At 67.0% G+C, this 108,822-nt stretch carries 114 protein-coding genes, 1 tRNA gene and 1 riboswitch (1 of these 116 cut by a window edge); of the genes, 57 read left to right on the top strand and 58 right to left on the bottom strand.

The features are described from left to right. Positions 1-483: 483 nt before the first annotated feature. The 5 genes from mtgA to KUV62_RS03765 all read right to left on the bottom strand — a co-directional run bounded on the left by mtgA (position 484) and on the right by KUV62_RS03765 (position 8,599). The gene (gene mtgA, locus KUV62_RS03785) at positions 484-1,242 is read right to left on the bottom strand and encodes a monofunctional biosynthetic peptidoglycan transglycosylase (protein WP_222602328.1); all 759 of its coding nucleotides are present in this window, start codon (positions 1,240-1,242) and stop codon (positions 484-486) included. A gap of 296 nt (positions 1,243-1,538) precedes the next feature. Further along, a complete protein-coding gene (gltB, locus tag KUV62_RS03780) occupies positions 1,539-6,080 on the bottom strand; it encodes a glutamate synthase large subunit (protein WP_222602327.1) in 4,542 nt (1,513 codons plus the stop codon). Between the two features lie 16 nt (positions 6,081-6,096). Further along, on the bottom strand, positions 6,097-6,648 hold the full coding sequence (locus KUV62_RS03775) for a Spy/CpxP family protein refolding chaperone (protein ID WP_222602326.1): 552 nt from the start codon (positions 6,646-6,648) through the stop codon (positions 6,097-6,099). Next, positions 6,645-7,082: a GFA family protein gene (locus KUV62_RS03770; protein WP_315901558.1), complete on the bottom strand. Its 438-nt coding sequence runs from the start codon at positions 7,080-7,082 to the stop codon at positions 6,645-6,647. The genes KUV62_RS03775 and KUV62_RS03770 overlap by 4 nt, the downstream gene beginning before the upstream one ends. An 80-nt stretch (positions 7,083-7,162) precedes the next feature. After that, positions 7,163-8,599, bottom strand: a complete 1,437-nt coding sequence (locus KUV62_RS03765; RefSeq protein WP_222602325.1) for an NAD(P)-dependent oxidoreductase — start codon at positions 8,597-8,599, stop codon at positions 7,163-7,165. A 226-nt stretch (positions 8,600-8,825) separates the two neighbouring features. On the opposite strand from KUV62_RS03765, the gene KUV62_RS03760 reads away from it, so the two are divergent. Then, on the top strand, positions 8,826-9,629 hold the full coding sequence (locus KUV62_RS03760; protein ID WP_222602324.1) for an undecaprenyl-diphosphate phosphatase: 804 nt from the start codon (positions 8,826-8,828) through the stop codon (positions 9,627-9,629). Between the two features lie 266 nt (positions 9,630-9,895). Here KUV62_RS03760 and rlmH read toward each other — a convergent pair whose 3' ends face one another. The 4 genes from rlmH to KUV62_RS03740 form a co-directional block, all read right to left on the bottom strand. Beyond that, positions 9,896-10,366, bottom strand: a complete 471-nt coding sequence (gene rlmH / locus KUV62_RS03755) for a 23S rRNA (pseudouridine(1915)-N(3))-methyltransferase RlmH (RefSeq protein ID WP_222602323.1) — start codon at positions 10,364-10,366, stop codon at positions 9,896-9,898. A 10-nt stretch (positions 10,367-10,376) separates the two neighbouring features. Next, a complete protein-coding gene (rsfS, locus tag KUV62_RS03750) occupies positions 10,377-10,748 on the bottom strand; it encodes a ribosome silencing factor (protein WP_222602322.1) in 372 nt (123 codons plus the stop codon). Between the two features lie 211 nt (positions 10,749-10,959). Continuing rightward, the gene (locus tag KUV62_RS03745) at positions 10,960-13,293 is read right to left on the bottom strand and encodes an aldehyde dehydrogenase family protein (RefSeq protein ID WP_222602321.1); all 2,334 of its coding nucleotides are present in this window, start codon (positions 13,291-13,293) and stop codon (positions 10,960-10,962) included. Positions 13,294-13,411: 118 nt separating this feature from the next. Continuing rightward, positions 13,412-15,586, bottom strand: a complete 2,175-nt coding sequence (locus KUV62_RS03740) for a transglycosylase domain-containing protein (RefSeq protein ID WP_222602320.1) — start codon at positions 15,584-15,586, stop codon at positions 13,412-13,414. Positions 15,587-15,842: 256 nt separating this feature from the next. On the opposite strand from KUV62_RS03740, the gene KUV62_RS03735 reads away from it, so the two are divergent. After that, the gene (locus KUV62_RS03735) at positions 15,843-16,181 is read left to right on the top strand and encodes a P-II family nitrogen regulator (RefSeq protein WP_007794645.1); all 339 of its coding nucleotides are present in this window, start codon (positions 15,843-15,845) and stop codon (positions 16,179-16,181) included. Between the two features lie 39 nt (positions 16,182-16,220). Next, entirely contained in the window at positions 16,221-17,558 is a 1,338-nt protein-coding gene (locus tag KUV62_RS03730) for an ammonium transporter (protein WP_222602319.1), read from the top strand. Between the two features lie 319 nt (positions 17,559-17,877). Here the strand turns inward: KUV62_RS03730 and KUV62_RS03725 are convergent, their stop codons facing one another. The 5 genes from KUV62_RS03725 to recO form a co-directional block, all read right to left on the bottom strand. Beyond that, positions 17,878-18,648: an FCD domain-containing protein gene (locus tag KUV62_RS03725; RefSeq protein WP_222602318.1), complete on the bottom strand. Its 771-nt coding sequence runs from the start codon at positions 18,646-18,648 to the stop codon at positions 17,878-17,880. A gap of 104 nt (positions 18,649-18,752) precedes the next feature. Continuing rightward, positions 18,753-19,223 (bottom strand): molybdenum cofactor biosynthesis protein MoaE, encoded by a 471-nt coding sequence (locus KUV62_RS03720; RefSeq protein WP_222602317.1) that lies wholly within the window; start codon positions 19,221-19,223, stop codon positions 18,753-18,755. A 14-nt stretch (positions 19,224-19,237) separates the two neighbouring features. Further along, positions 19,238-19,486 (bottom strand): molybdopterin converting factor subunit 1, encoded by a 249-nt coding sequence (moaD, locus tag KUV62_RS03715; protein ID WP_207077052.1) that lies wholly within the window; start codon positions 19,484-19,486, stop codon positions 19,238-19,240. After that, positions 19,483-20,148, bottom strand: coding sequence for a CDP-diacylglycerol--glycerol-3-phosphate 3-phosphatidyltransferase (gene pgsA / locus KUV62_RS03710; protein ID WP_222602316.1), 666 nt, complete (start codon positions 20,146-20,148; stop codon positions 19,483-19,485). Before pgsA ends, moaD begins: the two co-directional genes overlap by 4 nt. 54 nt (positions 20,149-20,202) lie before the next feature. Next, on the bottom strand, positions 20,203-20,931 hold the full coding sequence (gene recO, locus KUV62_RS03705; RefSeq protein WP_222602315.1) for a DNA repair protein RecO: 729 nt from the start codon (positions 20,929-20,931) through the stop codon (positions 20,203-20,205). A gap of 56 nt (positions 20,932-20,987) precedes the next feature. Here recO and KUV62_RS03700 point away from each other — a divergent pair, with 56 nt between their 5' ends. Further along, entirely contained in the window at positions 20,988-21,584 is a 597-nt protein-coding gene (locus KUV62_RS03700) for a Pr6Pr family membrane protein (protein WP_222602314.1), read from the top strand. Here KUV62_RS03700 and KUV62_RS03695 read toward each other — a convergent pair. The 3 genes from KUV62_RS03695 to era all read right to left on the bottom strand — a co-directional run bounded on the left by KUV62_RS03695 (position 21,581) and on the right by era (position 23,359). Next, entirely contained in the window at positions 21,581-21,958 is a 378-nt protein-coding gene (locus KUV62_RS03695) for a GFA family protein (RefSeq protein ID WP_222602313.1), read from the bottom strand. The two genes, KUV62_RS03700 and KUV62_RS03695, sit on opposite strands and share 4 nt — an antisense overlap. A gap of 158 nt (positions 21,959-22,116) precedes the next feature. Then, the gene (locus tag KUV62_RS03690) at positions 22,117-22,449 is read right to left on the bottom strand and encodes a DUF1491 family protein (protein ID WP_222602312.1); all 333 of its coding nucleotides are present in this window, start codon (positions 22,447-22,449) and stop codon (positions 22,117-22,119) included. Positions 22,450-22,453: 4 nt separating this feature from the next. Further along, positions 22,454-23,359 (bottom strand): GTPase Era, encoded by a 906-nt coding sequence (gene era, locus KUV62_RS03685; RefSeq protein ID WP_222602311.1) that lies wholly within the window; start codon positions 23,357-23,359, stop codon positions 22,454-22,456. A gap of 139 nt (positions 23,360-23,498) precedes the next feature. Here era and KUV62_RS03680 point away from each other — a divergent pair, with 139 nt between their 5' ends. After that, positions 23,499-23,783 (top strand): hypothetical protein, encoded by a 285-nt coding sequence (locus KUV62_RS03680; RefSeq protein ID WP_222602310.1) that lies wholly within the window; start codon positions 23,499-23,501, stop codon positions 23,781-23,783. Here the strand turns inward: KUV62_RS03680 and KUV62_RS03675 are convergent, their stop codons facing one another. The 4 genes from KUV62_RS03675 to KUV62_RS03660 form a co-directional block, all read right to left on the bottom strand. After that, a complete protein-coding gene (locus tag KUV62_RS03675) occupies positions 23,784-24,671 on the bottom strand; it encodes a DMT family transporter (RefSeq protein WP_410000830.1) in 888 nt (295 codons plus the stop codon). Further along, on the bottom strand, positions 24,664-25,347 hold the full coding sequence (gene rnc, locus KUV62_RS03670) for a ribonuclease III (RefSeq protein ID WP_222602309.1): 684 nt from the start codon (positions 25,345-25,347) through the stop codon (positions 24,664-24,666). The genes KUV62_RS03675 and rnc overlap by 8 nt, the downstream gene beginning before the upstream one ends. Next, positions 25,344-26,177: a signal peptidase I gene (lepB, locus tag KUV62_RS03665; protein WP_222602308.1), complete on the bottom strand. Its 834-nt coding sequence runs from the start codon at positions 26,175-26,177 to the stop codon at positions 25,344-25,346. The genes rnc and lepB overlap by 4 nt, the downstream gene beginning before the upstream one ends. A gap of 116 nt (positions 26,178-26,293) precedes the next feature. Continuing rightward, the gene (locus KUV62_RS03660; protein ID WP_222602307.1) at positions 26,294-27,061 is read right to left on the bottom strand and encodes a DeoR/GlpR family DNA-binding transcription regulator; all 768 of its coding nucleotides are present in this window, start codon (positions 27,059-27,061) and stop codon (positions 26,294-26,296) included. Between the two features lie 275 nt (positions 27,062-27,336). Here KUV62_RS03660 and glpD point away from each other — a divergent pair, with 275 nt between their 5' ends. The 7 genes from glpD (at position 27,337) to KUV62_RS03625 (ending at position 34,209) form a co-directional block, all read left to right on the top strand. Continuing rightward, positions 27,337-28,929 carry a glycerol-3-phosphate dehydrogenase gene (gene glpD, locus KUV62_RS03655; protein ID WP_222602306.1) on the top strand — a complete coding sequence of 531 codons (1,593 nt, stop codon included), beginning with the start codon at positions 27,337-27,339 and terminating at the stop codon, positions 28,927-28,929. Positions 28,930-29,038: 109 nt separating this feature from the next. Then, complete coding sequence (gene glpK / locus KUV62_RS03650; RefSeq protein ID WP_222602305.1) at positions 29,039-30,523, top strand: glycerol kinase GlpK; 1,485 nt, start codon at positions 29,039-29,041, stop codon at positions 30,521-30,523. A gap of 102 nt (positions 30,524-30,625) precedes the next feature. Then, entirely contained in the window at positions 30,626-31,186 is a 561-nt protein-coding gene (locus KUV62_RS03645) for a type 1 glutamine amidotransferase domain-containing protein (protein WP_222602304.1), read from the top strand. Between the two features lie 201 nt (positions 31,187-31,387). Then, positions 31,388-32,293: a LysR family transcriptional regulator gene (locus KUV62_RS03640; protein WP_222602303.1), complete on the top strand. Its 906-nt coding sequence runs from the start codon at positions 31,388-31,390 to the stop codon at positions 32,291-32,293. 216 nt (positions 32,294-32,509) lie between these two features. Further along, positions 32,510-33,277, top strand: coding sequence for an ion transporter (locus tag KUV62_RS03635; RefSeq protein WP_222602302.1), 768 nt, complete (start codon positions 32,510-32,512; stop codon positions 33,275-33,277). 52 nt (positions 33,278-33,329) lie between these two features. Further along, the gene (locus tag KUV62_RS03630) at positions 33,330-33,806 is read left to right on the top strand and encodes a cupin domain-containing protein (protein ID WP_222602301.1); all 477 of its coding nucleotides are present in this window, start codon (positions 33,330-33,332) and stop codon (positions 33,804-33,806) included. Between the two features lie 49 nt (positions 33,807-33,855). Beyond that, complete coding sequence (locus tag KUV62_RS03625) at positions 33,856-34,209, top strand: YigZ family protein (protein ID WP_222602300.1); 354 nt, start codon at positions 33,856-33,858, stop codon at positions 34,207-34,209. Here the strand turns inward: KUV62_RS03625 and KUV62_RS03620 are convergent. Further along, positions 34,206-34,856: a TetR/AcrR family transcriptional regulator gene (locus tag KUV62_RS03620; protein ID WP_222602299.1), complete on the bottom strand. Its 651-nt coding sequence runs from the start codon at positions 34,854-34,856 to the stop codon at positions 34,206-34,208. The two genes, KUV62_RS03625 and KUV62_RS03620, sit on opposite strands and share 4 nt — an antisense overlap. A 157-nt stretch (positions 34,857-35,013) precedes the next feature. On the opposite strand from KUV62_RS03620, the gene KUV62_RS03615 reads away from it, so the two are divergent. Further along, the gene (locus KUV62_RS03615; protein ID WP_222602298.1) at positions 35,014-35,913 is read left to right on the top strand and encodes a LysR family transcriptional regulator; all 900 of its coding nucleotides are present in this window, start codon (positions 35,014-35,016) and stop codon (positions 35,911-35,913) included. Between the two features lie 94 nt (positions 35,914-36,007). Here the strand turns inward: KUV62_RS03615 and KUV62_RS03610 are convergent, their stop codons facing one another. Genes KUV62_RS03610 through KUV62_RS03595 form a run of 4 tightly spaced genes read right to left on the bottom strand, consistent with a single transcriptional unit; the run spans position 36,008 to position 38,935 of the window. After that, positions 36,008-36,943 carry an OmpA family protein gene (locus tag KUV62_RS03610; protein ID WP_222602297.1) on the bottom strand — a complete coding sequence of 312 codons (936 nt, stop codon included), beginning with the start codon at positions 36,941-36,943 and terminating at the stop codon, positions 36,008-36,010. Continuing rightward, positions 36,915-37,484 carry a peroxidase-related enzyme gene (locus KUV62_RS03605; protein ID WP_222602296.1) on the bottom strand — a complete coding sequence of 190 codons (570 nt, stop codon included), beginning with the start codon at positions 37,482-37,484 and terminating at the stop codon, positions 36,915-36,917. Before KUV62_RS03605 ends, KUV62_RS03610 begins: the two co-directional genes overlap by 29 nt. 3 nt (positions 37,485-37,487) lie before the next feature. Next, positions 37,488-38,216, bottom strand: a complete 729-nt coding sequence (locus KUV62_RS03600) for a GNAT family N-acetyltransferase (protein WP_222602295.1) — start codon at positions 38,214-38,216, stop codon at positions 37,488-37,490. Further along, complete coding sequence (locus KUV62_RS03595) at positions 38,213-38,935, bottom strand: competence/damage-inducible protein A (RefSeq protein WP_222602294.1); 723 nt, start codon at positions 38,933-38,935, stop codon at positions 38,213-38,215. Before KUV62_RS03595 ends, KUV62_RS03600 begins: the two co-directional genes overlap by 4 nt. 48 nt (positions 38,936-38,983) lie before the next feature. On the opposite strand from KUV62_RS03595, the gene sfsA reads away from it, so the two are divergent. After that, positions 38,984-39,691 (top strand): DNA/RNA nuclease SfsA, encoded by a 708-nt coding sequence (gene sfsA / locus KUV62_RS03590; RefSeq protein ID WP_222602293.1) that lies wholly within the window; start codon positions 38,984-38,986, stop codon positions 39,689-39,691. A gap of 282 nt (positions 39,692-39,973) precedes the next feature. On the opposite strand, the gene map is transcribed toward sfsA, so the two are convergent. Then, positions 39,974-40,828, bottom strand: coding sequence for a type I methionyl aminopeptidase (gene map / locus KUV62_RS03585; RefSeq protein ID WP_222602292.1), 855 nt, complete (start codon positions 40,826-40,828; stop codon positions 39,974-39,976). 152 nt (positions 40,829-40,980) lie between these two features. Here map and KUV62_RS03580 point away from each other — a divergent pair, with 152 nt between their 5' ends. Beyond that, entirely contained in the window at positions 40,981-41,859 is an 879-nt protein-coding gene (locus KUV62_RS03580) for a mechanosensitive ion channel family protein (protein WP_222602291.1), read from the top strand. Between the two features lie 145 nt (positions 41,860-42,004). Here the strand turns inward: KUV62_RS03580 and KUV62_RS03575 are convergent, their stop codons facing one another. Further along, complete coding sequence (locus KUV62_RS03575; protein ID WP_222602290.1) at positions 42,005-42,967, bottom strand: endonuclease/exonuclease/phosphatase family protein; 963 nt, start codon at positions 42,965-42,967, stop codon at positions 42,005-42,007. A gap of 135 nt (positions 42,968-43,102) precedes the next feature. Next, positions 43,103-43,209: riboswitch (TPP riboswitch) on the top strand. Here KUV62_RS03575 and KUV62_RS03570 point away from each other — a divergent pair. The 4 genes from KUV62_RS03570 to KUV62_RS03555 all read left to right on the top strand — a co-directional run bounded on the left by KUV62_RS03570 (position 43,202) and on the right by KUV62_RS03555 (position 46,331). Next, positions 43,202-43,813, top strand: a complete 612-nt coding sequence (locus tag KUV62_RS03570) for a Ykof family thiamine-binding protein (protein WP_222602289.1) — start codon at positions 43,202-43,204, stop codon at positions 43,811-43,813. Its footprint overlaps the riboswitch before it by 8 nt. A 49-nt stretch (positions 43,814-43,862) precedes the next feature. Next, entirely contained in the window at positions 43,863-44,624 is a 762-nt protein-coding gene (locus tag KUV62_RS03565) for an ABC transporter permease (RefSeq protein WP_222602288.1), read from the top strand. Next, positions 44,617-45,357 (top strand): ABC transporter ATP-binding protein, encoded by a 741-nt coding sequence (locus KUV62_RS03560; protein WP_222602287.1) that lies wholly within the window; start codon positions 44,617-44,619, stop codon positions 45,355-45,357. Before KUV62_RS03565 ends, KUV62_RS03560 begins: the two co-directional genes overlap by 8 nt. Next, entirely contained in the window at positions 45,354-46,331 is a 978-nt protein-coding gene (locus KUV62_RS03555) for an ABC transporter substrate-binding protein (RefSeq protein ID WP_222602286.1), read from the top strand. The genes KUV62_RS03560 and KUV62_RS03555 overlap by 4 nt, the downstream gene beginning before the upstream one ends. Positions 46,332-46,540: 209 nt before the next feature. Here KUV62_RS03555 and KUV62_RS03550 read toward each other — a convergent pair whose 3' ends face one another. The 3 genes from KUV62_RS03550 to KUV62_RS03540 all read right to left on the bottom strand — a co-directional run bounded on the left by KUV62_RS03550 (position 46,541) and on the right by KUV62_RS03540 (position 49,363). Then, positions 46,541-47,509: an MBL fold metallo-hydrolase gene (locus KUV62_RS03550; protein ID WP_222602285.1), complete on the bottom strand. Its 969-nt coding sequence runs from the start codon at positions 47,507-47,509 to the stop codon at positions 46,541-46,543. A gap of 91 nt (positions 47,510-47,600) precedes the next feature. Further along, complete coding sequence (rsmD, locus tag KUV62_RS03545) at positions 47,601-48,158, bottom strand: 16S rRNA (guanine(966)-N(2))-methyltransferase RsmD (RefSeq protein WP_222602284.1); 558 nt, start codon at positions 48,156-48,158, stop codon at positions 47,601-47,603. After that, complete coding sequence (locus KUV62_RS03540; RefSeq protein WP_222602283.1) at positions 48,155-49,363, bottom strand: NAD(P)/FAD-dependent oxidoreductase; 1,209 nt, start codon at positions 49,361-49,363, stop codon at positions 48,155-48,157. The genes rsmD and KUV62_RS03540 overlap by 4 nt, the downstream gene beginning before the upstream one ends. A gap of 87 nt (positions 49,364-49,450) precedes the next feature. Here KUV62_RS03540 and KUV62_RS03535 point away from each other — a divergent pair, with 87 nt between their 5' ends. Then, on the top strand, positions 49,451-49,939 hold the full coding sequence (locus KUV62_RS03535; protein ID WP_222602282.1) for a peroxiredoxin: 489 nt from the start codon (positions 49,451-49,453) through the stop codon (positions 49,937-49,939). A 19-nt stretch (positions 49,940-49,958) separates the two neighbouring features. Here the strand turns inward: KUV62_RS03535 and KUV62_RS03530 are convergent, their stop codons facing one another. Then, positions 49,959-50,561: a phospholipid-binding protein MlaC gene (locus KUV62_RS03530; protein WP_222602281.1), complete on the bottom strand. Its 603-nt coding sequence runs from the start codon at positions 50,559-50,561 to the stop codon at positions 49,959-49,961. Then, the gene (locus KUV62_RS03525) at positions 50,561-51,313 is read right to left on the bottom strand and encodes a VacJ family lipoprotein (protein WP_222602280.1); all 753 of its coding nucleotides are present in this window, start codon (positions 51,311-51,313) and stop codon (positions 50,561-50,563) included. Before KUV62_RS03525 ends, KUV62_RS03530 begins: the two co-directional genes overlap by 1 nt. 202 nt (positions 51,314-51,515) lie before the next feature. Here KUV62_RS03525 and KUV62_RS03520 point away from each other — a divergent pair, with 202 nt between their 5' ends. The 6 genes from KUV62_RS03520 (at position 51,516) to KUV62_RS03495 (ending at position 57,374) form a co-directional block, all read left to right on the top strand. Continuing rightward, positions 51,516-53,246, top strand: coding sequence for a type I secretion system permease/ATPase (locus tag KUV62_RS03520; protein WP_222602279.1), 1,731 nt, complete (start codon positions 51,516-51,518; stop codon positions 53,244-53,246). After that, entirely contained in the window at positions 53,243-54,550 is a 1,308-nt protein-coding gene (locus KUV62_RS03515) for an HlyD family type I secretion periplasmic adaptor subunit (RefSeq protein WP_222602278.1), read from the top strand. Before KUV62_RS03520 ends, KUV62_RS03515 begins: the two co-directional genes overlap by 4 nt. Positions 54,551-54,624: 74 nt before the next feature. Further along, positions 54,625-55,086, top strand: coding sequence for a RidA family protein (locus KUV62_RS03510; RefSeq protein ID WP_222602277.1), 462 nt, complete (start codon positions 54,625-54,627; stop codon positions 55,084-55,086). A 5-nt stretch (positions 55,087-55,091) separates the two neighbouring features. Then, the gene (locus tag KUV62_RS03505) at positions 55,092-55,841 is read left to right on the top strand and encodes a glycerophosphodiester phosphodiesterase family protein (protein ID WP_410000829.1); all 750 of its coding nucleotides are present in this window, start codon (positions 55,092-55,094) and stop codon (positions 55,839-55,841) included. A 46-nt stretch (positions 55,842-55,887) separates the two neighbouring features. Beyond that, a complete protein-coding gene (locus KUV62_RS03500; RefSeq protein WP_222602276.1) occupies positions 55,888-57,087 on the top strand; it encodes a GNAT family N-acetyltransferase in 1,200 nt (399 codons plus the stop codon). Further along, a complete protein-coding gene (locus tag KUV62_RS03495) occupies positions 57,084-57,374 on the top strand; it encodes a 4a-hydroxytetrahydrobiopterin dehydratase (protein ID WP_222602275.1) in 291 nt (96 codons plus the stop codon). The genes KUV62_RS03500 and KUV62_RS03495 overlap by 4 nt, the downstream gene beginning before the upstream one ends. A 51-nt stretch (positions 57,375-57,425) precedes the next feature. On the opposite strand, the gene KUV62_RS03490 is transcribed toward KUV62_RS03495, so the two are convergent. Continuing rightward, complete coding sequence (locus tag KUV62_RS03490; protein ID WP_222602274.1) at positions 57,426-59,960, bottom strand: cation:proton antiporter; 2,535 nt, start codon at positions 59,958-59,960, stop codon at positions 57,426-57,428. A gap of 213 nt (positions 59,961-60,173) precedes the next feature. Here KUV62_RS03490 and KUV62_RS03485 point away from each other — a divergent pair, with 213 nt between their 5' ends. Together KUV62_RS03485 and KUV62_RS03480 are read left to right on the top strand one after the other, a co-directional pair. After that, positions 60,174-61,898, top strand: coding sequence for a tetratricopeptide repeat protein (locus KUV62_RS03485; protein WP_222602273.1), 1,725 nt, complete (start codon positions 60,174-60,176; stop codon positions 61,896-61,898). Next, positions 61,888-62,769: a 4-(cytidine 5'-diphospho)-2-C-methyl-D-erythritol kinase gene (locus KUV62_RS03480; protein ID WP_222602272.1), complete on the top strand. Its 882-nt coding sequence runs from the start codon at positions 61,888-61,890 to the stop codon at positions 62,767-62,769. Before KUV62_RS03485 ends, KUV62_RS03480 begins: the two co-directional genes overlap by 11 nt. Here KUV62_RS03480 and KUV62_RS03475 read toward each other — a convergent pair. Next, positions 62,763-63,764, bottom strand: coding sequence for a polyprenyl synthetase family protein (locus tag KUV62_RS03475; RefSeq protein ID WP_222602271.1), 1,002 nt, complete (start codon positions 63,762-63,764; stop codon positions 62,763-62,765). The two genes, KUV62_RS03480 and KUV62_RS03475, sit on opposite strands and share 7 nt — an antisense overlap. A 55-nt stretch (positions 63,765-63,819) precedes the next feature. Here KUV62_RS03475 and KUV62_RS03470 point away from each other — a divergent pair, with 55 nt between their 5' ends. The 3 genes from KUV62_RS03470 to KUV62_RS03460 all read left to right on the top strand — a co-directional run bounded on the left by KUV62_RS03470 (position 63,820) and on the right by KUV62_RS03460 (position 65,085). Next, the gene (locus tag KUV62_RS03470) at positions 63,820-64,035 is read left to right on the top strand and encodes a DUF2007 domain-containing protein (protein WP_007794050.1); all 216 of its coding nucleotides are present in this window, start codon (positions 63,820-63,822) and stop codon (positions 64,033-64,035) included. Further along, positions 64,025-64,798, top strand: a complete 774-nt coding sequence (locus KUV62_RS03465; RefSeq protein WP_222602270.1) for a tRNA1(Val) (adenine(37)-N6)-methyltransferase — start codon at positions 64,025-64,027, stop codon at positions 64,796-64,798. Before KUV62_RS03470 ends, KUV62_RS03465 begins: the two co-directional genes overlap by 11 nt. 113 nt (positions 64,799-64,911) lie before the next feature. Next, positions 64,912-65,085, top strand: a complete 174-nt coding sequence (locus KUV62_RS03460) for a YdcH family protein (RefSeq protein WP_222602269.1) — start codon at positions 64,912-64,914, stop codon at positions 65,083-65,085. 176 nt (positions 65,086-65,261) lie between these two features. On the opposite strand, the gene KUV62_RS03455 is transcribed toward KUV62_RS03460, so the two are convergent. The 5 genes from KUV62_RS03455 to KUV62_RS03435 all read right to left on the bottom strand — a co-directional run bounded on the left by KUV62_RS03455 (position 65,262) and on the right by KUV62_RS03435 (position 70,257). Next, on the bottom strand, positions 65,262-66,182 hold the full coding sequence (locus KUV62_RS03455) for a VOC family protein (protein ID WP_222602268.1): 921 nt from the start codon (positions 66,180-66,182) through the stop codon (positions 65,262-65,264). Between the two features lie 195 nt (positions 66,183-66,377). Continuing rightward, the gene (gene phbB / locus KUV62_RS03450) at positions 66,378-67,100 is read right to left on the bottom strand and encodes an acetoacetyl-CoA reductase (protein ID WP_222602267.1); all 723 of its coding nucleotides are present in this window, start codon (positions 67,098-67,100) and stop codon (positions 66,378-66,380) included. An 84-nt stretch (positions 67,101-67,184) separates the two neighbouring features. Next, the gene (locus tag KUV62_RS03445) at positions 67,185-68,015 is read right to left on the bottom strand and encodes a patatin-like phospholipase family protein (protein ID WP_222602266.1); all 831 of its coding nucleotides are present in this window, start codon (positions 68,013-68,015) and stop codon (positions 67,185-67,187) included. A 43-nt stretch (positions 68,016-68,058) separates the two neighbouring features. Then, positions 68,059-69,234: an acetyl-CoA C-acetyltransferase gene (locus KUV62_RS03440; RefSeq protein ID WP_222602265.1), complete on the bottom strand. Its 1,176-nt coding sequence runs from the start codon at positions 69,232-69,234 to the stop codon at positions 68,059-68,061. 201 nt (positions 69,235-69,435) lie between these two features. Next, positions 69,436-70,257 (bottom strand): EAL domain-containing protein, encoded by an 822-nt coding sequence (locus KUV62_RS03435; protein ID WP_222602264.1) that lies wholly within the window; start codon positions 70,255-70,257, stop codon positions 69,436-69,438. 245 nt (positions 70,258-70,502) lie between these two features. Here KUV62_RS03435 and rpsD point away from each other — a divergent pair, with 245 nt between their 5' ends. Then, complete coding sequence (gene rpsD, locus KUV62_RS03430; protein ID WP_222602263.1) at positions 70,503-71,123, top strand: 30S ribosomal protein S4; 621 nt, start codon at positions 70,503-70,505, stop codon at positions 71,121-71,123. A gap of 172 nt (positions 71,124-71,295) precedes the next feature. Here rpsD and KUV62_RS03425 read toward each other — a convergent pair whose 3' ends face one another. Both KUV62_RS03425 and KUV62_RS03420 read right to left on the bottom strand, forming a co-directional pair. Beyond that, positions 71,296-71,556, bottom strand: coding sequence for a hypothetical protein (locus tag KUV62_RS03425; RefSeq protein WP_222602262.1), 261 nt, complete (start codon positions 71,554-71,556; stop codon positions 71,296-71,298). 23 nt (positions 71,557-71,579) lie between these two features. Then, a complete protein-coding gene (locus KUV62_RS03420) occupies positions 71,580-72,212 on the bottom strand; it encodes a TetR family transcriptional regulator C-terminal domain-containing protein (protein WP_222602261.1) in 633 nt (210 codons plus the stop codon). A 187-nt stretch (positions 72,213-72,399) separates the two neighbouring features. On the opposite strand from KUV62_RS03420, the gene KUV62_RS03415 reads away from it, so the two are divergent. The 8 genes from KUV62_RS03415 (at position 72,400) to KUV62_RS03380 (ending at position 80,804) form a co-directional block, all read left to right on the top strand. After that, on the top strand, positions 72,400-73,650 hold the full coding sequence (locus tag KUV62_RS03415) for a Zn-dependent hydrolase (RefSeq protein WP_222602260.1): 1,251 nt from the start codon (positions 72,400-72,402) through the stop codon (positions 73,648-73,650). A gap of 106 nt (positions 73,651-73,756) precedes the next feature. Next, a complete protein-coding gene (gene hydA, locus KUV62_RS03410) occupies positions 73,757-75,211 on the top strand; it encodes a dihydropyrimidinase (RefSeq protein WP_222602259.1) in 1,455 nt (484 codons plus the stop codon). Positions 75,212-75,415: 204 nt separating this feature from the next. After that, positions 75,416-76,207 carry an ABC transporter ATP-binding protein gene (locus tag KUV62_RS03405; protein WP_222602374.1) on the top strand — a complete coding sequence of 264 codons (792 nt, stop codon included), beginning with the start codon at positions 75,416-75,418 and terminating at the stop codon, positions 76,205-76,207. Continuing rightward, positions 76,200-76,637 (top strand): GNAT family N-acetyltransferase, encoded by a 438-nt coding sequence (locus KUV62_RS03400; protein WP_222602258.1) that lies wholly within the window; start codon positions 76,200-76,202, stop codon positions 76,635-76,637. The genes KUV62_RS03405 and KUV62_RS03400 overlap by 8 nt, the downstream gene beginning before the upstream one ends. After that, positions 76,634-77,494, top strand: a complete 861-nt coding sequence (locus KUV62_RS03395; protein ID WP_222602257.1) for an ABC transporter permease — start codon at positions 76,634-76,636, stop codon at positions 77,492-77,494. Before KUV62_RS03400 ends, KUV62_RS03395 begins: the two co-directional genes overlap by 4 nt. Beyond that, positions 77,494-78,330, top strand: coding sequence for an ABC transporter permease (locus tag KUV62_RS03390; RefSeq protein ID WP_261395246.1), 837 nt, complete (start codon positions 77,494-77,496; stop codon positions 78,328-78,330). Before KUV62_RS03395 ends, KUV62_RS03390 begins: the two co-directional genes overlap by 1 nt. 52 nt (positions 78,331-78,382) lie before the next feature. After that, a complete protein-coding gene (locus tag KUV62_RS03385) occupies positions 78,383-79,375 on the top strand; it encodes an ABC transporter substrate-binding protein (RefSeq protein WP_222602255.1) in 993 nt (330 codons plus the stop codon). 325 nt (positions 79,376-79,700) lie between these two features. After that, positions 79,701-80,804 carry a tRNA-dihydrouridine synthase gene (locus KUV62_RS03380; RefSeq protein ID WP_222602254.1) on the top strand — a complete coding sequence of 368 codons (1,104 nt, stop codon included), beginning with the start codon at positions 79,701-79,703 and terminating at the stop codon, positions 80,802-80,804. 263 nt (positions 80,805-81,067) lie between these two features. Here the strand turns inward: KUV62_RS03380 and KUV62_RS03375 are convergent, their stop codons facing one another. After that, positions 81,068-81,430 (bottom strand): hypothetical protein, encoded by a 363-nt coding sequence (locus KUV62_RS03375; RefSeq protein WP_222602253.1) that lies wholly within the window; start codon positions 81,428-81,430, stop codon positions 81,068-81,070. A 92-nt stretch (positions 81,431-81,522) separates the two neighbouring features. Here KUV62_RS03375 and KUV62_RS03370 point away from each other — a divergent pair, with 92 nt between their 5' ends. Beyond that, on the top strand, positions 81,523-82,257 hold the full coding sequence (locus KUV62_RS03370; protein WP_222602252.1) for a Crp/Fnr family transcriptional regulator: 735 nt from the start codon (positions 81,523-81,525) through the stop codon (positions 82,255-82,257). Between the two features lie 15 nt (positions 82,258-82,272). On the opposite strand, the gene KUV62_RS03365 is transcribed toward KUV62_RS03370, so the two are convergent. Then, positions 82,273-83,295 carry a LacI family DNA-binding transcriptional regulator gene (locus tag KUV62_RS03365; protein WP_222602251.1) on the bottom strand — a complete coding sequence of 341 codons (1,023 nt, stop codon included), beginning with the start codon at positions 83,293-83,295 and terminating at the stop codon, positions 82,273-82,275. Positions 83,296-83,432: 137 nt separating this feature from the next. On the opposite strand from KUV62_RS03365, the gene KUV62_RS03360 reads away from it, so the two are divergent. The 4 genes from KUV62_RS03360 (at position 83,433) to KUV62_RS03345 (ending at position 86,639) form a co-directional block, all read left to right on the top strand. Then, positions 83,433-83,509: transfer RNA gene (locus tag KUV62_RS03360), tRNA-Arg, on the top strand. 124 nt (positions 83,510-83,633) lie between these two features. Further along, complete coding sequence (locus KUV62_RS03355) at positions 83,634-84,335, top strand: YoaK family protein (RefSeq protein ID WP_222602250.1); 702 nt, start codon at positions 83,634-83,636, stop codon at positions 84,333-84,335. Between the two features lie 135 nt (positions 84,336-84,470). Next, entirely contained in the window at positions 84,471-85,256 is a 786-nt protein-coding gene (locus KUV62_RS03350; protein ID WP_222602249.1) for a sulfotransferase family 2 domain-containing protein, read from the top strand. Between the two features lie 135 nt (positions 85,257-85,391). Next, on the top strand, positions 85,392-86,639 hold the full coding sequence (locus KUV62_RS03345) for a lytic murein transglycosylase (RefSeq protein WP_222602248.1): 1,248 nt from the start codon (positions 85,392-85,394) through the stop codon (positions 86,637-86,639). Between the two features lie 6 nt (positions 86,640-86,645). On the opposite strand, the gene KUV62_RS03340 is transcribed toward KUV62_RS03345, so the two are convergent. The 4 genes from KUV62_RS03340 to def (KUV62_RS03325) all read right to left on the bottom strand — a co-directional run bounded on the left by KUV62_RS03340 (position 86,646) and on the right by def (KUV62_RS03325) (position 90,450). After that, on the bottom strand, positions 86,646-88,721 hold the full coding sequence (locus KUV62_RS03340; RefSeq protein WP_222602247.1) for a calcium-binding protein: 2,076 nt from the start codon (positions 88,719-88,721) through the stop codon (positions 86,646-86,648). A 143-nt stretch (positions 88,722-88,864) separates the two neighbouring features. After that, a complete protein-coding gene (def, locus tag KUV62_RS03335; RefSeq protein ID WP_222602246.1) occupies positions 88,865-89,359 on the bottom strand; it encodes a peptide deformylase in 495 nt (164 codons plus the stop codon). After that, positions 89,356-89,853 carry a peptide deformylase gene (def, locus tag KUV62_RS03330; protein ID WP_222602245.1) on the bottom strand — a complete coding sequence of 166 codons (498 nt, stop codon included), beginning with the start codon at positions 89,851-89,853 and terminating at the stop codon, positions 89,356-89,358. Before def (KUV62_RS03330) ends, def (KUV62_RS03335) begins: the two co-directional genes overlap by 4 nt. A gap of 75 nt (positions 89,854-89,928) precedes the next feature. Further along, a complete protein-coding gene (def, locus tag KUV62_RS03325) occupies positions 89,929-90,450 on the bottom strand; it encodes a peptide deformylase (protein ID WP_222602244.1) in 522 nt (173 codons plus the stop codon). Positions 90,451-90,577: 127 nt separating this feature from the next. Here def (KUV62_RS03325) and KUV62_RS03320 point away from each other — a divergent pair, with 127 nt between their 5' ends. After that, complete coding sequence (locus tag KUV62_RS03320) at positions 90,578-91,756, top strand: MalY/PatB family protein (RefSeq protein ID WP_222602243.1); 1,179 nt, start codon at positions 90,578-90,580, stop codon at positions 91,754-91,756. A 142-nt stretch (positions 91,757-91,898) separates the two neighbouring features. Here the strand turns inward: KUV62_RS03320 and KUV62_RS03315 are convergent, their stop codons facing one another. The 6 genes from KUV62_RS03315 to ispH form a co-directional block, all read right to left on the bottom strand. Continuing rightward, entirely contained in the window at positions 91,899-92,519 is a 621-nt protein-coding gene (locus tag KUV62_RS03315; protein WP_222602242.1) for a trimeric intracellular cation channel family protein, read from the bottom strand. Between the two features lie 12 nt (positions 92,520-92,531). Further along, the gene (gene rnhA / locus KUV62_RS03310; protein ID WP_222602241.1) at positions 92,532-92,996 is read right to left on the bottom strand and encodes a ribonuclease HI; all 465 of its coding nucleotides are present in this window, start codon (positions 92,994-92,996) and stop codon (positions 92,532-92,534) included. Then, positions 92,989-93,576: a class I SAM-dependent DNA methyltransferase gene (locus tag KUV62_RS03305; RefSeq protein WP_222602240.1), complete on the bottom strand. Its 588-nt coding sequence runs from the start codon at positions 93,574-93,576 to the stop codon at positions 92,989-92,991. The genes rnhA and KUV62_RS03305 overlap by 8 nt, the downstream gene beginning before the upstream one ends. Further along, the gene (locus tag KUV62_RS03300) at positions 93,573-94,028 is read right to left on the bottom strand and encodes a DUF3429 domain-containing protein (RefSeq protein ID WP_222602239.1); all 456 of its coding nucleotides are present in this window, start codon (positions 94,026-94,028) and stop codon (positions 93,573-93,575) included. The genes KUV62_RS03305 and KUV62_RS03300 overlap by 4 nt, the downstream gene beginning before the upstream one ends. Further along, complete coding sequence (locus KUV62_RS03295; protein ID WP_222602238.1) at positions 94,025-94,639, bottom strand: LysE family translocator; 615 nt, start codon at positions 94,637-94,639, stop codon at positions 94,025-94,027. Before KUV62_RS03295 ends, KUV62_RS03300 begins: the two co-directional genes overlap by 4 nt. Before the next feature lie 83 nt (positions 94,640-94,722). After that, on the bottom strand, positions 94,723-95,670 hold the full coding sequence (gene ispH / locus KUV62_RS03290; protein WP_222602237.1) for a 4-hydroxy-3-methylbut-2-enyl diphosphate reductase: 948 nt from the start codon (positions 95,668-95,670) through the stop codon (positions 94,723-94,725). A gap of 134 nt (positions 95,671-95,804) precedes the next feature. On the opposite strand from ispH, the gene KUV62_RS03285 reads away from it, so the two are divergent. Further along, a complete protein-coding gene (locus KUV62_RS03285; RefSeq protein ID WP_222602236.1) occupies positions 95,805-96,272 on the top strand; it encodes a c-type cytochrome in 468 nt (155 codons plus the stop codon). Positions 96,273-96,306: 34 nt separating this feature from the next. Here KUV62_RS03285 and KUV62_RS03280 read toward each other — a convergent pair whose 3' ends face one another. Both KUV62_RS03280 and KUV62_RS03275 read right to left on the bottom strand, forming a co-directional pair. Next, positions 96,307-96,756 carry a YqaA family protein gene (locus tag KUV62_RS03280; protein ID WP_222602235.1) on the bottom strand — a complete coding sequence of 150 codons (450 nt, stop codon included), beginning with the start codon at positions 96,754-96,756 and terminating at the stop codon, positions 96,307-96,309. A gap of 39 nt (positions 96,757-96,795) precedes the next feature. Further along, entirely contained in the window at positions 96,796-97,371 is a 576-nt protein-coding gene (locus tag KUV62_RS03275) for an NYN domain-containing protein (protein ID WP_008886053.1), read from the bottom strand. Positions 97,372-97,507: 136 nt separating this feature from the next. Here KUV62_RS03275 and folK point away from each other — a divergent pair, with 136 nt between their 5' ends. The 5 genes from folK (at position 97,508) to KUV62_RS03250 (ending at position 102,308) form a co-directional block, all read left to right on the top strand. Next, on the top strand, positions 97,508-98,074 hold the full coding sequence (gene folK / locus KUV62_RS03270; RefSeq protein ID WP_222602234.1) for a 2-amino-4-hydroxy-6-hydroxymethyldihydropteridine diphosphokinase: 567 nt from the start codon (positions 97,508-97,510) through the stop codon (positions 98,072-98,074). Between the two features lie 79 nt (positions 98,075-98,153). Continuing rightward, positions 98,154-98,507 (top strand): DNA-directed RNA polymerase subunit omega, encoded by a 354-nt coding sequence (gene rpoZ / locus KUV62_RS03265; protein ID WP_222602233.1) that lies wholly within the window; start codon positions 98,154-98,156, stop codon positions 98,505-98,507. Positions 98,508-98,544: 37 nt separating this feature from the next. Continuing rightward, entirely contained in the window at positions 98,545-100,683 is a 2,139-nt protein-coding gene (locus tag KUV62_RS03260) for a RelA/SpoT family protein (RefSeq protein WP_222602232.1), read from the top strand. Positions 100,684-100,762: 79 nt separating this feature from the next. Then, positions 100,763-101,416 carry a DUF2062 domain-containing protein gene (locus KUV62_RS03255; RefSeq protein WP_222602231.1) on the top strand — a complete coding sequence of 218 codons (654 nt, stop codon included), beginning with the start codon at positions 100,763-100,765 and terminating at the stop codon, positions 101,414-101,416. A gap of 40 nt (positions 101,417-101,456) precedes the next feature. Continuing rightward, on the top strand, positions 101,457-102,308 hold the full coding sequence (locus KUV62_RS03250; RefSeq protein ID WP_222602230.1) for a DMT family transporter: 852 nt from the start codon (positions 101,457-101,459) through the stop codon (positions 102,306-102,308). A gap of 181 nt (positions 102,309-102,489) precedes the next feature. Here KUV62_RS03250 and KUV62_RS03245 read toward each other — a convergent pair whose 3' ends face one another. Then, positions 102,490-103,974, bottom strand: a complete 1,485-nt coding sequence (locus KUV62_RS03245; RefSeq protein ID WP_222602229.1) for an ABC transporter substrate-binding protein — start codon at positions 103,972-103,974, stop codon at positions 102,490-102,492. Positions 103,975-104,107: 133 nt separating this feature from the next. On the opposite strand from KUV62_RS03245, the gene panB reads away from it, so the two are divergent. Both panB and panC read left to right on the top strand, forming a co-directional pair. Further along, on the top strand, positions 104,108-104,941 hold the full coding sequence (panB, locus tag KUV62_RS03240; protein ID WP_222602228.1) for a 3-methyl-2-oxobutanoate hydroxymethyltransferase: 834 nt from the start codon (positions 104,108-104,110) through the stop codon (positions 104,939-104,941). Next, positions 104,938-105,780, top strand: a complete 843-nt coding sequence (gene panC / locus KUV62_RS03235) for a pantoate--beta-alanine ligase (protein ID WP_222602227.1) — start codon at positions 104,938-104,940, stop codon at positions 105,778-105,780. The genes panB and panC overlap by 4 nt, the downstream gene beginning before the upstream one ends. A gap of 11 nt (positions 105,781-105,791) precedes the next feature. On the opposite strand, the gene KUV62_RS03230 is transcribed toward panC, so the two are convergent. Continuing rightward, on the bottom strand, positions 105,792-106,931 hold the full coding sequence (locus tag KUV62_RS03230) for an alpha-D-ribose 1-methylphosphonate 5-triphosphate diphosphatase (RefSeq protein ID WP_222602226.1): 1,140 nt from the start codon (positions 106,929-106,931) through the stop codon (positions 105,792-105,794). Between the two features lie 104 nt (positions 106,932-107,035). On the opposite strand from KUV62_RS03230, the gene KUV62_RS03225 reads away from it, so the two are divergent. The 3 genes in view from KUV62_RS03225 to KUV62_RS03215 are tightly spaced (at most 39 nt apart) and all read left to right on the top strand, a layout consistent with a single transcriptional unit that may run on beyond the window. Then, a complete protein-coding gene (locus KUV62_RS03225) occupies positions 107,036-107,479 on the top strand; it encodes an NUDIX domain-containing protein (protein WP_222602225.1) in 444 nt (147 codons plus the stop codon). 39 nt (positions 107,480-107,518) lie between these two features. Further along, complete coding sequence (locus KUV62_RS03220) at positions 107,519-108,463, top strand: ABC transporter permease (RefSeq protein ID WP_222602224.1); 945 nt, start codon at positions 107,519-107,521, stop codon at positions 108,461-108,463. Next, on the top strand, positions 108,460-108,822 hold the 5' end (the start) of the coding sequence (locus tag KUV62_RS03215; RefSeq protein ID WP_222602223.1) for an ABC transporter permease. Its footprint extends 453 nt past the window's final position; 363 of the gene's 816 nt are visible here — the first part of the coding sequence; its start codon is at positions 108,460-108,462; its stop codon lies beyond the right edge, outside the window. The genes KUV62_RS03220 and KUV62_RS03215 overlap by 4 nt, the downstream gene beginning before the upstream one ends.

Below are 108,822 nucleotides of genomic sequence, written 5' to 3'. Positions count from 1 at the left end.
TGCCAGTTTTTTGCCGGCCGGCCGGTGGCTTACCCGCCCCCGAGTTTTTCCACAAAGGGGCGCTTCGGGCAATGGCGCAGGTGGGCGCGGTGCATAGGCAAAACTACGCAGGCAATCACGCCAATTTCAACTTCTTGGCGGGTATGAAAGATTAGATCCCGTCGAGAGAGGGGGGTAACGAGTTCCCGTCGTAGCGTTCCCTGGATCGGCAATATTTGTAAAAAGTTCTTTTAATGGCGTTAGTGAGTGGCGCTTATAGTATTTTGTTTCAGCAAGGGCCGGCGTCAGATATCCCCATCTGGCGCCGGTTCCCTTTTGAAGGAGGGGTGTTCCGGGCTGTGGCTTTGAGAGGAGTACTCTCCAAATGAAACTCAGGTTTCTTTTTACGCCTTTGGGGTGTGTCTTGAAAAATTCATATCACATATTGGATTGATTCTGGAATTAAAATGTTTCCGCCTGTGGGTCAAATTCCGGGCGGACTTTCTATTCGAAGCAATCGTCGCGCCCGTCCCGCAGGATGGTGGCGGCGCCGTCACGGATCTGGGCCGCACGGCGTTGGACGAAGCTCGAGGGGTTCGAGGCCGAGCGGCCCTTGGGATCGGGCAGAATCGCCGCCAGCCGCGCCGCCTGCGTGGCGCTGAGCGCCTCTGGTCCGACTCCGAAATAGGTCTGTGCCGCGGCCTCGACGCCGAACACGCCCTCGTCGAACTCGGCCACGTTGAGATAGATCTCGAGGATGCGGCGCTTGGGCCAGAGCGCCTCGGCCACCGGCGTGATCATCGCCTCGAGCGCCTTGCGCGGCCAGCTTCGCCCCTGCCAGAGATAGACGTTCTTGACGGTCTGCTGCGAGATCGTCGAGGCGCCGCGGTTGCCACCTTCCTCGATGGCATCGCGGATCGCGCGCATGTCAAAACCCCAGTGGGTGCAGAAATTGGCGTCTTCCGCCGCCACGACCGAGCGCAGCATCACCGGCGCGATCTGTTCCGCATCGACCCATTCGCGGTCGACCGGCTGGCCCAGCCGCCGGCCCTCGGACCACATGGTGTAGGTGATCGGCGGATCGACGATGCGGTAGAGCGCCACAAGGCCGATGACCAGAAGAATCAGGAGGATCAGTGCCCGCACCGCGTTGCGCATCAGCCAGCGCACCGGGGCCAGCAGCGTGTCGACCACCCCCGCCGTCTTTCGCGGGGCTGACTCGCCGGTCTTCTTTGATTTGCTTGTCTTTGCTGCTCGCGCCATGCCCTTGGTCTACACGCGAGATTCCTTTCGGGGAAGTATCGTTCGCAAAAAGGGCCCGGCACGCCCGAACGTACCGGACCCAGACCGCCTCTGTGCGGCAAAGTCGGTCCTGTCACTCGTACCCGTACACCACGCTGTGCTCCGGAAGACCCGGAACAGGATCTGTTATCCCACGGCATTGCGACACGACTGGGGGGAGAATGAGGCCGCTGCGGGGCAGCGATTTTGTTAACACCTTGAAAACACGAAAGCGCCCGGGAAACCCCGGGCGCTTTTTGTTTCCGTGGCGGATCGGCTTACTCGGCCGGCACCGCGACGCTGTCCTCGATTCCCAGCGGGTGGGCGATCTTGTTGAGCATCTCCTTGGGGCAGACCTGCAGGAAGTTGCCCTTCTCGAGCTCCCAGTGCTGCAGGATGTCCTGCGCCTTGCGGCTCTTGGTCTCGGCGACGTGGCGCTCGATCAGATCCTTGAGCTCGGCTTCCCAGTGTTCCTGGGTGACCGGGCAGGTGACGAGGCTTTCCATGTTCATCATGTCCTGCGCCTTGCCCTCGGGATCGTAGAGATAGGCCATGCCGCCGGTCATGCCGGCACCGAAGTTGGCGCCGATCGGGCCGAGAATGACCGCGACACCGCCGGTCATGTATTCGCAGCCGTTGGAGCCGCAGCCCTCGACCACCACCTTGGCGCCCGAGTTGCGCACCGCGAAGCGCTCGCCGGCGCGGCCGGCGGCGAAGAGGTGGCCGTCGGTGGCACCGTAGAGCACGGTGTTGCCGATGATGGTGTTCTCTTCCGCCTTGAGCGGCGACATCATCGGCGGACGCACCACGATCAGACCGCCCGACAGGCCCTTGCCGACATAGTCGTTGGCATCGCCCGAGACCTCGATCTTGAGGCCCGGTGCCGCGAAGGCGCCCAGCGACTGGCCGGCGGAGCCGGTCAGCTTGACGTGCAGGTGATCGGGCTGCAGCGCGTTGCGCATGCCGAACTTCGACACGATGTGCGACGAGGTCCGGGTGCCCACCGTGCGGTGGGTGTTCTGCACCGCGTAGGAGAGCTGCATCTTCTCGCCATCCTCGAGGAAGCGGTGACCGTCGCGGACGATCTCGGCATCGAGCGTATCCGGCACGGCGTTGCGGTCCTTATAGCGGTCGTAGACGATGTCGTCGGCGCCATCGACGCGGATCAGCAGCGGGTTGAGGTCGAGATCGTCGAGATGCTCGGCGCCGCGCGAGACCTGGCGCAGCAGGTCGGCCCGGCCGATCACGTCGTTCAGGCTGCGTGCGCCGATGGAGGCGAGGATCTCGCGCACCTCGGTGGCGTAGAAGGTGATCAGGTTGACCACCTTGTCGGCATTGCCGGTGAACTTGCCACGCAGCTCCTCGTCCTGGGTGCAGACGCCCACCGGGCACGTGTTCGACTGGCACTGGCGGACCATGATGCAGCCCATGGCGATCAGCGCGGCGGTGCCGATGCCGAACTCCTCGGCGCCCATCATCGCGGCCATGACGATGTCACGGCCGGTGCGAAGGCCGCCATCGGTGCGCAGCGTGACGCGGTCACGCAGCTTGTTCATCGCCAGGACCTGGTGCGCCTCGGTGAGGCCCATCTCCCACGGCAGACCGGCATACTTGATCGAGGTCGCCGGCGACGCGCCGGTGCCGCCATTGTGGCCCGAGATCAGGATCACGTCGGCCTTGGCCTTCGCAACACCGGCGGCAATGGTGCCGACGCCCGAGGAAGCCACCAGCTTCACCGTCACCTTGCAGCGCGGGTTGATCTGCTTGAGGTCGTAGATCAGCTGCGCGAGGTCTTCGATCGAGTAGATGTCGTGGTGCGGCGGCGGCGAGATCAGCGTCACGCCCTTGGTCGAGTGACGCAGACGCGCGATCAGGTCGGTGACCTTCATGCCCGGAAGCTGGCCGCCCTCGCCGGGCTTGGCGCCCTGAGCGACCTTGATCTCGAGCTCTTCGCAATGGTTCAGGTACTCGGCGGTGACGCCGAAGCGGCCCGAGGCCACCTGCTTGATCTTGGCCGACGGGTTGTCGCCGTTGGGCTCGGGCACGAAGTGTGCCGGATCCTCGCCGCCTTCACCGGAATCCGACTTGGCGCCGATGCGGTTCATCGCGACGTTGAGGGTCTTGTGCGCCTCGGGCGACAGCGCGCCCAGCGACATGCCCGGGGTAACGAAGCGCTTGCGGATCGAGGTGATGCTCTCGACTTCCTCGATCGGGATCGCCTTGCCGAGCGGCTTCACGTCGAGCAGGTCGCGCAGGTGGATCGGCGGGTTGGCCCGCATCGCCTTGGAATAGGTCTTCCACAGCTCGTAGGAGGCCTTGTTGCAGGCGGCCTGCATGAGGTGCATGGTCTGCGCCCCCCAGGCATGGGTCTCGCCCGACTTGCGCGCCTTGTAGAAGCCGCCGATGGGCAGCACGTCGCGGCCGCCGCGGAAGGCGAGCTCGTGGATTTCCTCGGCCTTGGTCTGGATGCCATGCACGCCGATGCCCGAGATCCGGCTCAGCATGCCGGGGAAATACTCGGCGCACATGGCGCGCGACAGGCCCACGGCCTCGAAGTTGAGACCGCCGCGATAGGACGAGATCACCGAGATGCCCATCTTGGCCATGATCTTGAGCAGACCCTGGTCGATGGCCTCGCGGAAGCGCGCGACGTTCTCGGTCAGCGAGCCGTCGAGCAGGCCGCGGTCAATGCGGTCGGCCAGGCTGTCCTCGGCGAGGTAGGGGTTCACGATGGTCGCGCCGCAGCCCACGAGGACGGCGAAGTAATGCGGGTCGATGCACTCGGCCGAGCGGACGCCCAGCGAGCAGAAGGTGCGCAGGCCCTTCTTGGTCAGCCACGAATGCACCGCAGAGGTGGCGAGGATCATCGGCATCGCAACCTTGTCCTCGGACTGGTGCTGGTCGGTGAGCACGAGGTGCCCGCCGCCCGAACGCACCGCGTCCTCGGCTTCGTTGCGGATCCGAGCCAGCGCCTCGCGCAGCGCGCCCTCGCCGCCATCGGCGGGGAAGGTACAGTCGATCTCGATCATGCCGGCGTTGAAGTGCTCTTTCAGCGCCTCGAACTGGGCATTGCCGACAAACGGGCTCTCGAGCACGAGGATCTCGGTCTGGGCCGAGGATTCATCGAGCACGTTCTTGAGGTTGCCGAACCGCGTCTTGAGGCTCATGACGCGGAATTCGCGCAAGGAGTCGATCGGCGGGTTGGTGACCTGGCTGAAGTTCTGGCGGAAGAAATGGCTCAGCGGGCGGTACTTCTTGGAAAGCACGGCAGAGGGCGTGTCGTCGCCCATCGAGGCCAGCGCTTCCTTGCCGTCCTCGGCCATCGGCGACAGGATCTGCTCGAGCTCCTCGATCGAGTAGCCCGCGGCGATCTGGCGCTTGCGAAGCTCGGCGCCGGTGAAGACCGGCTTCTCGGTGACCTTGGAGAGCGGCTCGTCGAGATCAGTGATCTTGCCGACCCATTCGCCGAAGGGCTGCGAAGCCGCCAGGCGGTCCTTGATCTGGGTGTCGTGGTAGAGCTTGCCCTCTTCCATGTCGACGGCGATGAGCTGGCCCGGGCCAAGCGCGCCCTTCTCGCGGACGGTGCCCTCGTCGACGGGAACCATGCCCGCCTCGGAGCCCGCGATCAGCAGGTCATCGCCGGTCACCACGTAGCGCATCGGGCGCAGGCCGTTGCGGTCGAGACCGCCGCAGACCCAGCGGCCATCGGTCATCGCCAGGGCGGCGGGGCCGTCCCACGGCTCCATCACCGAGTTGACGTAGGAATACATGTCGCGCCACGCCTGCGGCAGCTCGACCGCCTGCTTGGACCACGATTCCGGGATCAGCATGGTCTTGGCCATCGGGGCGTTGCGCCCGGCGCGGACCAGCACCTCGAACACCGCGTCGAGGGCGGCGGAGTCCGATGCACCGCTGGCGATGATCGGCTTGATGTCCTCGGCCATGTCACCAAAGGTCGACGAGGCCATGCGGATCTCGTGGCTCTTCATCCAGTTGGTGTTGCCCTTCAGTGTGTTGATCTCGCCGTTATGGGCGAGCATGCGGAAGGGCTGGGCCAGCCACCACTGCGGGAAGGTGTTGGTGGAATAGCGCTGGTGGTAGATCGCGAAGGCGGACTCGAAGCGCTCGTCCTGCAGGTCGGGATAGAAATCCGCCACCTGCTCGGCAAGCATCATGCCCTTGTAGATGATCGAGCGGCAGGACAGCGAGGCAATGTAGAGCTCGTTGATGCCGGCCGCGGCGGCGGCCTTCTCGATACGGCGGCGGATGACATAGAGCTCGCGCTCGAAGGTCTCCTCGTCGACGCCCTTGGCGTTCGAGATCAGGATCTGCTCGATCTCGGGGCGCGTCGCGTTGGCCTTCTCGCCGAGGCAGTCCACGTTCACCGGAACGTGGCGCCAGCCGTAGATGTAGTGGCCCATGCGCAGGACCTCGGTCTCGACGATGGTCCGGCAGGTTTCCTGCGACCCGAAATTGGTGCGCGGCAGGAAGACCTGGCCCACGGCCATCAGCTCGCCCTTGCGCGGCGCGTGGCCGGTGCGGTCGATCTGGTCGTAGAAGAACGCGACGGGGATCTGCACGTGGATGCCGGCGCCATCGCCGGTCTTGCCGTCGGCGTCGACGGCGCCGCGGTGCCAGATCGCCTTCAGCGCGGTGATGCCTGCCTCAACAACCTTGCGCGACGGCTTGCCGTCGATGGACACCACGAGGCCCACGCCGCAGGACGAATGCTCATGCTCCTCGCGGAACATGGCGTTCTCTTCCATCCATTTGCGCTTGGCTTCCTCGGCGGCGGCCCAGTTCTGGTCGTAAGTGGTCATGGTCAAGCCTCCTTGATCAATGCTGCGGGTGATCGTGGCCGGCACCTTCGTGCCCCCCGGTCCCGCCGCCATATCCGCGCAGACGCGCGTAAGTCTCTTTCTGGTCGTCGCTCAGCAGCGGCGTCACCGCGAGATGCGCCGCAAGGTGCACCTCTCGCAGCCGCGATAGCGCCCCGGCCGAGCTTTGCAGCAGGGCGGCGAGCATATCGGGCTCGGTGTGGCCGGCGCGGAACATCTTTGTCAGATGCTCTTCGCTGGCGACGTATTCGGCGCCGGCGCTCATCGCCGCACGCTTCATGTCTTCAAAGATCGCCTGCACCGAGGCGGTCTGTTCGTCTGTCAGCTCCAGCTCCGCGGCCAGCTCCAGCACGTGGACCGGGCCGGGGTAGCCGTTGAGCTCGGCGGGCTTTGCCAATCCCCAGCCTTCGCCCGCGAGGATCGCGGCGATGTCGTCCTCGCTCAGCGATGCGATGTCGCGCGAGTCCTGCCCGGCATAGGGCTGGATCTCGGCCGCGGCGGGCGCGGCCAGCAGCGCGACGAGCGCGAGAGGGGGCAGGGCGCGGATCATGCGCCGTCCACCTGCACGCCGTACTTGGTCAGCGTCTCGGCGCGGGTCATGCGCGCGTGGTCGCCCTGCAGCGCCCAGCAATCGGGCTTCTGGTCGGAGAAGATCTCGCGCTCGAGCACCAGCCCGTCGGCATCGTCGAGCAGGCCGATGGTGATCTCGTAATCGCCGGCACCGTCGACGCCCTTGTCGTGGCGATACCAGAGCACCGAGCCGCAGGTGCCGCAGAATTCACGGCTGGCCCAGTCGGAGGAGCGGAAGGCGCGGATGCCGGACGCATCCTCGATCGCCATGTCGGCGACCGGCACGGTGACGGCGAACAGCGCCGAGCCGGCCCAGCGGCGGCACTGCTCGCAATGGCACACGCCGAAGCCGCCTAGCGACTTCGCCGTGAAGCGCACCGCGCCACACATGCATCCGCCTGTCCGTCCGGTCATCACCTTGTCCTCTGGCATGGCATGTCGGTCCATCCGACGCGCCGGCTTGCGGGGCGCGCCACGACGGCGCGCGCCCGGGATCACTCTGCCGCGACGGCGGCGGTCTTGTTGAAGTCCTGCAGCACGTGCTCGGCGCAATCGCGGCCGTCGCGGATCGCCCAGACCACGAGGCTGGCGCCGCGCACGATGTCGCCCACGGCATAGACGCCGGGCAGGGCGGTGCGGCCCGAGGTAAACTCGGCCTTGACGGTGCCCCAGCGGGTCACTTCCAGCTCGGGCGCGCCCCACAGCGTCGGCAACTCTTCAGGCTCGAAGCCGAGTGCCTTGATCACCAGATCGGCGGGCTCTTCATAGTCGGAGCCCTCGATCAGCTCGGGCGACTGGCGGCCGGACGCGTCGGGCAGGCCGAGGCGCATCTTCTGCACCAGAACGCCGCTCACCGGATCTCCCATGAAGCCTTTGGGCGCGGTCAGCCACTCGAACTGCACGCCCTCTTCCTCGGCGTTCTGGGTCTCGCGCTGCGAGCCGGGCATGTTGGCGCGGTCGCGGCGGTAGAGACACTTCACGCTTTCGGCGCCCTGGCGGATCGCGGTGCGGACGCAGTCCATCGCGGTGTCGCCGCCGCCGATCACAACGACCTTCTTGCCCTTGGCGTTGAGCTCGCCGCTCTCGTATTCCGGCACGCTGTCGCCGAAATTGGCGGTGCGGTTCGAGGCGGTGAGATAATCGATCGCCTTGACGATGCCCTTGGCGCCGGCGCCGGGGCCGCGCAGGTCGCGCGACTTGTAGACGCCGGTGGCGATGATCACCGCGTCATGCTGCTCGCGGATGTCCTCGAAGGACATGTCCTCGCCCACGGTGCAGTTCATCACGAAGCGGACGCCGCCATCCTCGAGCTGCTTCATGCGGCGCATGACGATTTCCTTCTCGAGCTTGAAGCCCGGGATGCCGTAGGTCAGCAGGCCGCCGCCACGGTCGTAGCGGTCGTAGACCGTCACCTGAACGCCGGCGCGGCGCAGCATGTCGGCGGCGGCGAGGCCGCCGGGGCCGGCACCGATGATGCCGACGCTCTCCTTGCGCTCCTGCGCCGGGGCGGCGGGCTTGACCCAGCCGTTCTCCCACGCGGTGTCGGTGATGTATTTCTCGACCGAGCCAATGGTCACGGTGCCGTGGCCCGACTGCTCGATGACGCAGTTGCCTTCGCAGAGACGGTCCTGCGGGCAGATGCGGCCGCAGATCTCGGGGAAGGTGTTGGTCGCCTGGCTGACCTCGTAGGCCTCCTCGAGGCGGCCGGTCGCGGTTAGGCGCAGCCAGTCGGGGATGTTGTTGTGCAGTGGGCAGTGCGACTGGCAATAGGGCACGCCGCATTGCGAGCAACGGCTCGCCTGCTCGGTCGCCTTGGCGTCGGCGAACTCGGCATAGATTTCATCGAAGTCCTTGTTCCGGACATCTGCCTCGCGTTTCTCGGGCATGTCCCGCTCGATCTTCACGAATTTGAGCATCGGCTGCTTCGCCATGTTCCTGGGTCTCCGAACAAGTCCTTGGGTCGGGCTTCAATACTGAAAGCTGGAATGAAAGAAAAGTCAGAAAGACTGACATATATTCGCTTTATTTTGCGTGCACGACTCGATCCACAGCATTCTATGATGAAAACTGGGTAACAAGCCGGACCTATTTGCCGCTTTTCCCCTTGAAACAAGGGCGTTATAGAAACGATGTGAGGCTAGCCGGAGGTTCCTGCCCATGCCAATGCTGCAGCTCATCCTGCTGGCCCTGATCCAGGGCATTACCGAGTTTCTGCCCATTTCCTCCTCAGGTCACCTGATTCTTCTGCCGAATCTGACCGGCATGGCTGACCAGGGGCAGGCGATCGACGTCGCCGTGCATGTCGGCACGCTGGCCGCCGTGGTGCTGTATTTCTGGCGCGACGTGCGTGTCGCGGCGCTGGGCACGGTCGACCTGCTCCGCGGACGGCGCGAGACGCCGGGGGCGCGGCTGGCCTTCGGGCTGATCATCGCCACGATCCCGGTGATCATCGCGGGGCTGTTGATGAAGATCACCGGGCTCGACGAGGCGCTGCGCTCGGTCGCCGTCATCGGCTGGACGATGCTCGGCTTCGGCATCGTGCTCTACTGGGCCGACCAGCGCGGGCCGGTGCACAAGGAGGAGCAGGATTGGGGGCCGATGGATGCGCTGAAGATGGGGCTCTGGCAGGCGGTGGCGCTGATCCCGGGCACCTCGCGCTCGGGCATCTGCATCACCGGCGGCCGCTTCCTCGGTTACAACCGGCACGATGCCGCCAAGATCGCGATGCTGATGTCGATCCCGACCATCCTCGCCTCTGGCGCGCTGTTGGGTCTCGAGGTCGCCTCGGAGGCCGATGCCAGCGTCGCCATCGACGGGCTCATCGGCGCGGTCTTCGCCTTCGGCGCGGCGCTGGCGGCGCTGACGCTGATGATGCGCCTGCTGCACTCGGTGAGCTTCACGCCCTACGTGATATATCGTGTCATCCTCGGCGCCGGTCTGCTGATCTACGCCTATAGCTGAGCAGTCTCTTTCCGGGAAAGAAGGTGGCCCCGGAGTTTGGGGAACTCCGGGGCCTTGAGATGCGCCGACTCGCGGACGGGAATTGACCGCTGGGGACAGGGGTGCCGACGCATGCGCGCGTTTTCAGGCAGCGAGCACACGCTTCGGAATCCTGCTAATTCAAGCGGCTCGGCCTTGGCAATGGTGCTGAAATACCGCTAGCGGAATCCCGCCGTTGGGGAATGCTGCACACGCGAATTCCCGCCTAGGTGAATCGGCCTGGGCGGTTACACGCGATGATAGGGGCTTCCGGCAAGGATCGAGGCGGCGCGGTAGAGCTGCTCCGCGATCATCACCCGCACGAGCATGTGCGGCCAGACCATCTGCCCGAAGGACAGCGCCATGTCGGCCTCGGCGCGCAGCGATGGGTCGATGCCGTCGGCGCCGCCGATGACGAAGGCGAGGTCTTGGGTGCCGGTGTCGCGCCAGCGGCCCAGCGTGTCGGCGAAATCGGGCGAGCTCATCAGCTTGCCGCGTTCGTCGAGGATGCAGAGCCGCGCGCCGGAGGGCAGGGCGCGGCGCAGCAGATCCGCCTCGGCGGCCATGCCGCCGCCCTTGCGGTCGTCGACCTCCACCACGCGCACCGGGCCAAGCCCGAGCGCGCGACCGGTGCGGTCGAATCTCTTCAGGTAATCGTCAACAAGATCGCGCTCGGGTCCGGCCCGAAGGCGCCCGACGACGCAAAGATGCACCCGCATGAGACCGTGTTCAGGTCACGGTCTGCGCGGTCTTGCCGAGCGGCATCCACATCTTTTCAAGCTGGTAGAACTCGCGGACCTCGGGGCGGAAGACGTGGACGATGACATCGCCCGTGTCGACCAGAACCCAGTCGCCGGTGTCCTGACCTTCGATTTTCGGCAGCACGCCAAGATCATGCTTGAGATCCTCGACGAGCTTCTCGGCGATCGAGACAACCTGGCGCGAGGACCGGCCCGAGCAGATCACCATGTGATCGCACACGGAGGTCTTGCCGCGCAGGTCGATCTGCACGACGTCTTCCGCCTTGTTGTCATCGAGGCTTTCGAGGATGCGGGCGAGAATCTGATCGCTCGTGACCTCGGATTGGGGCAGGCCGTTCATCGGTGCCCCCGGCTCTGCGGCACCGGCCGCATTCGCAGAAAGTGACAGGACATTGTCCTCCTTGGTTGCAAGCGCCGAAAGCCACCCCGGCGCCGGGCGTGCCTATAAGATAACATCGGAGTCGCAAAATCTCAATGATCGCAGGGCAGCGCACCGCTTAACGCCGGCGCCGCGGCGCTTCAACCCCGCATCATAGGCGCGTCGCGCGCCGTTATGCGCCCCATGGGATCCACACGGTCTTGACCTCGGTGGCGGCCTCGAGGAAGGCGTGGCCCTCGCCGTCGGCGCCCATCCAGTCGCGGTCCTGGGCGTAATTCACCCAAGAGCGCTTGAGGTTGCCGGCCGCGCCGCGCTCGATCTCGGTCGAGAGATCGCTGCCCGAGAAGCTCCAGACCGCCTCGATATCCATGTGGCTTGCCATGGTCGGCGCCAGCTCCGCATGGCTGCCGGTGAGGATGTTGACCACGCCGCCGGGCACATCGGAGGTCTCGAGCACCTGGTAGAATTCCGTGGCAGCGAGCGGGAAGGGCTCGGAGGCCACGAGAATCGCCCGGTTGCCCATCGCGATGGCCGGGGCCATCAGCGATACGAGCCCGAGCAGAGGGAAGGCGTCGGGGCAGAAGCCGCCGATCACGCCGCAGGGCGCGCGCATGGCCAGCGCCGCGCCGCGCAGCGGCACGTTGGCGATGCGGCCGTCGAACTTGTCGGCCCAGGCGGCGTAGGTGAAGAGCCGCTCGACCGATTTCTCGACCTCTTTCGCGCCGGTGCGGGCGCCGGTCATGCGGTCGATGGTGGCGGCAAACTCCTCGGCGCGGGCCGAGAGGTTCTCGCCGATATAGTAGATCACCTGCGCGCGATTGTGGGCGCTGGCCGAGGACCACGCCGCCGCCCCGCGCGCCGCCTCGACGGCGTTGCGGATGTCCTTGCGGTTGGCCAGCGGCGCCTGGCCGATGAGCTTGCCGCGCTTGTCGTTGACCGCGCGGGCATAGCCGCCATCGGGGCGCGCCTGCTTGCCGCCGATATAGAGCTTGGCGGTGCGGTCGACCGGCTGCGGCTCGGCCTCGTCGCCGTGGAACGGCGCGATGGGCTTGAGCGCCTTGGGCTTGCGGGTCTCGCGGGTGTAGGCCTGCAGGCCCTCCGGGCCGCCCTCGCGGCCAAAGCCGCTCTCGCGCAGCCCGCCGAAGGGGGCGGCGGCGTCGAACATGTTGGAGCCGTTGACCCAGACCACGCCGGCGGCGAGCTTGGGTGCGATGTCGAGCGCTGTGTTGATGTTCTCGGACCAGACGCTGGCGGCGAGGCCGTAGCGCGTGTTGTCGGCCATCTGCACCGCCTCGGAGGGGGTGCGGAAGGTGGCCGAGACCAGCACCGGGCCGAAGATCTCGTCCTGCATTAGCTTCGATGCCGGCGACAGGCCGGAAATCAGCGTCGGCGGGTAGTAGCAGCCCTCGGGGCAGGCGCCCGGCTGGAAGATCTCGCCGTCACTGCCCGAGACCATCGCGGCGATGCGGTCGCGCTGGACGGGGTCGACGATGGCGCCCACGTCGATGCACTTGTCGAGCGGGTTGCCGATGCGCAGCTTCTCCATCCGCGCCTTGAGCTTGGCGTGGAAGCGCTCGGCGATGCCCTCCTGCACCAGCAGGCGCGAGCCGGCGCAGCAGACCTGCCCGCCGTTGAACCAGATCGCATCCACCAGCCCCTCGACGGCGCTGTCGAGATCGGCGTCCTCGAAGACGATGTAGGGCGACTTGCCCCCCAGCTCGAGGGTCAGCGCCTTGCCGCTGCCGGCGGTGGCTTCGCGGATCTTTCGGCCCACTTCGGTGGAGCCGGTGAAGGCGATCTTGTCGACCTCGGAGGCCACGATCATCTCGCCCACGGCGCCATCGCCGGTGACGATGTTGACGACGCCCTTCGGCAGCCCCGCCTGACGGCAGATATCGGCAAAGAGCAGCGCGGTGAGCGAGGTCCATTCGGCGGGCTTCAGCACCACGGTGTTGCCCATCGCGAGCGCCGGGGCGACTTTCCAGGCCAGCATCAGCAGCGGGAAGTTCCACGGGATGATCTGGCCGCAGACGCCGAGCGCCTCGCGGCCCGGCATTTCGCTCTCCATCAGCTGGGCATGGCCAGCGTGGTGATAGAAGTAGCGGGCGACGAGCGGGATGTCGATGTCGCGGCTCTCGCGGATCGGCTTGCCGTTGTCGAGCGTCTCGAGCACCGCGAAGAGCCTAGCGTGCTTCTGCACGAGGCGCGCGATGGCGTAGAGGTGACGGGCGCGGCCCGGGCCGCCGAGCCGCTCCCATTTGCCTTGCGCCGCGCGGGCAGCAGAGACGGCGGCTTCGACATCGGCCTGGCTGGCCTGCGTCAGGCTTGCCAGCACCTCGCCGGTGGCCGGGTTGCAGCTCTCGAAGGTCTCGCCGGGGGCGGTGAAGGCACCATCGATGAACTGGCCGAAGCGGTCGCCCTGATCGACGAGCCAGTTGAGCGCCTCGACGGCGCTTTCGGGGGCGGGACCGTATTCCATGCTCTCGAAGATCTCTTTCACGCTCATGCCGGGGCTCCTTCCTCGAACGGATCTGGCCTCAAAGGGATATGGCCAGTGTTAGACCGTGTCCGCCGCGCGAGGGAAAGGAAAATCCCGCTCCCCGCGCGGCGCGCCGTGGCGTCAGTCAGCCGCCGCCGAGAAGGTCGCGCAGAACCTGCTGGATGAAGCTGTCGCGCTGGCGGCGCTGCTGGGTCGGGGCCTGCTGCTGTTGCCGCTGCTCCTCGACGATCTGCGGCGAGGGGCCTTCGGGCGCGATGGCCGGCAGCGGCTTGATCGGCAGCCCGTCATTCACCCGCACCATCGTCTCGCGCCAGATGTCGGCGGGAAGGCCGCCGCCGGTGACGCCGCTGAGCGGGGAGTTGTCATCGTTGCCCATCCAGACGCCGACGACGTAGTCGGCGGTGAATCCGATGAACCAGGCATCGCGGGCATCGTTGGAGGTGCCGGTCTTGCCCGCCGCGGGGCGGCCATCGGGCAGCAGCGCACGCCGTCCGGTGCCCTCGGTGATGACCTTCTCCATCATCCAGGTGAGTTGGCCCGCGGCCTCGGGCTGGATCACCCGTTCGCGGATGCCGCCGCCGGTGCCCATCAGGACCTCGTCCTCGCCCTTCAGGCGCAGCTCCTTGAGCCCGTAGGGGACAACCGCCGAGCCGCCGTTGAGGAAGCCGGAATAGGCGCCGGTCATTTCGAGCAGCGACGCCTCGGAGGTGCCGAGGGCCATGGCGGGGGTGTCGTTGAGCTCGGACTTGATGCCGAACTCGTTGGCCACCTTGTGCACCAGATCGCGGCCGACGCTCTCGGAGATCTTAATTGCCGGGATGTTGAGCGACTGCTTCAGCGCATCGGTGAGCGTCACCGTGCCCTTGTAGTTGCGGCTGTAGTTCTCGGGGCACCACTGGCCGGAGCCGGGGATGTTCATGCAGAACGGTTCGTCGATCACGGTGTCGTAGGGCGAGTAGCCGAGCTCGAGCGCGGTGGCGTAGATGAACGGCTTGAAGGAGGAACCGGTCTGGCGCTTGGCCTGGGTGGCGCGGTTGAACACGCCGGTGACGCCGGTCTTCTTGCCGCCGACCATGGCGCGCACCGCGCCGTCGGCCGACATCACCACGATCGCCGCCTGCACCACCGAGCCCGGCTTGGTGACCTTCTCGGAATAGACCGCGTTCATCGCCTCCTCGGCGGCGCGCTGCAGCTTGGGATCGAGCGTCGTCGCGATCACCACGTCCTCGGTGGTGTCGCGGGTGAAGAACTCCGGCCCGGTCGACATCACCCAGTCGGCGAAATAGCCGCCGAGCCGGCGCTGCGCCTCTTCCGAGAGCTGCGCCGGGTTGGCCTGCGCGCGCTGGGTCTGCTCGGCGCTGAGGAAGCCCTGCTCGTTCATCAGGCGCAGCACGGTGGCGGCGCGGGCCTGGGCGCGGTCGATGTCGTTGGTGGGCGAGAGCGAGGAGGGCGCGGTCAGCAGCCCGGCGATCATCGCAGATTCCTGCGCGTTGAGCTCGCCCGCGTGCTTGCTGAAATAGCGCTGCGCCGCGGCCTCGGCCCCGTAGGCGCCGCCGCCCATGTAGGCGCGGTTGAGATAGATCGAGAGGATCTCGTTCTTGGTATACTTGGCCTCCATGGCCATGGCGTAGAGCGCCTCGCGGCCCTTGCGGGCCAGGGTGGTGCGGCGGCAGTCGGAGATGTATTCGCCCTCGTTCTCCCATTCCTTGGCGTCGAAGGGCACGCCGAGGCAGAGCAGCTTGGCGGTCTGCTGGGTGATCGTCGAGCCGCCGTGGCCGGAGAGCGGGCCGCGCCCTTCCGACATGTTGATGCGCACGGCGCTGGCGATGCCGCGCGGCGAGATGCCGAAATGGCGGTAGAAGCGCTTGTCCTCGGTGGCGATGACGGCGTTCTTGAGATGCGGGCTGACGCTGTCGGCGGTCACCGCGCCGCCGAACTGGTCACCGCGCCAGGCGAAGATCTGGCCGTTGCGGTCCATCAGGGTGACCGAGCCGCGGGCGCGGCCGTCGAGCAGCTCTTCGACCGGGGGCAGCTGGGCATAGAAATAGCCCACGCCGATGGTGAGAAGCAGGGCGACCACCGCGGTGATGCGCCAGGTGATCTTCCAGATCAGGCCAAAGACCCAGCGGAAGATGCCGATGAAGAACGCGGCAATGGGGTTGCGCTTGCGCACGGGCTTGCGCCGCGGCGCCTTGCGGTTGGTCTTCTTCGGCTTGGATTTCTTGGGCGTTTGGCCGGCCTTCTCCTGGTAGCGTCGCTCCGCCACCAGCCGGCCCTTGCCCCGGCCTGAATCACTCATGTCGCTTGCCTGGGATGCTGCTCTTTTGCGGCAGGATAACGGCTTTGCCGCGCGATGTAGACCGCGAAACCGCCTGATTAATGACTTTTTGATGTGCATTAAAAATATGCAAACAGGCAAATTGCGCACTTTTCTTGTGCGCCAATGGGGAGTCCGTTGGGCGTTACAAGGGCGCTTTCTTCCAATGCGGGGCATCGGGCGGCTTTCTGCCCATGCATACCGCAGGCACCTGTCTGCAAAACTGAAAGGGACCAAGGTGAAACTGATCATTGCGACGATCAAGCCGTTCAAGCTCGAGGAGGTGCGCGAGGCGCTCACCGGTATCGGCGTGCGCGGCATGATGGTGACGGAAATCAAGGGCTTCGGCTCTCAGTCCGGCCACACCGAAATCTACCGCGGCGCAGAATATGCTGTGAACTTCGTGCCGAAGATCAAGCTGGAGATCGTGGTTGCCGCCTCCATGGCCGACCAGGTTGTCGAAACGATCACCAAGACGGCGCAGACCGGCAAGATCGGCGACGGCAAGATCTTCGTGCTGGACGTGGCGCAGGCAGTGCGGGTCCGCACCGGCGAAACCGACGCTGACGCGATCTGATCGCGGTTCGTTCGCAAAGATTACAAGGGACAACGGAACATGAAACTTCTCAAGACTCTCGCCCCGGCTGCCGCGCTGATCGCGCTGCCCACCCTGGGCCTGGCACAGGACGAGGGCCCCGCTCCGGGCGTCAACGCCTCGACCGACACCGTCTTCATCTTCAACTCGCTGCTCTTCCTCATCGGTGGTTTCCTGGTGATGTGGATGGCCGCAGGCTTTGCCATGCTGGAAGCCGGCCTGGTCCGCTCCAAGAACGTCGCCATGCAGTGCATGAAGAACGTCGCGCTGTTCTCGCTTGCCGCGATCTTCTACTACCTGATCGGCTACAACCTGATGTACCCGCTCGGCACCTGGGCCTCCGAGGGCATCATCTCCGGCGTCTGGGGCCCCGCGGTTCTTGAAGTCGTCGGCGTGACCGCAGAAGGCGCGGATGATTACTCCTACGCCTCGACCGGCTCGGACTTCTTCTTCCAGCTGATGTTCTGCGCCACCACCGCGTCGATCGTCTCGGGCACCCTGGCCGAGCGCATCAAGCTGTGGCCGTTCCTGATCTTCGTGATCGTGCTGACCTCGATCATCTACCCGCTGCAGGCTTCCTGGAAGTGGGGCGGCGGTTTCCTCGACGCAGCAGGCTTCCTCGACTTCGCCGGCTCGACCGTTGTGCACTCCGTGGGTGGCTGGGCCGCTCTGACCGGTGCCATCATCCTCGGCCCGCGTATCGGCAAGTTCAAAGACGGCACCGTGATCCCGATCCCGGGCTCCAACCTGACCCTCGCCACCCTCGGCACGTTCATCCTGTGGCTCGGCTGGTTCGGCTTCAACGGCGCATCGCAGCTCGCAATGGGCACCGTGGGTGACGTCGCAGACGTGTCGCGCATCTTCGCCAACACCAACACTGCCGCTGCCGGTGGCGCCATCGCCGCGCTGATCGTCAGCCAGGTGATGTTCAAGAAGCCCGACCTCACCATGGTCCTGAACGGCGCCCTCGCAGGCCTCGTCTCGATCACCGCAGAGCCGCTGACCCCGTCGCTGGGCGCAGCCACCATCATCGGTGCCATCGGCGGTATCATCGTGGTCTTCGCCATCCCGGCGATCGACAAGATGAAGATCGACGACGTCGTCGGCGCGATCCCGGTCCACCTGATCTGCGGCATCTGGGGCACCATCGCCGTGGTATTCACCAACGGTGACGCCTCGCTCGGCACGCAGCTCTACGGCATCGTTGTGGTCGGCATCTTCACCGTCGTCACCTCCGCGGTCGTGTGGTTCATCCTCAAGCTGGTCATGGGCATCCGTGTCTCGGAAGAGGAAGAAGTTGCGGGCCTCGACATGGGCGAGCTGGGCATGGAGGCCTACCCGGAATTCTCCAAAGGCTGATCTCCTCCTTCCTATCAGCCTTTCGTGACCAACTGCCCGGGCGTTCGCGCCCGGGTTTTTTGTTGCCTGATGGTCGGCGGAGGGCGGTGAAGCGAGCGCAGCCCGGATGCGGGCCGAAGCGGATGATCGGGAGATCGGGGTGGCGCCGCGCCTGCGCTTATCGACACGCCGGGTCCTGCCTCTTGTTCAGGCGAGGGGAGGGCCTCGGGGTCTTGGCAACGCAAAGGTCGCGCCTGCAGCCTGCGGGACGCCGGATCATGCCTCTTCATCGGGCAAGGGACGAGGCTCGGGATTTGGGGCCAGAGGCCGGGCGCCGGGCTCAGCCCTTGGTGCGGACCCGCTCGAAGCGCTGGCGGGCGATGTCTTCGTCGCGCTCGGCCTGACGGTCGGCGGCCAGCGCATCCTCGACATAGCTCAGATGCGCCTCGACGGCGGCGCGGGCGGCCTCGGCATCGCGCGCCTGCAGCGCCACGTTGATGGCACGGTGCTGGTCGAGCAGCGCCTCGCGGGTGGTGCGCTGCTTGAACATGACGGAGCGGTTGTAGAACACCCCCTCGCGCAGCAACTGGTACATCGAGCGCATCATGTGCAGCATCATGACGTTGTGGCTGGCCTCGATGATGGCGAGGTGGAAATCCGCATCCAGCCGCGCCTCGTCGGACGGGTTTCGCTTCTGATGCGCCGCTTCCATCTGGGCAAACAGCGCGTCGATCACCTTGAGATCGGTCTCGGTGCCCTGCAGGGCGGCACGCTCGGCGGCCAGCCCTTCCATGTCGCGGCGGAAGCTCAGGTAGTCAAACACCGCCTCGTCATGGCGGGCGAAGAGCTGCACCAGCGTGTCGGAGAAGGCCGAACCAAGCGCCTCGGTGACGAAGATCCCCGCCCCGGCCCGCGAGCTCAGCAGGCCGCGAGCCTGCAGATCGGCCACCGCCTCGCGCAGCGACGGGCGCGACACGCCCAGCCGCTCCGACAGTTCCCTCTCTGCCGGCAACCGCTCGCCGGGGCGCAGGATGCCGCGCAGGATCAGTTCCTCGATCTGGCGCACCACCGCGGCGGCGAGCTTCTCTGAATGCACGGGGCGGAAGGGCATGAGAGGGATCCGATCTTGCGTGAATTGGTCAGATCATATGACCGGGCGAACATCCGACGCAAGGCAAGCGGCGCGATCCGGGACGAAGGTCGCGGCGCTTTCGCCTACCAGCGGTCGAGCGCGGCCTCGTCCTCGTCCTTGGCCGCGACCCAGGATTGGTCGCCGCCGGCGCTTTCCTTCTTCCAGAAAGGGGCGCGGGATTTGAGGTAGTCCATCAGGTATTCCGCCGCCTCGAAGGCGTGCTGGCGATGCGCCGAGGCGGTGGCGACCATCATGATGCGGTCGCCCGCCGCCATCTTGCCGTAGCGGTGGATGACCAGCACCTCGCCCAGCGACCAGCGCGCCTGCGCCTCGCTGGCGATCTCGGTCAGCGCCTTCTCGGTCATACCGGGGTAGTGCTCGATCTCCATGCCCTCGAGCCCGCCGGCCACGTCGCGCACCACGCCGGTGAAGGTCACCACCGCGCCAAGATCGGTGCGCCCGGCGGCAAAGCGCTCGGCCTCGGCGCCGAAATCGAACGGCGCCTCCTGCACCACGACGCGAAGCCCGCTCCGAAGCCCGCCCTGATCCGACATCGCCCGGCCCTCCCTCAGCCGCCGGTCATCGGCGGGAAGAAGGCCACCTCGCGGGCACCGGCGAGCGGCGCGTCGAAATCCGTGAGCTCCTGGTCGACCGCGACGCGCAGCGCCGAAAGATCGGCAAAGGCCGCCTCGTAGCGCTCTTCGCGCGCCTTCAGCTCCTCGACCAGCGCCGCCACGGTGGCGGCCGAGGTCTCGATCTTCTCCTTGGGCAGCCCGATGCGCTCGCGCACCCAGGCGAAATATAGCACGTCGATCATGTGTCGTCCTTCAGGTGCGGCCAGGCCTTCACGAAGTAATCCCAGCCGGTGATCAGCGTCAGCGAGGCGGCGATCCATAGCAGCGTCAGGCCGAGATAGCCTGCCCAGAGCATGCCCTGCTCCTTCCAGGCCAGACCGTGGATGTCCTCGGCCTCGCGGCTGAGGATGGCGCTGACCTGCTCCGGCGGCACGCCCTCGACGCTGACCGCGAGGTAGTGCTCGAACACGCCCTGCGCGAACAGCACAGCGATGGCGACCATCTGGAAGGTGGTCTTCCACTTCGCCAGCTTGGTGACCTTCAGTGTGCCGGCGGTGTCGCCGAGGAACTCGCGCAGTCCGCTGACAAAGACCTCGCGGAAGAGGATGAAGGTCGCCGGCAGCACCAGCCAGGGCGACATCGAGGAATAGCCCACGATGACCATCAGCGCGATCACCACCATCGCCTTGTCGGCAATCGGGTCGAGCATCGCGCCGAGCTTCGATTCGAGGCTCCATGTCCGCGCGATATAACCGTCGAACCAGTCGGTTACGGCGGCGCTGATGAACAGCAGCAGCGCGAACCAATCCGCCAGCGGACGGGAGAAATACAGGAACATCACCGCCACGCCGGGAGCGGCGAGCAGGCGGAGGGCGGTGAGGGTGTTGGGCAGGGTCCAGCGCATGGACGATACGTAGCGCCCTTTTCCGGGCGAGGAAAGGGAGCCGCGCGCGACAGTTCAGCCTGATTGTCGCGCCAGCCGGTCGAGGAACAGGCCGCGCGCCGCCGGCAGCGGCCGGTCGCCGAGCGCCGGGGCCAGCCGATTTTCGAGGAAATGCCCGGTGGTGCGCAGCGCGTCGAGGATCTCGGCGTCGGGCGCGGTGCCGCGGCCAAGCATCACCGGCGGCAGCGGCAAGAGCCGCGCCACCCAGTCGCCGGCGCCGAAGGCCGACACCGCGCGGCCGGTGCGCGGCGAGACATAGTCGAGCGGCTCGTTGGTGCCGGTCACCGCGCAGGCGGAAAGATCGAGGCCGAAGCCCATCTCGTCGAGCAGCGCCATCTCCCAGCGCATGTAGGCCAGCGGCCAGAGGTCGGGCTCGCCCAGCAGGTCGAGCAACTGCTCGGTCCGGGCATAGAGCGCCGGGTGTGCCTCGCGCTCGGGCAGGCAGAACGACAGCAGCGCCACCACCGCGTTGAGCCCCGCCAGCGCCAGCCGGTCCGACATCGCGCTGGCGGCGCGCGAGCGCTGCGGCTCGACGGTCCAGGCGCCCATGTGATCCTCGAGCCGCGCGCGCCAGGTCAGGTCGAGCTGGGCGCCGGGCTGAAGCGAGGGCGCGATCTTGCGCGAGGTGCCGCCGCGCAGCACGCCCATGTGGCGGCCATGCTCGGCGGTGAAGACCTCGAGAATCGCCGAGGTCTCGCCATGCCTGCGGGCCGAGAGAAGAATGCCAGTGTCGCGCCAGTCCATGTGGGCGACTATCCTTCGCCTTGCCGGGATCGGCAAGTTGCGTCAAAGGGAAGCCCATGACCCGTCGCGCGCATCTCTTCGCAACGCTCATCGCCCTGGTGTCCATCGCGGGGCTGGTGCTGCAATTCGTCACCGCGTCACTCGAGAGCCCGGCGCTCGCGCCGTCGCAGACGATCTGGAACCTCGCGCGCTACTTCACCATCCTCACCAATGCGCTTGTCGCCGTGAGCTTCACCTGGATGGCGCTGCGCAGGCGGATGGCGGGGGCGCTGTGGCTCGGCGGGCTGACGCTGTGGATCGCCATCGTCGGCGTGGTCTACTACGCGCTGCTGGCCAACCAGCTCTCGGGGCTCGACGCGCTGGCGGACCGGCTGGTGCACTTGGTGGCGCCGGTCCTGACGGTGCTGTTCTGGCTGACCTGCGCGCCGAAGCACGGTCTGACGCTGACGAGCGCGGCGAGCTGGCTGCTCTGGCCGTTGGTCTACGTGGTCTACGCGCTGCTGCGCGGGCAGGTCGACGGCGCCTATCCCTATTTCTTCGTCGATCCGACCCGGATCGGCTGGGACGGCGTGCTGCGCTGGTCGGCGCTGCTGTGCGTGAGCTTCGCCGGCGCCGGGGGGCTGCAGGTGGGGATCGCCCGGCTGCTGCGTTAATCCTCGTCGCGGTCGCGCGGGAAGGAGGCCAGCCCGGGAAACGGCGGCAGCCACGGTTCGCGCCGGCAGGTCCAGAGCTCGTAGTCGGGCGTGAATGCGCCGGGCGTGTCGAGCGCGCCCAGATGCAGCTCCACCTCGTCGCCGCTGCGCGAGAATACCGAGCTGCCGCATCGCGCGCAGAAATGCCGCCCCCGATAGCTGGCCGGGCTGCCGCTTACGGAGACCGCGGAGGCCGGGAAGATCGCGGCGGCGAAGAACGCGGCGCCGTGGTGCTTGCGGCAATCGAGGCAATGGCAGATGCCGACCCGCTCGGGCGCGCCCGTCGCCTTGACGCGCACCGCGCCGCAGAGACAGCCTGCTTGCGTTTCACTCATCCTCTCGCCTCCAATGATGTCGCGCCATCCTTGGCACCCATCCTCGCCGTGATGCGCGCAGGCCGCCAGAGACAATCACGGCCCGCTCGTGGGCATGGAGCGCGAGTGGCGTAGGGCGATCCTGACACCGGCAATCCGGTCGGAGGGCTGACCGGGCTTCAGTCCGAGAGGCCGTCCTCATCGAGCAGGTGACGGCCCGCGCGATCCTCCACCTCGATTACCCAGAGATCGGGATCGAAGCTGCGCTGCTTGGCGATGCTGGCATCGACCTCGCGCTCGTCGCCCGAGGCGAGCTCGGTCCATTGCCGGGCGCCGGTCATCAGGTCGAAGCCGCGGGTGAAGGCCTGCGCCTTGCCGTCGAGCGTCGCGAGCTTGACCAGCACAGCGCCGGCATGGTCGTCGCCATGGGCGGTGACGTAGGCGGGGATGTTCTGGAACGACAGCCGTGCGAGATAGGCGTCGACCCAGAACCGCGTGGTCAGACGGGCCACGGGGTCAGTTGCCGTCCTTGAAATCGAGTCCCATCTCGGAATAGCGCTCGGCTTCCTCGAGCCAGTTCTCGCGCACCTTCACCTGCAGGAAGAGGTGCACCTTGCGGCCGAGAAACTCTTCGAGCTCGGCGCGGGCCGCCTGACCGATGGCCTTCACCGTCTCGCCCTTTCGGCCCAGCACGATGCCCTTGTGGCCGTCGCGCATGACGTAGATCATCTGGTCGATCCGGGCCGAGCCGTCGGGGCGCTCTTCCCAGTTTTCGGTCTCGACGGTGAGCTGGTAGGGCAGCTCCTGATGCAGGCGCAGAGTCAGCTTCTCGCGCGTCATCTCGGCGGCGATCATCCGCATCGGTAGATCGGCGATCTGGTCCTCGGGATAGAGCCACGGGCTCTCGGGCAGTTCGCCCGCCAGCCATTGCCGCAGATCCTTCACGCCGTGGCCCTTCTCGGCGGAGATCATGAAGGTCTTGGCGAAGGCGTAGCGCTCGTTGAGATCCTCGGTCAGCTTGAGCAGCACCTTGGCCTCGACGCGGTCGATCTTGTTGATCGCCAGCGCCACGGTGCGACCCTTGGGCAGATCGGCCAGCCCCTCAAGGATGCGCTCAACGCCCTCGGTGATGCCGCGATGGGCCTCGACCAGCAGGACGATGATGTCGGCATCTGCCGCCCCGCCCCACGCAGCGGCGACCATCGCTCGGTCGAGCCGGCGGCGCGGCTTGAACAGACCCGGCGTGTCGACAAAGACAAGCTGGCTGTCACCCTCCATCGCGACGCCGCGGATGCGGGCGCGGGTGGTCTGCACCTTGTGGGTCACGATGCTCACCTTGGCCCCCACCATACGGTTGGTGAGGGTGGACTTGCCCGCGTTGGGCTCTCCGATCAGGGCGACAAATCCGGCGCGTGTGGTCATTGGCTGGTCCGTTGGGGAATGATCCGCATCACATAATCGTTTTTTGACCAAAGAGCCATAGATCGCTGTGCTGTAAGGGAAGACACTCTGCCCTATATCCCGCAGGGCTCGTTTCAGAGCGACTCGCAAGGAGATTTCGATGCGACAGGTGCAGGCGGCAGCTTTGGCCCTGATGACGATGGGGCTGGCCACGGTGGCAAGCGCCGAGACCCTCTACGTCCCGACGATCCACGCCCTGCAGGGCGATGGCAGCTACCGCGACTCGCCGCTCAAGGGCAGCGAGCAGGGCGTCTCCCTCGGCGAGTGCCAGAGCCAGGCGAAGCGCTGGAAGGCGAAGAACGCGCAGGCCATCGCGCTGGCGCAGGAGTCGCTTGGCGGCACGCGGCGCGATGCCGCCATCGAGGTCAGCTGCGAGAAGCTCTGATCAGGCCGCGCGGCGGGGCTTGCCGCTGCGCAGGAGCGTGTAGACCCCGCTGACCACGATCAGCAGCCCGCCGGCGAGGGTCCAGAGATCCGGGCGTTCGCCGAAGAACAGGAAGGCGAAGGTCAGCGCCACCAGCAGCCGCGAGTAGCGGAACGGCGCCACCACCGAGACCTCGCCCACCCTCATCGCTCGGGTCAGCGCCGTGTAGGCGGTGACGCCGACCACGCCGGTCAGCAGCAGGCGCCCGAGCTCCGTGCCGGTGGGTAGGCGCGGTGGGGCGGGGTCGAAGGGCAGCATGATGAGGCCCGCCACGATAATCACCGCAAAGCCCAGCACGCCGAGCTGGTTGGTCGAGACCGCAGGCGGGCTGGCGCGGGTGTAGAGATCGCGCATCGCGAAGCCGATCATGCCGGCAACGGCCAGCAGCGCGTCGGGGCGGAAGGCGTCGGGCGTCGGGCGCAGGATCATCAGCACCCCCATGAAGCCCACTGCCATGGCGATCCAGCGCCGCGGGCCGACCTTTTCTCCCAGCAGCAGCGCAGCACCTGCGGTGACCACCAAGGGCGCTGCCTGCAGGATCGACGAGGTCACGGCGAGCGGCGTGTAGGCCAGCGACAGGGCGAAGAAGAGCCGGCCCACGATCTCGAAGAACGTGCGGATCATCAGGCTCGGGCGCAGGATGGCCGGGTGCAGCACCGGCTCGCGGGCGCGCAGGGTCAGCAAGACATAGATCGAGGTGCCGGTGAGACCGAAGATAAGCGTCGCCTCGCCGGGCGGCAGCGCCGGGGTCACCGACTTGAAGAGCGCGTCCTCGATGGCGAAAAGCGTCATGGCGGCGCACATGAACAGCGCGCCCAGCATATTGCCCGAGGCGTCGCGCTCAGCCACCCGTCACCTTGGCGAGCAGCGCCGCGGCGGCTTCCTGCTCGGCCTTGCGCTTGGCGCCGGCGGTGGCCTGCGCAGTCTCGCCGGAGGCCAGCCGCGCCTCGATGGTGAAGACCGGGGCGTGATCCGGGCCGGAGCGCCCGACCTCGACATAGGCGGGGGGCTGCATGCCGCGCGCCTGCGCCCATTCCTGCAGCGAGGTCTTGGCGTCGCGCGCATCCTCGTCGACGCGCGAGACCCGCTCGCCCCAAAGCCGGCGCACCAGCTCCTTGGCGGCATCGAAGCCCGCGTCGAGATAGACCGCCGCGATCACCGCCTCCATCGCATCGCCCAACAGCGCCATCTTGCGGCGCCCACCGGACATCATCTCGGAGCGGCCGAGCTTCAGCGCGGCGCCGAGATCGATCTCGCGCGCCACGTCTGCGCAGGTTTCCTTGCGCACCAGCGCGTTGAAGCGGGGGGCGAGCTGGCCCTCTGAGGCGGCGCGGTCATCGGCCAGAAGCGCCTCGGCCATGACCAGGCCGAGCACCCGGTCGCCGAGGAACTCGAGCCGCTGGTTGTCTTCGCGGCCCGGGGCCGACATCGAGGAATGCGTCAGCGCACGGCGCAGCAGCTCGGGCCGGTCGAAGCGGTGGCCGAGACGCTCTTCGAGCGCGATGATCTCGGCAGACCGCTTCATTGCAGCTTGTGGAAGAAGCGGTCGCCGCGCCAGGTCCAGAAGAACAGCATAGACCGGCCGGAGGACGAGAAGACGACGCGGTTGGCCTTGCCGATCAGGTTCTCGAACGGCACGAAGCCGACGCCGCCGGCGGCGCTGGGCACGCGGCTGTCGGAGGAATTGTCGCGGTTGTCGCCCATCATGAAGTAATGGCCTTCGGGGACGGTGTAAACGCGGGTGTTGTCCGAGCCCTGCATCGCGATGTTGAGGATGTCATGCGACTTGCCGTTGGGCAGGGTCTCGGTCCAACGCGATTTCTCGCAGACGCCGCCGGTGCCCACCGGGCCGTTCTCGCAGCGCGGCCGCAGCTGCTGCGGGCCCTGCGGCTCGGCGGTCTCGGAGAAGGTGCCGTTGCGCTCGACCTGCACCGGCTCGTCGTTGATGTAGAGCAGCCCGTTGGTGACCTGCACCCGGTCGCCCGGCATGCCGATCACGCGCTTGATGAAGTCGCGCCCGGTGACGGGGTGACGGAAAACGGCGATGTCGCCTCGCTCGGGCTCGGAGCCGAAGATACGGCCGTTGTCATCGCCGAGCCAGCCGCAGATGTCTTGGGCGTCGATGTCGAGCCCGACCACGGGCAGGCGGATCGACGGGCAGGAGGCGTAGGAATAGCCGTAGCTCATCTTGTTGACGAAGAGGAAGTCGCCGATCAGCAGCGTGTCCTTCATAGAGCCGGAGGGGATCCAGAAGGGCTGAAAGAACAGGGTCCGGAACACGCCCGCGATCAGAAGGGCGTAGACGATCGTCTTGACGGTCTCGAGGAAGCCGCCGGTTTCTTTCTCTTTCGCCATGACCCGTGCCTTTCATGCCGTGTGACCCCGGCTTCATGGGCGGCGGGCGGTGGAGTGTCAAGGCAGCCGTCCGGGGGCTGCGGCGCCGCGCCCTGCAAACGTGAGGGCAGGCGGGGTCAGGCCGACGGCACAACGACGATCTCGGTGCCCCAGTCGGCGCAGCGCTGGGCCAGCGGGCCGGGCAGCGGCGCATCGGTGAACAGCGTGTCGATCTGGCTCAGCGAGGCGATGCGCGCCGGGGCGCTGCGGGTGCGCTTGGAGGCGTCGGCCACGAGGAAGGTGCGGCGCGACTGGCGCAGGATGGCCTGGCTCACGCCGACCTCCTGGATGTCGAAATCGAGCAGGTCGCCCTCGGCGTCGAGCGAGGAGCAGCCGATCACCGCGAGGTCGAACTTGAACTGCCCGATGGTGCCGGCGGCGAGGTTGCCGACCAGGCCGCCATCCGAGCGCCGCAGGTGCCCGCCGGTGACGATGACCTCGCAATCGGGATTGCCGGCGAGGATGTTGGCCACGTTCATGTTGTTGGTGACCACCAGCAGGTTGCGGTGATTGAGAAGCTGCCGCGCCACCGCCTCGGTGCTGGTGCCGATGTTAAGGAAGAGCGAGATGTCGTCGGGAATCTGCTCGGCGCAGGCCCGCGCGATGGCGGTCTTGGCGGCGGGATTGAGCTCGCGCCGCTCCTCGTATCCGATATTCACCGTGCCCGAGGGCAGCACCGCGCCGCCATGCACCCTGTCGAGCTGGCCCGCCTCGGCGAGATCCGCGAGATCCCGGCGGATGGTCTGCAGGGTGACGCCGAAGTGCTGTGCCAGCAGCTCGACACTGACCTTGCCGTCACGGCGCGCGATCTCGAGGATTTCCGGATGGCGGAAGGAACTGGACATGCAGTGCTTTCGTTTTTGTTCGTAACCGGGCCGCTGGCGCCGGGGTGGCTCAAGGCTATAGCGCCTTTTCGCTCATCGCGCGATGATAAAGTGGTGCCATGTTACCGGGATATTCAAGCAGAGTTGCACGATTATTGAGCCTGGGACGTAATTTTCCCGAAGGGCGCGGTTTTTCGCTTGAGTTTCGGAAACGAAAGAAAGCGAAAGCGTCGCGCTTGCGAAACCGACGCGCTTTCGGCTACCGATAGAAAACCACGCGCAGCAAGGATAGGGCCATGGCAGACCAGCAGACGCATGAGGCGACGGATCTCTTCATCATCGGCGGCGGCATCAACGGCTGCGGCATCGCGCGTGATGCGGCGGGGCGGGGGCTGTCGGTGCGTCTGGCCGAGATGAACGATCTCGCCTCCGCGACCTCCTCCGCCTCGACCAAGCTGTTTCACGGCGGCCTGCGCTACCTCGAATATTTCGAGTTCCGGCTGGTCCGCGAGGCGCTGATCGAGCGCGAGGTGCTGTTGCGCGCCATGCCGCATATCAGCTGGCCGATGCGCTTCGTGCTGCCCTATCACCCCTCGATGCGCTTCGAGAGCGAAACGCCCACTTCGAAGCTGCTGACCGCGGTGATGCCGTGGATGAAGGGGCGCCGCCCGGCCTGGCTGATCCGTCTGGGGCTGTTCATGTATGACCACCTCGGCGGCCGCAAGATCCTGCCCGGCACCAGCACCGTGTCGCTGAAGGGCAGCCCGGAGGGAGCGCCGCTCGAGGACCGCTTCGAGACCGCCTACGAGTATTCCGACTGCTGGGTGCAGGATTCGCGGCTGGTGGTGCTCAACGCCCGCGATGCCGAGGCCAAGGGCGCCAAGATCATGACCCGCACCAAGGTCCTCTCGGCGGTGCGCGATGGCGATCTGTGGCGGGTGCAGGTGCAGGATACCGAAACCGGGGCCATGACGACCCATCACGCGCGGATGCTGGTCAATGCCGGCGGGCCCTGGGTTGGCGATATCATCCACGGCAAGGTGCATCTCAACGTCAAGGAGGGCGTCCGGCTGGTGCGCGGCTCGCATATCGTGACCCGGAAGCTCTACGATCACGACAAGTGCTATTTCTTCCAGGGCACCGACGGGCGGATCATCTTCGCGATTCCCTACGAGGAAGATTTCACCCTGATCGGCACCACCGATGCCGAGCACCACGATCCCGACAAGCGCCCCGAATGCACTCCCGAGGAGCAGCAATACCTGATCGATTTCGCCAACCGCTACTTCAAGCAGGAGATCTCGGCCAAGGACGTGGTCTGGACCTATTCCGGCGTGCGCCCGCTCTACGACGACGGCGCCAGCAGTGCCACCGCGGCCACCCGCGACTACACGCTCAAGGTCGAGGGCGCCGGCGGGGCACCGATGCTCAACGTGTTCGGCGGCAAGATCACCACCTATCGCCGCCTCGCCGAGAGCGCCCTCGAGAAGATCGGCGAGGCGCTGCCGGGGACGGTCACCGGCCCGTGGACCGCGGGCGTCACCCTGCCGGGCGGCGACTTTCCGGTCGATGGCGTGCCGGCGCTGATCTCGGGCCTGCAGCGCTCCTATCCGTTCCTCAACGAGCGCTGGGCGCGGCGGCTGGTCAAGCATTACGGCACCGAGGCGCGCAAGATCCTCGGCGAGGCGCGCGAGGCGGAGGCGCTGGGGCCGGATTTCGGCGAACACCTGACCGGCGCTGAGGTCGACTGGCTGATGGATCGCGAATACGCTCGCACCGCGGAGGACATCCTCTGGCGACGCAGCAAGCTGGGGCTGCATCTCAGCGACGCGCAGGTTGCGGCGCTCGAGGATTACATGCGGGTGCGCCGCAACCGCGCGGCGGGCTGAGCGGCCCGGCGAGACGGCCGCGCCGAGGAGCGGTGGGGCTGGACGGCGCCGTTGGGCGCAACAGATTGAGCGGCAGCCGCGCCGCGGCAGGCAGACCGGAGGGGGAGACATGGGCTACATTCTTGCGATCGATCAGGGCACGACCTCGAGCCGGGCGATCCTGTTCGACAAGGATCTGAAGATCGCCGCGTCGGTGCAGGAGGAATTCCCGCAGCACTACCCGGCCTCGGGTTGGGTCGAGCATGATTGCTCGGATCTCTGGACCACCACCGCGGCGACCTGCCGGGGCGTGATGGAGAAGGCCGGCGTGCGCGCCGCCGACATCGCCGGGATCGGCATCACCAACCAGCGCGAGACCACGCTGGTCTGGGACCGCAAGACCGGCCGCCCGATCCACAATGCCATCGTCTGGCAGGATCGGCGCACCTCGGACTTCTGCAAGAGCCTCAAGGCCGAGGGCCACGAGGCGGTGGCGACGGAAAAGACCGGCCTGCTGCTCGACCCCTATTTCTCGGCGACCAAGGTGGCGTGGATCCTCGACAATGTCGACGGCGCACGGGCCCGCGCCGAGGCCGGCGAACTTGCCTTCGGCACCGTCGACAGCTGGCTGATCTGGAACATGACGGCGGGCCACACCCACGTCACCGACGCCACCAATGCCGCGCGCACCATGCTTTACGACATCAGCAAGGGGCGCTGGTCCTCGACCATGTGCGAGATGCTCGGGATCCCGATGTCGATGCTGCCCGAGGTCAAGGATTGCGCCGCCGATTTCGGTATGGCGCGGGCCGATCTCTTCGGCGCCGAGATCCCGATTCTCGGCGTGGCGGGCGACCAGCAGGCGGCCACCATCGGGCAGGCCTGTTTCCGCCCCGGCATGCTGAAATCCACCTACGGCACCGGCTGCTTCGCACTGCTCAACACCGGCGAAGAGCTGGTGCGCTCGCAGAACCGGCTGCTGTCGACCATCGCCTACCAGCTCGACGGCAAGCGCACTTACGCGCTCGAGGGCTCGATCTTCATCGCCGGCGCGGTGGTGCAATGGCTGCGCGACGGGCTCAAGATCATCCGCCACGCCAGCGAAACCCAGCCGCTGGCCGAGGCGGCCGACCCTTCGCAGGATCTGGTGCTGGTGCCGGCCTTCACAGGGCTCGGCGCCCCCTACTGGAATGCCGAGTGCCGTGGCGCGGTCTTCGGCATGACCCGCAACAGCGGCCCGGCCGAGTTTGCCCGCGCGGCGCTGGAGAGCGTCGGCTATCAGACCCGCGATCTGCTCGACGCCATGCACGCGGACTGGGGCGGCGCAGACGAGGCGGCACTGCGCGTCGATGGCGGCATGAGCGCCAGCGACTATTCCATGCAGTTCCTTGCTGACATCACCGGCGCGCCGGTGGACCGGCCGCAGGTGCTCGAGACCACCGCGATGGGCGCGGCCTGGCTCGCCGGTCAGCGTGCCGGGATCTATCCCGGGATGGAGGAATTCGCCGAGAGCTGGGCGCTGGAGCGGCAGTTCGAGCCGGCAATGGACGGCGATCTGCGCAGCGGCAAATACGCGGCGTGGAAGCGCGCGGTGAAGGCGGCGCAGGGATTCTGAGTAGGCTGTTCACGCGAGCGTGATCTCCGGTGATCGCCGCGATGGAACGCCCGCCCGGGGGTGACGCGTTCTCTTTCCAAACGCAATGGGAAGGAGGCCAACATGCCCAGCATCACCAACTCCAAGATCCTCATCATCGCCACCAACGGCTTCGAGCAGTCCGAGCTCGAGTTTCCCCGTGACCAGCTGCGCGCCAAGGGCGCCGAGGTCCATGTCGCCACGCTCGACGGCGAAAAGATCAAGGGCTGGGAAGGCACCGACTGGGGCCGCGACGCCGAGGCCGATCTCAAGATCGCCGATGCCGACCCGCACCAGTATGACGCGCTGGTCATCCCCGGCGGCCAGATTAACCCCGACCTGCTGCGCGTCGAGGACAGCGTGATTGCGCTGGTCCGCGCCTTCGCCAAGCAGGGCAAGGTGATTGCCGCCGTCTGTCACGCCCCGTGGGTGCTGATCGAGGCCGACATCGTGGCCGGCCGCGAAATGACTGCCTACCCGTCGATCCGCACCGACCTGAAGAACGCCGGCGCGCGCGTGATGGACGAGTCGGTGGTCTGTGACAGCGGCATCGTCACCAGCCGCAACCCCAACGATCTGAAGGACTTCGTGTCGAAGATCGTCGAGGAGGTCGAGGAAGGCCGTCACAACCAAAAGGCGGCCTGAGCCTGTTCCGGCATCAAACTGGTGCTTGAATGGATGGCCGCGCTCCCCCGCAGGGGGCGCGGCCCTCTGCGGTTTGGTTGACAGGTTTCCGCGCGAAATACAAAGCGCGATGAAACCCCGGTATTGTCCCGCCCGTGTCTAAATCGCGCCCCAATCCGAGACCATATCGTGGGCTTAACGAAGAACGAGTGAGGACTGGTTATGGATCGTCTGACCGAAATGGAGGCGTTTGCCACCGTGGTGGACCAAGGTGGTTTCACCGACGCCGCCAAGAAGATGGGCATCTCGAAGTCGGCGGTCTCGAAGCATGTGTCATCGCTGGAGGCCCGCCTTGGCGCGCGCCTGCTGAACCGGACCACGCGCCGCGTCTCGCCGACCGAGATCGGCCTGGCCTATTACGACCGCGCCCGCCGCGTGTTGAACGATGCCGGAGAGGCCGACGCGCTCGTCACCTCGATGCAATCGGCGCCCTCGGGGCTGCTGCGCATTTCGGTTGCCACCGATTTCGGCGTCAATCACCTGAGCCCGGTGCTGGGCGATTTCCTCGCCGAGTTCCCGGAGATCACCGTCAACATGGTGCTCAACAACCGCTACGTGGAGCTGATCTCGGAAGGCTTCGACATGGCCGTGCGCATCGGCGAGCTGGAAGACAGCACGCTGCGCGCCCGCAAGCTCACCGACACCACCAAGCGGATGATCGCCTCGCCGGCCTATTTCGAGAAGTTCGGCCGCCCGTCGCGGATCGACGATCTCAACGAGCACAAGCTGCTGCATTACTCGAACCAGTCGAGCGGCAATGTCTGGAAGGTCACCGCGCCGTCCGGCGAGAAGCGCCAGGTGCGCACCGCCGGCTGGCTCTCGGTCAATGATGGCCAGTCACTGCTGAATGCCTGCATCGCCGGGCTCGGCATCGCCTACCTGCCGTCCTACCTCTATGCCGATGCGATGAAGCAGGGGTTGGTGGAGGATGCGATCCCGGATCTTCCGGTGGAGACCCAAGGCATCTACGCGGTCTATCCGCCGGGCCGCTTCACCCAGCCCAAGGTGCGCGCCTTCATCGATTTCCTTGTCCATGCCTTCGCCGAGCGCGGCCCGCAGGACTGGTAAGGCCCTTCCAGAATTTCCCTCGCCTCGCGTGTTTTGAGGCGCCTCGCCCCGGCCATCGCCGGGGCGTTTCTTTGCCGGTCTGCACCATCGCGCGGAGGCCCGCCGAACACGGGCGTGCAGGGGCGCGCGCCGGTTTGCAAATGCAGCGTCGGGACTGGATTGTCGCCACCGCGATCCCTAGATCGCTACGGACGCCAAACCGGAGCCTTTTACCAGATGCGCCAGACGCTTGCCGAGTTCCTCGACCGCCCTTCGACGCGCTACGCGATCATGGGCGTGATCCTGTTCAATGCCGTGATCCTCGGGCTCGAGACCTCCGCTGCCGTGATGGCCGAGATCGGCTGGCTGATCGTCGCGCTCGACACGCTCTGCCTCGCGATCTTCGTGGCCGAGCTCGCCGCCAAGCTCTATGCGCGCGGCTTCTCCTTCTTCCGCTCCGGCTGGAACGTCTTCGATTTCGTCATCGTCGGCGTGGCGCTGGTGCCGGCGGGGCAGGGGCTCGCGGTGCTGCGCGCGTTGCGCATCCTGCGACTGCTGCGCGTGGTCTCGGTGGCGCCGACCCTGCGCCGGGTGGTCGAGGGCTTCGTCTCGGCGCTGCCGGGCATGGGCTCGGTCTTCCTGCTGATGGGGATCATCTTCTACATCGGCTCGGTGATCGCCACCAAGCTCTACTCCACTACCTTCCCCGAGTGGTTCGGCACGCTCGGGGCCTCGGCCTATTCGCTGTTCCAGATCATGACGCTCGAGAGCTGGTCGATGGGCATCGTGCGCCCGGTGATGGAGGTCCATCCCGAGGCCTGGCTGTTCTTCGTTCCCTTCATCCTGATCACCACCTTCGCGGTAGTGAACCTCGTGGTCGGCCTGATCGTCAACTCGATGCAGGAGGCCCACGCGGTCGAGGAGGTCGCCGCCACCGAGGATTACCGGGAGCAGGTCATTCAGCGGCTGGCCGCCATCGAGGCGCGGCTCGACGAGCGCCGCTGACGAGAGCTTCAGGCTGCGCTAGGCTGACCCGAAGCCAGGGTAGGAGGGCCAGATGCCGAAATTCACCGAGACCACCGCGCAGCGTGAGACCGGCGCTGGCATTTGCGGCCCCTTCGAGGCGGTGCTGTTCAGCGACAGCGGCGGTCTGAGCCAGTTCGGGGCCTTCCTCGAGACGCTTCCGCCGGGCTCGTCCAGCTCGATCCGGCACTGGCATTCGGAGGAGGACGAGATGCTCTACATGCTCGAGGGGACCCTGACGGTGCATGAGGGCGCCGAGACCTACACCCTGTCGCCTGGGGAGGCCGCGACCTTCAAGGCCGGGGTGGCCGAGGGGCATTTTGCCGAGAACGCCAGCGACGCGCCGGTGCGCTACCTCGTCATCGGTACCCGCGCCGCGCGCGACGTGGTGACCTATCCCGAAGCCGACCGCGTGCTGCGCTTGCGTCGCGATCCCGAGAGCCAGAAGATCGTCGAACGCGGCTACACCACGCTCGGCGGCGCGCCGGCAGACTCGCCCTACGGCGACTGATCCCGCGCCGGCGGTTGCCTTGCTGCAGGGTCGCGGCTAGACCGCTGGCATGCGGATCATCGAGAACATCATCAGCGACCGGGGCTCGAAATACGCCGTCTCCGGCGCGCCCTGCCGCTCCGAGGAGGAGGCCAAGGCGCTGATCAAGGAGCTCTGCCGCAAGAAGAAGTTCGCCAAGGCGACCCACAACACCTGGGGCCTGCTGACCGCCGAGGGGCCGGTCAAGAACGACGATGGCGAGAGCGGTGCCGGGATGGTCATCCTTCGGATGCTCGAGCGCGAGGCGTTGCAGGATCACCTCGTGGTGGTGACACGCTGGTATGGCGGCAAGCATCTGGGCGGCGACCGCTTCCGCCACGTGCAGGAAGCGGTGCGGATCTATCTCGAGGATCTGCGCGCCTAGACGGCGCTGGCCTGCGCCTGCAAACGCGCGCCATCGAGCAGCATGTCGACCCGTTCCATGATCGCATCGACGCAGGCCTCGCGCGGCGTGTCGCGATAGACCGCTGGCCTTAGGCCGAAAGTGTAGATCGCGTAGATCGCGTCGATCAGGCTCCAGACCGCACCCTCGTCGAGCGTGGCGAGACCGGGGTCGTCGCGCAGGATATTGGCGATCGGGGTCAGGGCCCGCACCAACTGGGCGCGGTTGCGATCCTCGGTCTCGCGGGGCCATTGCCAATAATAGGCCTGCATCACCGCCATCAACTGGGGATCCTCGAGATCGTGCTCGGCATAGAGGGCGAGAATCCCGCGCAGCCGCTCGCTCGTGGTGCCTTCGTTTGGCAACCCGGCCTCGAGCGCGGCGATCTGGGCATCGTTGTTCTCGTGGATCAGCTCGTAGAGCAGCCCGGCCTTGGAGTGGAAATGCACGTTGATCATGGCATGGGTGACGCCCGCCTCGCGGGCAATCTCGGTGACCGAGACACCGTGATAGCCATACTCGCGGAACAGCCGGCGCGCCGCCTCGATGAGCCGCGCCTTGGTGGCTGCGCTCTGCCTGTCCTTTTGGGTCAGGCGGCCGCGTCGGGGAGAATGCTGATCGTTCGGCATCAAAAGCGCCTGTTCGTGTGAAAAATCAAAACCATACTATCGCGACGGCAGCACAAACGCAAACAATGTAAATAAAAATGTCATCAAAATGTTGACGCTGTTTACTTCTCTCCCTATATCCGTAGCGGCTCGAACGTGCGGCTAGGGAGTACGCGCGATGGATAGATTCAGTGAGATGAGGGCGTTCGCCCAGGTTATGGAACAGCGGTGCTTCAGCAGCGCTGCGGAAACACTCGGATTGTCGAAAGGCTCCGTGTCGAAACAGGTGGCGTCGCTCGAACGGCGCCTTGGCCTGTCGTTGTTCGAACGCACGACGCGCCAGGTCACCCCGACCGACGAGGGGCGGGTCTACTACGACCGCGCCCGGCAGATCCTCGACGAGACGGCGCGGGCCGACCTGATCGCGCGCGCGATGAAACGCGCAAGCACCGACTGGGAAACGCTGCGGGTCATCGCCGAGCCGGAGATTGTCGACCACGTGGTGATGCCGCGCATCTCGGGTTTCCTGCACAGCATGTCGACAGTGCGGCTCGATTTCAGATCGTGCGAAGATGATCCCGACGCGGAAGGAAACGACGGCTGGGAGCTGTCGCTGACCGTGAGTCCTGCCGAGAGCCGCCCGCTCGCAGCGCGCATCATCGGCGCCACCCGCAAGATGCTGGTCGCCTCGCGCGACTATCTCGACCAGGAGGGCATCCCGCGCGAGCCCAGCACCCTGAGCCTGCATCGCCTGCTGCGCCATGCCGGCGCCAACGAGCGCGCCTGGCGGCTGATCGACGAAGATGGCGGCGACGTGCCGATCACCTCGGGACGGCAATTGCTGTTCCAGGACCGGCGCTCTCAGCTCGCCGCCTGCCAGGCGGGGCTCGGAATCGCGCTGCTGCCCGATTACATGGTGCGCGAAGATCTGCACAAGGGCCGGCTGGTGCCGGTAATGCCGGGGCTGTCGAGCCGCCGGCAGGTGATCTCGGCCCGCCATCCCGACCAGGGAACGCCGAGCCGAACCGCGGTTCTCTTCGAAGAATTCCTGGGTCAGACCCTCGTCCATGACGGCTGAGATCTGACCCTCCGCAAACAGGCGGTTCGACTCACCCCCTTAGGGATCGCCTGGGGACTTCGGCCAGCGCTGGCGCTGTCCGGAGTCCCGAAATTCACTCGTTCGGCAGCAGGATCGCCTCCACCCGGCGATTCTCCTCACGGCCCGCCTCGGTCAGGTTGCTGGCCACCGGCGCGAGGTAGCCCGCGCCTTCCGAGCCGAGTTGCCCGTCCGACACCCCCTTGCCCCGCACATAGGCCATCGCCGCGTCAGCCCGCTTGCGGGAAACCGCAATGTTGGCCTCGAGCGAGCCTGTCGCATCGGTGTGCCCGACGAAGAGCACGCGCCGGGTCGGGGTCTCGGCCAGGTAGGCGGCAATCGCGTCGAGCGAGGCCACCGCGCCTTCGCCCAGCGAGGAGGAGCCGCTCTCGAAGCTGAGGTCGTGCAGGATCATGTGGCCGTTCGCTTCGAGCTCAAACCCGGAGCCGGAGCCGGTGGTCACCACGGCAACGGATGGGCTCTCCTCTGGCGCTGCGGCCGGCGCGGTCTCCGTGCCTCCGCCGCTGCGGATCACCTGTACGTAGCTCGCCGCGTTCGAGCGGCTGACCAGCAGGCTTACATGGTCGCCCTCCGGGCCGCGGGCGCTGAGGAAGCGGAAGGCGGTGAGGTCGACATACATCTCGGGCGCCGGGACCACCTCGGTGCCGAAACGGAAGTCGAAGCCGCCGCAGCGCGCCGAGGCGCAGTCGAACAGGATCTCGTAGCCCTCGGCCTGAAGCTGCTCGCGCAGCGGCGCCAGAACCTGCAGCGTCGTCAGGTCGGGCGAGGGGATGCGCCAGGCCTGCCGCAGGATGCGGCCTTCGGAACGAACCACGGGGATGCCGGTCTCATCCTGCCACGGGCCGGTGGGCACCGCGTAGCTGCCCGGGTCCGAGACCCGCTCGGCCATCAGCCGCGCGCCGCCGGGCAGCGCCAGTTCGAGCGCCGCCGCCGGCGAACACAGCGTCGCCAGCAGCGCCGCTTCAGCGAGCCTGCGCGTGATACTCGTCATTCGGCCGCATGTCGGTCGCCGAGGCCACCCGGTTGGTCATGTTGAAGAACCCCGCCACGTTGGCGATGTCCCAGATGTCGCGCTCGGAGAAGCCGGCGTCGCGCAGCGCCTCGCGGTCATACTCGGCGATCTCGGCGCTGGCCTTGGTCATCTTCTCAGCGAAGCTCAACATAGCGCGCTGGCGATAGGGCAGGTCGGCCACGCGCCAATTCATCACCAGCATCTCGCCGAGCTTCGGGTCGCCCGAGAGCTGGCGCACGGCGGCGCCATGGGCGGTCAGGCAGTAGAAGCACTTGTTGATCGACGAGACCACCACCGCGATCATCTCGCGCTCGAGCTTGCTCAGCCCTGAGTCGGCCAGCATCAGCTCGTTGTACATGGCGGTGAAGGTGTTGAGCTTGGCGATGTCGAAGGCGTGGGCCTTGAGCACATTTGGCACCATGCCCAGCTTCTCGTCGCAGATGTCGAAGTATTTCTGCGTCTCCGGCGGCAGCGGCTCCACCATCGGCAGGTTGAGGGCGGTGGGCAGGTCCTTGGTCATGTGTCAGGTCTCTGGCTTGATGCGATAGTGATACTCTCCCACGGGCTCGAAGCCGAGGGAAGCGTAGAGACCGTTGGCCGGCGCGTTCTCCTTCACGCAGAGCGCGGCGATCCATTCCGCCCCGTTCTCCTGCGCCCAAGCAGCGGCGCGGCGCATCATCCACTTGCCGAGCCCCTTGCCGCGATGGGCGGCGCGGATCTCCAGCGCATGCACCATGGCGATACGGTCATGGATGGCGCAGAACCCGGCGCCGGCGGGCTTGTCCTCGGTGCGTCCGAGGATCGCCGCCTTCGGGCCCTGCGCACGCTCCATCACCCGGTAGCGCGCCGGGCCGATGCCACCCTCGGCCCAGATCTCGTGCATGATGGCCAGCGGCTCCCAGATCGCGAAGGCCTTGACCCGCGGAATCTCGATATCGGTGAGGCTGGCCACCGGCGCCAGCCAGAGGGTGACCGGGTCGATCACCGCGTAGCCCTCGGCCGCGAGCGCGGCGTCGAGCGCATCCTCGCCGGCGCGGATCATGAACAGCGCGTCCTGCCCCATCAGCCGCATCGCCTGCTCGGCGGCGGCGAGATCGTCAGGATCCCAGGCGCCCGTCGCGGTGGCACAGGAGACCCGCTTGCCGCCGCCGCCGCCGTCGCGCAGGCGCCAGGGCCCGGCCTCGATCACGTTCGCGGCGGGCCAGGTGCCGTCGATCGCGTCGTAGAGCCGGGTCAGGCCGGGCGCGCTCATGCCGGGAACATCTCGCAGAGCCTGGTCATCGCGGCATCGACACGGGCCCCGTCGGCGCCGCGGATGACGATGTTGGCGCCGTAGATGCCGTTCTTCTGGAACGGGTAGGAGCCGATCGAGAGGTCGGTGAATTCCGATGCCAGCTCCGAGAGCGGCCCGGCGATCTCGCCCTCGCCGCGCTCGATGCGCAGGTTCTGCGACAAGAGCGGCGCGCCGCCGGTGAGCTTGGGCAGCACGCTGGCCACCATCGCCTCGAACACCGCCGGCACCCCGGCCATCACATGGACGTTCTCCATCGCGAAGCCCGGCGCGATCGACACCGGGTTCTCGATCAGCACCGCGCCCTCGGGGATCCGCGCCATGCGCTGCCGCGCGGCGTTGAATTCAGAGCCCTGGCGCTCGTAATGCGCGGCCAGGAGCGCGTAGGCATCCTCGCGGATGTCGATCGAGACGCCGAAGGCGGCGGCGATGCAATCGGCGGTGATGTCGTCATGGGTCGGCCCGATGCCACCCGAGGTGAAAACGTGGTCGACCTGCGCCCGCAGCGCATTGATGGCGTCGATGATGGCGTCGCGGTCGTCGGAGACCACGCGCGCCTCGCGCAGCGTGATGCCCACCTTGGTGAGCTCGCGGGCGAGGTGGTTCATGTTGCTGTCGCGGGTGCGGCCCGAGAGGATCTCGTCCCCGATCACGATCATCGCTGCGGTGGGATTGGTCATCGAACTGTCCTTCTTGGCGCGCCTCACGCAATGGTATAGGCCCGCGCCATGCGCTTTCAAACCCCTCTCGTCCGCGCCGTTTTGCTGCGCCGCTACAAACGCTTCCTCGCCGATGCACGGCTCGAGGACGGGCGCGAGATCACCGCCCACGTCGCCAATCCGGGCAGCATGTTGGGGCTGAAGGACGAGGGGCTGACGATCTGGCTCGAGCCCAATGACGACCCGAAGCGCAAGCTGAAATACGCCTGGCGGCTGGTCGAGCACGAGAACGGCGCCTTCACCGGTGTCGACACCGGCGTGCCGAACCGCATGCTGCGCGCCGCCCTCACCGAAGGCAGGGTGGCCGGGCTCGAGGGCTACGACAGCGTGCGCCCGGAGGTGAAATACGGCGCGAACAGCCGTATCGATTTCCTGCTGACCGCCGAGGGCCGCCCCGACACCTATGTCGAGGTCAAGTCCGTCACGCTGTCGCGCCAGCCCGGCCTCGCCGAGTTCCCCGACAGCGTCACCGCCCGCGGCGCCAAGCACCTCGCCGAGCTCGCCGCCATGGCCGAGGCCGGTCACCGCGCGGTGATGCTCTACCTCGTGCAGCGCACCGATTGCAGCGAGGTCACCCTCGCCGCCGATCTCGACCCGACCTATTCGGCAGCCTTCTCCGAGGCCACCGCCCGCGGTGTCGAGGTGCTGGCCTTCGACTGCGCCATCACCCAGGAGGGCGTCACGCTCGGCAGGCCGCTCCCCTTCCGCGCCGCCTGACGGAAACGCCCGCGCCCAACCTGTCACAGGCAGCCCGTCGTCTCAGAGACAGCACCGCAGCGCAGGGCCAGCGGTGACGGCACCCACCACCTGCACCCCTGTCTTCTCTTCGTCAAAAATACTCCGGGGGAGTCCGCGCTCCGCGCGGACGGGGGCAGCGCCCCCGAACCGGCGCGCCCGCGACCGCAGCGCCCCAGGTCACCCAAAAGCGCCTTTCCCCAAACCCAGTCCAAAGCGGCGGCGTCACCGCCACCGCATCGGCCGTTCAGCGGGCGCCCGAGCTTATACAGAGGTCGGGTGGAACAGGCCGCCGGGGGAGGGGGTGAAGATCTCGACCCCGTCGGCGGTGACGCCGACCGAATGCTCGAACTGGGCCGAGAGCGATTTGTCGCGGGTGATCGCGGTCCACTCGTCCTTCAGCACCTTGGTCTCGGGGCGGCCGAGATTGACCATCGGCTCGATGGTGAAGAACATGCCTTCCTCGAGCTGCGGTCCGCTGCCGGCACGGCCGTAATGCAGGACGTTGGGCGGCGCGTGGAACACCCGGCCAAGGCCGTGGCCGCAGAAATCGCGCACCACCGACATGCGGTGGCCCTCGACGAAGCTCTGGATGGCGTGGCCGATATCGCCGAAGGTGTTGCCGGGCTTGACCTGCTCGATGCCGATCATCAGCGCGTCATGTGTCACCTGGATCAGGCGCTGGGCATAGGGCTTGGCCTCGCCGGCGACGTACATCCGGCTGGTGTCGCCGTACCAGCCATCGACGATCACGGTGACATCGATGTTGAGGATGTCGCCGTCGAGCAGCGTGTCATCGATGCGGGCGTGGTTGTCGTTCTTCCACTTGGGGATCTTGCTGCCCGGGATGCCGTGGCAGACCACGTGGTTCACCGAGATGCAGCTGGCGTGCTGGTAGCCGCGATAGCCGATGGTGGCCGAGGTCGCTCCCGAGGCCTCGACCGCGGCGCGGATCACCGCTTCGAGACCACCGGTGGTCTGGCCGGGCTGCACATGCGGCGCGACGTCGTCGAGGATCTTCGCGGCGACGGCGCCGGCGGCGTGCATGCCGGCAAAATCTTCGGGGTCGTGAATGCGGATGCCATCGCGGGTGAGGCGTCCGCCGGTGTCATGTCTCAAGGCTGCGCGCTCCGTTTGAATTCGAGTTCGTTACTTAAACCCTCGCGCGCCGCTTTGCCAGAGGGGACCGCCGGAACCCCGCTCTCCCCTTGCGTGTTGCCCATGAGAGCGTCAGGAACGATGCCATAACGCGATAAACCGGACGAGGGACGATGGAACAGCTCGACAATGTCATGAATACCGAGATCTACAACGGCACTTCCCTGTCGGACGTGCTCACCCTGGATTTCCTCGCGGGAATCCTCGGCAACGTGGTCACCGGGCTGCTGATCCTTCTCGTCGGCTTCCTCATTGCCGGTTGGGTCCGCCGCCGGGTGGTGGCGATCTCGAAGCGCAGTGCGCGGCTCGACGACACACTCTTCGCCTTCCTCGGCCAGATCGCCCGCTACGTGGTGCTGGTCTTCACCGGGCTGATCGTGCTGAACAATCTCGGTATCCAGACGACCTCGATCATCGCCGCGCTGGGCGCCGCCGGTCTTGCCGTCGGACTGGCGCTGCAGGGCACGCTGTCGAATGTCGCCGCAGGGGTGATGATCATCGTCTTCCGGCCCTTCAAGCTCGGCGATTTCATCGAGGTGGCCGGCGAGATGGGCACGGTGAAGGACATTACCCTCAACACCACCGAGCTGGCCTCGATCGGCAATACCCAGGTAATCGTGCCCAACGCCTCGATCTGGGGCAACGTGATCGAGAACTACTCCGTCTACAGCACCCGCCGCGCGGAATGGACCTTCGGCGTGGGTTACGGTGCCAATCTCAAGACCGCCGAAGAGGTGATCCTGAGCACTATCATGGCCGATGAGCGCTCGAAATCCGATCCCGAGCCCTTCATCCAGGTCAACAACCTCAACGACAGCTCGGTCGATTTCCTCGTCCGGGTCTGGGTCGAGAGCGCCGATTACTTCCAGTACCAGGCCGACATGAAGCGCAAGGTGAAGGAAGCGCTCGACCAGCACGGGGTCGACATCCCCTTCCCGACGCGTACGCTGATGGTCGAGCGCGACGAGGACGGCGCCATCGCGGCGCAATAGGGGCGACGAGGACAGCAAGCCGGGCACGGCAGGCATCGGTCCGGTCGCCGCGTCGGTTCAAGGCGGCGCGATATCATGTCGTGCCGCCCACGCACCATCTTGCGGAGCGGTGCGCGCGGGCCGTCTTTCGGTGTGTCGCGGGCCATCAACCGGTGTCGAACTGGGCCCAGATCGGCCGGTGATCGGAAATGTGAAAGCGGACGAAGGCGTCGAAGGGCTGAGCGCCGCGCGCCGTCCACAGATCGCCGAAGACCGCGCCATCGAAATCGAAGACCCCGTCGGTGATAAAGGCCCGCCCGGCATCGCCCGGCAGGAAGGCGAGCTGATCATACTGGTTGTCGCCGCCGATCACCGTGCCGATGCGGGTCTGGTGCTCGGGAATGTGCAGCCCGCGCCGGGTCAGGGCATCGAAGACCGGATCGCCCGGCTCCGTCGCGGGCATGTTGAGATCTCCGATCACCACCACGTTCTCCGAATAGGCCCGCCCGCGGCGCTGGCGCAGATCGGCCCAGCGGCCGAGCGCATAGCATTCCAGCGCACGGCGGTTGCGGGAATGGCCGTTGTCCTTGCCGAAATAGAGATGCGCATTGACCACGGTGAACTCGCGCTGGCCGGCACGGAAGGCCACCGCATAGGGATTGCGGTCAAAGCCGTGGAAGCTCTGCTTGGTGGTCGGCAGCTTGATGTAGCGATGCGCCGCCGGCGGAATGGCGATCTCTCCCGCCAGCTCTAGCCGGCTCACGCGGGTGGTGTCGAAGAGGAAGACCATGCGCTCGTCATTGCCGGCCTGGTCGGAGAGCACTGCGCCGTAGCCGGGCGAGAGCGCCGCCTGCAAGCGCCGGAAATCACTCAGGTCCTCCTTCACCTCCTGGATGGCGATGAGATCGAACCAGCTCAGGATCTCGGCCATGATGCGGAGGTCGTCATCGCTGCGCGGCTGCGCGGCATCGCCGAAATTGGCGATGTTCCAGCTGCCGAGCAGCAGCTTGCCGTCCTGTCGCGCGGGGATGGCGCGCCCGGGCTCGGTGTCGCGCCAGGCGCGGAGACGATCGATCTCCACGGCGGGATCGTAGGAGAAGCTGAACGGCGGTCTTGGAAACGGCGGCATCGGCAACGGCCTCGCACCAGCGGTCTGGGTGCCCGCGATGATAGCACCGGAGCGCGCGGTTTTTAAGTCGCCGCCGCTCTCCTGGCGCTTTCCGACCCCCGGTTGACATCCCATCCGCGCTGGCACAGGGTGGCCGCACATAACCAGGGGTGCTCCTTTCCGGGGCTGAGATGCGCGATCGCGCGAACCCTCTTACAGCTGATCTGGATAATACCAGCGGAGCGAGGTGCTATCATGTTCATAGGCGCGCAAGTGTCGCTATATCCGATGACGTCCGATTTCGTGGCGGTCATCACCGACGGGCTCGAAGCCCTCACCTCCTACCGTTCCGACCTGCGGATCGAGACCGACGACATGTCGACCCTGATGGTCGGTGCGCCCGAGGCGCTCTTCGCGGCAATCCGAGATCTGTTCGCTGCCGCCGCCCGCCGCCCCGAGCACGTGACCATGCATGTCACCCTGTCGCGTGGTTGCCCCGGCGAGCCCGATGACCCGAGCTGCCGCTGCGAGGCGCTGGAGCGCGCCCAGGAGCAAGGTCTCGCGGAGCGGCAGGCGCTGGCGGCCGAGGCGGTGACCGGCGCGCCCGTCGCCGGCGTCGAGATCGACGTGCAGTTCTCGCTCTACGTCATGGGTGGCGGCGACCACATGGAAGAGATCTATGGTTGCATCGATTTCCTGAAGAAGAGCGGCACCTTCCTGCGCTCGAAGAACTTCTGCACCCGGCTGCGCGGCGATGCCGGCGCGGTGTTCGCGACCCTGCAGCAGGCCTTCCTGCGCTTCGGGCCAGCGCAGGGCCATGTCACCATCGACCTGACCGCCTCCGCCAACAGCCCCAGCCTGCGCTGATCGCGCAGGGACGGCAGGGCGCTTACGCGTCCGCGCCGTTCGGTAATGCATGGTGTTTCTGCGACATATCCTTCCGGCCCTGCTGCTGGCCGTGGCCTTCCTTGTCGGATGGGAGGGCTACGTCACCCTGAGCGGCGCCTCGCCGCTGGTCCTGCCGGCGCCGAGCGACGTGGCGAACGGCCTCTGGATCGAGCGCCGCCGGATCGCCACGCATGCGGCAGCGACCATCGGGGTCGCAACGGTGGGGTTCGGCCTCTCTGTGCTCTTCGCCGTCGTCCTGTCGGTGCTGCTGCATTTCGCTGGCTGGTTGCGGCGCGGGCTCCTGCCGCTGCTTGTCGCCAGCCAGACCGTACCGATCGTGGCGCTGGCGCCGCTGATGGTGCTGTGGTTCGGCTTCGGGCTGCTGCCGAAAGTGCTGCTCGTCATCCTGGTGACCTTCTTCCCCATGGTGGTGAGCCTGATGGCCGGCTACGCGACCCTGCCGCGGGCGTTCCGCGATCAGCTCGTCTCGATGGGGGCCGGGCGCTGGCAGGTGTTCCGCCGCGCCACGCTGCCCTCCGCGCGCGGGCATTTCTTCGCCGGGCTCAGGATCTCGGCGACCTATGCCATCGTGGCGACGATCTTCGCCGAGTATGCCGGCGCGCGGCGCGGGCTCGGCATCTACATCCTGACCGCGAAAAACACCTTCCGAGCCGATCTGGTGCTCTCGGCGGTGGTGGTCTCGGCCCTGCTGACGCTGTCGCTGCTGGCACTGATCCAGCTCGTCGACCGCGCGACCGGGCGCCGCTTCCGGGGGGCGCGCGATGCTTGAGGTCTGTCGGCTGAACATCCATGCCGGGGAGACGGCCCTCGTGGAAGACCTATCTCTCACCCTCGCCACCGGGCGGCTCACCTGTCTGATCGGCCCCTCGGGCTGCGGCAAGAGCTCGGTGCTGAAATGGCTGGCCGGCGTGCTCGCGCCAGAGCTGCGGGTCACCGGAGAGGCACGGCTGGACGGGGTGGCGCTGACGCTGCCCGACCGGGCCATCGCCTACCAGCCGCAGCAGGACACGCTGTTTCCCTGGCTCACCATCCTGGAAAACGCCGCGCTCGGCCTCGAGATCCGCGGCAGCGCGCGCGCCGTGGCGCGGCGCGAAGTTCAGGCGCTGTTCCCGGCCTTCGGCCTCGCGGGGCATGAGCAGAGCTTTCCCGACCAGCTCTCCGGCGGCATGCGCCAGCGCGCCGCTGTGCTGCGCACGCTGGTGCAAAAGGCCGACGTGATGCTGCTCGACGAGCCGTTCTCGGCGCTCGACGCGGTGACGCGGCTGGCCATGCAGGACTGGCTCCTCACCCGACTGGAAGAGACGCCGCGCGCCGTGCTGATGGTCACCCACGATCTCTTCGAAGCGACCCAGATCGCCGACCGGGTGCTGGTCATGGCCAGGGGCCCTGGCCGGATCATCGCCGACATCGCCATTCCCACCCCCCGCGCCGGGCGCAGCGAGGCCGCCCTGGCCGAGACCCGTTCGGCGCTCAAAACCCTGCTCCTGGAGGACACAAGATGACCCGCATTTCCCTGGCCCTGATGGCCTGCCTCGCCGCGCCGGTGGCGCAGGCCGAAGAGGTGAGCATCGCGCTCGACTGGACCCTGAACACCAACCATGTCGGCCTCGTCGTGGCGCAGGAGAAAGGCTTCTATGACGCGGCGGGTCTCGAGGTCGAGATCCTGCCCTATTCCGACAGCGCCTCGACCGCGCTGCTGGCCGCCGGGGCGGTGGATTTCGCCTACATGACCGCGCTCGGCTTCATGAGCGCCAAGGCCGGCGGCGCCGAGATCACCGCGCTCTGGGTCACCATGCAGCGGGAGGCGGGCCGGTTGGTCTACAACAGCGACAATGCCGAGATCTCGCGCCCCGCGGATCTCGAGGGCAAGACCTATGCCGGCTTCGGCAGCGCCTGGGAGGATGCGCTGATCTCGACGATGATCGAGAACGATGGCGGCAGGGCTGTCTATGACACCGTGACGCTTGGCACCGGTGCCTACGAGGCGCTGGCCTCCGGCGCAGTGGATTTCACCCTCGAAGTTGCCACCTGGGAAGGGGTGAACAGCGAACTTCTCGGGCGTGACCAGTCGCATTTCATCTACGCGGATTATGGCGTCCCCGAGCCGCAGGGCGGCTATATCGGCACCCGCACCGAGACCCTGAGCGCCGCGCCCGAGACCTTGGCGGCCTTCATGGGCGCGACCGAGAAGGGCTACGCATGGGCCGCCGCGCATCCGCAGGAGGCGGCGGAGATCCTGATCGCTGCCGGCGATTTCCCGAACGAGGCGCTGGTGCGTGGCTCGATGGCGGCGATCGACGCGGGCGGCTATCTCACCGATGGCACCACGCCGGTGGGCCGGATCGACCCGGAGCGGCTCGAGGCGATGGCGAAGTTCCTCTATGGCAGCGAGGTGCTGCGCGGCGCCGATGGCGCAGCGCTCGCCTGGCCGGGCGGGGTGTCGGACTGGTTCGACCAGAGCTGGCGGGCTGACTGAGCGTCCCCGCCCGCAGGCCCGAGGGGCATAGAAGAGACGCGGAGGGGGCGCTGCCCCCTCTTGGCGCGATGCGCCAATTCACCCCCGAGGTATTTCTAAACCAGAGAAGACATGAGCGGAGCACTTCTGGCTTCTCTTCGTCAAAAATACTCCCGCCGGAGGCAGGCCGTCCGGTGCCGCGCGTGCAGGTCAGCGGCAAGGACGCGGCATCAGCTCCATTTCCACAGCGCCGGCACGAAGCGATAGGCCTCGCCCTCGCGCATGACGTGGCCGACACCGGGGAAGGGAAAGTGGTATCCAAGTACCGCCATGCGATCGGCCACCGCCATGTCGAGCAGGCGCTTGCGGGTCGTCACGGTGACCTCGCCATCCATGTCGAAGCTGTTGTACCACTCCGGGTGGGCGAAATTGGTGTAGGCGTGGCTCATGGCGTCGCCGGTGACGAGCAATTGCTGGCCGCCGGACTCGACGATCAGGCTCATGTGGCCCGGCGTGTGGCCGGGTGTGTCGAGGACTCGGAGGCCGGGGACGATCTCCTGCCCGTCGCGTATCATCTGCCAGTCGGCGCCGTCGACCTGGATCGAGTTCTGCGCGCCCACCACGAACTGCTGCATCTCCAGGGGCACCTGGCTCGCGAGCCCGTCCTGCATCCAGAAATCATGCTCCGCCTGGCCGAGGAAATAGGCGGCATCGGGCAGGATGGCCTCGTCGAAATCATCGCGGATGCCCCAGATGTGGTCGGGGTGGGCGTGGGTGATCACAACATGGGTGATCGATGAGGCATCGATCCCGGCCGCATCGAGATTGGCCATCAGCCGACCGGCGGTGTCGAGGAAGCGGTTGCCGGAGCCCACGTCGACCAGCACGATGGCCTCGCCGATCTCGACCAGCAGGTGGTTGGTGTGAGAGTAGTTGATCTCGGGCGACAGGAAGTGTTGCTCGAGGAAGGCTTTCACCTCCGCGGGATCGGCATTCACCCCGAGCCCATCGGTGGGCAGCTGCAGCGAGCCGTCGGAGATCACGGTGATCTTCGCCTCACCAAGGGTGAAGGCGAAATGCGTCGGGTTGCCGGTGGCGGGGGCGCCGAGCTCGGCGCGGCCGATCGCGGGCAGGGTCAGCGCCGGAGCCGCGGCGGCCATCGCGAGGATATCCCGCCGGCTGGGTTTGAAGAGCGTCATGCGGAGCCTCCCTCTCTCGTCGCACGAATAGACATATGCGAATAAGATACAGGATGCGGGCGCGAATGCCAGCGGGAAGGCCGCGCCGCGCTCAGCCGGCGCGCAGCACCGTCACGTGGGTGTCGCCGTAGCGGCGGGTGTCGAGCAGGGTGAAGCCCTCGGGCGCCAGTTGCGGCGCGCTCTCTTCCCAGACGATCAGCGCCTCGGGCGCGATCCAGCCGGCGGCGCGGGCGCCCTGCAGGGCGCGGGCGCCGAGATCCTTGCCGTAGGGCGGGTCGAGAAAGACGAGGTCGCAAGGCGCCTCTGCCGGGGGCAGGCGGCAAGCGTCGCGCGGGATCAGCGTCGTGCGGTCGGCGCAGCCCAGCAGGCGGATGTTGTCGCGCAGCAGCGATTGCGCCTTGCGGCCGTCATCGACGAAGGTGCAGGCCTCGGCGCCGCGCGACAGCGCCTCGAGCCCCAGTGCGCCGGTGCCGGCGAAGAGATCGAGCGCGCGGGCGCCCTCGAAGGGCTCGCCGAAGCGGCCACCGCCCAGCATGTTGAACAGGCTTTCGCGCACGCGGTCGGTGGTCGGGCGCAGATGCGCCCGGGGATCGCCCTTGCCAACCGGGGTAAGCGCCCGTCCGCGCCAGTCTCCGGCGATGATCCTCACGCTTTCAACAGCGCCTTGAGGTCGGTCTCGGGGTCGGCCACGGCCTCCGGCTCGGGCGACTTCCCGGCCTCGATCAAGCGTTTGCCGACCATGTAGGCGCGCGGATCGTTCATCGCGTCTAGCGCCAGCAGCGTGGCGCCGGCGTAGTACCAGTGCGACACCGCATCGCCCGATTTGCGCACCACCACCCGGTCGTAGCCGGTGTTCAGCCCGGCGATCTGCAGCTTCACGTCATACTGGTCCGACCAGAACCACGGCTTGGCCTCGTAGGCGCGGCCCACGCCCATGATGTTGTCGGCCACCGCCTCGGCCTGGTCGATGGCGTTGCCGACGCTCTCGAGGCGGATCTGCGCGCCGCGATAGGGGAAGGAGGCGCAATCGCCGGCGGCCCAGACATTGGGCGCCGAGGTGCGCCCGGTGGCGTCGGTGCGGATGCCGTTCTCGATGTCGATGCCGGCGGCCTCGGCGAGTTCGAGCGCCGGCAGGATGCCAACGCCGGCGATGACGAAATCGACCGGCAGCGTGCTGCCATCGGTCAGCTCGGCACCGGTCACCTTGCCATCCGTGCCGGTGAGCTTTCCGAGCCCCACGCCCTCGCGGATGTCGACGCCCTTCGCCGTGTGCAGGTCGCGGAAGTAGTCGGCGGTTTCGGGGGCGGCGACGCGCTGCAGGATGCGCTCGGCCATCTCGACCAGCGTCACCTTGAGGCCGAGCTTGGCGGCCACCGCCGCCGCCTCGAGCCCGATATAGCCGCCACCGACGATGAGCACGCTGGCGCCTTCGGTGAAGCGCGGCTTCATGGCGTCGACATCGGCGATGCCGCGCACGCAGAACACGCCGTCGAGATCGCCGCCGATCGCCGCCGGCAGCTTGCGCGGGTTGGAGCCCGTGCAGAACACGAGGTCGTCATAGGAGATCTTGCGCCCGTCGGCGATGATCGCGCGGGCTTCGGTATCGACGGCGGTGACCGGTGCGTTCAGCACCAGCTCGATGTCTTGCTCGTCATAGTAGGCGCGCGGGCGGAGGAAGAGGCGCTCCTCCTCCATCTCGCCCAGCAGGTAGGCCTTGGAGAGCGGCGGGCGCTGGTAAGGCGGCACCGGCTCGGCGCCGATCAAGGTGATCTTGCCGTCGAAGCCCTTGGAGCGCAGCCGCGCCACCAGGGAGGCGCCGGCCTGGCCGCCTCCGATCACCACCACATTGCTCATCTGCCTGCCCCCGGTTTTTGCATTTGCCTATTCGGGCGCAGCCTATATCCCTGACGTCGGAAAACGCAATCTAGGGAGACGCGCGACATGGCCATTTCCAAAGGTGACACGCTGCCCGGCGCAACGCTGGTGCAATTCGGGGAAAACGGCCCCGAGACGGTCAAGCTCGAAGACAAGGTCTCGGGCCGCAAGGTGGTGATCTTCGCGGTGCCCGGAGCCTTCACCCCGACCTGTCACTCGGCGCATGTGCCGAGCTTCATCCGCACCAAGGACGGCTTCGCGGAAAAGGGCGTCGACGAGATCATCTGCGTCTCGGTCAACGATCCTTTCGTGATGAAGGCGTGGGGCGAGTCCACCGGCGCCAGCGAGGCCGGGATCACCATGCTGGGCGACCCGGAAAGCGCCTTCACCAAGGCGATCGGCATGGATTTCACCGCGCCGCCGGCGGGCCTGATCGGGCGCTCGAAGCGCTACGCGATGCTGGTCGAGGACGGCACGGTCACCCTGTTCCACGCCGAGGCCAGCCCGGGCGAATGCGAGATCTCGGCCGGCGAGAGCCTGCTCGAGGCGATGTAAGACTGCCCCTGCGCGCCGGTCAGCCGGCGCGCTTGAGGTCGGCGATCATGGCGTCGATGTCGCCGCGGCGGCGGTCGAGCATGGCGCCGACCTCGGTCCGCTCGGTGAGCAGCATGTTCACGCCCTCGACATACATGTTGTAGAATCGGCCCGATTTCTCGCCGACGAAGAAGGTCACGTCGAAGGGCGACTGGCCGCGCAGCAGCGCCACGGTCGAGACCTGGTAGGCGTTCTTGACCTTCTTGCTGCCCTGGATCTCGAGCTTGCCGCCGATGAACTTGCGGAACTGCTTGCCGTATTTGCGGCTGACATAGCCCGCGAAAGCATTGGTGAAGGCTTTCTTCTGCGCCGGGGTGGCGCGGCGTCCGTCGGCGCCCATCGCGTAGGCCGCGATATAGGGCATGTCGCCGTAGCTTCGGAAGATACGCTCGAAATCGGCGATCATCGCCGCTTCCGACTTGCCGGACTCGATCACCCGGTTGATGTCGGCCAGCATGCGTTCGACCAGCGCCGAGGCCTGCGCCGCGGTCACCGCCAGCGCGGCGCCTGGCACAAGGGCGCAGAGGGCCGCCGCCGCGCTGCCGCTGATCATTTCCCTGCGGGTTAGAAAATGCCGGGTCATCAAAATCCCTCCGTGTCCAATGCCTCTGGGTCGATATAGTCCGCCGCGCCGGTCTCTGTATCCCCCAGCTGGTAGCGCCGGTAGGAGAGGTAGCTGTTGCGGGTCTGCGCGTAGCTGTCGGCGCTGTCATAGAGCAGCGTGTCGAGCGTGTCGCCGTATTCGACCCGCTCCGCCACCTTGCCGGCGGCGCGAATGCCGACCGAGTAGTAGCGCTCGGGGGAGGGCAGGTAGACATAGCCGAGAGGATTCAGGGCGATATCCACGAGCTTGCCGACCGCCTCGCGCTCGGTGGCGGGGCCAATGAGCGGCAGCTCGATATAGGCGCCTTCCGGGAAGCCCCAGACATGCAGCGTTTCCCCGAAGTCGCTCTTGTCTTCCGGCAGCCCGATCCCGCTGGCGACATCGAACAGCCCGGCGATCCCGACGGTGGCGTTGACGCCGAAGCGCAGCGTGTTGCGCGTGGCGCGGCCGAGCCGGGCCTGCAGCACCTGGTTGACGACGGTCCGCGGCGTGCGCAGCGTGTCGGCCATGTTGGCGACACCGGCCAGGATCGGGGCGGGGATGGCGCTGGCGCCGCCGTCACCGCCGCCGCCAAGCGCGGAATCGACGCGCTTGTTGAACGCGTGGATGCGGCGATTGGCGCCTTCCTGGGGATCGTAGATGCCGTCCGGCGCCTCGCCGGGGCCGGGAACGGCGCAGGCTGCGAGCGACAGGAGGGCGCAAAGAGCAAGAACGGTCTTCGGTGTCGGCATGTCGCAGTTACCTAAAATTATGGTGCATTGGAAAATTCCGTTCTTGCTATAAGAAGGACCATACTTGCAGATTGGGCCCGAGCCACAAGCCGCTGCCGCGCAGGTCACAAGCCTGTGACGGAATGGCGACAGCCCATTCGTTAAGGACTTATCCGCACTTTATGCGGCAAACATATACGACCCAAGGAGAGCGCATTTTCCGATGACACCGCGTTCGAAAGAAGCGGGGCGCGACGAACTGGTCGCCGCTCGCCGCCAAAGCCGACCCTATTACTGGTTCGTCGCGATCTTCAGCTTCTTCGTGAACCTGCTGATGCTGACCGGGCCACTCTACATGCTTCAGGTCTATGACCGGGTGCTCGGATCGCGCTCGGTCGCGACCCTGCTCGCGCTCTCGGCGCTGGTTCTGTTCCTCTACAGCATGATGGGGATTCTCGATTATGCCCGCGGCCGGGTGATGGCGCGGGTCGCCGCGCGCTTCCAGGCTGCGATGGACGTGCGCGTCTTCGATGCGGTGATGCGTCGCGCGGCGGTCAAGCCCGACGAGCTGTCGGCCACCGGCCTCAAGGATCTGGAATCGATCCAGCGGCTGATGTCCTCGCCGGTGCTCATGGCCTTCTTCGACATGCCGTGGACGCCGTTCTTCATCGCCGGGATCTTCGTCTTCCACCCCTGGCTCGGCTACCTGGCCCTGGCCGGCGGCCTGGTGCTCATCGCCGTCACTGCGCTGAACCAGATGTTCAGCCGCAACCCGACGCTGAAGTCGAACCATGCGCTGCTGGTGGCTGAGCGGAATTCCGACGAGATCCGCAACGAGGCCGAGATGGTGCAGTCGCTGGGTATGCGGGAGGATGCCTTCCGCCGCTGGAACGCCGCCCGCTCCGATGCGTTGCGCGGCCAGATCGGCACCACCGACATCATCGGCACCTTCACCGTCGCCACCAAGACCTTCCGGCTGTTCCTGCAATCGGCGATGCTCGGGCTTGGCGCCTATCTCGTGCTGCAGGGCGAGCTGACCGCGGGCGCGATGATCGCGGGCTCGATCCTGATGGGGCGGGCGCTGGCGCCGATCGAGCTGGCCATCGGCCAGTGGCCGGCCGTCACCCGGGCCCGCAAGGGCTGGGACAGCCTGGCCCAGCTGCTTGGCGAGGAGCCGCCGGAGCCGGCCCGCCTGCCGCTGCCCAAGCCGCAGGCCCGCCTCGAGGTGACCCAGCTCACCATCGTGCCGCCCGGTGAGCATCAGGCGTCGCTCAGGCTGGTCAGCTTCACCCTCGAGCCCGGCCACGCGCTGGGCGTCATCGGCTCGTCCGGCGCCGGCAAGTCGACGCTGGCGCGCGCGCTCACCGGCACTTGGAAGCCGGCGGGCGGCAAGATCCGTCTCGACGGCGCGGCGCTCGATCAATACGGGCAGGCGCTGGGCGAGCATATCGGTTACCTGCCGCAGCGCGTCACCCTGTTCAACGGCACCATCGCCCAGAACATCGCGCGCCTGTCGCAGACGCCGGACCCGGCCAAGATCGTCGAGGCGGCCAAGAAGGCCGACGCCCACGAGATGATCCTGAAGCTCCCGCACGGTTACGACACCAAGGTGTCGGCCACCGGCGGCCGCCTCTCGGGCGGTCAGATGCAGCGCATCGGGCTGGCCCGCGCGATGTATGGCGAGCCGGTGCTGCTGGTGCTCGACGAGCCCAACTCGAACCTCGACAACGAGGGGTCGGAAGCGGTGAACCGGGCGATCCGCACGATGAAGGAAGAGGGCAGGTCGGTGATCATCATGGCACACCGGCCCTCCGCGATCCGCGAGTGCGACATGCTCCTCATGCTCGAGCACGGCACCCGGGCGGCCTTCGGGCCCAAGGAGGAGGTCATGCGCTCGCGCGTCAAGAACCACGAACAGATTGCCAATGCGGCCGGGCCGGGAGGGGTCAGATGAGCGACGACGACAAGGGCTTTTCGCTGCGCACGCCGATGACCTTCGGCCTGATGGCCCTGCTCATCCTGGTGGCGGGCTTCGGCACCTGGGCGGCGACCACCGAGATCTCGGGCGCGATCATTGCCGGCGGCCAGATCCAGGTCGATCAGAACCGGCAGGTCGTCCAGCATGTCGATGGCGGCATCGTGCAGGAGATCCTCGTGGAGGAGGGCGACACAGTCGCCGAGGGCCAAGTGATGATCCGCCTCGATCCAACCCTGCTGCGCTCCGAGCTGAAGATCGTCGAAGGCCAGTATTTCGAGCTGCTGGCCCGCCGGTCGCGCCTCGAGGCGGAGCGCGACGGCGCCGACGAGGTCGTTTTCCCCGAGATCCTGCTGGAGCGGGTGGAAACAGATGACGAGGTCGCCGAGCTGGTCAGCGGCCAGCGCAACCTGTTCTTCGCCCGCCGCGATTCGAGGAATCGCGAGGTCGAGCAGCTCAACAAGCGCAGCGACCAGATCGGCAACCAGATCGAGGGCGTCGAGTCCCAGGTCGAGGCGCTGGAAGCGCAGCTGTCCTTCGTCGAGGAAGAGCTCGCGAGCCAGCAATCGCTGCTCGATCGCGGTCTGGCGCAGGCCAGCCGGGTTCTGACCCTCCAGCGCGAGGCGGCGCGGCTTGCCGGCGAGCGCGGCGAGTTGGTGGCCACCAAGGCGCAGGCCGAGGGCGAGATCACCGAGATCGACATCGAGATCATCAAGCTCGACACCGCCCGCCGCGAGCAGGCGATCACCACCCTGCGCGACATGCAGTATCGCAGCCGCGAGCTGGCCGAACAGCGCCTGGCCCTGATCGAGCAGCTCAAGCGGCTCGAGATCACCGCGCCGGTGGCGGGGGTGGTCTATGGCATGACGGTGTTCGCGCCGCGCTCGGTGATCCGGGCCGCCGATCCAGTGCTCTACCTCGTGCCGCAGGATCGTCCGCTGGTGATCGCGGTGAACATCGAGCCGATCCACATCGACCAGACCCATGTCGGCCAGGAGGTGACGTTGCGCTTCTCGGCGCTCGACCAGCGCACCACGCCGGAGCTCTTCGGCACGGTCACGCAGATCTCGGCCGATGCCTTCACCAACGAGCAGACCTCGGCAAGCTACTACCGCGCCGAGATCGTGCTCAACGAGGGCGAGCTGAGCAAGCTTCCGGAAGACAGCACGCTGATCCCCGGCATGCCGGTCGAGGCCTATCTGCGCACCGCCGATCGCACGCCCCTGGCCTATCTCGTGAAGCCCTTCACCGACTACTTCTCGAAGGCCTTCCGCGAAAGCTGATCGCGGCTCAAGCGGCTATTTCCATTGCGGCGCGGGGCGGATAGCCTCGCGCCGACTCACATCCGGAGGTTCCCATGAGCGATATCGATGCCCGCCTTGCCGAGCTTGGCCTGACCCTGCCCGAGGCGCCCGCACCCGCCGCCAATTACGTGCCCTTCGTGCAGACCGGCAACCTCGTCTTCGTCTCCGGCCAGATCAGCCAGGGCCCCGACGGGCTGATCCTCGGCAAGCTCGGCGCCGACATGGAAGTCGAGGCCGGTGCCAAGGCCGCGGCCGCCTGCGCGCTGGGCCTGCTGGCGCAGGTCAAGGCGGCTTGCGGAGGCGACCTGTCGAAGCTCAAGCGCGTGGTGAAGCTGACCGGCTTCGTAAACTCCACGCTCGAATTCACCGACCAGCCCAAGGTGATCAACGGCGCCTCGGACCTGCTGGTCGCGGTGCTGGGCGATGCCGGCCGCCACTCGCGTTCGGCGGTCTCTGCCGCGTCGCTGCCGATGGGCGTGGCGGTCGAGATCGAAGGCATCTTCGAGATCGCCTGAGCACCATGCTTCCCGCAAGCTTCCTCGACCGGCCCATCGCGCACCGTGCCTATCACGACATCGCGGCGGGCCGGCCCGAGAACTCGGTCGAGGCGATCATCGCCGCGATCGAGGCCGGCTACGGCATCGAGATCGACCTGCAGCTGTCGTCCGACGGCGTCGCGATGGTGTTCCACGATTACGACCTCGACCGGCTGACCGCCGAAACCGGCCCGGTGCGGGCGCGCAGCGCCTCCGCGCTCGGGGCGATCCCGCTCCGACATGGCTCGAGGGGCATCCCGACCTTCGCCGAGGTGCTGGCGCTGGTGGCCGGGCAGGTGCCGCTATTGGTCGAGGTGAAGGATCAGGACGGCGCGATGGGCCCTGATGTCGGCCCGCTCGAGGCGGCCGCCGCCGAGGCCCTGAACGGCTATGACGGCCCGGTGGCGCTGATGTCGTTCAACCCGCATTCGGTGGCCGCGCTGGCCGCGCTGGCGCCGGGTATTCCGCGCGGGCTGACCACCTGTGCCTACGAAGGCGAGGATGCCGAGCAGCTGCCCGAGGCGCGGCTCGCCGGGCTGCGCGCCATCGCGGATTTCGATCGCACCGGTGCCTGCTTCATCAGCCACGACTGGCGCGACCTGAACGCGCCGCGCGTGGCCGAGCTGCGCGCCGCCGGGGTTCCCGTGTTGTGCTGGACGGTGCGCTCGCCCGAGGATGAGGCGGTGGCGCGCGCGGTTGCCAACAACATCACGTTCGAGGGATACGCGGCTTGAACCCGGCGCGCTGCAGGCCAGATAGTGGCCAGCAGGGAAGACACGCATGACCGATCAAAGCCCCGGCGGCACCATCGCCGTCAACATCCTCACATCGCTGGACCAGATCGCGCCGGGCGACTGGGATGCCTGCGCCTGCCCCGAAGCGGCGGATGGCGGGCGGCCCAAGGATCCGTTCACCACCCACCGCTTCCTGCACGCGCTGGAAGCCTCGGGCTCGGTCGGGCGCGGCACCGGCTGGGAGCCGCGCTATCTGAGCGCCGAGCTCGATGGTGAGATCATCGCCGTGGCGCCGCTCTACGCCAAGGGCCACAGCCAGGGTGAATACATCTTCGACCACAGCTGGGCCCATGCCTACGAGAACGCAGGCGGCGACTATTACCCCAAGCTGCAGATCGCAGTGCCCTTCACCCCGGCGACCGGGCGGCGCTTCCTGACCAGGCCCGGCCACGAGGCCACCGGCATGTCGGCGCTGGTGCAGGGCGCGGTGCAGTTCGCGGCGCAGAACGAGCTGAGCTCGCTGCACGCCACCTTCTGCACCGAGGCCGAGGCCATCGCCGGCGAGCGCATGGGGCTGCTGCGCCGGGTCACCCAGCAGTTCCACTGGGAAAACGACGGCTACGCGGATTTCGACGCATTTCTCGAAAGCCTCAGCTCGCGCAAGCGCAAGAACATCCGCAAGGAGCGCCGCACCGCGCAGGGCTTCGGCGGCGAAATCCGGATGCTGGTGGGCGACGAGATCGCGGCCGAGCACTGGGACAGCTTCTGGCGGTTCTATCAGGACACCGGGGCGCGCAAATGGGGCTCGCCCTACCTCACGCGCGCCTTCTTCGAGATCGCCCACGAGACGCTGCGCGACGATATCGCCATGGTGGTGGCCATGCGCGACGGGCGCGACGTGGCGGGCGCGCTCAACTTCATCGGCCGCGATGCGCTCTATGGCCGTTACTGGGGCTGCGTCGAGGATCACCCCTGCCTGCATTTCGAGGCATGCTATTATCAGGCCATCGAGTTTGCCATCCGACACAGGCTGGCGCGGGTCGAGGCCGGGGCGCAGGGCGAGCACAAGCTGGCCCGCGGATACCTGCCGACCGAGACCCACTCGCTGCACTGGATCGCCGACCGGGGTTTCGCCGAGGCGGTGGCGCGCTATCTCGAGGAGGAGCGGCGGGCCATTGGCGAGGATATCGAGATCCTCACCGCCTATGGCCCGTTCCGAAAGGACCATAGGGAAGAACAGGAATGACCGAGAAACTCTCCGACACCGCCCGCGACACCATGCTCGCCCCGCTCTTCGAGGCCGGCTGGGAGATGGTCGAGGGCCGCGACGCCATCCACAAGACCTTCGAGTTTGCGGATTTCACCGAGGCGTTCTCGTGGATGACCCGCGCCGCGCTCTGGGCCGAGAAATGGGATCACCACCCGGAATGGAGCAATGTCTACAAGACCGTCGAGGTGACGCTCTCGACCCATGACGTGGGCGGGCTCTCGGCGCTCGACGCCAAGCTGGCGCGCAAGCTCGATACGCTCTGATCCCGTGCGGGCATGGCTCCGCCGGTAGCGCGGATCACGACCTCGGCCCGATCAGGCCGGGGTCTTTTTCTTTCGGGGTTTCGGTTCGCCGGCCGGGATGATCGTGTCGGGATCGACGCCGCGTTTCTCGGCACTGGCCCGGACCGCCTCGCGCAGGGTCTCGCTGCGCTTCAGCAACCGCCGGAACCGCGCCTCGTCGAGCACCAGAAGGGTGCTTGGCACGATGGCGCGCGACTCGAAGCGGCGCGGTTTCTGGGTCAGGATCGCGAGCTGGCCGAACATCTCGCCGCGGCCCAGCCGCCATGTCTGGCCGCCCCGCTCCAGCTCGACCGCGCCGTTGGCGATGAAATAGACGCTGCGCGCCGTGCTGTCGGGCCGCAGGATCACGTCCCCGGGGTTGACGTAGCGCGCAGAGAGCGCCCGGGCGAGCTGCTTGACCGAGGGCGCGTCGAGATCGGAAAACAGCGGGAATTGCCGCACCAGCTCGGAGCGCTGCAGGGCCACGTCGAGGCGCGGCCGCTTCTCGCTGGCGGCGCGGCGGTCGGCGATCTCCTGCATAAGCGAGGTGTGCAGCTCTTCCCCGATCAGCCCATCGGCGCGCATGGCGTTGTATTCGCGCTCCTCGAGCCGCAGCTGGGTGCGGCGGATGAAGTGGCGCTCGAGCGTTTCGGCATAACCCGGGTATTGCAGCCGCAGCCCTTCGAGCGCGGTGTTGACGGTCTCGACGCGGCGGTTGAGCAGCTCGGTCAGCAGGTCGGAGACGCGGCGGCCGTGGATGCGGCGGATGCGGCCGTGGATGAAGCCGTCGAGATCGCGCAGGATCAGCTTCTGCGACAGCAGGAGCTCGAACCGGTCGGCGGTGAGCCGGGCCAGCGGTCCGGACAGGCCGAGCCGGTTGTGCAGCACTGCCGCCACCCGGAAGCCCTTGCCATAGGCCACCACGCGTCGCGCGGCGCGGCGATAGCCGCTGCGGCCGCCGGTGCGCGTGGCTTCGATCAGCCGGTCGGCATCGGACAGAAGGATTTCCGACAGCCGCGACGAGATCGAGTGATCGCGCACGCGCTCGATTATGGTGTCGCGCTCGGCACCGGCCAGCGCGATCAGGCCCAGCGTGACGCGGTCCTTGTCGAGGATCTCGGTGTCTTCCTCGGCCTGTTTGACCGCCTCCTCGAGCCGATCGCCGAAGCGCTTGGCCTCGCCGCGCACGATGCGCTGGTCGAGATCGTAATTCGCCGTTGTGCGCGAGACGTCTTCGCGCACCGTTTGCAACGACACCGCCACCACCTGTTTCGACAGCGCCTGGTCGAGCGGCGAGAGCTGGTCGAGCCCGAGCTTGCCGATCACCCAGCGCAGCGTCGTGCCCTGCACCAGCAGGGTGAATAGGGTGAAGCCGGTGGCGAGGATGCCGACCTGCCGCTTGATCTCGACCGGCACGCGGAAGTTTTCAGTCACTGCGAGTGCCAGCGCCAGGGTGACGGCGCCGCGCAACCCGCCCCAGAGGATCGCGCTGCGGTAGGGGCGTTCGACCGGCGGCGACAGGCGAAGCCGCCCCATGATCGGCAGCACGAAGAACAGGATGAAGGCGCGGGCGGCGATTGCGGCGAGCACGACGACGAGCACGAGCCCGGCGTCGGAGAGCCGGAACTCCTCGAGCATCCGGGGGATCAGCAGGGCGGCGAGGATGAAGATCAGCGCCCCGGCCCAGTGCGCCAGCAGGTCCCAGACCTCGCGCAGGTTGGTCCAGGCCTCGGGCGGCAGCCGGCCCGGTCCGACGATGTTGAGCGTGAGGCCCGCGGCGACCACGGCGATCACTCCGGAGGCGCCGATGCTCTGCTCGGCGATGATGTAGGCGAGGTAGGGCAGGGCCACCGAGATCGACTGTTGCGCCAGCTCGTAGCGTCCGAAAATCCCCATCAGCCGCACCGCGATGCGGGCGAGGATCCAGCCGGTCAGCGCGCCGCCGAAGATCAGCAGCGGGAACTGGCTCAGCGCGTCCTCGAGGGTGGGGTCGGGCAGGCCGAGCATGACGAAGCCGAGGAAGAACCCGAAGAGCGCGATGGCGGCGGCGTCGTTGAGCAGGCTTTCGCCCTCGATGATCCGTGCCAGCCGGCGCGGCGCCGAAAGGGAGCGGAAGATCGAGATCACCGCCGAGGGGTCGGTGGTCGAGACGATCGCGCCGATCAGCAGGCAGGCGGCCAGCGGCAGGGTCGAGAACCATGACAGCGCGTAGCCGACGCTGAGCGTCGCCACGACGACGGCCCCAACCGCCATCAACAGGATCGGCACCCAGTCGTCCATCATCCGGCGGATGTTGAGCCCCAGCGTCGCCTGGAACAGCAGCGTCGGCAGGAACACGTAGAGGAACACGCTGGCGCGGATCGGCAGGCCGAGGATCGCCTCGGCCACCGGGTTGAGCGCGTCGGTCAGCGTGGTGCGCAGGAAGAAGATCGCCCCGGCGGCGATCAGGATGCCGAGCACGGCGAGGATCACGCTATAGGGCAGCCGCAAACGCGCCGCGAGCGGCTCGGCCAGACCGATGACAAGAAACAGCGACGCGATGACGGTCGTAACAACAACGATGTCCATGGCCCACGCAATAGCGGCAAACACCCTGTCTTCGGAAGGTCTGAAAACGTTGGAAACGCCCCATTTCACGCAACCGCGAGCGGCAAGCGGCGATCACCGGGGCGGCGATCGGCAAGGACATGCCGTCTGGTGACGCTTGCGTGATCCGCCTGCGCATTGCGCGGCAAGGCAGGCGCCTATAGGCTTGGCCAACCGATAAAAGGAGGCACTGGCATGGCAGGCAAGGCTCTCGGGCTTCTTCGCAACACGGCGCTTGCGCTGACGATGATCGCAGGCGTGGCGGCACCAGCCGCCGCGGCAAGCCTTGCTGGCGATTACCTCGCCGCGCGTCAGGCCAGCTTCAACGGAGATTTCAAGGCCGCGGCCGAGTATTACGGCCGCGCCGTGGCCTATGATCCGGGCAACCCGGCGCTGCTTGAACGGGCCACGCTTGCCAACCTGTCGCTCGGCGATGTCGAGCGCGCGGTGGCGCTGGCCGATCGCCTGTCGGAGCAGGGCTTCCAGAGCCAGGTCGGCCACATGGCCCAGATCGCCAAGCTCGCCCAGAGCGGCGATTATGACGCGCTTCTGGCGCGGATCGAGGAGAAGACCGCCATCGGACCGCTGGTCGACGGTCTGGTCGAGGCCTGGTCGATCCTCGGCCAGGGCGAGATGAGCGGCGCGCTCGAGGCGTTTGACGCGGTCTCGGAAGAGCGTGGCCTTGCCCCCTTCGCCTTCTACCACAAGGCGATGGCGCTGGCCTCGGTCGGCGATTTCGAGGGCGCCGAGGCGATCTTCGCCCAGAACCGTGCCGGCAGCATGCAATACACCCGCCGCGCGGTCATGGCGCGCTCGGAGATCCTCAGTCAGCTCGACCGTCAGGACGAGGCGGTGGCGATGATCGACGAGGGCTTCCCGCCGCCGATGGATCCGGGCCTCGCCGAGATGCGGCAGCGGCTGGTCGAGGGCGAGCGCCTGCCCTTCACCTACGTGAATTCCCCGAAAGACGGCATTGCCGAGGTGTTCTACACCCTCGCCGGCGCGCTCGCCAACGAGGCGGATGACGATTTCACCCTGCTCTACGCCCGCATCGCGCAATACCTGCGCCCGGATCATTCCGGCGCGATCCTGATGACCGCCTCGCTGCTCGAGGCGCTCGATCAGTATGACCTCGCGGTGGCCGCCTACAAGCAGGTCCCGCGCGACGATTCCTCCTACCACGCCGCCGAGCTCGGCCGCGCCGAGGCGCTGCGCTCGAGCGGCAAGGTCGATGCTGCGGTCGAGGTGCTCGAGCAGCTCGCAGGCACCCATGGCAGTCAGGCCACGGTGCAGTCGGCGCTGGGCGACATGATGCGCCAGCTCGAGCGTTACGACGAGGCGGTGGCCGCCTATGATGCCGCGCTGGCCAGCTTCGACGAGGAGAACCCCTCGCTGTGGTTCCTGCATTACGCCCGCGGCATCAGCAACGAGCGGCTGAAGAAATGGGGCATGGCCGAGACCGATTTCCGCAAGGCGCTCGAGCTCAACCCAGGCCAGCCGCAGGTTCTCAACTATCTCGGCTACTCTCTGGTCGAGCAGCAGGAGAAGCTCGACGAGGCACTCTCGATGATCGAGCAGGCGGTCGCGGCGCAGCCGCAGAGCGGCTACATCATCGACAGCCTCGGCTGGGCGCTCTATCGCCTTGGCCGCTACGAGGAGGCGGTGGTCCACATGGAGCGCGCCGCCGAGTTGATGGCGGTCGATCCGGTGGTCAACGACCACCTGGGCGATGTCTACTGGGCGGTCGGGCGCAAGCTCGAGGCCGAGTTCCAGTGGAAGCGCGCCTTGAGCTTCATCGACTGGGAAGACGCCTCCGACGAGATCGATCCCGAGCGCATCCGCCAGAAGCTGGAGGTCGGGCTCGACAAGGTGCTCGCCGAGGAAGGCAAGCCGCCGCTCAAGATGGCCAATGGCGAGTGAGGTCTTCGCACCGGCCAAGATCAATTTGACCCTGCATGTGACCGGCCGCCGCGAGGATGGCTATCACATGCTGGATTCGCTGGTGAGCTTCGCGCCGGTCGGTGACCTTCTGACGATTTCCGAAGGCGAGGGCCTGTCGCTCCGGGTCTCTGGCCCGGAGGCCGAGGGCGTGCCGGAGGATGGCAGCAATCTCGTGATGAAGGCGGCGTCCCTGCTGGGTGGAGACGCGGCGCTGCATCTCGACAAGGCGCTGCCGGCGGCCTCCGGCATCGGCGGCGGCTCGGCCGATGCCGCCGCGGCCCTGCGCGGGCTCTCGGCCTGGGGCGGCAGCGATGCGTCGCCGCAGGCGCTGCTTGAGCGGCACGGCGCGGCGATCCTTGCGCTGGGGGCGGATGTTCCGATGTGCGTCGCCTCCCGGCCCCTGCGGGCGCAGGGCATCGGCGAGCGGCTCACGCCGTTGGCGCTGCCGCCGGTGGCAGCCGTTCTGGTCAACCCGCGCCTGCAGGTCTCGACGCCCTCGGTCTTCCGCGCCCTCGAGAGCCGCGACAACACACCGATGCCGGACGACATTCCGGAGATGGCGGACGCGGCGGAGCTGATCGCTTTCCTGCACGAGATGCGCAACGACCTTCAGGCGCCCGCCTGCGCGGTTCAGCCCGCGATCCGCGACGTGCTCGCCCGGATCGGAGGCCAGCCGGGCTGCAGTCTCGTCCGCATGTCGGGCTCGGGGGCCACGTGCTTCGGGCTGTTTCTGTCCGAGAAGGAGGCGCAAGCGTCCGCCGAGGCCATCGCTGCGGCAGAGCCGGGATGGTGGGTGGCGAGCGGCGTGCTGGGCGATTGTTCGGCGCTGGCGGCGCCGCGGGGTCAGTAGACCCGCGACACCACGAAATCGGCGAGCTCGACCAGCAGGTCGCGCAGCTCGGATTGCGGCAGTTTCTGCATCGAGGCCTTGGCCTTGTCGGTCCAGGCCTGCGCGTCGGCGCGGGTCGCATCCAGCGCGCCATGCGTCTCGAGCAGCGTCAGAGCTTGCTCGAGATCGCCCTCCTGCTGGTCGCCTTTCTCGATGGTGCGCTTCCAGAAGGCGCGCTCCTCGTCATCGGCGGCGGCGATCGCCTTGATCACCGGCAGGGTCAGCTTGCGCTCGCGGAAATCGTCGCCGACATTCTTGCCGGTGGCGGCGCTGTCGCCCTGGTAGTCGAGCAGGTCGTCGACGATCTGGAAGGCGATCCCCAGCGCGTCGCCGTAATCGAACAGTGCCTGCACCTGCTCCTCGGCCACGCCGGCGATCACGCCGCCGACCTCGGTCGCCGCCGAGAACAGCGCCGCGGTCTTGCCGCGCACCACCTGCAGGTAGATGTCCTCGTTGGTGCGCAGATCCTGCGCCGCGGTAAGCTGCAGCACCTCGCCCTCGGCGATGGTGGCGGCGGCGTTCGAGAGGATGTTGAGCACCCGCAGGTTGCCGGGCTCGACCATCAGCTGGAAGGCGCGGGCGAAGAGGTAATCGCCCACCAGAACGCTCGACTTGTTGTCCCAGAGCAGGTTGGCGGTCGGGCGGCCCCGGCGCTGCTTGCTCTCGTCGACCACGTCGTCATGCAGCAGCGTCGCGGTGTGGATGAACTCCACGGTCGCCGCGAGATGGACATGGAACGGCCCCTCGTAGCCGCAGAGCCGCGCCGAGGCGAGGGTCAGCAGCGGGCGGAGGCGCTTGCCGCCGGCCTCGACGAGATGCGCGGTGACCTCGGGAATGCGCGGCGCGTGCTTCGACGCCATGCGCTCGCGGATCAGGGCGTTGACCCCGTCCATGTCCCCGGTCAGCAGCGTGGCGAGCCGGTCATGCGGCTTCTGCATCGGCGTATCCAAACCCATCAAACCCTCGGTATCGGCCTCGACAAGGAGGCGCCCCTGTCCTTACATCCCCGGCATGGAAGAGCTTCTGCGCACAAACGACATCACGCTGATCCCGCTGGTCAAAACCCTTCTCGACGGGGAGGGTATAGACAGCTTCGAGCTGGACGTAAACATGAGCGTGCTCGAGGGCAGCTTGGGCATTCTGCCGCGGCGGCTGATGGTCCGAGCCGACCAGATCGACGATGCCCGCCGCATCCTGCGCATGAACGGGGTGCGCTTTGAGGACTGAGCCCTTCGCCGAGGACGCGTTGCAGCGCAGCGATTTCCTTGGCGGGCAGGTGCGGCTCTGGCAACCGCGCGAGGGCTACCGGGCGGGTATCGACCCGGTGCTGCTGGCGGCCTGCGTGCCGGCAAAGGCGGGTCAGAGCGTTCTGGAACTGGGCTGTGGCGCCGGACCGGCGCTCTGCTGCCTCGGTACGCGGGTGCCAAGGCTGCGGCTCACCGGGCTCGAGATCCAGCCCGCCTACGCGGCGCTGGCGCGGCGCAACCTCGCGGAAAACCGGCTCTCGGGCGAGGTCATCGAGGGCGATATTGGTGCGCCGCCCGGGGCGTTGAAGGCGCTCACGGTCGATCACGTCCTCGCCAACCCGCCCTATTTCGAGACCGAGCGCCGCACCATCGCTCCCGATGCCGGGCGCGAGATGGCTTTGGCAGGGGAGGTGCCGCTTGGCGCATGGGTGCGGCTCGCGGCAAAGCGCCTGCGCGACAGGGGCACGGCCACCTTCATCCAGCGCGCCGAGCGCCTGCCCGAGCTTCTGGCGTCGATGGCGGAAGGGCTGGGCTCGCTCGAGCTCTGGCCACTGGCGCCGCGAGAGGGGCGGGCGCCTCGGCTGATTCTCGCCCGCGGGCGCAAGGGCGGACGCGCGGCATTTCGCCTTCACGCGCCGCTGATCCTGCATTCGGGCCCCGCGCATATTGAAGATGGCGAGGACTATACCGATCTCATCCGTACGGTGCTGCGGGGAGGCGAGGCGCTCAATTTCCCGCCGTGACCGGTCGGTGTTGACGCACGGTAAGGCAATGTTGAGGACGTTCGCATCTGCAGCGTGACTTGAATCGCCGGATGTGCTGCACTGAAGGCTCTTGCCCAGCAAAGGAGGACAATATGAGCTTGAGTTCGCATCTGCAGGAACTGAAGAAAAAGCACCACCACCTCTCGACCGCTGTAGAAGAAATGCAACGCAGTCCGGGCGTTGACGACCTGCACGTCGCCGAACTGAAGAAGCAGAAACTCCGCCTCAAGGAAGAGATCACCCGGCTGAGCACGCAGCCGCACTGATCCCCACGCACTTTGCAAATCACCGGTCTGGTGGTCGCAGGACCGCCCGGCCGCCCCGGAATTCCGAGGTAACAGCAGCTCGAATCGGAGCTGACACAAATTAAACATCGGATTGTAAAACGCTGGTGACGGCGCGGAGGGAAACGCCCGCGCCGTCACTTCGTTTGGTCACTTGCTCAGTCGCTGATCGGCTCGAGCGCCGCTTCCAGCCGTTCGCGCAGGTGGGCGTGCTGGTCGGGCAGCTTCAACGCCTCGCCGAGCGCGGCACGGTCTTCGTCGCGGTCGAAGCCGGGCTCGCCGGTCGCCACCTCAAACAGAACCCCGCCGGGGCTGCGGAAGTAGATCGCCCAGAAGTAATCTCGGTCGATCTGCTCGGTGACGCGGAAGCCCTCGCTCTCGAGCGCCTGCTGCACCTCCTTCTGCGCCGCGCGATCGGCAACGGCGAAGGCCACGTGATGCACGCTGCCGGCGCCCTGTCCGGCCTCCGGCGCGTCGCTCTGCGCGAGGTCGACATGGTTGGCGCCGTTGCCGTTGGGCATGACGAAGCGGGTCACGGCCCCCTCGGTCCCGGCCTCTTCATAGCCCATGAAGCGCAGCAGTTCGGCGGTCGGGCCGATGTCGGACAGCGCCATCTCCACCGAGTGGAAGCCGCGAATGGCGGCGTCGGCTGAGACGCCGCTCCCGGTCCACGGGCTGCGGTCGTCATCACTCTCGACCAGCGTCAGGTCATCGCGATCCGGACCGTCGAAGCGCAGCCGCGCCTCGCCAAAGCGTTCTTCGCGCAGGCTCGGCGTGCGCCCGGCTAGGCGCTCTTGCCAGAATGGCAGGCTGCCCTTCGGCACCGCGAAAGCGGTGGTCGAGACCTCGCCGCTGCCGGGGGTCCGGCGTGTGGCGTTGGGGAAGGGGAAATAGGTCATCACCGTGCCGGGTGTGCCGATCTCATCGCCGTAATAGAGGTGATAGACGTCGGGCCGGTCGAAATTCACCGTCTTCTTGACCCGTCGGAGGCCCAGCGTCCGGGTGAAGAACGCGTTGTTCTGCTGCGCGCCGCTGGCCAGCGACGTGACATGGTGAAGGCCTAGGATCTGGCTGAGCATGGCGGGTCTCCTCTGGTCCGTGTGATCGCAAATATAGGGCGCGGGGCGCGCTTGGCATATTGGCGGCGGCGCGCCGTTTCTGTGCAGCGCCGCACGCGCGGCAAGCCGGGCGGCCGCGCTTGCGCGACAGAGTATCCGAAAGAAAAAGCCCCGGCGGGATGCGCCGGGGCTCTGCATCAATCTGTCGGGGCGGAATCAGACGAAGAACTGACCGCCATTGGCCGAGATCGTCGAGCCGTTGATGAAGCCCGCATCGTCGGAGGCGAGGAACACCACGCAACGCGCGATCTCTTCCGGCTCGCCGAGGCGGCCGGTGGGGATCTGCGCGATGATCGAGTCGCGCACCTTTTCCGGCACCGCCATCACCATCTCGGTGGCGATGTAGCCGGGGCAGATCGCGTTGGCGGTGATGCCGGCGCGGGCGCCTTCCTGGGCCAGCGACTTGATGATGCCGAGGTCGCCGGCCTTGGTCGCGGCATAGTTCACCTGAGCAAACTGGCCCTTCTGGCCGTTGATCGACGAGATCACGATGACGCGGCCGAACTTGCGCTCGCGCATGCCGGGCCAGATCGGGTGTACGGTGTTGAACACGCCGGTCAGGTTTGTGTCGATCACCTCTTTCCACTGCTCGGGGGTCATCTTGTGGAACGGCGCATCGCGGGTGATGCCGGCATTGGCCACCACCACGTCGATCGGGCCGAGATCGGCTTCGACCTTGGCGAGACCTTCCTTCGAGGCCTCGTAATCGGCCACGTTCCACTTGTAGGTCTTGATCCCGGTTTCCTCGGTGAACTTCGCGGCCTTCTCGTCATTGCCCGCGTAGGTCGCCGCAACCTCGTAACCCTCGGCCTTGAGCGCCTTCGAGATCGCCTCCCCGATACCGCGGCTTCCACCCGTGACCAGTGCAACTTTCGCCATCATCATCCTCCAATCCTGGCAATTTTATTTAGAAACATCGTTACTCATCAAATTCCTAATGCGCAACAATGTTGCGTCAAAACTTCAACCTTGGTCGAGGACGCGCTGCGCGTCGCGCTCCCCGTGGCTCCAGGTATCACGCAATTTCTGCGGGTCTGTGAAATCTATTTTATCGGCGGCGGTTTCCTGCGCGGGCGAGATGTAGTGGCGGCCCTCGACCTCGGGCAGGCGCTTGTAATCGCGGGTCAGCAGCACGAGCGTCTCGCCCTCGTCGGGCTCGGGCAGCGGCGCCTGGCTGGCCATGCCGCCATCGACGACGCGGCGGTCGTTCCAGAGCGGCGGCTCGAAGACCGGCGGGATCACCGCGGCGGCGCTGATCAGTTCGACCAGCTTGCCTTCGCGGGCGGCTTGGTTGGCATCGACGAGATGCGAGGTCAGCCCGAGCTTCTCCGCCCAGCTGAAATGCGGCGAGTTCACCGTGTGCAGCTCGGCCTCGTAGGCCAGCGCCATGGCGGTGCCGGTCAGCGTCGGCAGACCGGTCTCGGGCGGATGGGCGATGAGGATCTGGAACTGCGGGCCGTCGGCGATCTTGCGGGCGGCTTCGTCATCCATGACCCGGCCCACGACCTCGCAATAGAGCTCCTGGTGCGGGGTGATGCCGTTCTCGTCGGGCTGGAACAGGTCGAGATTGCTGTCCTGCGTCTCGAACGCGGCGCACATCTCGTCGAGCAGGCGGCGTTCGTTGCCGCTCAGGAAGGCGGCGCCGGCGAGCGCGCCGCCGCTGACACCGGTGATGCGCCGGGGCGCGAGGGTCCGGTGCCGGCACAGGGTGGTCAGGAAGCCGCCCTGCCAGAAGCAGCGCAGGCCACCTCCGGAAAAGACGATCTGGGCGGGGTCCTCGGGAAGTACCGTCATGGCAGGAAGGGCCGGGGAGCGCGCCGCCCCCCGGCCTGTCCGGTCAGTCGCGCTCGACGCAGAGCGCAACACCCATGCCGCCGCCGATGCAGAGCGTGGCGAGGCCCTTCTTGGCGTCGCGGCGCTGCATTTCGAACAGCAAGGTGTTGAGGATGCGTGCACCGGAGGCGCCGATCGGATGGCCGATGGCGATGGCGCCGCCGTTGACGTTCACGATCGACGGATCCCAGCCCATGTCCTTGTTCACGGCGCAGGCCTGCGCGGCGAAGGCTTCGTTGGCTTCTACGAGATCAAGGTCGGAGGGGCTCCAGCCGGCCTTTTCCAGCGCCTTGCGCGACGCGTAGATCGGGCCCACGCCCATGATCGACGGGTCGAGACCGGCGGTGGCGTAGGAGGCGATGCGCGCGAGCGGCTTGATGCCGCGCTTCTCGGCGTTCTCGGCCGACATCAGCAGCACGCCGGCGGCGCCGTCGTTGATGCCCGAGGCGTTGCCCGCGGTGACCGAGCCGTCCTTGGTGAAGGCCGGGCGCAGCTTCTGCATGTTCTCGATGGTGGCGCCGTGACGGATGTATTCGTCCTTGTCGACCACCGTCTCGCCCTTGCGGGTCTTGATGGTGAAGGGGATCACCTCATCATCGAACTTGCCGGCGTTCTGCGCGGCCTCGGCCTTGTTCTGCGAGGCGAGGGCGAACTCGTCCTGCTGCTCGCGGCTGATCTGCCACTTCTCGGCGACGTTCTCGGCGGTCTGACCCATGTGGTAGCCGTTGAAGGCGTCCCAGAGGCCATCCTTGATCATGGTGTCGATGTATTTCACATCGCCCATCTTGTGAGCCACACGCAGGTTCTGGGCGTGGGGGCTCATCGACATGTTTTCCTGGCCGCCGGCGCAGACGATGTCGGCATCGCCGAGCATGATGTGCTGGGCGGCGAGGGCGACGGTGCGCAGGCCCGAGCCACAGACCTGGTTGATGCTCCAGGCGGCGCTTTCCTGCGGAAGGCCGGCATTGATATGCGCCTGACGGGCGGGGTTCTGGCCCTGAGCCGCGGTCAGCACCTGGCCGAGGATGGTCTCGGAGACCTCCCCCTTCTCGATACCGGCGCGGGCAACCAGCGCTTCGAGCACGGCCGCGCCGAGATCATGCGCGGGCGTGTTGGCGAACGAACCGCCGAAGCTGCCGACGGCGGTACGGGCCGCGGATGCGATGACGACATTGGTCATGGATGACTCCTCCAAGCAGAGCGAAAGGCGGGAGGCCATGCCGTCCGGCAAGACCCCCCTCATTGATCTTGCGCTCTGTTGATAGCGTGCCGTTGCGGCATGGGACAGGGGGTGTCTGTGGAAATCCACCCATGGTAGCGCCACAGGTGGCGGAAATCCGGTCTGGAGGGGGTGTGTCGCGGTGATCCGCCGCGGCCCGGCTCAGCCCGTGGCGCTCTGGCGGGCAGACTCGCGCCAGGCCGGAGAGACGGTCGGCGCGCCGAAGAAGTAGCCTTGCAGGCAGTCGAGCCCGATCCCGGCGAGGAGCTGCGCGTCGTCCGAGCGCTCGACCGATTCGGCGACGGTGAACATGTCGAACTGGCGCGCGATGTCGACGATGGCGGTGGTCATCACCTGATTGTCGGGATCCTCGGCGATGCCCCTGATGAACTGACCGTCGATCTTCAGCATGTCGAAGCTGAACTGCTTGAAATGCCGCAGAGCGGTGTGGCCGGCGCCGAAATTATCTAACGAGAAGGCCACGCCCCGGGCCTGCATCTCGTCCATGAAGCTGATCACAAGCTCCGGCACCAGCATGGCCGAGGATTCGGTGATCTCCAGGATCAGGCGCTCAGCCACCGTCGGCCCTGCGCGCAGGCCGCGGGTCAGCGTATCGCGCCAGGCACGGTAGCCGATCGAGCGAGCCGACATGTTGATCGCCAGGCGCAGACCCGGTTCGCGATCGAGCTCGCGCAGCCCCAGCTCGAGGGCGATGCAATCGAGCCGCCGGCCGTCCTCGCTGTCCTCGACGGTTTCGATGAAATCGCGCGCTGGCACGATACGGCCGGTTTCGTCGAGCACGCGGATCAGGCCTTCGTGGAAAGCGATGCTCTCCTGCCGGCGGGCGCGGACGACGGGCTGGTAGGCCAGCATGACCTGACGGTGACGGATTGCCTCGCGCACTGTGCGGATGATCGCGGTGTCGCGTTTGGCCAGCGCAAGTTCGAGCGGGTTCTGACCCTGGCTTGCCGAGTGCCCTTGCATGCGCCGTTGCCCTCCTGCTGCGTGCGGTTGCGGCCGGGGCAGTTTGGGGCGCAGGGCTTAATGGCCGGTAAAGGCTGGCGAGACGGTCGCCGGATTCGTTCCGGAGGGTGTTGACTCGGGCGCGAAGGCGCATATAAGCGCCGCTTCATTGGTGTTGGTGGCCCCCGCGAGGGGATGCCCTGTCGCTTCGGCCAGATCCGGAGAGAGGACAACGCCCTTCGAAACCTGAACGAAGGAGATCAGCCGTGACCAAACGCACGTCTGCCAAGTACAAAATCGATCGCCGCATGGGCGAGAACATCTGGGGCCGCGCAAAGTCCCCGGTCAACCGCCGCGAATACGGCCCCGGCCAGCACGGTCAGCGCCGCAAGGGCAAGCTGTCGGACTTCGGCCTGCAGCTCCGCGCCAAGCAGAAGCTCAAGGGCTACTACGGCGACCTGACCGAGAAGCAGTTCCGTCGCATCTTCGCCGAGGCCGAGCGTCTCAAGGGCGACACCGGTGAGCTGCTCATCGGCCTGCTCGAGCGCCGCCTCGATGCCGTCGTCTACCGCGCCAAGTTCGTGCCGACCGTGTTCGCCGCGCGTCAGTTCGTCAACCACGGCCACGTGCTGGTGAACGGTAAGCGCGTCAACATCCCCTCCTACCGCGTGAAAGAGGGTGACGTGATCGAGGTCCGCGAGAAGTCCAAGCAACTCGCCGTGGTTCTGGAAGCCGCCCAGCTGCCCGAGCGCGACGTGCCGGACTACCTCGAGGTCGACCACTCCAAGATGACCGCCTCCTTCGTGCGCACCCCCGGCCTCGCCGACGTGCCGTACCCGGTCCAGATGGAACCGAACCTCGTCATCGAATTCTACGCGCAGAACTGATCCGGTTCAGCGCTTCCGATCTGGGAAAGGCCGCTCCTTCGGGGGCGGCCTTTTTCGTTTGCTGGCGATGTTTTCGTTGCCCAATCCTTGCGGGTTTCACACCTTAAGATTTTTCGTACGAAAAATCTTGTTGGAAGAAAATTCGTACGAATTTTCTACGGGTCACCCGCGGTCAGCAATGCACCCGCATCTGTCCGGCATTGCAGATGATCACGTATTGATTGCCGCACTCGATCAGGTGAAACCCGCGCGCCTTTACCTCTGCCAGAAGCGCTTCGTAGCCGACTTCCCGATGCACGTCTCGCTTCTTGCGCCGCACGATGCCGCCGCGCTCGACCGCCTTGGCGGAGAACAGCTGAGCCTGCCAGGCCGGGTTGTGCGGGGCGGGCGCGGCCGGCTCTTTCGGAGGTGGGCGAATGGACACGTGTTGCATGGCGCACCTTCCCCTGATTCTGGTTAATCAGATGTTATTTCGGGCACGAGCAACTTGCGGAACAGGGTCTCCACATGGGCGTCCGCGGCCTTCCATCCGGCCGTTTCGTCCTCGATCAGAACCCGCACCTGCGCCTCGAAATCCGCATAATGCTGCGTGATGGCCCAGATCGAGAAGATCAGCTGCTGTGGATCGACCTTCGCCAGGCGTGCGTCGTCGACCCAGCTTTGAATCAACACGCATTTCTCGTCGAACAGTGGCTTCAGCCCGCTTTCGAGATTCGGGCCCATGCGTGGTGCGCCCTGGATGATCTCATTGGCGAAAAGCCGGCTTTCGCGCGGGAATTTCCGGCTCATCTCCATTTTGCGGCGCACGTAGGTGAGGATCTCTTCGAGCGGTTCTCCGGCTTCGTCAATTGCGGCGAGCGGGGACAGCCACTCCTCCATCAGGGTGTTCAGTACCGCGACATGCATCGCCGCCTTGCCGTCGAAATAATAGATCAGATTGGGTTTCGACATGCCCGCAGCTTCGGCAATCTGGTCCAGCGTCGCGCCGCGATAGCCGTGCTGCGAAAAGACCTCGAGGGCCGCATCGAGGATGCGCCGCCGGTTGCGGATCTGGATGCGACTCGGTTTCTTGGCGGGCTCACCGGTCATGCGCGCGTCTCTCCGCTCATTTTTCGGGCAATGGCACCCGGGATCTGACACTATTCCGGGACGCTCCCGGAACACGATTCTTGACTCGTTCCGAGCCCGTTGCAATCGTGCCTTTACCAAATGGTAAAAAACAGACGCGCATCGCACATTGAACGCGCAAAGAACCAGCGGCAGAGGGAGTAAGAGAATGGCGGCACCGGGAGAGAACCTCCGGATCGATGGCGATCGGTTGTGGGACAGCCTGATGGAGATGGCCAAGATCGGCCCGGGTGTTGCCGGCGGCAACAACCGCCAGACCCTCACCGATGAGGATGCCGCGGGCCGCGACCTCTTCAAGTCGTGGTGCGACGAGGCCGGACTGAGCATGGGGGTCGACCAGATGGGCACCATGTTCATGACCCGTGAGGGCACCGACCCCGATGCGCTGCCGGTCTATGTCGGCAGCCACCTCGATACCCAGCCGACCGGCGGCAAGTATGACGGCGTCCTGGGCGTGCTCGGCGCGCTCGAGGCGGTGCGCTCGTTGAACGATCTCGACATCAAGACCAAGCACCCGATCGTGGTCGTCAACTGGGCCAACGAGGAGGGCGCGCGCTTTGCCCCCGCCATGCTGGCCTCGGGTGTCTTCGCCGGTGTGCACAGCCAGGACTACGCCTACGGGCGCAAGGATCTCGAGGGCAAGAGTTATGGCGAGGAACTGGCGCGCATCGGCTGGAAGGGTGACGAGGAGACCGGCGCCCGCAAGATGCATGCCTATTACGAGCTGCATATCGAGCAGGGCCCGATCCTCGAGGCCGAAGGCAAGGATATTGGCGTCGTCACCCATTGCCAGGGCCTGTGGTGGCTCGAGTTCACGCTGACCGGGCGCGAGGCGCATACCGGCTCCACGCCGATGGCGATGCGGGTCAATGCCGGCCTCGCCATGGCGCGCATCCTCGAGATGGTGCAGGAGGTGGCGATGGCCGCCCAGCCGAATGCGGTGGGCGGTGTCGGGCAGATGCAGTTCTCGCCCAACTCGCGCAACGTGCTGCCGGGCACGGTGGTGTTCACCGTCGATATCCGCTCGCCCGACCAGGACAAGCTCGACGGCATGCGGGCCGAGGTCGAGAAACGCGCCGCGGAGATCTGCGAGGAGATCGGCGTCGGCTGCTCGGTCGAGCCGGTCGGTCACTTCGACCCGGTGACCTTCGACCCGGAGCTGGTCGAAAACGTCCGCAAGTCAGCCGAGAAGCTCGGCCATTCGCACATGAACCTGATTTCCGGCGCCGGGCACGACGCCTGCTGGGCCGCCAAGGTGGCACCGGCCACGATGATCATGTGCCCCTGCGTCGGCGGGCTGTCGCATAACGAGGCCGAGGACATCTCGAAGGAATGGGCCACCGCCGGCGCCGAGGTGCTGCTGCACGCGGTGCTCGAGACGGCGGAGATCGTCGAGTAGGCAGAGAGACGTGGGGGCGCTGCCCCCACACCCCCGGGATATTTCCGGCCAGAAGAAGACAGAAGATGACCGGGGGGGAGCGCCCCTGGGACAGGGAGCAAGAGACATGACCACAGTCATCAAGAACGGCACCATCGTCACCGCGGATCTGAGCTACGAGGCCGATGTGCTGGTCGAGGGCGGCAAGATCATCGAGATCGGCCCCGACCTCAATGGCGACGAGGTGTTGGATGCCACCGGCTGCTACGTGATGCCGGGCGGGATCGACCCGCACACCCATCTCGAGATGCCCTTCATGGGCACCTACAGCGCCGACGATTTCGAAAGCGGCACCCGCGCGGCGCTTGCGGGCGGCACCACCATGGTGGTGGATTTCGCCCTGCCGAGCCCGGGGCAGGGGCTGCTCGACGCGCTGCAGATGTGGGACAACAAGTCCACCCGCGCGCATTGCGATTATTCCTTCCACATGGCGATCACCTGGTGGTCGGAGCAGGTCTTCAACGAGATGGAAGCCGTGGTGAAGCAGCGCGGCATCACCACCTTCAAGCACTTCATGGCCTACAAGGGTGCGCTGATGGTGAACGATGACGAGCTCTACGCCAGCTTCCAGCGCTGCGCCGAGCTCGGTGCCATCCCGCTGGTGCACGCGGAGAACGGTGATGTCGTTGCCGAGCTGTCGGCCAAGCTGCTGGCGCAGGGCAACACCGGCCCCGAGGGCCATGCTTATTCGCGGCCGCCGCAGGTCGAGGGGGAGGCCACCAACCGCGCCATCATGATCGCCGACATGGCCGGCGTTCCGCTCTATGTGGTGCACGTCTCCTGCGAGGACAGCCACGAGGCCATCCGCCGCGCCCGGATGCAGGGCAAGCGGGTCTGGGGCGAGCCGCTGATCCAGCACCTGACGCTCGACGAGAGCGAGTATTTCGACAAGGACTGGGACCACGCCGCGCGCCGGGTGATGTCGCCGCCGTTCCGCAACAAGATGCACCAGGACAGCCTGTGGAACGGGCTGGCCTCGGGGTCGCTCTCCTGCGTGGCCACCGATCACTGCGCCTTCACCACCGACCAGAAGCGCTATGGCGTGGGTGATTTCACCAAGATTCCCAATGGCACCGGCGGGCTCGAGGACCGCATCCCGATGCTCTGGACCTACGGCGTGGGCACCGGGCGTCTGACGCCCAACGAGTTCGTCGCGGCGACCTCGACCAACATCGCCAAGATCCTCAACTGCTACCCGCAGAAGGGCGCGATCCTCGTGGGCGCCGATGCCGACATCCTCGTGCTCGACCCGGAGAAGACCAAGACGATCAGCGCTTCCACCCAGCAATCGGCGATCGATTACAACGTCTTCGAGGGCAAGGAGGTCAAGGGCCTGCCGCGCTTCGTTCTGACCCGCGGCCGCGTCGCGGTGATGGATGGCGAGATGCAGCCGGAGCCGGGCCACGGCAAGTTCGTCAAGCGCGCGCCGTCGGGGGCGGTCAACAAGGCGCTGTCTTCGTGGAAGGAGCTGACCGCGCCGCGGCCCGTTGAGCGCAGCGGCATCCCCGCCAGCGGCGTCTGAGCGGCGCGTGCCGATGCGCAGCTCGGCACCGATCCCCGCTATGGAGCGGGACGGGCCGAGCCGCGCCATCGGCGGCAGCACGATATGGGACCGGATCGCGCCGCCCGGCCGGCGCGTCCCACCACAAGCAGGATCTGCACGTCGCTGCCAAGAGGCCGGCGACGTGACAGGCAGAACTGAGGAACTTCTCGCGTGACCAACGCCATGCCCCAGCAGGCCGAGACATCGGTGATCTCCGCCAAGGCGCTCAACCTGACCTTCCAGACCAATGATGGGCCGGTGCACGCGCTGCGCGACGTCAATCTCGAGGTCGGGAAGGGCGATTTCGTCTCCTTCATCGGTCCCTCGGGCTGCGGCAAGACCACCTTCCTGCGGGTGATGGCCGATCTCGAACAGCCGACCTCGGGCGAGGTGCTGGTCAATGGGGTCAGCCCCGAGGCGGCGCGCAAGGCGCGGGCCTATGGCTACGTCTTCCAGGCGGCGGGGCTCTACCCGTGGCGCACCATCGGCGGCAACATCCGGCTGCCGCTGGAGATCATGGGCTACGACAAGGCGACGCAGGCGGAGCGGGTTCGCGAGGTTCTGGAGTTGGTCGAGCTGGCGGGGTTCGAGAACAAGTACCCCTGGCAGCTTTCGGGCGGCATGCAGCAGCGCGCCTCGATCGCCCGGGCGCTGGCCTTCGAGGCCGACATCCTGCTGATGGACGAGCCCTTCGGGGCGCTCGACGAGATCGTGCGCGATCACCTCAACGAGCAGCTCCTGGCGCTCTGGGCGCGCACGCAGAAGACCATCTGCTTCGTCACACACTCGATCCCCGAGGCGGTCTATCTGTCGACCAAGATCGTGGTGATGTCGCCGCGCCCGGGGCGGATCACCGATGTCATCGAGAGCCCGCTGCCGAAGGAGCGCCCGCTCGACATCCGCGATACGCCGGAATTCCTCGAGATCGCGCACCGGGTGCGCGAAGGGCTGCGGGCGGGCCATGCCTATGACTGACCCGTTCACCCCTCGCCGCGCCGGTCAGGAGGACATCGCGGGCATCGCCGCAGTGGTCAACCGCTGGATCGACGAGACCGACTGGATGCCGCGCACCGAGAGCGCCGAAGCGATCGAGGGCTTCATCGGAGCGGCGTTTCCGGACCGCATCATCTGGGTCGTGGGCGACCCGATCGAGGGCTACCTCTCGCTCGATCCCGCGACCGCCAAGGTCGGCGCGCTCTATTGCACCCGCACCGGCGAGGGCTGTGGCAAGGCGCTGATGGAGGCCGCCAAGCAGGGGCGCGATTTCCTCTGGCTGCACACTCATGTGACGAATACCCGGGCGCAGGCCTTCTACCGTCGTGAGGGCTTTGTCGCGGTGGGCGGCGAGATCGCCCCGGAGCCGCCCGAAACGGTGCCCGAGATGCGCATGGAGTGGCACGGATGAGAAACCTGATTCCCGTTCTCACCGTCGTCGCCGTCATCGTGGCGATCTGGTACGCCGCCGCCGTGTGGCTCAACGCGCAATGGGTGCTGGATACCGCCGCGCGGCAGGACCGCGAGATCGGCAGCGCCGAGCTGGTGCTCGAGACCTGGAGCCAGGACAAGCCGCGCCTGCCGGCGCCGCACCAGGTGGTGACCGAGCTGTGGGAGACCACGGTTCAAAAGAACATCACCTCGAAGCGCAGCCTCGTCTACCATGCCTGGGTGACGCTCAGCGCCACGCTGGCGGGCTTTGCCATGGGCACGGCGCTGGGCGTCGCGCTGGCGGTGGGCATCGTCTACGTCCGGGTGATGGACATGAGCGTGATGCCCTGGGTGATCGCCAGCCAGACCATTCCGATCCTCGCCATCGCGCCGATGATCATCGTCGTGCTGAACGCCATGGGGCTCTCGGGGCTGCTGCCCAAGGCGATGATCTCGATGTACCTGTCGTTCTTCCCGGTGGTCGTGGGCATGGTGAAGGGGCTGCGGGCGCCCTCGATGATGCAGCTCGACCAGATGCGCACCTGGAATGCCACCCAGAGCCAGGAGTTCCTGCGCCTGCGGCTGCCCTCGTCGATGCCGTATTTCTTCGCCTCGCTGAAGATCGCCATGGCGGCGAGCCTCGTCGGCGCCATCGTCGGCGAGCTGCCGACTGGTGCGGTGGCGGGCCTTGGCGCGCGCCTGCTGGCGGGAAGCTACTACGGCCAGACCATCCAGATCTGGTCGGCGCTGTTCATGGCCGCCTTCGTCGCCGCCGCGATGGTCGGGCTGATCGGGCTGGTGCAGCGCGTCACCCTCAAGCGGATGGGGATGGCGTGATGTGGATTCTGCTCGGCCTTCTCGCCTGGATCATCGGATCGGCGCTCAACGTCTGGCTGGCGCGGATGCCGCGCAGCACCGCCACGACGCTGGCCGTGCCGGTCATCTTCGGGCTGACCATCATCGTCGTCTGGGAGGCGGCGGTGCGCGGCTTCGGCATCTCCCCGGTTCTGCTTCCGGCGCCCTCGGTGATCGCGGCGCGCATGGCCACCTCCGGCGCGGTGCTGTGGGAGGATTTCGTGCAGACCGTGGTGAAGGGCGCGCTGACCGGCTACGTCATGGGCTGCGCCGCCGCCTTCGGTACCGCCATCGTGGTCGACCGCTTCGACTTCCTGCGCCGCGGCCTGCTGCCGGTGGGCAATTTCGTTGCCGCCCTGCCAATCATCGGCACCGCGCCGATCCTCGTCATGTGGTTCGGCTTCGACTGGCAGTCGAAGGCCGCCGTGGTGGTCGTCATGGTGTTCTTCCCGATGCTGGTGAACACCGTCGAGGGCCTGCGCGACACCTCGTCGATGCAGCGCGACCTGATGCGCACCTATGCCGCGGGCTACTGGACGACGCTGCTCAAGCTGCGGCTGCCGGCGGCGATGCCGTTCATCTTCAACGGCCTCAAGATCGCCACCACGCTGGCGCTGATCGGGGCCATTGTCGCCGAGTTCTTCGGCTCTCCGATCCGGGGCATGGGCTTCCGGATCTCCACCAGCGTCGGGCTTCTGCAGCTCGATCTCGTCTGGGCCGAGATCGTCGTTGCGGCGATCGCAGGCTCGGCCTTCTATGGCGGCGTGGCGCTGCTCGAGAAGGCCGTCACCTTCTGGCACCCCTCGCAACGGGGCTGACCACAACAACAAACACTCAACAGGACCAAGAAAGACCAACATGGAGGTAACGATGAAAACACTCACCAAACTGGGCACCGCCGCGGTGCTGTCGCTGGCCGCGGGCGCGGCCCACGCCGCCGACGAGCTGTCGCTGCAGCTCAAGTGGGTCACCCAGGCGCAGTTCGCGGGCTACTACGTGGCCGCCGACAAGGGCTTCTACGAGGAGGAAGACCTCGACGTGACGATCAAGCCGGGCGGTCCCGACATCGCGCCGGTGCAGGTGCTGCTCGGTGGCGGCGCCGACGTCATGGTCGATTGGCTTCCCTCGGCGCTGGCCGCCCGCGAGAACGGCGCGCCGATCGTCAACATCGCGCAGCCCTTCAAGTCGTCGGGCCTGATGCTGACCTGCCTCAAGGAGCACGGCATCGAGAGCCCCGAGGATTTCCCGGGCCACACGCTGGGCACCTGGTTCTTCGGCAACGAGCTGCCGCTCTATTCCTGGATGTCCAAGCTCGGCTACGCCACCGACGGCTCCGAGGGCGGCGTGACGATCCAGAAGATCAACTTCAACGTCGATCCGCTGCTGCAGAAGCAGGTCGAGTGCGCCACCACCATGACCTACAACGAGTACTGGCAGGTGATCGACGCGGGCCTCACGCCCGAGGATCTGGTGGTCTTCAAGTATGAGGACGAGGGCATCTCGACGCTTGAGGACGGTCTCTACACCACCGAGGCCAACCTCGAGGACCCGGAGATGGTCGACAAGCTGACCCGCTTCGTGCGCGCCTCGATGAAGGGCTGGAAATACGCCGAGGAAAACCCGGACGAGGCCGCCGAGATCGTGCTCGAGAACGATGCCACCGGCGCCCAGACCGAGGTTCACCAGAAGCGCATGATGGGCGAGATCGCCAAGCTCACCGCCGGCTCGAACGGCGCGCTGGACCCGGCCGACTTCGAGCGCACCGTCGAGGTTCTGCTCTCGGCCGGCGCCGATCCGGTGATCACCGAGAACCCGGGCGAGGCCGCCTGGACCCACGAGATCACCGACGCGGCGCTCGAGTAAGCCCGGCCGGTCGCGATCCGGAAAGGCGCATCTGCGAATGCGCCTTTCCCCCGCGAAACAGGTCTGACCTGTGGCCGCGCATCTGAACGAAATCGAGCCTGGGAACGGGTTCGTTTTTCAGTTGGCGGCAAGGTTGGATTCAAGAATTGCCGACATTACCCGTGGAATTTAATCACGCCTCTCGGGCGCATTCCTGGGTATTGTCAATTTCCGCCTTTCGAGATCACAATTTGCGATCAGAGGGTGAAAGAATCTCAGAAACGTTGACTTTTAGAGGCTAAAAGTTGAATATCTTATATCAGAAACCGCAATCGGGAACACGCTGATGGGCACGCTTTCTACAACCTTCACAGGCCTTGAGTTCGTCAATCCCTTCGTGCTGGCATCTGCCCCGCCGACGGAAAGCAAGCGCAAGATTCTAAAGGCTTTCGAGGCTGGCTGGGGCGGTGTCGTCACCAAGACGATCGGCCTGCATCCGGTGGAAAACGTCGCCGGACCCAAGACCATCTTTCAGCGGTCGAGCGAAGAGAAGCCCTATGTCTCCCGCACGAAGCGGCCTGATACGGTTTCGCATTCCTCCTGGAATTGGGAGCTTATTTCCGATCAGGCGCTCGAATTGTGGCTGCCGGATCTGGAGGAAATTAAAACCACCTATCCGGATCGCATGCTCATCGCCTCGATCATGGCCGGTGCCGGTGGCGAAGAAGAGATGAACAATTGGAAAAAGCTCGCCACGGCCTGCGTGAATGTCGGCTGCGACGCGCTCGAATTGAACCTCTCCTGTCCGCATATGGACCGCAAGGATATGGGCGCGCATATCGCCAATGACGAAGACATCATCCGCTCGATCCTGAAGGCGGTGACGAGCGTGGTGAGCGTTCCGATCTGGGTCAAGCTGACGCCGGCGACCTCGACGCTGGTCGACGCGGCCGGTGCGGCCTACGAGGCCGGTGCGTCGTCGATTTCGCTGTGCAATACCTTTCCCTCGCTGCCGCTGATGGATCCCGAGACGCTGAAGTTCGAGGTCGAGGTCGACGGGCTGGTGACCTCGGGTGGTCTTGGCGGTCTGGCGATTCTGCCGCAGGCGCTGCAGCGGGTCTCCGACATTCACCGCGCCTATCCGGACAAGGCGATTTCCGGCATCGGCGGCATCCGCGGCTTCCGAGAGGCCTTCAACTTCATCGTCCACGGCGCCGGCAACCTTCAGGTCTGCACCGCCGCGATGGAGGAAAAGGGCAGCGGTGGCGTCGGTGTGAAGCTGATTCAGGAACTGACCCAGGATCTGAGCGCCTATCTCGACCGCAAGGGCTATGGCTCGATCGAGGAATTCCGCGGCCTCGCGCGCGAGCGCATCGTCGAGCATTCGCAGGTGCGTCGGAAAAGCGAGACCTACAACGGTGGCTTCGAGGTCTCGGCCGAGGCCAGCTGAGCGCGAGAGCCAAGCGTTTCGCCCCGGAGGCGAAGGCGCCCGGCCCTTCGACAGGCCCGCTCGCGCGTGGCCCGCGCGCGGGTCGCAAGGAAAAAGGGTGGCCGCAACGGCCACCCTTCGCTTGCTTGAAATCACCTTGGTTTAATTCGGTTCGCACGCCACGCTGACGGGGACATGACGAGTGGCGCGCTAGCCTGCATCAATCTGTGCCGCGAGTCCTATGCGCGCCCTGTGACAGGGGCGTGACGTTTCGGCGCCCTCGATCAGCGTCCCAGCAGTGCGAGCAGGTCCACGGTGCGGAACGGCCGGTGCAACACCTCGAACCCGTCCGCTTCGCCATGCAGCTCGGCCTCGTGCCCCATCAGGACGATGCGCGTGCCGATCTCGAGCAGCGCCTGCCCGAGCGCCGAGGATCGCGCTTCCTCCGGGCTCAGCGAGACCACCGCGATGCTCGGCGCGGCGCCCCCGCGCACCGAGATCAGCGCAGCCTCCCTGTCCGGCGCGGTGACCACCACGGCGTCGGGATGCGCGTCACGCAGAATCGTCGCGATGTCGATCCCGACCAGCTGGTCGGTGACAGCAACGAGAAAAGAGGGGGCCGGCGCGGGGCCGTCGGTCGGAGTCATGGCGTTCCTTCGGGCGGCAAGGCCCGCTCTATGGAACAAAGCCACCGGCCGCGCATTAAACTGCGACATATCAGACCGTGAGATGCACCCGTATGAAGATGATTTCTTGCCATGCCTGCCCGCTTCAGGATTGCGGCCCGTTCCTTCCGCACACGGATGACGAGAAGGACTTCCTGGAAAAGTTCAAGGCGGGTGAAATGGCGGTGTCCCCGGGCACGCAGATCCTCATGGAAGGGGCCAAGACCCCGCAGCTCTTCACAGTTCTCGAGGGCATGGGGCTACGTGAAAAGACGCTCGAGGACGGGCGGCGGCAGGTGATCAACTTCGTGCTGCCGGGGGATTTCATCGGTCTCCAGGCCGGCATCATGGGCGAGATGAACCACTCCGTCGAGGCAGTGACGCCGATGCGCTGCTGTGTGTTTCGCCGCGATGATCTCTGGACGCTCTACCGCAACCGCCCCGAGCTGGCCTTCGACCTGACGTGGATCGCCGCCGCGGAGGAGTATTTTCTCGGTGAGACGGTGGCCACGCTGGGCCAGCGCGATGGCACCGAGCGCATCGCTTGGGCGCTGGTGAAGCTCTTCGTGCGGCTGCGCGGGCTGGGGCTCGAAACGGTGCCCGGCACCGTGCCGCTGCCCTACCGCCAGCAGGATCTGGCAGATGCACTCGGCCTGTCGCTGGTACACACCAACAAGACGCTCTCGCGCCTGCGCGCCCAGCGGTTGCTGGAATGGTCGGAGGGAAAGCTCACCGTACCAGATCTGGAAGAACTCGCGAAAGTCGCCGCGACCGAGATCGAGGCACTTCCGCAGCGGCCCTTCCTGTAAATCCGCGCCGCGGGATCAGCGGCGCAGGGTATCGCCGTAGCTGATCTTGGGCGTCATCTCGATGATCTTCTCGAACTCCGAGTCGGAGCCATCGACCCGCGCCGCGATGATCTCGGCGGCTTTCTTGCCGATCTCGGCACGGCAGGCATCCATCGTCGCGAGCTTGCGCGGCAGGCCCTGCAGCAGCTCGACGCCATTGAAGCCGGCAAGGCCGATCTCGCCGGGGATGTCGCGGCCTTGCTCGAGAAGGTACAGCAGGCCGCCGGCACCGATCATGTCGTTGGAATAGTAGAGGAAATCCAGCTCGGGCTCGCGCTCGAGAATGGCCTGCGTCATCTCGCGGCCCTTGGCCAGCGCCGAGCCGCCGGAATAGAATTCCTGCTCGATGACTTCGACGCCGCCCTTGGCGAGCGCCTCGGTGAAGCCCTCGAACCGCTTCCGGGCGCGGAAGTCGAGCGGCATCTTGGTGCCGAGGAAGCCGATCTTCTGGTAGCCCGCGCGCAGGATCGCCTTGGCCATTTCACGCCCGGCGCGGCGATGGGAGATCCCCACGGCGGTGTCGATCGGCTTGCCGTCGGTATCCATGATCTCGACCACCGGGATGCCGCTGGCCTGCAGCATCGCCTTGGAGGCCTCGGTATGCTCGATGCCGGCGATGATCACCCCCGAGGGGCGCCACGACAGCATCTCGTAGAGCACGCGCTCTTCCTTCTCGGGCTCGTAATCGGTGATGCCGACCACCGGCTGCAGCTCGGTGTTCTCGAGCACCGCCGAGATCCCGGCCATCACCTCGGGAAACACCATGTTGCGCATCGACGGGATGATGACGGCAACGAGGTTGACCCGCTGGCTGGCCAGCGCGCCGGCGATCTTGTTGGGCACGTAGCCCAGCGTCTTGGCCGCTTCGAGCACCTTGGCGCGGGTCGCCTCGGAGACATCGCCCCGGTTGCGCAGCACGCGGCTGACGGTCATCTCGGAAACGCCGGAGGCTTCAGACACATCTCTCAGGGTGAGCGGGCGGGGATCATCATCTGCCACGGAACTGGCCTCCTAAACGCAGTAACTGCCTGCGATGTTATCTTTTCTCCCGGGACAGGCAAGGCGCGTGTGCCGGGTGCGCAAAATTCGCGCAGGTGGATGACAAAGGCATCGGCAGGCGATAATGGGAAGCGAGCGGTCCCGTGGCTCAACTGGATAGAGCAGCCCCCTCCTAAGGGGCAGGTTGCAGGTTCGAATCCTGCCGGGATCGCCAGCGGATGTCCCAGCCTCCAATGCCTGCCTCCCCGCGCGTCAGCCGTCGTCCCGGGCAGCGCGCCGCTTGCAAGCCGACGCTCGGCGTTGGATGAAGGGCTGAGCGTCAACCGCAGGGGCCGCATGTGCTGATCCGCGAAGGCAAGGAACGCAACCAGACCATCGACCTGCGCCTCGCGGGGCTGCTGTCGATGGTGGCCGGAGCCCTCAATGCGGCGGGCTTCGAGATTGCTGGCCTGTTCTCCGCCAACATGACCGGAAATCTTTCGGGCATGGCCGACAGCCTGGCCAAGGGCGGCTGGGGGGGCGCGCTGCTGCTCGGGCTGATCGTCGTGGTGTTCATCCTGGGCGCGCTGCTGGCGGGGCTGATCATCGAGGTCGGACGGCGCAGGCGGATCCGGATGATCTACGCCCTCGCCATCCTCTGCGAAGCGGCGATCCTGGTCGTTGTCGGGGGCGCCGGGCTGCTTGGTCTGGCACGCGAGGAGGGCGCCGCGTTCATCTGTGTTCTGGCCTTCTCGCTCGGGATCCAGAACGCGGTCACCACGCGGATCTCGCGGGCCCGCGTGCGCACCACGCATGTGTCGGGCATGGCCACCGATATCGGCCTGTCGCTGGCGGGGCTCTGGCTCCGCAGCGAGGAGGCTCCGCGCTACCGCGGCCTGCTGGCGCTACATTGCACCACCATCCTAGCGTTCCTGGTCGGGGGCATCCTCGGCGTGCTGGCGCATCGCTTCTTCGGCCCGGTGACCTTCCTGTTCTGTGGGCTGCTGCTGGCGCTTGTCGCGCTTCCGGAGATCTGGCGCGGCGCCCGGAGCGCAGGCTGAGGCGCTGCGCCGCGCGGGCGCGGCCGGGAGGCTGAGGCGATGAGTCGCTTAGGTTGAACGAAAGTGAATCCGAGTCTAGAAAATCAAGAACCGCGGTCCGCGATCGGCCCGCCACTTGATGTTCGGAACGTCGCCTTGATCATCAGTCATCGGCACAAGTTCATCTTCATGCATTCGCGCAAGACGGCGGGCAGCTCCGTCACGGCAGCGCTCAACCCGTTTCTCGGTCCGCACGACATCCAGCTCGGAGCCTGGCCCGAGACGATCGCCGGCGGAGGCCGCTTCAATCGCAAGGCGCTTCTGGTGGCGATGTCGGATCCCCGATTGCTCTGGCGCCGCTCCGCCGCGCACTCGCGCCAGTGCGGCCGCCTCGCTGTGTCTCCCGAGGCGGTGAATCGCATCACCAAGCATCACTTTTGCAACCGTCACGGCTTCAGCCACGGGGCGCATGCGCGGGCCAGCGAGGTTCGGGCCTTCGACCCCGACGCCTGGGACAGCTATTTCACGTTCGCCATCGTTCGGAACCCCTGGACCCACGCGGTCTCGGATTATTGCTGGCGGATGCATCTCTGCAAGCAGCCGAATGTGAGCTTTGCGGACTATCTGCGCCGGCTGGCGGATCCGGAGCGACCCGACCCGGAGGGGCTGCGCCCGCCGCTGATGTCCAACTGGGAGATCTACGCCATCGACGATGAGATCGCGGTCGACAGGGTGGGGCGCTACGAGGACCTGTCGGAAGAGATCGCGGCCTTCGGCGCACAGCTCGGCCTGCCGTTGGCGCTGGGAGGGCATCGCGCCAAGGCGGGGATCCGTGACGCGCGCAAGTCCCCGGCCGAGTATTACGACGCGGAGAGCGTCGAGCTGGTGCGCGACATCTATGCCCGCGAGATCGCGGCCTTCGGCTACGCGCCGCCGTTCTGAGCCGCAGTCGGAGGGGAGGGCGCGCGCGATGGGCATGGCTCCGCGCATCGCCGCAGCGGGGGGCGGACGCCGCCTTGTGGTCACGCCCCCGACACGACAGAGTGAGGGCAAAGACAACAGGGGAGGAGCAGTCCCATGCAGGTTTCACGACGTCATCTTCTTGCCAGCGGCGGTGCGCTGGCGCTTCTCGCGGCCTGTGGTGGAGGCGCCACCGTCTCGACCCCCTCGGGCGGGCTGGCACCGGATCTGCTGCCGCAGCCAAACCCGGGCTACGACGCCTGGGTGGCATCGTTCCGTGGCCGCGCGGCTGCGCGGGGCATCAGCGCCGGGACGCTCGACGCCGCCTTCCGCGGCGCGGGCTACCTTCCGGGCGTGGTCACCCGCGACCGCAGCCAGACCGAGTTCACCCGCACGCTCGAGGATTACCTCGCCATTGCCGCCTCCGAAGAAAAGGTTGCGACCGGGCGCGCAGAGCTGCGCCGCAACATGGCGCTCCTGCGCGAGATCGAAGGGCGCTACGGCGTGCCGCCGGAGGTGGTCACCGCGGTCTGGGGCATGGAGAGCAATTACGGCACCCGCCGGGGCGACATTCCGGTGATCTCCTCGACCTCGACGCTGGCCTATGATGGGCGCCGCGGGGAGTTTTTCGAGGCGCAGCTGATCTCCGCCCTGCGCATCCTCGAACGCGGCGATACCACGCCCGCGCGGCTTACCGGGAGCTGGGCCGGTGCCATGGGGCACACCCAGTTCATCCCGACCACCTACCAGGATTACGCCGTCGATTTCCGCGGTGACGGACGCCGCGACATCTGGTCGGAAGATCCTACCGACGGGCTCGCATCGACGGCAAACTACCTGTCGCGCAGCGGTTGGCGCCGGGGCGAGCCCTGGGGGCTCGAAGTGCGCCTGCCGGCAGGCTTCAGCTCGGGGCTGACCGGGCGGGGGGTGCGCAAGTCATCGTCGCAATGGGCGGCGCTCGGGGTGTCCGCGGCCAATGGCGGATCGCTGCCCGGCGGCACCGGCTCGGTCCTTGCGCTGTCTGGCGTGACCGGACCGGCCTTCCTGGTGTTCCGGAACTTCAACGTCATCCTGCGCTACAACAACGCCGAGAAATACGGCGTCGGCGTCGGGCATCTGTCGGACCGTCTGGCCGGCGGCGGGCCGGTGCGCGGCACCTTCCCGCCGGATCGCTATGGCTTCACGATCGACGAGCGCAAGGAGCTGCAGGCGCTGCTCAACCGTGCGGGCTACGATGTCGGCACGCCGGACGGCGTGTTCGGATCCAAGACCGAGGCCGGCATCAGCGCTTACCAGGCACGGGCCGGGCTGCCGGTGACCGGCCAGCCCTCGCAGGCCCTGCTGGCGCAGCTGCGGCGAGGCTGACGGCGGTCAGCCGAAGAGGCTGCCGAAGAAGCTCCAGAGCTTGCCGAAGACGCTGTCAGGGCCGTCGTCCTCTTCGTCCTCCTCCTCCGCGGCGTCTCGATCGCCGTGGGCGTGGGGGCCCCATTGAAACAGCGAGGCGAAGAACTCCGACAACGCCTCGTGCTCCCGGTGATCTTCCGAGGCCTCCTCGTCTGTCGCCTCCTCCTCCGCGGCGTCCTCGCCGGGGGAGGAGAGGTCGGTCTGCGGTGGTTCCGGCGACTCGTTTTCCTCCTCCTCGATGTCGTCCACCGGGGCCTCCGGCGCGGTATCGTCCACGGTGGCATCCGGTGCGGGCGTGTCTTCCGTGGCCTCGGGGGCGTCCTCGGTCTCGGTCTCCGTCGGGTCTTCGTCGGATGGGGACCAGATCGTGTCGCCCTGCGCGAGGCTGACATCGGTGATCTCGCCGCCAAACGTGCTGCGGGTCACGACGGCGCTGTCGCCAAGAAGCGCGGGCAGGCGCTCGACATCCGCCGGCACGACGCCTTCGCCCTCGATCAGCGTCGCTCCATCCTTGTCGATATACATCTGCCCGGTCTCGTCGATGCCGACGGTCCAGGTCGCGGTCTCGCCGGCGACCAAGGCATCCTCGGCCACGACATAATGGGTCACGCCGTCCTGCACGATCTCGAGCATCATCGCGGAGCTCGGGCCGAGCTGGCCGAAGGTGATGGCATTGGCGCCACCGCCGCCATATTCAAACACGGTCTGGCCGTTGCCCGCGGCGAGATCATCGACCCTCAGCGTGGCCTCGAACTCGAAGGCGCCGTCGATCTGCGGCAGCTCGATGGCGTCGGTCTCCCCTTCGGCATCGTCTTCGCTCGAAGGCGTATCGGCGGCGGGCTCCTCGCCTTCCTCCACGGCGTCCGCAGCGGGAATGCCGAGCGCGGCGAGCTGCGCCGGGGTGCTGACGGCTTCCACCGAGACTCCAACGAGGGTGATCGCCTCGCCGCCGGGGAAGCTCAGCACCGCGTCGCCGCTGCCGTCACCGATGGTGTCGCTCACCGTCACGTCGGCGGTATCGACCGGGTTGCCGTCCCAGTCGGTCAGGGCGGAGACGTCGAGCGCATCGCGCGCGAGGTAGCTGCCATCGTCCTGCAGCTCCGGCGCGGCGAAGCCGGTGACGCTGTCGAGCCCGCCGTAATCGGCCAGCGCGATGGTATCGTTTCCGGCGCCCAGCAGCACGCGCTCCACCGCGTCGAAGACCAGCGTCGAGCTGCCATCGCTGACGCTGCCGCTCTTGGGATCCGCCGAGCGCATGTCGATGCGCAGCCCGTCGGTCACCGCCGACAGGTCGAGTAGGTCGCCCTCGGTTTCGTCCATATCCTCGGCATCGACGGTGTCGTTGCCGAAGCCGTTCTCGATGTGGAAGGTGTCGTCGCCGTAGCCGCCCCAGAGGTAATCGTCGCCGGCGCCGCCCCAGAGCGCGTCATTGCCGTAGGAGCCGCGCATCCAGTCGTTCCCATCGCCGCCGATCAGCGTGTCGTTGCCCTCGTTGCCTTCGAGATGGTCGTCGCCGGCACCCCCCTCGACATAATCGTCGCCGGTTTCACCGTAGATCGAATCCGCGCCGTCGCCACCGATCAGGGAATCGTTGCCCTCGTTGCCGTAGATCACGTCATCGCCCGCGTCGCCGAGGAGGGTGTCGGCGCCCATGCCACCGCGCAGCGTGTCCGCGCCGTCGCCACCGGTCAGGGAATCGTCGCCACCATAGCCCAGCAGGCTGTCATCGCCGGCGCCGCCTGAGAGCGTATCGGCCGCGTCATTGCCGTCGATCAGGTCGTCACCTGCGGAGCCCGCGGCGAGTTCGAAGAGGCCGAACTCGCCCGGCGTTCCGAGCGTCGCGTCGCCGCCACTGTCTTCGCCGATGGTGAAGCTGTCTGCGCCGTCGAAGAGCGTCAGGAATGCGCCGTCTCGGGCGAAGGTGATGGTGAAGCTCTCGGGCAGGGCGGAGAAATCGAGCATGTTGCTCTCGGCCCCGGTTGTCACCGTCGACCAGAAACCCGGATCGTTCCAGTTGTCGAGCGTTACCAGAAAGATCGCCATCGGACCGCCTTCACCTCACAAAACCACCAAAGACCGGGCTGGCCCGGGTCTTCCGCGCAGTGATGCGCTCCGAATTGTCGAAAATTAGGGGGAAATTGCGCTGGAAATGCGGCGAACAGCGCAGGGCCCCGGGCCTGCGCGGCTCAACGCGCCTTCTTGGCGCGGCGCAGCAGGATGTCGCGCTTCACCTTGCTGAGGTGGTCGAAGTACATCTTGCCGTTCAGGTGGTCGATCTGGTGCTGCACCGAGGTCGCCCAGAGCCCGACGAAATCGCGCTCCTCGATCTCGCCCGCCTCGTTGAGAAACCGCACGGTGACGGCGCGGGGGCGCTCGATCTTCGCCCAGACGCCGGGCAGGTTGGGGCTGGCCTCGTCATGGCTGCGCAGCTTGACGCTGGCGTGCAGGATCTCGGGATTGGCCATGCGCACCGCTTGGCCGCGCTCCTCGGAGGCATCGACCACCGCGAGGCGCAGCATCACGCCGATCTGCGGCGCGCCGAGGCCGACGCCGGGCATCGCCTCCATCGTGTCGATCATGTCGTCCCAGATGGCGCGGATCTCGTCGGTGATCGCCTCGACCGGGGCGGCGGGGCTGCGCAGGCGCTTGTCGGGCCAGGGGATACAGGTGCGGGCGGTCATTTGTTGCGCTCGTAGGCGTGCATGAGATCGGCGGCGGTGGTCGGATCGAGCCGGTCGAAATGCACCAGCCCGTCGAGATGATCGTATTCGTGCTGTGCCACAATGGCCTCAACGCCCTCGAATTTGCGCTCCTGCCGCTCGCCGTTGAGATCGGTATAGGCCATGCGGACCCAGACCGGGCGCGTCACGGAGGCGGTGATGCCGGGGATCGACAGGCAGCCCTCGTCGCCTGAGGCGGTTTCGTCGGAGACGGCGAGGATCTGCGGGTCGATGCAGGCGAGCGGCGTCATGTCGCCCTCCTTCCAGCCCGCATCCATCACGAAGACCCGTTTGAGCACGCCCACCTGCGGGGCGGCGAGGCCGCGACCGGGGGCGTCGTACATGGTCTCGAACATGTCGGTCACCAGCTCGGCCACTGAGGCGGGATCGCCGACCTCGGCGCAGGGCTGCTTGAGCTTGGGGTCGGGCCAGAGAAGGATCTCGCGCAGGGCCATCGGGGTCTCCGCTTCGGGGAATGTCTCAGAGATAGGCGCGGCGGGCGCGCCGGCCAGAGCGCGGCAGGGCGGCGATCACGCGCGGGCGCGGTCGCGCTTGAGCTTGACCATCTTGCGGGTGATCATCTGGCGCTTCAGCGGCTTGAGGTAGTCGATGAAGAGCTTGCCGTCGAGATGGTCGATCTCGTGCTGCACGCAGGTCGCCCAGAGGCCATCGAAGGTCTCGCGCTTGAGGTTGCCGTCGCGGTCGAGCCACTCGACATCGACCACCTTGGGGCGCTCGACCTCGGCATACTGGTCGGGGATCGACAGGCAGCCTTCCTCGTAGGTGTTGCGCTCGTCCGAGGATGCCACGACCTGCGGGTTGAACATCACCAGCGGGCGCGGCTCCTCGCCATCATCGGCCTTGGCGCAATCAAGCACAATAAGCCGGTCGAGCACGCCGATCTGCGGCGCCGCCAGCCCGATGCCGGGCGCGTCATACATGGTCTCGAGCATGTCGTCGGCGAGCACGCGGAGCTTGTCCGAAAGATCGGACACCGGCGCGCAGATCTTCTTCAGGCGCGGATCGGGGTGGATGAGGATCGGGCGTTTCATGCGCCTCATCTATGCACAACGGCGTGAGCGCGCAAGTCGCGCGGACCGGGTGCGGCGCGCGAGGGGTTGCGCTCGGGGCGGGGCGCGGTAGCGTGCGGCCCGCCACCACAAGCAAGGACCAAACCGCATGACCAGCCGTTTCGACGAAGTGATCGACCGCGTCGGCACCCATTCCGCCAAGTGGGACAAGATGGAAGACATCTATGGCGTCTCGCCCGAGGGTGGGCTGGCCATGTGGGTCGCGGACATGGATTTCCGCCCGCCGGCCTGCGTGCAGGAGGCGCTGCAGGCGATGCTCGATCACGGTGTCTACGGCTATTTCGGTGACGAGAGCGACTACCTCGCCGCGATCCGCTGGTGGATGGCCGAGCGCCACGGCTGGGCGGTCGAGGACGCGTGGATCACCACCACGCACGGGCTGGTCAACGGCACCGCGCTCTGCATCGACGCCTTTACTGCGCCGGGCGACGGGGTGGTGTTGTTCACGCCGGTCTACCACGCCTTCCACCGCGTCATCAAAGCGGCCGGGCGCGAGGTGGTCGAGTGCCCGCTGGTGATGAAGGACGGGCGCTACGAGATGGATTTCGCTGTCTATGACGCGCAGATGACGGGGCGCGAGCGGATGCTGGTGCTGTGCTCGCCGCACAATCCCGGCGGCCGGGTCTGGAGCCGCGAGGAACTGCAGCAGGTGGCCGACTTCGCCAAGCGCCATGACCTGATCCTGGTGTCGGACGAGATCCACCACGACCTGGTGATGCCGGGGCAGACCCACATCCCGATGGCGCTGGTCGATGACAGCATCTCCGACCGGCTGGTGATGCTGACCGCGACCACCAAGACCTTCAACATTGCCGGCTCGCATACCGGCAACGTCATCATCGCCGATCCGAAGCTGCGCAAACGCTTCGCGCAGTGCCTCGCGGCGCTGGGGATGTCGCCCAACAGCTTTGGCCTGGTGATGGCGACGGCGGCCTATTCGCCCGAGGGCGCGGCCTGGGTCGACGAGCTCTGTGCCTATCTCGACGGCAACCGGAAGATCTTCGACGAGGCGATCGCGGAGATCCCTGGGCTGCGGTCGATGCCGCTCGAGGCGACCTACCTTGCCTGGGTGGATTTCTCCGACACCGGGATGGCGGCATCGGAGTATACCGCGCGGGTCGAGCGCGAGGCGCGGATCGCCGCCAATCACGGCCCGGCCTTCGGGACCGGCGGCGAGAGCTGGCTGCGCTTCAACCTCGCAACGCCGCGGGTCCGGGTGGAAGAGGCCTGCGCGCGGCTCAAGGCGGCCTTTGCCGACCTGCAGTGAGGGATGGCGTCGGGGGGAGGAGGGGCGCTGCCCCTCTGGCGCGCGGGGCGCGCCATTCACCCCGAGGTATTTTTGAACCAGAGAAGGGGCGGGGGCTCACTGGGGCCGGAGGCGCGTCGGTGCCGGTGTGCTCGAGGAGCGGTCAGGCGCGGGGCGGGCGGCCCTTGTAGATCGGGATGTGCCAGCCGAAGGCCAGCGCGGTGCCGCGCAGCACGAAGGTGAAGATGGCGCCGATCAGCGCGGCCTTGCCGGGCTCGATGCCCGAGGCATGGGCCGCGAGCAGGGCGCCGGCGCCGCCGAGCGCACAGGTGGCGTAGGGCTCGCCCTGCTTGAGCACAAGCGGCAGCTCGTTTGCGACCACGTCGCGCATCAGCCCGCCAAAGCAGCCCGTCATCACTCCCATGACGAGGATCACCGAGACCGGCGCGCCCGCGGCGAGCGCGATGCCGGCGCCGGCGGGGACCGCCACCGACAGCGCCAGCGCGTCGAGCCAGAGGATGGCGCGCTGCCGGCTTTCCAGCCGGTGGGCGGTGAAGAACACGACGATGGCCGCGCCACAGGCCACGGCAAGATAGGTAGGGTCGGCGATCCACAGCACCTCGCGGCGCAGCAGAAGGTCGCGCAGCGTGCCGCCGCCGACGCCGGTCAGGCAGGCGAGGAAGGCGAAGCCCACCACGTCGAGCTGGGCGCGGCTGGCCACCAGCGCGCCGGTCAGGGCGAAGATCAGGACGGAGGCGTAATCGAGGAGTTCGAGCGGGCTCATCGCGGCCCGCCCTCAGGTGCCCTTGCCGGGCTTGAACGGCGCCATGCCGGCGCGGGCGAGCTCGTCGGCGCGCTCGTTCTCTGGGTGGCCGGCGTGGCCCTTGACCCATTCCCAGGTGACGTCGTGGCGGCGCTGGGCCTCGTCGAGGCGCTGCCAGAGCTCGGCGTTCTTCACCGGCTTCTTGGCGGCGGTTTTCCAGCCGTTGCGCTTCCAGCCGTGGATCCAGCCGGTGACGCCGTTCTTCACGTAGGCGCTGTCGGTCACCACGGTGATGCGCGAGGCGCGGGTCAGCGATTCCAGCGCGTTGATCGCCGCCAGAAGCTCCATCCGGTTGTTGGTGGTGTCGGGTTCGCCGCCGCTGAGTTCGCGCTCCTTGACGATCTCCTCGCCATTCATCGCGCGCATCAGGACGCCCCAGCCGCCGGGGCCGGGATTACCGGAGCAGGCTCCGTCGGTGTATGCAAAAAGATCAGTCATGGGCGAGGACCGATATCCATGTCGAGGCGCTGCCGTCAAGGCCCCGTCCCTCGCCGCGGGTCACCGCACCGATGCTGAGGCCGACATCACCGAGCAGGGCGCGCAGATCCTCCTCGGTATAGAAGGTGTAGAAGCGGCCCAGCCGGTCGCGGCCCTCGCCGGTGCCCTCCTTGAGCGACAGGCCCAGCAGGCCGCCGGGCTTCAGCGCGCGGGCGATGGCGGCAAGGTGGCGGGGCATCTCGGCACGCGGGGCGTGCAGCAGGCTGAAGCTGGCCCAGATGCCGTCGTAGCGGGCGACCGCGTCGAGATCGTCGAAGCTGCCCTGCCGGGCGTCGACGCCGTGGCTGGCGCGGGCCAGCGCCACCATCTCGGGCGAGGCGTCGAGCGCCTCGACTGTCAGGCCCGCCTTGGCCATGTGGCCGGAATCGTGGCCCGGGCCGCAGCCGAGATCAAGCACGCGCGCGCCCGGGGGAAGCTGCGCGATGAAGGCGGAGAGGGTCTCGAATGGCGCGTCGGGCTGCAGATTGGCGTAATCGCGGGCGCGGGCGGCATAGACCGCGAGGGTCTGTGCGTCGCTCACACCAGCACCCCGACCAGCAGGCAGGCGACCACGGCGGCGGTGACCGGCAGGCGCAGGTGCATCCACCATCGCGGCGCCAACCCCCATCGCCAGAATTGCCAGTCGAGCGCCAAGAGGCCGAGGAAGCCGAAGATCAGGTTCATCCCCGCCGAGACCGGTCCGCCGCCGGCCATGAAGAAGGCCCAGAGCGCCGGAATGACCGACAGTGCGTAGCAGACCGGGGCCTGCCGCGGGTCGGCCTTGGTGGCGAAGCCCCAGAGCACGCCGGACATAAAGGCGAGGATCACCGTGCCGTAGGCGAGCTGCACGTAGGGGCCGACGAAGCGGCCGCCGACGGTGCCGTAGGCGAGATCGTAGGCGCTGTCCGACAGCAGGGTCAGCACGCCCCAGAGGAACGGCAGGACGCCCGCGGCGGTCAGCAACAGGGCGCTGCGGGGGACGGTGCGGCTCATGCGCGCTCCATGGCGAGGCGGCCGGCGAGCAGCGCGAAGATCGCCGCGAAGGAGCGGTTGAGCCAGCGCATGGCGCGCTCGCTGCCCAGCAGCCAGTCGCGGGCGCGGGCGGCGAAGAGGCCGTAGAGCACGAAGACCGCGAAGGTCATCGCCATGAAGACGCCGCCAAGCAGCATCATCTCGGCCCGCGCGGTCTCGGGGGCGCCCGACAGGAAGGGCGGCAGCAGGGCGAGGAAGAACAGCGAGAGCTTGGGGTTGAGGATGTTGAGCAGGGCGCCGCGGCGGGCGGTGCGGGGGCCGCTCTCACGCCGGGGCGAGGCGGTGACCGCCAGCGCGCCGGTGGCGCGCAGCGCCTGTACCGCGAGCCAGAGCAGGTAGAGCGCGCCGGCGAGCTTGACGGTGGTGAAGAGCAGGGCGGAGGTGTGCAGCAGGGCAGCGAGCCCGAGCATCGCGGCGGCAAGGTGCGGCACGATCCCGAAGGTGCACCCGAGCGCCGCCCAGATCGCGGCGCGGCGGCCCTGGCCGAGCCCGATCGCGAGCGTGTAGATCACCCCGGCACCGGGGGCGAGCACCACGACCAGCGCGGTGAGCAGGAATTGCAGGCTCAGCATGGGATCCTCCCTTGGACGGCGGAAGGGTTTCCCATTCGGCGCGGGCTGTCAACGCCCGCAAGGCGCCCGTTCGGGAGCGACGCTCAGGCCGGCACGCGCAGCACGCGCGGCACCTTGAACTCGACATTCTCCTGCGCCGTCTCGACCATCTTGACGGTGACGTCGAAGCGGTCGCGGAAGGCGTCGATCACCTCGTCGATCAGCACCTCGGGGGCGGAGGCGCCGGCGGTGACGCCGACCGAGGAGATCCCCTCGAGCGCGCGCCAGTCGATGTTCTCGGCGCGCTGCACCAGCTGTGCGTAGCTGCAGCCGGCCTTGCGGGCGACCTCGACCAGCCGCTTCGAGTTCGACGAGTTCGGTGCGCCCACCACCAGCAGCGCGTCGCAATCGGGGGCGATGGCCTTGACTGCTTCCTGGCGGTTGGTGGTGGCGTAGCAGATGTCTTCCTTGTGCGGGCCGACGATGGCCGGGAAGCGCGCCTTCAGCGCAGCGACGATGTCGATCGTGTCATCGACCGAGAGCGTGGTCTGGGTCACGAAGGCCAGTTGCGCGGGATCGCGCACCTCGACATGGCCGACATCCTCGACGGTTTCGACCAGCAGGACCTCACCCTCGGGCAGCTGACCCATGGTGCCGATGGTCTCGGGGTGGCCGGCATGGCCGATCATGATCATCTGAAGGCCGTTCTCGTGGTGCCGCGCGGCCTCGATATGGACCTTGGAGACCAGCGGGCAGGTGGCATCGACATAGACCATCTCGCGCCGCGCCGCCTCGGCCGGGACGGCCTTGGGCACGCCGTGGGCCGAGAAGATCACCGGACGGTCCGGCGGGCAGTCCTCGAGCTCCTCGACGAAGACCGCGCCCTTGTCGCGCAGCCCGTCGACGACGAACTTGTTGTGCACGATCTCGTGCCGCACGTAGACCGGCGCGCCCCATTTCTCGAGCGCCATCTCGACGATCTTGATCGCCCGGTCGACACCGGCGCAGAAGCCGCGCGGGGCGGCGAGGTAGAGGATGAGCGGATTCTTCATTGGCGTCTCCTGTTCCTCTCCGAGGTAATGCCTGCGGGCGCTGCCGTCGACCCCTTCGGCAAGCCTGACGAAGCTGTGACTTGATGGTAGCGGGGGCTGGCGGAATAGTTGCGCGGCGCGACGGGGAGGACGAGATGAAGCGGATTGCGATCGGTGTGGGGGCGGCGGCGCTGCTGGCAGGCGGCTGGGCGCTGGCCCAGATGGCGGCGGAGCCGGTGCCGGGCCTGTTTCCCTATACTGATGCCGAGCGGGTCGCGAATGGCGAGAGGCTCTATGCCGTGAATTGCGCCGCCTGCCACGGCGCGCAGCTAGAGGGCCAGCCGGACTGGAAGGAGCGCGATGCCGACGGCTTCCTGCCGGCGCCGCCGCACGATTCCACCGGCCACACCTGGCACCATCCCGATGCGCAGCTCCTGGCCATCGTCACCCACGGCACCGAGGCGATGATCGGTGGCGATTACCGCTCCAACATGTTGGGGTTCGGCGAGATCCTCAGCGAGGACGAGATCCTCGACGTGATGGCCTATATCAAGAGCACCTGGCCGGACGAGGTGGTCGAGATCCACAACGACATCAACGCCCGCGCCTCGGTCTACCAGTAGCGCCCGCGCAGAGGCCGCGTTTGGTCAGGCGGGCTCAGGCTGCGCCGCCCATCGTTGCCGCGGTGGCCCAGGCCAGCACCATGTAGCGGCCGGTCTTGGCGATGGTGACGAGGGCGAGGAATACCGCCCAATGAGTCCGCATCACGCCGGCGATGACGGTGAAGGCATCGCCCAGCGGCGCCCAGCTCAGCAGAAGGGTCCAGACGCCCCAGCGCGCGTAAAGACGCTGCGCGCGGTCGAGCTGGGCCTCGCTGACCGGAAACCAGCGCCGGTGCCGGTAATGTTCGAGCCACAGGCCGAGCACGTAGTTGAACACCGCGCCGAGGACGTTCCCGACGCTGGCCACCAGCACGATCATTGCCAGGGGTGCCGCGTTCCCGAGCTGCATCCCAACAAAGACCACCTCCGACTGGAAGGGCAGGATCGTGGCTGCGCCGAACGCTGCCAGGAACAGGCCGCCAAGCGCGGCGGCTTCAGCCAGCATGATCGCGGGGCCTCTTCCCCGAAAGTCCCGCGTTCACGATCAGTTGCCGTTGCTGGCGACCTCGAAGTTGCGCTCCGCCTGCTGCTCGCGCGGCGGGCGGCCGATGACTTCGCGAAGCTCGTCGAGCTCGATGAAGTTGTCGGCCTGGCGGCGCAGTTCGTCGGCGATCATCGGAGGCTGGCTGCGAATGGTCGAAACCACCGAGACGCGCACGCCTTGGCGCTGCAGGCTTTCCACGAGCGGGCGGAAATCCCCGTCACCGGAGAACAGCACGATGTGGTCGACGCGCGGTGCAAGCTCCATGGCATCGACGGTGAGCTCGATGTCCATGTTGCCCTTGACCTTACGGCGGCCCTGGCTGTCGGTGTATTCCTTCGCCGGCTTGGTCACCATGGTGAAGCCGTTGTAGTGCAGCCAATCCACGAGCGGGCGGATCGGCGAGTACTCGTCGTTTTCCAGAAGGGCTGTGTAATAGAAGGCACGAACCATCTTGCCGCGGCGTACAAATTCCTGTCGAAGGAGCTTGTAGTCGATGTCAAAGCCGAGCGCTTTGGCGGCGGCATACAGGTTCGACCCGTCTATGAACAGCGCGAGCCGTTCGTCTTTGTAAAACATCAAATGTCCTTTCAGCAATAGAGCGCGCCTGGTCCGTGAGTGTGTGTGAGTGGGTTGGCGCACCCGAAGTACAAAGATTAAGGTATTCAATCAGCGGTTCAAGCCGCAAGACATACTCCCGAAGGATAGCGTAACGGTGGCAGTGGAACAAGAAAAGTTGATTGCACTCGGCGCGAACCTATCGTCCGCGATTGGTTCTCCAGCGGAAACGCTCCACGCTGCGATCAAGGAATTGTCCGCGGCGGGAGAGGTGGTCGCCCAGGTCAGCCGGTTCTACGCAACCCCTTGTTTTCCTGCGGGGGCAGGCCCCGACTATGTGAACGCCTGTCTGGTATCTTCGGGCGAGTTTTCGGCTGCCGATACGCTTGCGCTACTGCATAGAATCGAGCGGAAATTCGGCCGCGAGCGCCAGCAGAGATGGGGTAGCAGAAGTCTCGATTTGGACTTGATCGCGCACGGTCAGGTAGTATTGCCTGATGCTGCTTCTCAGAAAACGTGGCGCATGCTGCCTCTGGAGGAGCAGAAAACGCGGGCTCCGGAACAACTGATTCTCCCCCATCCGCGCATGCACGAGCGCGCTTTCGTGCTTGTTCCGCTCTGCGACGTGGCCCCCGACTGGCGCCATCCGTTGCTGGGCAAGACGGTGCGCGAACTCTGTGCCGCGCTGCCGCAGGCGGACCGTGACGAGGTAAGGCCCCTCTGAGCGATCCGCGCTTGTGTTTCGGGCAATGACAGGCTAGGGAGTCACTTTCTGACGGCAAACCCGAATAGGTGATACGCATATGGCCCGCGTAACGGTAGAAGATTGCGTCGACAAGGTCCCGAACCGGTTCGAGCTGGTGATGCTCGCCGCGCACCGTGCGCGCGAAGTCGCATCCGGCAGCCCGATCACGGTCGACCGCGACAACGACAAGAACCCGGTGGTCGCCCTCCGCGAGATCGCCGAGGAGACCCAGTCGGCTGACGAGCTGCGCGAGCGTCTGATCGAGAGCCACCAGACCCAGATCGAGGTCGACGAGCCCGAGGAAGACAGCATGGCGCTTCTCATGGGTGCCGAGCAGGACAAGCCGGTCGAGGACGATATGTCCGAAGAGAAGCTCCTGCGCGCGCTCATGGAGGCCCAGGGCGAGAGCTGAGGCTCTTGGATGCGGGCCAAGTGAAGGATAGGCGCCCATGATCGCGGCGGAAGACCTGGTTGCACTGGTCCGCAACTACAACCCGAAGACCAACGAAGAGCTGATCCGCGCGGCCTACGAGTTTGGCCGCGCGATGCATGACGGGCAGATGCGCCATTCCGGCGAGCCCTATTTCACGCATCCCGTCGCCGTTGCCGCGATCCTGACGGAGCAGCAGCTCGACGATGCGACCATCATCACCGCCCTGCTGCATGACACCATCGAGGACACCCGCGCCTCGTGGAAGGACATCGCCGATCGCTTCGGCGAGGACGTCGCCGATCTCGTCGACGGTGTCACCAAGCTGACCAACCTGCAGCTCTCCAGCTCCGAGACCAAGCAGGCCGAGAATTTCCGCAAGCTGTTCATGGCGATGTCCAAGGACCTGCGGGTGATCCTCGTCAAGCTCGCCGACCGCCTGCACAACATGCGAACCATCAAGGCGATGCGCCCGGAGAAGCAGATCCAGAAGGCGCGCGAGACGATGGACATCTACGCGCCTCTGGCGGGCCGGATGGGCATGCAGTGGATGCGCGAGGAGCTCGAGGATCTGGCCTTCCGGGTGCTCAACCCCGAGGGGCGCGCCTCGATCATCCGCCGCTTCATCACCCTGCAGAAAGAGGCCGGCGACGTGATCCACCGGATCACCGGCGACATGCGTCACGAGCTCGAGGAGGCCGGCATCGACGCCGAGGTCTTCGGTCGCGCCAAGAAGCCCTATTCGATCTGGCGCAAGATGCAGGAAAAGGGCATGGGCTTCTCGCGCCTGTCTGACATCTACGGCTTCCGCGTCATCACCCGCAACGACATGGACTGCTACGGCGCGCTGGGCGTGATCCACCAGCGCTGGCGCGCGGTGCCGGGCCGCTTCAAGGATTACGTCAGCCAGCCCAAGTCGAACGGCTACCGCTCGATCCACACCACCGTATCGGGCCGCGACGGCAAGCGCGTCGAGGTGCAGATCCGCACCCGGCAAATGCACGAGGTCGCCGAGACCGGCGTCGCCGCGCACTGGTCGTATCGCGATGGCCAGCGCGCCGAGAACCCGTTTGCCGTCGACCCGGCGCGCTGGATCGCATCGCTGACCGAGCAGTTCGACAGCGAGCAGGATCACGACGAGTTCCTCGAGGCGGTCAAGCTCGAGATGTACTCCGACAAGGTGTTCTGCTTCACCCCCAAGGGTGACGTGGTGAAGCTGCCGCGCGGGGCAACTCCGCTCGACTATGCCTATGCCATCCACACCCGCATCGGCTCGGCCTGCGTGGGTGCGAAGGTCGATGGCATCCGGGTGCCGCTCTGGACCCGGTTGAAGAACGGCCAGTCGGTCGAGATCATCACCGCCGAGGGCCAGACCCCGCAGGCGACCTGGCTCGACATCGCCACCACCGGCAAGGCCCGCACCGCGATCCGCCGCGCCCTGCGCGAGGCCGGGCGCGAGCGCTTCGTGCGGCTCGGCCACGAGCTCGCCCGCTCGGCCTTCGAGCATGTCGGCAAGAAGGCCACCGACAAGGTTCTGGAGAAGGCGGCGCAGACGCTGCGGCTCGAGGACAAGGATGAACTTCTGGCACGTCTCGGCAGCGCCGAGCTGACTTCGCGCGAGGTGGTGCACGCGGTCTATCCCGATCTCGGCCCCGCAGACGACGCGCAGGTCGATGCACATCGCGCGGTGATCGGGCTCGAGCCGGGCACCGGCTTCACCCGGGCGCGCTGCTGCCAGCCGCTGCCCGGCGAGCGCATCATCGGCATCACCCAGCGCGGCAAGGGCGTCTTCGTGCACGCCATCGATTGCGAATCCCTCGCCGCCTACGAGGACCAGCCCGATCGCTGGGTCGACCTGCGCTGGGAGGAGGGCACCCACCCGGCTGCCTACGACGTAAGCCTCGAGCTAACCATCGGCAACGATGCCGGGGTGCTGGGGCGGGTTTGCACCTTGATCGGCGAGCGGATGGCCAATATCTCGGATCTCGTCTTCGTGGACAGGAAGCCGGACTTCTTCCGCATCCGGATGGACGTGGAATTCCGCGACGCGGAACACCTCCACTCGGTGATCTCCGCCCTCGAAGCCGAAAGCGATGTCGCCTCCGTGCACCGCCGGCGAGATGCCTCGCTGACGGCGCTTCCGGCGGCGGCACAGTAAGGGGGCGCAGCCGGAAGCGGTTGCGGCCGAAGGGAATCGCGGCCCCGCGGGGCTGCGGAGGATTGGACAGGACGGGCCTTTGGTCTTCAAACGCCGTGACAGACGACCTGTCTGGAGGATACTGGTCGAGTTCTTCTGGCCGCGGGGCGGCTGGGGGCGCGCGGCGCGTTATATCCAGCACCGTCTGCACCGGCTGCCCGACCCGCCGGAAAAGATCGGCCGGGGCGTCTTCGCCGGGGTCTTCACCGCCTTCACACCCCTCTACGGCCTGCATTTCGTGCTCGCGGCGCTGATCGCAAAGTCGCTGCGCGGCAATATCCTCGCAGCGCTTCTGGCGACCTTCTTCGGCAATCCGCTGACCTATGTGCCCATCGCCTTCAGCTCGCTGCGCACCGGCTACTGGTTTCTCGGTATCGACCGGCACGAGCCCGACCACAAGTCGGTGCTCGACCGCTTCGCCTATGCCGGCGGCGATCTGTGGCACAATCTCGTGTCGTGGTTCACCGGCGAACCGACCAATTGGTCGGAGTTGATCCTGTTCTACGACAAGGTGTTCTATCCCTACCTGATCGGCTGCATCCTGCCCGGGATCACCTGTGGGCTGGTGTGCTACTACCTGACGGTGCCGGTGATCCGCGCTTATCAGAGCCGGCGCCGCGGTGCGCTCAAGTCGAAGCTCGCGGCACTCAAGAGCAAGCAGACGCGGGCCGGTGGCGGCAACTCCAAGGAGTGAGCACGGCGGGCCGCGCGAGGGCAAGGGGAGGCCGGCCGCAATGAAACTGTTGCTTATGGTGGCGCTCACGATGACCGCCTTCGCGGCCAATTCCGTGCTCAACCGTGCAGCGCTCGCTTCGGGCGGCATCGATGCCACGAGTTTCGGGACGCTGCGCCTGCTCTCCGGCGCGATCGTTCTGGCCGCGCTGGTGCTGCTGCGGCAGGGCCGGCTGAGCCTCGGCGGTCCGGGGCGCGTCGCAGGCGTTGCCGGGCTGTTCCTCTACATCTACGGCTTCTCGGCGGCCTATCTCGGCCTGCCCGCCGGGCTTGGGGCGCTGCTGCTCTTCGGCATGGTGCAGGTGACGATGTTCGGCGGCAGCGTGGCGGGCGGCGAGCGCGTGCCCGCGCGGCGCTGGTGCGGCGCCGGGCTGGCCTTCGGCGGTCTGGTCTGGCTGCTCTGGCCGGGGGGCGGCACAGCCCCGAGCCTGCCGCACGCTCTGGCCATGCTGCTCGCCGGTTTCGGCTGGGGAATCTACTCGCTTGCCGGCCGCAAGGCAGAGCAGCCGCTGGTCTCGACCGCCGCCAACTTCCTGCTCGCCGCCGGGCTTGGGCTTGTTTTTCTGCTGGGCTTGATGCTCTCCGGCTCACTGGGGCCGTGGAGCCCCGGCGCGGTGGTGCTTGCGGTCGTCTCGGGCGCGGTGACCTCGGGGCTGGGCTACGCGCTCTGGTACGCGGTACTGCCGCGCCTGCCGGGCTCGGTCGCCGCGGTGGCACAGCTCACCGTTCCGGTGATCGCGATGGCGGGCGGGATGGTGTTTCTCGGCGAGGCGCTCACCGCCCGGTTCGCGCTCGCGGCCCTCATGGTGCTGGGCGGCGTGACCGTCTCGGTGGTGCCGCTGCGGAGGGGGTGAGACGCGCACCGGACATGCCACGCGCGGCAACGGCGCGTCACCTGCCGCCGCGCAGTGTCAGCTCGCCCTCTGCGCTGTCGGTCTCTTGACGCGCTCGGGCCCGTGACGCGGTCTCCGGAGGTCGCCGGAAGAGCAGACGATACGCGGCGGCGCTCGCGGCGGGCGCCAGCCGCGTGAAAGGTCACTCGGTCCAGCGCACCCCGGTCAGGTCGGTCGCCTGCGTCGGCTGGTTCTGCCACAGCCCCTCGAGCCGCGCATCGGCGACCGTCGGGAAGGCGAGTTGGAACAGGTAGCCGTTGACGTGATCCTCGGCGATCATCGTCTGCGCCTGCTTGATCAGCTCCGAGCGCGCCGCCGGGTCGGTGGTGCCGGTGAGCGTGGTCATCAGCTCCTGGAAGGCGGCGTTGTCATACTGGAAGTAATAGTCGGGCCGGGCATAGATGCCGATGTCGAAGGGCTCGGTATGCGACACGATGGTGAGCCCGAAATCCTTGCCGCGGAACACCTCCTCGAGCCACTGCGCCCATTCGAGATTGGTGATCTGCGTCTCGATCCCGACCTCGCGCAGCTGCGCCGCGATGATCTCGCCGCCGCGCCGGGCGTAGGAGGGTGGCGGCAGCTTCAGCGTGGTGGTGAAGCCGTCCGGATAGCCCGCATCCGCCAGCAGCGTCCTGGCAAGCTCCGGATCGTAGGAGGACAGATCGGTCAGGTCGACGTAATCGGGATTGTGCGGCGCGAAATGGGTGCCGATGGGCGTGCCATAGCCAAACATGGCGCCGTCGATGATCGCCTGCCGGTCGATGGCATGGGCCACGGCCTCGCGTACCTTCGGGTCGGCGAAATGATCGTCGCCGTTGTTCATCGCGAGGATGGTCTCGCCCTCGGTCGAGCCCACCAGCACCTGAAAGCGCGGATCGGCCTCGAACATGGCGAGGTTCTCGGGCGCCGGAAAACCCGCGAAAGCGTCGATATCCTGCGCCATCATTGCCGCGAACGCCGCCGTCGGGTCGGAGATGAAGCGGAAGGTCACCGCCTCGAGCGCCGGCGCCTCGCCCCAGTATTCGGCGTTGCGGCTCATCTCGATGCGGTCGCCGGTGACCCAGCGCTGGAAGGTGAAGGGCCCGGTGCCGACCGGTGTCTGCTGGATGCCTTCGATGCTCTCGGGGGCCACGATCACCGCGTCTCCCCAGGCCATGTTGAAGAGGAAATTGCCATCGGGCTCGGAGAGCGTGACCTCGACGGTCAGCGGGTCGACGACCGTGACCTCGGCGATGCCCTCGAAGAGCGCCTTCTGGGCGTTGAGGCTGTCTTCGCCGCGGGCGCGGTCGAGGCTGAACTTGACGTCTTCCGCGTCCATTGCGCTGCCGTCATGGAAGGTGACGCCGTCGCGCAGGTGGAAGGTGTAGGTGAGCCCGTCGTCGGAGATGTCCCAGCGCTCGGCCAGGCCCGGCACGATCTCTCCGGTCTCGGTGAACCTCGTCAGCCCCTCGAAGACATTGGCATAGAGCACGCTGTCGATCGCGCCGGCGGCGGCCGAGGTCGGGTCGAGATGCGGCGGCTCGAGCTGCAGCGCGATGGTCAGGTCGGTCTGCTGGGCGCTCAGCACCTGCGCCGAAAGCAGCAGAGCGGCGGCGGCCGGGGCGAGGTAAGAGAAGGGGCGGGACATCAGGGCACTCCGTTGCGGGGGCAATGCCGCGAAGTGTGCCCGATTTCCGCGGCGGCGCAAGCACATGCGCACTGGAATATGAGGGGGCAGGCTGCTAGACGACGCCAGCCTTGTTGACGAGGAGGAGACGCCAATGAGCGCAACGGCGCGAAAGTCGGCCCCGCTGCCGGACGATATCCGGGCCCGCAAGGGCGGGGTGCCGCTGGTCAGCCTGACCGCCTACACCACCCCGATGGCCAAGATGATGGACGCGCATTGCGATTTCGTCCTCGTCGGTGACAGCGTCGGCATGGTGCTGCACGGGCTGGAGAGCACGCTTGGCGTGACCATGGAGATGATGATCTTGCACGCGCAGGCGGTGAAGCGCGGCCTCAGCCGGGCGATGATGGTCGTCGACATGCCCTTCGGTTCCTACGAGGAAGGCCCGCAGCAGGCGTTTCGCAACGCCGCCCGCCTGATGGCCGAGACCGGCGCCGGCGCCGTGAAGCTCGAGGGCGGCGAGAGCATGGCAGAGACCATCGCTTTCCTGACTGCGCGCGGCATCCCGGTGATGGCGCATGTCGGTCTCACGCCGCAATCCATCAACACGCTGGGCGGCTACAAGGTGCAGGGGCGCGGCAGCGCCGGCGAGCAGCTCATGGCCGATGCCCGCGCCGTGGCCGGGGCAGGGGCCTTTGCCGTGGTGCTCGAGAAGGTGCCGCAGGGGCTTGCCGACCGGGTCACCGCAGAGCTTACGATCCCCACCATTGGCATCGGCGCCTCGGCGGGCTGCGACGGGCAGATCCTCGTGGTCGACGACATGCTGGGGCTGTTCACCGCCTTCAAACCGAAATTCGTCAAGCGCTACGCAGCGCTCGGCGAGGAGGCAGAGGCCGCCATCGCCGCCTATGCCGAGGAGGTGCGGAGCCGCGCCTTCCCCGCCACCGAACACGTCTTTGCCGATACCGCCCCGGGAGCGAAACCATGACCGAGATGCTGCGCACCAAGGCCGAGCTGCGTGACCGCCTCGCAGGCTGGAAACGCGCCGGCGAGAGCGTTGGCGTGGTGCCGACCATGGGCGCTCTCCATGCCGGGCACCTGAGCCTCGTCGAGGCCGCCAAGGCCGGTTGCGACCGGGTGATCGTGACGATCTTCGTGAACCCCAAGCAGTTCAACAGCGCCTCCGATCTCGAGAACTACCCGCGCACCGAACATGCCGATGCTGAGAAGCTCGCGCCCTACGCGGTCGACGTGATCTACGTGCCGGGGCCCGAGCAGATCTATCCCGACGGCTTCGCCACCTCGGTGGCGGTCGAAGGCCTGACCGAGGGGCTCTGCGGCGCCTTCCGCCCCGGCCATTTCGACGGTGTGACGACGGTGGTCTCGAAGCTTTTCCTGCAGACCGGCGCGGATCGGGCCTATTTTGGCGAGAAGGACTACCAGCAGCTGCAGGTGGTGCGCCGCATGGCCCGGGATCTCGACATTCCGGTCGAGGTGATCGGCTGCGAGACGGTGCGCGAGCCCGACGGTCTGGCGCTGTCATCGCGCAACGTGCTGCTGCCCGAGGCGACCCGCGCCGCGGCACCGGCGCTCAACCGCGCGATGGTGGCGATGGCCGAGGGGCTGCGCGGTGGCGGCTCGGTGGAGGCACTGCGCGGGCAGGCCGAAGCGGCGATCCTCGCGGGCGGGTTCGAGCGGGTCGAGTATCTCGAGCTGCGCGCCGCCGACGGGCTCGCGCCGATGGCCACGCTCGACCGCCCGGCGCGGCTTCTGGCTGCCGCCTGGCTGGGCGGGGTGCGCCTGATCGACAATATCGCGGTGGGCTGAGGCGGCGGGCTCTAGAGCAGCCGCTCGGCGATCTCGCCCGAGAGCCACGCCACGCGCCCGCCCGCCAGCGTCATGACGATGCGGCGGGTGGCGCGGTCCATCACCACCAGATCGGCGCGCAGGCCGGGCTCCAGCCGGCCGCGATCCTCCAGCCCCAAGAGCCGCGCCGGCCCCTCCGAGACCATCCGCCACGCCTGCGCCTCGTTCAGCAGGCCAAGCTCGACGCAGCGCCATGCGGCGCGCGCCGGGGCGGGGTAGTGATAATCCGAGGCCAGCGCATCGCAGAGCCCGAGCCCGATCAGCTCGCTCGCCGCCACGTTGCCCGCATGGCTCGCCCCGCGCACCACGTTGGGCGCGCCCAGCACCACCGCATCACCGCCCTCGCGCGCCGCTTGCGCCGCCTCCACCGTCTCGGGAAACTCCGACACCCGCACGCCCCGCGCCCGCCAGATCGCACGCCCCTCGGCGCTGCGGTCGTCATGGCTGCCCATCCGGCAGCCGCGCGCCGCCAGCCGCGCGCAGAGCCCGTCGAGTGCTTGCGGCACCTCGTCGCTGCGGGCGTGCAGCGCCTGCATCAGCGCGAGATGGGTCTCGGGCGAGCGGCCCGATTTCAGCGCCTGTCCGGTGAGCCGCGGCGGCTTGCGCCCCTCGGCAAGCCGCGCGTGCGGCAGATGATCGTTGAACACCACGTAGCCGATGCCCCAGCGCGCGATGGCCTCCTCGGCGCGGGCGAAGGCGTCGAGGTAGTGGGTCTCGAGCCGCAGCTGCAGCCGCAGGTCCACCGGCACCGTTGGCGCCACCTCGGCCACCGAGGCAAACACCTCCTCGGCAAATTCCGGCCCGCGCATGCCGCCTTCCCACGACCAGAACTGCGCCAGCATCGCCGTGGTGATGCCGTTCGCCGCAAGCTCGGCGGCACAGGCCACCATGCCCGCATCGCGCTCGCGCAGCGCCCCGCGCCGTGGCGCCATGTGGCGTTCGAACCCGTCGCCATGGGCATCGACGATGCCCGGCAGGATGTCATAGCCGCCCAGATCCACCCGCCGCCCCGTGGGTGCATCGGCGATCACGTCCCCGCTCACCGAAAGCGGCGCGTCGTCCCAGCCACCCGGGCGCATCACGCGGGCATTCTCGAAGCAGAGTTCGATCATCTTGAGGCCCCCTTGGCAGAGCTGAGTGGCGGGACGGAGACGCGGATCATGCGCGTGGGAATACGGCCTTCCACCGCCGCGCGAAAGGTGCAAATCTCCGCCCCATGTCGACCTCGCCCCGCCTCGCCACCCGCGCCATCATCCTGCACGAGAACCGCCTGCTGCTGGTCAATGCCTGGCCGGGTCAGAAGAGCGATCTCTGGTGCGCCCCCGGCGGCGGCGTCGAGAAGGGCGCCTCGCTGCCCGACAACCTCGCCCGCGAGGTGCACGAGGAGACCGGCCTGACCGTGCGCGTGGGCCTGCCCTGCCTGGTCAACGAATACCACGCCCCCGAGACCGGCTTTCACCAGGTCGAGCTGTTCTTCCGTTGCGAGATCACCGACGGCGCCCTTTCCGACGATTGGCGCGACCCGGAGGGCGTCGTGCACACCCGCCGCTTCGTCACCCGCGACGAGATGAAAGGGCTGCGCTACAAGCCCGACAGCCTGCCGAAGGTGGCCTGGGAAACCGGCCCCGGCTACGATCCGCTGGAGCTTCTGGCCTCATGAGCGGCGCGGCGCTTCCCGCCTTGGCCCGGTAGGCGTGCGATGCTGGCCTATGCCCTGAAACGCTTGGTCATCCTCGCGCTGAGCCTCGCCGTGGCCTCGCTGGTGATCTTCGTGGTGGTCGAGGTCGCGCCCGGCGACCCCGCGAGCTTCATGCTGGGCATCAACGCCCGCCCCGACACCATCGCCGCGCTGCGCGCCGAGCTCGGGCTCGATCTGCCGGTGCATGAGCGCTACCTCGCCTGGGTCACGGGCATGGTGCAGGGCGATTTCGGCACCTCCTACACCTACCGCGCGCCGGTGGCGCAAATGGTGGCCGAGCGGGTGCAGGTCTCGCTGCCGCTGGCGCTCTACGCGCTGCTGCTGTCCACCCTCATCGCCTTCCCGGCGGGCATCTTCGCCGCCGCCCGCCGCGGCAAACCCGGCGACGTGGCGGTGATGGGGGCGACGCAGCTCGGCGTCGCGGTGCCGAATTTCTGGTTCGCCATGCTCCTGGTGCTGCTCTTCGCGCTGAAGCTGCGCTGGTTCAGCGCCGGCGGTTTCCCGGGCTGGGACGATCCGCTGCAGGGGCTGAAGGCCCTGACCCTGCCGGCGGTGGCGCTGGCGCTGCCGCAGGCGGCGATCCTCGCCCGCGTCATGCGCTCGGCGCTGATCGATATCCTGCACGAGGATTTCATCCGCACCGCCCGCGCCAAGGGGCTCTCGCGCCGGCAGGCGCTGTGGCGCCACGGGGTGCGCAACGCGCTGATCCCGGTGCTGACCATCATCGGCCTGCAATTCTCTTTCCTGCTCGCCGGCGCAATCATCATCGAGCAGGTGTTCTTCCTGCCCGGCCTCGGGCGGCTGATCTTTCAGGCTATCACCCAGCGCGACCTGATCGTGGTCGAGTCGGTGGTGATGCTGCTGGTCTTCGCGGTGATCGTGGTGACCTTCCTCACCGATCTCGCCTATGCGGCGGTCGACCCGCGCCTGAGGGGGCGCCGATGAGCCGCAATTTGATCCTCGGTACCCTTCTGACCGCGCTCTTCCTCGGCGCGGCACTGCTTTCCTTCCTCTGGACGCCCTATCCGACCGATACGGTGGCCATCACCGAGCGGCTGCAGCCGCCCTCGGCGGCGCATTGGCTGGGCACCGATCATTTCGGCCGCGACATGCTGAGCCTGATCATGGTCGGCGCCCGCACCTCGATCGCCGTGGCGCTGGTGGCGGTGGGCATCGGGCTGGGGCTCGGCGTGCCACTGGGCTTGGCCGCGGCGGCGCGTTCCGGCGGCTGGCTCGACGAGGCGATCATGCGGATGAACGACCTGATCTTCGCCTTCCCGAGCCTCGTCATCGCGATCCTGATC

Origin of the sequence: Salipiger bermudensis (assembly GCF_019801965.1) — a bacterium.
Lineage (GTDB): Bacteria > Pseudomonadota > Alphaproteobacteria > Rhodobacterales > Rhodobacteraceae > Salipiger > Salipiger bermudensis_A.
This window is presented reverse-complemented; position numbering and strand designations above follow the sequence as displayed.

Excerpts from the sequence above, each read along its gene's own strand:
- mtgA (WP_222602328.1), bottom strand. The coding sequence starts at position 1,242 with ATGGCGCGAGCAGCAAAGACAAGCAAATCAAAGAAGACCGGCGAGTCA.
- gltB (WP_222602327.1), bottom strand. The coding sequence starts at position 6,080 with ATGACCACTTACGACCAGAACTGGGCCGCCGCCGAGGAAGCCAAGCGC.
- KUV62_RS03775 (WP_222602326.1), bottom strand. The coding sequence starts at position 6,648 with ATGATCCGCGCCCTGCCCCCTCTCGCGCTCGTCGCGCTGCTGGCCGCG.
- KUV62_RS03770 (WP_315901558.1), bottom strand. The coding sequence starts at position 7,082 with ATGACCGGACGGACAGGCGGATGCATGTGTGGCGCGGTGCGCTTCACG.
- KUV62_RS03765 (WP_222602325.1), bottom strand. The coding sequence starts at position 8,599 with ATGGCGAAGCAGCCGATGCTCAAATTCGTGAAGATCGAGCGGGACATG.
- KUV62_RS03760 (WP_222602324.1), top strand. The coding sequence starts at position 8,826 with ATGCCAATGCTGCAGCTCATCCTGCTGGCCCTGATCCAGGGCATTACC.
- rlmH (WP_222602323.1), bottom strand. The coding sequence starts at position 10,366 with ATGCGGGTGCATCTTTGCGTCGTCGGGCGCCTTCGGGCCGGACCCGAG.
- rsfS (WP_222602322.1), bottom strand. The coding sequence starts at position 10,748 with ATGAACGGCCTGCCCCAATCCGAGGTCACGAGCGATCAGATTCTCGCC.
- KUV62_RS03745 (WP_222602321.1), bottom strand. The coding sequence starts at position 13,293 with ATGAGCGTGAAAGAGATCTTCGAGAGCATGGAATACGGTCCCGCCCCC.
- KUV62_RS03740 (WP_222602320.1), bottom strand. The coding sequence starts at position 15,586 with ATGAGTGATTCAGGCCGGGGCAAGGGCCGGCTGGTGGCGGAGCGACGC.
- KUV62_RS03730 (WP_222602319.1), top strand. The coding sequence starts at position 16,221 with ATGAAACTTCTCAAGACTCTCGCCCCGGCTGCCGCGCTGATCGCGCTG.
- KUV62_RS03725 (WP_222602318.1), bottom strand. The coding sequence starts at position 18,648 with ATGCCCTTCCGCCCCGTGCATTCAGAGAAGCTCGCCGCCGCGGTGGTG.
- KUV62_RS03720 (WP_222602317.1), bottom strand. The coding sequence starts at position 19,223 with ATGTCGGATCAGGGCGGGCTTCGGAGCGGGCTTCGCGTCGTGGTGCAG.
- moaD (WP_207077052.1), bottom strand. The coding sequence starts at position 19,486 with ATGATCGACGTGCTATATTTCGCCTGGGTGCGCGAGCGCATCGGGCTG.
- pgsA (WP_222602316.1), bottom strand. The coding sequence starts at position 20,148 with ATGCGCTGGACCCTGCCCAACACCCTCACCGCCCTCCGCCTGCTCGCC.
- recO (WP_222602315.1), bottom strand. The coding sequence starts at position 20,931 with ATGGACTGGCGCGACACTGGCATTCTTCTCTCGGCCCGCAGGCATGGC.
- KUV62_RS03700 (WP_222602314.1), top strand. The coding sequence starts at position 20,988 with ATGACCCGTCGCGCGCATCTCTTCGCAACGCTCATCGCCCTGGTGTCC.
- KUV62_RS03695 (WP_222602313.1), bottom strand. The coding sequence starts at position 21,958 with ATGAGTGAAACGCAAGCAGGCTGTCTCTGCGGCGCGGTGCGCGTCAAG.
- era (WP_222602311.1), bottom strand. The coding sequence starts at position 23,359 with ATGACCACACGCGCCGGATTTGTCGCCCTGATCGGAGAGCCCAACGCG.
- KUV62_RS03680 (WP_222602310.1), top strand. The coding sequence starts at position 23,499 with ATGCGACAGGTGCAGGCGGCAGCTTTGGCCCTGATGACGATGGGGCTG.
- rnc (WP_222602309.1), bottom strand. The coding sequence starts at position 25,347 with ATGAAGCGGTCTGCCGAGATCATCGCGCTCGAAGAGCGTCTCGGCCAC.
- lepB (WP_222602308.1), bottom strand. The coding sequence starts at position 26,177 with ATGGCGAAAGAGAAAGAAACCGGCGGCTTCCTCGAGACCGTCAAGACG.
- KUV62_RS03660 (WP_222602307.1), bottom strand. The coding sequence starts at position 27,061 with ATGTCCAGTTCCTTCCGCCATCCGGAAATCCTCGAGATCGCGCGCCGT.
- glpD (WP_222602306.1), top strand. The coding sequence starts at position 27,337 with ATGGCAGACCAGCAGACGCATGAGGCGACGGATCTCTTCATCATCGGC.
- glpK (WP_222602305.1), top strand. The coding sequence starts at position 29,039 with ATGGGCTACATTCTTGCGATCGATCAGGGCACGACCTCGAGCCGGGCG.
- KUV62_RS03645 (WP_222602304.1), top strand. The coding sequence starts at position 30,626 with ATGCCCAGCATCACCAACTCCAAGATCCTCATCATCGCCACCAACGGC.
- KUV62_RS03640 (WP_222602303.1), top strand. The coding sequence starts at position 31,388 with ATGGATCGTCTGACCGAAATGGAGGCGTTTGCCACCGTGGTGGACCAA.
- KUV62_RS03635 (WP_222602302.1), top strand. The coding sequence starts at position 32,510 with ATGCGCCAGACGCTTGCCGAGTTCCTCGACCGCCCTTCGACGCGCTAC.
- KUV62_RS03630 (WP_222602301.1), top strand. The coding sequence starts at position 33,330 with ATGCCGAAATTCACCGAGACCACCGCGCAGCGTGAGACCGGCGCTGGC.
- KUV62_RS03625 (WP_222602300.1), top strand. The coding sequence starts at position 33,856 with ATGCGGATCATCGAGAACATCATCAGCGACCGGGGCTCGAAATACGCC.
- KUV62_RS03620 (WP_222602299.1), bottom strand. The coding sequence starts at position 34,856 with ATGCCGAACGATCAGCATTCTCCCCGACGCGGCCGCCTGACCCAAAAG.
- KUV62_RS03615 (WP_222602298.1), top strand. The coding sequence starts at position 35,014 with ATGGATAGATTCAGTGAGATGAGGGCGTTCGCCCAGGTTATGGAACAG.
- KUV62_RS03610 (WP_222602297.1), bottom strand. The coding sequence starts at position 36,943 with ATGACGAGTATCACGCGCAGGCTCGCTGAAGCGGCGCTGCTGGCGACG.
- KUV62_RS03605 (WP_222602296.1), bottom strand. The coding sequence starts at position 37,484 with ATGACCAAGGACCTGCCCACCGCCCTCAACCTGCCGATGGTGGAGCCG.
- KUV62_RS03600 (WP_222602295.1), bottom strand. The coding sequence starts at position 38,216 with ATGAGCGCGCCCGGCCTGACCCGGCTCTACGACGCGATCGACGGCACC.
- KUV62_RS03595 (WP_222602294.1), bottom strand. The coding sequence starts at position 38,935 with ATGACCAATCCCACCGCAGCGATGATCGTGATCGGGGACGAGATCCTC.
- sfsA (WP_222602293.1), top strand. The coding sequence starts at position 38,984 with ATGCGCTTTCAAACCCCTCTCGTCCGCGCCGTTTTGCTGCGCCGCTAC.
- KUV62_RS03580 (WP_222602291.1), top strand. The coding sequence starts at position 40,981 with ATGGAACAGCTCGACAATGTCATGAATACCGAGATCTACAACGGCACT.
- KUV62_RS03575 (WP_222602290.1), bottom strand. The coding sequence starts at position 42,967 with ATGCCGCCGTTTCCAAGACCGCCGTTCAGCTTCTCCTACGATCCCGCC.
- KUV62_RS03570 (WP_222602289.1), top strand. The coding sequence starts at position 43,202 with ATGTTCATAGGCGCGCAAGTGTCGCTATATCCGATGACGTCCGATTTC.
- KUV62_RS03565 (WP_222602288.1), top strand. The coding sequence starts at position 43,863 with ATGGTGTTTCTGCGACATATCCTTCCGGCCCTGCTGCTGGCCGTGGCC.
- KUV62_RS03560 (WP_222602287.1), top strand. The coding sequence starts at position 44,617 with ATGCTTGAGGTCTGTCGGCTGAACATCCATGCCGGGGAGACGGCCCTC.
- KUV62_RS03555 (WP_222602286.1), top strand. The coding sequence starts at position 45,354 with ATGACCCGCATTTCCCTGGCCCTGATGGCCTGCCTCGCCGCGCCGGTG.
- KUV62_RS03550 (WP_222602285.1), bottom strand. The coding sequence starts at position 47,509 with ATGACGCTCTTCAAACCCAGCCGGCGGGATATCCTCGCGATGGCCGCC.
- KUV62_RS03540 (WP_222602283.1), bottom strand. The coding sequence starts at position 49,363 with ATGAGCAATGTGGTGGTGATCGGAGGCGGCCAGGCCGGCGCCTCCCTG.
- KUV62_RS03535 (WP_222602282.1), top strand. The coding sequence starts at position 49,451 with ATGGCCATTTCCAAAGGTGACACGCTGCCCGGCGCAACGCTGGTGCAA.
- KUV62_RS03530 (WP_222602281.1), bottom strand. The coding sequence starts at position 50,561 with ATGACCCGGCATTTTCTAACCCGCAGGGAAATGATCAGCGGCAGCGCG.
- KUV62_RS03525 (WP_222602280.1), bottom strand. The coding sequence starts at position 51,313 with ATGCCGACACCGAAGACCGTTCTTGCTCTTTGCGCCCTCCTGTCGCTC.
- KUV62_RS03520 (WP_222602279.1), top strand. The coding sequence starts at position 51,516 with ATGACACCGCGTTCGAAAGAAGCGGGGCGCGACGAACTGGTCGCCGCT.
- KUV62_RS03515 (WP_222602278.1), top strand. The coding sequence starts at position 53,243 with ATGAGCGACGACGACAAGGGCTTTTCGCTGCGCACGCCGATGACCTTC.
- KUV62_RS03510 (WP_222602277.1), top strand. The coding sequence starts at position 54,625 with ATGAGCGATATCGATGCCCGCCTTGCCGAGCTTGGCCTGACCCTGCCC.
- KUV62_RS03505 (WP_410000829.1), top strand. The coding sequence starts at position 55,092 with ATGCTTCCCGCAAGCTTCCTCGACCGGCCCATCGCGCACCGTGCCTAT.
- KUV62_RS03500 (WP_222602276.1), top strand. The coding sequence starts at position 55,888 with ATGACCGATCAAAGCCCCGGCGGCACCATCGCCGTCAACATCCTCACA.
- KUV62_RS03495 (WP_222602275.1), top strand. The coding sequence starts at position 57,084 with ATGACCGAGAAACTCTCCGACACCGCCCGCGACACCATGCTCGCCCCG.
- KUV62_RS03490 (WP_222602274.1), bottom strand. The coding sequence starts at position 59,960 with ATGGACATCGTTGTTGTTACGACCGTCATCGCGTCGCTGTTTCTTGTC.
- KUV62_RS03485 (WP_222602273.1), top strand. The coding sequence starts at position 60,174 with ATGGCAGGCAAGGCTCTCGGGCTTCTTCGCAACACGGCGCTTGCGCTG.
- KUV62_RS03480 (WP_222602272.1), top strand. The coding sequence starts at position 61,888 with ATGGCGAGTGAGGTCTTCGCACCGGCCAAGATCAATTTGACCCTGCAT.
- KUV62_RS03475 (WP_222602271.1), bottom strand. The coding sequence starts at position 63,764 with ATGGGTTTGGATACGCCGATGCAGAAGCCGCATGACCGGCTCGCCACG.
- KUV62_RS03470 (WP_007794050.1), top strand. The coding sequence starts at position 63,820 with ATGGAAGAGCTTCTGCGCACAAACGACATCACGCTGATCCCGCTGGTC.
- KUV62_RS03460 (WP_222602269.1), top strand. The coding sequence starts at position 64,912 with ATGAGCTTGAGTTCGCATCTGCAGGAACTGAAGAAAAAGCACCACCAC.
- KUV62_RS03455 (WP_222602268.1), bottom strand. The coding sequence starts at position 66,182 with ATGCTCAGCCAGATCCTAGGCCTTCACCATGTCACGTCGCTGGCCAGC.
- phbB (WP_222602267.1), bottom strand. The coding sequence starts at position 67,100 with ATGGCGAAAGTTGCACTGGTCACGGGTGGAAGCCGCGGTATCGGGGAG.
- KUV62_RS03445 (WP_222602266.1), bottom strand. The coding sequence starts at position 68,015 with ATGACGGTACTTCCCGAGGACCCCGCCCAGATCGTCTTTTCCGGAGGT.
- KUV62_RS03440 (WP_222602265.1), bottom strand. The coding sequence starts at position 69,234 with ATGACCAATGTCGTCATCGCATCCGCGGCCCGTACCGCCGTCGGCAGC.
- KUV62_RS03435 (WP_222602264.1), bottom strand. The coding sequence starts at position 70,257 with ATGCAAGGGCACTCGGCAAGCCAGGGTCAGAACCCGCTCGAACTTGCG.
- KUV62_RS03425 (WP_222602262.1), bottom strand. The coding sequence starts at position 71,556 with ATGCAACACGTGTCCATTCGCCCACCTCCGAAAGAGCCGGCCGCGCCC.
- KUV62_RS03420 (WP_222602261.1), bottom strand. The coding sequence starts at position 72,212 with ATGACCGGTGAGCCCGCCAAGAAACCGAGTCGCATCCAGATCCGCAAC.
- KUV62_RS03415 (WP_222602260.1), top strand. The coding sequence starts at position 72,400 with ATGGCGGCACCGGGAGAGAACCTCCGGATCGATGGCGATCGGTTGTGG.
- hydA (WP_222602259.1), top strand. The coding sequence starts at position 73,757 with ATGACCACAGTCATCAAGAACGGCACCATCGTCACCGCGGATCTGAGC.
- KUV62_RS03405 (WP_222602374.1), top strand. The coding sequence starts at position 75,416 with ATGCCCCAGCAGGCCGAGACATCGGTGATCTCCGCCAAGGCGCTCAAC.
- KUV62_RS03400 (WP_222602258.1), top strand. The coding sequence starts at position 76,200 with ATGACTGACCCGTTCACCCCTCGCCGCGCCGGTCAGGAGGACATCGCG.
- KUV62_RS03395 (WP_222602257.1), top strand. The coding sequence starts at position 76,634 with ATGAGAAACCTGATTCCCGTTCTCACCGTCGTCGCCGTCATCGTGGCG.
- KUV62_RS03390 (WP_261395246.1), top strand. The coding sequence starts at position 77,494 with ATGTGGATTCTGCTCGGCCTTCTCGCCTGGATCATCGGATCGGCGCTC.
- KUV62_RS03385 (WP_222602255.1), top strand. The coding sequence starts at position 78,383 with ATGAAAACACTCACCAAACTGGGCACCGCCGCGGTGCTGTCGCTGGCC.
- KUV62_RS03380 (WP_222602254.1), top strand. The coding sequence starts at position 79,701 with ATGGGCACGCTTTCTACAACCTTCACAGGCCTTGAGTTCGTCAATCCC.
- KUV62_RS03375 (WP_222602253.1), bottom strand. The coding sequence starts at position 81,430 with ATGACTCCGACCGACGGCCCCGCGCCGGCCCCCTCTTTTCTCGTTGCT.
- KUV62_RS03370 (WP_222602252.1), top strand. The coding sequence starts at position 81,523 with ATGAAGATGATTTCTTGCCATGCCTGCCCGCTTCAGGATTGCGGCCCG.
- KUV62_RS03345 (WP_222602248.1), top strand. The coding sequence starts at position 85,392 with ATGCAGGTTTCACGACGTCATCTTCTTGCCAGCGGCGGTGCGCTGGCG.
- KUV62_RS03340 (WP_222602247.1), bottom strand. The coding sequence starts at position 88,721 with ATGGCGATCTTTCTGGTAACGCTCGACAACTGGAACGATCCGGGTTTC.
- def (WP_222602246.1), bottom strand. The coding sequence starts at position 89,359 with ATGACCGCCCGCACCTGTATCCCCTGGCCCGACAAGCGCCTGCGCAGC.
- def (WP_222602245.1), bottom strand. The coding sequence starts at position 89,853 with ATGGCCCTGCGCGAGATCCTTCTCTGGCCCGACCCCAAGCTCAAGCAG.
- def (WP_222602244.1), bottom strand. The coding sequence starts at position 90,450 with ATGAAACGCCCGATCCTCATCCACCCCGATCCGCGCCTGAAGAAGATC.
- KUV62_RS03320 (WP_222602243.1), top strand. The coding sequence starts at position 90,578 with ATGACCAGCCGTTTCGACGAAGTGATCGACCGCGTCGGCACCCATTCC.
- KUV62_RS03315 (WP_222602242.1), bottom strand. The coding sequence starts at position 92,519 with ATGAGCCCGCTCGAACTCCTCGATTACGCCTCCGTCCTGATCTTCGCC.
- rnhA (WP_222602241.1), bottom strand. The coding sequence starts at position 92,996 with ATGACTGATCTTTTTGCATACACCGACGGAGCCTGCTCCGGTAATCCC.
- KUV62_RS03300 (WP_222602239.1), bottom strand. The coding sequence starts at position 94,028 with ATGAGCCGCACCGTCCCCCGCAGCGCCCTGTTGCTGACCGCCGCGGGC.
- KUV62_RS03295 (WP_222602238.1), bottom strand. The coding sequence starts at position 94,639 with ATGCTGAGCCTGCAATTCCTGCTCACCGCGCTGGTCGTGGTGCTCGCC.
- ispH (WP_222602237.1), bottom strand. The coding sequence starts at position 95,670 with ATGAAGAATCCGCTCATCCTCTACCTCGCCGCCCCGCGCGGCTTCTGC.
- KUV62_RS03285 (WP_222602236.1), top strand. The coding sequence starts at position 95,805 with ATGAAGCGGATTGCGATCGGTGTGGGGGCGGCGGCGCTGCTGGCAGGC.
- KUV62_RS03280 (WP_222602235.1), bottom strand. The coding sequence starts at position 96,756 with ATGCTGGCTGAAGCCGCCGCGCTTGGCGGCCTGTTCCTGGCAGCGTTC.
- KUV62_RS03275 (WP_008886053.1), bottom strand. The coding sequence starts at position 97,371 with ATGTTTTACAAAGACGAACGGCTCGCGCTGTTCATAGACGGGTCGAAC.
- rpoZ (WP_222602233.1), top strand. The coding sequence starts at position 98,154 with ATGGCCCGCGTAACGGTAGAAGATTGCGTCGACAAGGTCCCGAACCGG.
- KUV62_RS03260 (WP_222602232.1), top strand. The coding sequence starts at position 98,545 with ATGATCGCGGCGGAAGACCTGGTTGCACTGGTCCGCAACTACAACCCG.
- KUV62_RS03250 (WP_222602230.1), top strand. The coding sequence starts at position 101,457 with ATGAAACTGTTGCTTATGGTGGCGCTCACGATGACCGCCTTCGCGGCC.
- KUV62_RS03245 (WP_222602229.1), bottom strand. The coding sequence starts at position 103,974 with ATGTCCCGCCCCTTCTCTTACCTCGCCCCGGCCGCCGCCGCTCTGCTG.
- panB (WP_222602228.1), top strand. The coding sequence starts at position 104,108 with ATGAGCGCAACGGCGCGAAAGTCGGCCCCGCTGCCGGACGATATCCGG.
- panC (WP_222602227.1), top strand. The coding sequence starts at position 104,938 with ATGACCGAGATGCTGCGCACCAAGGCCGAGCTGCGTGACCGCCTCGCA.
- KUV62_RS03230 (WP_222602226.1), bottom strand. The coding sequence starts at position 106,931 with ATGATCGAACTCTGCTTCGAGAATGCCCGCGTGATGCGCCCGGGTGGC.
- KUV62_RS03225 (WP_222602225.1), top strand. The coding sequence starts at position 107,036 with ATGTCGACCTCGCCCCGCCTCGCCACCCGCGCCATCATCCTGCACGAG.
- KUV62_RS03220 (WP_222602224.1), top strand. The coding sequence starts at position 107,519 with ATGCTGGCCTATGCCCTGAAACGCTTGGTCATCCTCGCGCTGAGCCTC.